Consider the following 113922-nt stretch of genomic DNA (forward strand, 5'->3'; position numbering starts at 1 on the left):
GGGTCCTGACCAGCACCGGCGTCTCGGAGTCCTCGACCTGCAGCGGCTCGCTCGGCGCCCGCAGGTCGCGCTCGCAGTACGGCGCGTGCTCGAGGAACTGGCCGTACTGCGACAGGTACCGCTTCGGCGGGCGGATGTGCCCGGCCGCCTCGATGGCCAGCGCCTTCACCGCGGTCCCGTCGAGCGGCACCCACCGGTGGATGGTCCCGGTGGGGATGACGACGTAGTCGCCCTCCCCGGCCTCGATGACCCCGTACGTGGACTCGAACCGCACCCGGCCCGCGGCGACGTAGACGCATTCGTCGCCCTTGGAGTTGCGGTACAGCTCGCTCGGGCGGTCGGCGGCGGCGTACGACATGCGGACGTCGCCGTTGCCGGCCAGCGCCCGGCGGCCGGTGACGAGGTCGCCGCCGACGGGGAGGTCCTGGGTGCGGAAGTGCCGCGGGGACAGGGGCATGTTGGGCGAGAGCGCCGCGCCCGGCCCCTCGGTGACGGCCTCGGCCTTGACGATCGCCGTGGGGAGATGGCGGTGGTAGAGCAGGGAGGAGTCGGAGGAGAAGCCTTCCTCGCCCATCAGCTCTTCGGCGTAGAGCCCGCCGTCGGGCCGCCTGAACTGGACGTGCCGTTTGCGCGGCACCTCTCCGACCGTGCGGTAGTACGGCATCGGAACCCCTCCCGGTGTACGCATATCGGACGACACTGTCCTCTATACGTACGACGATCCGCCATCAGGCCCCTGGTGTCAACCTCGCCCTGGTCGTGACACGCCACACCACGCCCACGTGAATGGCCCCGGGGAAAAGGACAGGCGAAATAGCGTGCTTTGGCGGGTGATCGAACAGGATTTCAGGCTGACTTTGGAAAGACATGGTGAAATTACGGCGGATGCCCCAAATGACCGCTTGAGAAAGCGAGGATCGGATGCCGGACCATCCCGAAGAGATCACGCGAGTCGTCGCGGAAAGCGGTCTTGGCGAGATCGTGGGTCGTTATCGCCAGTCGGTGCTCGGGGAGCTGATCGGCCTCCCCTTCGTCGCCGTCCTCGGGGGCGGCCTCATGTTCGGGAACGTCGTCGGGAAGACGATCGGCGCCGCGATCTTCGGGCTGGGGGTGGCCTCTTGCCTGGCGGCCTGGGTGAAGGCGCGCAGGTATCTGTATCTGTGCTCGGGCGGACTGCTGACCACGTCGAATAAGGTCACGGTGCGGACGATCTGCGCGTGGACGGACGTCCTGTATATCCGTGTATGGACGCTCCGAACGTACAGCCAGTACGGGACGCAAGATGTCCCGCGGTGCATTCTGATGCGGGAGGACGGCACGAAGGTCAACTTGGCGAGACCCCCTTATGCCAAGGGGCGAGAACTCATCAGGGCGGTCGAACAACTGGTCACCCCGACCCTCTACGCGCGAAGGACCGCGGAGATAGAGGAGACCGGGGCCACCGAGTTCGGCCCGATCACCGTCACCGCCGAGGGGCTGCGCGACGGCGATCGGTCGGTGAGATGGTCGGACATCACCGGGATGGAACTCGGGCGCGTACGGTTGCGCGTCTGGGCCGGCTGGGGGCCGCCGGCCATCTCACGGCAGGTGCGAGGCATCGAGGACGTGCGCGTGCTGACGGCCCTCGTGGTGGAGAACTGCCGGAGCCTCAGCGAGCCGCTGCAAGGGTCGTGAGGCGGACGCGGCCGATCAGCTCAGCGCCTCGCGGAGTTCGATCGCCGTGCGGACCACGCGGGGGCCGAGGGTGGCCGTGTCGATGGGGCCGAAGGTGACGATGCCGACGGACGCCTCCAGCCAGGGCAGGCCGGGGAGCGGGGCCGCGATGCCCCGGGCGCCCTCCTGAAGCTGGCCCTCGGTGACCTGGTAGTCCGTGCGGCCCTCCCGGAGGGCCAGGATGGCCAGGCCCGCGGCGCCGCGGGTGAGGGGATGGCGTGAGCCCTCGCGGTAGGCGACGTGCATGTCGGTCCACGTCGGCTCGACCACGGCGATGGCCAGCCCCTCGTCGCCCTCGGCCGCGGTCAGGTGGGCGGTGGCGCCGGTCTCCTCGGCCAGGCGGCGCAGCGCGGGCAGCGCGGCGGCCCGCAGCAGCGGCTGGACGGCGCGGGCCAGCGCCAGCACCCCGAACCCGAGGTGGGCGCGCCCCTCGGCGTCGCGGCGGGCGAAGCCCTCGTTCTGCAGCGTGGTGAGCAGCCGGTAGACGATCGGCCGGCTCAGCCCGAGTTCCTGGGCCAGTTCGGTGGGGGTGCGCCCGCGGTGGCCGTCGGCGAGCAGGCGCAGCAGCCGCAGGCCCCGCTCCAGGGTCTGCGCCGATTCCGGATTGCCCTTGTGATCGCGCATCTCCCGATTATGCGAGGCGGCGCCCTACCGGTCGGCGAGGAGGCGGCACGTTTACCCTTCGGTGTCCGGGAAGATCGTGCGGGTGAGGAGCGGGTGAACTGTTCGGCCGCGGCATAGGTGTCACCTGGGAATCCGCCCGATGCACTGGTCCACGACAGATGTCCCCGATACAGTCTTTTCGATCGTTTAGTCTTGATCGCCATGTTTCGCGCCCGCCCAAGGAGACGCTTGATGCGAATCAGGAGAGCACTGGCCCTCGGCGCCGCACTCACCGTTCTCGGCGTGGGGATCCCGGCCGCTTCGGCGTTCTCCGAGGACGGCGAGGGCGACTGCAAGAACGTCACCAATGGCGGCTCGCAGTCCGACCCGCAGTGCTTCTGGATGGCCCCTACCCCTGAGGACGCCCTCAAGGTGGTCAGGTTCTGGACCGAGAACGACAGCGCCAAGCTCAAAGAGGCCACCGAGTACCCCGTCGGCTGGATCGACTGCAAGGTCGAGCAGTGCAGCGCCGAAGGCGAGGGCGACGGCCAGGCGCACGGCGAGGGCGACCCCGCGCCCGAGGGCTACGTGGAGGACACCACACCGCCCACCTGCGACGTCGCCGGTCAGCCCTGCTCGGTGAGCCCCGAGGACATCGCCGCCGCCGCGCGCACCGCCGCCGGGCAGGCCATCGCCGCCGCCGCGGCGAGCAACATGCGCGTGTGGATCGACAGTGAGCTCCTCGACGACTACAAGGCCGGTCCCGCCGCCTTCGCCGCCGCCGTCAAGAAGGTCGGCGCGCTGGCCGCGCAGCCGGGCGTGGTCGGCATCCGGTTCACCTCCCAGCTCGGCTACAACGGCGCCCTGAAGACGCCGGAGGAGATGAGCGGGTTCGTCGGCGCGGCCGCCGCCGCCCTGCACCAGGTCGCCCCCGGCAAGAAGCTCGGCATCCACACCGTGGTGCCCGCCTTCGGCTGCGGCGCCAGCGAGCCGTGCGCGGCCGAGATGACCAAGAAGTACCCGCTGCTCACCCCGCAGGTCATCGAGCCGCTGCTCACCTCCGGCTCCGTCGACCAGCTCGCCCTGGACGCCGGTCTGCTCCAGTCGGCGTACGGCACCTGGAAGATCAGCGCGCAGGACGCCCAGCGCAACCAGTGGGCCAAGGTCAAGGCCCTGGCCTGGGACACGCTCGTGCAGATCTCCGCCGAGGACGCCGGGCTCGCCGGCAAGGACGCCTCGCCGCTCACCGCCGACCAGGCCGCCACGGTCGCGCAGGAGCGCGTAGCCGCCCCGCTGCGGGACGGCGCCGCCACCGTCAACCTGTGGACCCGCTGGCAGGACGGCACGGGCGCGACCTACCGCGTGATGGGCGCCCGCCTGGCGAACACGCCCGCCTGGGAGCAGCTCGACAAGCTGGAGCCGCTCCAGCGCCGCCTGACCACCATGTACGACCCGGCCGCGCCGGAGGTCGGCATCGGCCAGGACATCAAGAAGCTGTCGGAGGTCTTCGGTCAGGTCTACGTCACCGACTGACCCCGCGAACGTGAAGGGGCCGCGGCGCGCACCGGCGCCGCGGCCCCTTTCGCGTGGGACCGGCTCGCACGGCGTCAGGCGGTGCGAGCCGGCCTGTGGCGACCTCACGCGTCAGGGAGTGGCGGACGGCTCCCCGGGAGTGGCGGACGGCGTCTCAGAGGCCGGCGCGCCGCTCTCGGTGGGGGACGGCGACTGCGAGCCGGTCATCTCGCACTTGCTGTCCTTGGTCGCGTCCTTGACGTCCGGCAGCCGGTCCACCACCGAGACCTTGACCTGCGCGGTCCACGTCAGAACCGTGCCGGCCGGCGCGTCCGCCGCCTTCGCGTCGACCACCGTGCCGCGTTCCCCGAGCAACATGAAGGTCTTCGGATCGAGGATCCGCTGCTCCAGGACGCCGTCGATCACCCGGCCCAGCGCCACCCCCTCACGTCCGGCCGAGTCCTTCACCCCCGACGCCTCCTCGACGCCGGGAACGGCCTTCGCCGCCTCGAAGAGCGCCTGCCGCTGAGCCTGCGGCATGTACGTCTCCCGCATCAACTCGCCGAACCTGTCGAAGGCCGCCTCGTCGGCCGGTCTGTCGCCCCCGTCCCGGGTGTAGAGGAGCGCGCGCATCGCCGCCGGGGTGGCGGGAAGGGTGCGGAGGTAGGCGTAGTCCCGGCGTGTCGAGGCGGGCCAGTCGGCGCAGTACGCGGCGATCTCGTTCCAGCCGCCGCCCTTCCACTGCGCGGCCTCCTCGGGGAGCGGCCGGCCTGGGAGCTGCCGGGGGGAGCGCCCCTCGATCCACAGCAGGCCCCGGTGGCCGTCGGCGGACTGGTAGAACTTGCGGTAGGTCCGGTAGAGGTAGCGGCCGGTCGTCTGCGAGTCCCCCATCACCTCGGTGAGGTTCATCGTCTCCGACTCGAACACGATGAACTGGTCCGGCCGGGGGTCGAGTTCGGCCATCTGGCCGGGCGCCGTCACGTTCGCCGACGAGGTCACCGTCATCGCCCCCGGTGTCGCGGCGGGGCCCGGACGGGACGACAACGCCACTCCGAGCCCTCCTGCCAGCGCCAGCGTGAGCCCGAAGGCCCCTGCCGCCTGCCAGCCGAACCGGGGGCGCCACACCCGGCCGCGGCCGGTGGCCTCGGCGAGCAGACGGTCCCGCGCCGCGCGCCGGGCCTGCTCGGGGTACGACGGAGCGCTGGGGCGCGCGTCGGTGAACTGCTGGATCTCGTCACTCATGCCATGGACTCCAGGCTCAAGGGGTCGGAACCGCCGAGCACTCGGCGTAGTTTGGCCCGGACGCGGTGCAGGCGGGAGCGCACCGTTCCGACCGGGATCTCCAGCGCCCGCGCGACCTCCTCGTAGGTGAGGTCGGTCCAGGCGACGAGCAGCAGGAGGTCCCGTTCCTTCGCGGACAGCCCGGCCAGCGCCTGGGCGAGGCGGGGTCGTAGCCCCCCGGCGGCGACCCGTTCGACGCTCCTCTCGTCGAACGCGTCGGCCGGCGAGCCGGGCCGCTGCCCGGCCACCTTGGCCATGGCGCGCACGCGGCGGCGTTCGGCCCCGCGATGGTGGGCCACCACGTTGGTCGCGATGCCGTACAGCCAGGGCCTGGCATCGGGGCGGGAAGGGTCGTAGCGGGCGCGGCCGCGGAAGGCGGCGAGGAACACCTCCGCCACCACGTCCTCGGCGATCTCGGGTCCGAGGCGTCGCGCGGCGTACCGGAAGATCTCGTCGGCGTGCCGGTCGAACAGCACGGCGAACATCTCGGGCCTGCCTAGCGAGCGCGCGATCACGGTCGAGTCGTCGAGCGTGGATCCGTCGAGCAGTGCCTGGGCACTTACCACGTGCGGTCCTCTCGGGGTTTCGATGCGGTCACCCCGTACTTGCCGCCGCACGGTCCTCCGGTTCCCTGATTTTCCGACTTATCGCGATTTTCCATCATCACGCCCGGTCGCGTGCCGCACATGCCCCGGGACGGCCGCCGCCGTCCACCGCGGAACCCGCGCCCCGTCCGGGCCCGGAGCAGGCGGACGGCGTGCGGCCGGCCGTGCCCGCCGTGCGGAGAATAGAGCGTGAACGCCGGCGGACGAACGCGGATATCACGTGCTCCCGGCCGGGAAAGCCGCGGGGTCCGGCCCTGGTGGCCGGTTTTCGGGCCGGGCCGCCGCCCATTGTCGACGCCGATCGCGGGCATAACCCCTGGCTATCGATACTGGTCAGCGCGCTGCGACGGCGCGCGGCATCCCGTAATGCGGGCCGGCCGGAAGAACGGTCCCGTACATATTTAATATTAGGGACCTCATTCCCGTTATTCCGATAACAATCACAGCTTTCACTCGTGACACACGTAACAAATCGCCATATCATCACCGATCGTGGCTGAAGGTGATCTTCCCCGTCCCTTCTCATGGAGTTCTGTATGTCCCTCATAGAGCAGCGCCCCAGCGCCGTTTCCGCCGCCTTGGCGAAGGATCGGCTCGGCGTCCCCTCGGTCGTGTTCTTCGTCATCTCCGCGGCGGCGCCGCTGATGGTCGTCGCGGGCTCGGTCCCGACGGCGTACGCGGTGACGGGCGTGATCGGCGTGCCGTTCGCGTTCCTGATGCTCGGCGCGATCTTCACGTTGTTCGCCGTCGGGTACGTGACGATGGCCAGGCACGTCGTGAACGCGGGCGCGTTCTACGCCTACGCGGCCCAAGGGCTCGGCCGCACCCAGGGAGTGGCGACCGCGTGGGTGGCCCTGCTGGCCTACAACGCGCTGCAACTGGGGCTCTACGGCATCATCGGGTCGGCGGCCGAGCCGCTGCTCAAGGACTGGTTCGGCGTCTCGCCCTCCTGGTGGGTGATCGCGCTCGTGGCGTGGGCGCTGGTCGGCGTGCTCGGCCTGCTGCGGGTGGACGTCAACGGCAAGATCCTCTCGGTCCTGCTCGCCAGTGAGATCGCCGTCGTCCTGGTGTTCGACCTGGGCGACCTGCTGAACGCCGGTCCCGCCGGCGTCACCTTCGAGGGCTTCGACCCCGGCGCGCTGTTCGTGCCCGGCGTGGGCGCCGCGCTCGCCACCGTCGTCGCCGGGTTCGCGGGCGTCGAGTCCTCGGTGGTCTTCGCCGAGGAGTCCAAGGACCGCGACAGGACCGTGCCCACGGCCACCTACGTCGGCGTCGCGGTCATCGCGATCCTCTACGCGATCTCGGCCTGGGCCCAGACCGTGCCGACCGGGCCGGACGGGATCGTCAAGGCCTCGACCGAGCAGGGCACCATGCTCATCTTCAACCAGGCCACCGCCCACATGGGGTCGGCCGTCGCGACGATCGGCTCCCTGCTGTTCGTGACCAGCAGCATCGCCTGCATGATCGCCTTCCACAACACCACGGCCCGCTACATCTTCGCGCTCGGCCGCGAGAACGTGCTCCCGCAGGTCTTCGGGCGCACCTCGGCCCGCACGGCCGCCCCCGTCACCGGATCGGTGCTGCAGACGGGCCTCGGGCTCATCGTGATCACCGTCTACGCGGTCTTCGGGCTGGACCCGGTGACGAAACTGTTCTTCACCTTCGGCGCGTTCGGCGGCCTCGGCCTGCTGACCCTGCTCACCGTCACCTCGATCGCCGTGATCGTGTTCTTCTCCCGCAACCCCGCCGAGGAGACGGCCTGGCGGACGCGGATCGCGCCCGCGCTGGCCGCCCTGGCGCTGACGGTGATCATCGTGCTGACCCTGGTCAACTTCGACACGGTGCTCGGCGTCGCGTCCGACTCGCCCATCCGCTGGATCCTGCCCGGCATCTTCGTCGTCGCGATCGTCCTCGGCGTCCTGTGGGCCCGGGTGCTCAAGGTGACCAGGCCGGAGGTCTACGCCAACATCGGCCTCGGCGCGCGGGCCGCGAGCGGGGACTCCAAGTGATGGCGAAGATCACCCGGCTGAGCGAGGCGGAAGCCGCCACCGACATCATCGCCGACGCGTTCGGCAACGACGCCATCAGCGCCTGGCTCATCCCGTCGGCGCGGGACCGGATGCCGATCCAGCGGCGGTTCTTCGGCATGTACGTGGCCCACGCGCTCCACCACGGCGTCGTCTACGGGATCCACGAGTCCGGCGAACTCGTCGGGGCCGCGACCTGGTTCACCGCGCCGTTCCCCGGCATCCCAGGGGAGGAGCAGGTCATCGCCGCGTTCGCCGGGGAGAACGCCGGACGGTACGGCCTCCTCGGCCGGAAGCTGGTGCGGCTTCACCCGCAGGTGCCGCACCACTACCTGAACTTCATCGCCCTGCGGCCAGGGCGCACCGGGCGGGGCCTCGGCAGCCTCCTGCTGGAGGAGCACCACCGGCGGCTCGACGCCCAGAGGATGCCGGCCTACCTGGAGGCCAGCAGCGCGGACAGCCGCCGGCTGTACCTGCGGCATGGCTACGTGGACATGGCCGAGCCGCTCCGGCTGCCGGACGGCCCGGTCATGTACCCGATGTGGCGGGCGCCGGCGAGCGTCTAGCGGGCGGAGTCGAGGTAGGCGGAGAACTCCTCCAGGGAGATGCGCCCGTCGCCGTCGACGTCCAGGCGCGCCACCGCGGCCTGCGCGGCCTCCTGCGACACCGGCTGCCCGAGCACCTCCATGAGCCGCAGCAGCTCCTCGGCCGAGATCAGCCCGTCCTTGTCGGCGTCGACCAGCTCAAAGGTCACCGCGTACTCGCTCATCGCCACTCCTCGCATGATCGGTCGCCCAGAACCATAGTCGGGTTCGTGCCGCGCTCGATGTGTTTTGCGTAGTTAGGTGGGCCGCTCTGCCGTGGACCGGCGCGGACGGTGAAGGCCGAGGGCCGCGCGCGCCGATTTCCGTCGGCGCGGCTCGGTAGCCTTCGGGCGTGGGCGACGACATCGCGGACGACACCGAGGACGACATCGACGAGGTGGAGCGGTCGCGGCTCCGGCTGCGCGCGACCTTCACCGAGGACGCCGAGCTGTACGACCGCGCGCGGCCGGGGTATCCGGTCGAGCTGTACGACGACCTGGCCGAGGTCGCGGGCGTCGGCACGGGGTGCCGGCTGCTGGAGATCGGCTGCGGCACCGGCCAGGCCACGGTGCCGCTCGCCGAGCGTGGCTGCCACGTCCTCGCCGTGGAGCTCGGGGAGGCCATGGCGCGGGTCGCCCGGCGCAACCTCGCCGGGTTCCCGCAGGCGGAGGTCGTGGTGTCCGCCTTCGAGGACTGGACGCCGCCGGAGCGGCCGTTCGACGTCGTGTTCTCGGCGACGGCCTTCCACTGGGTCGATCCGGCCGTGCGGGTGGTCAAGTCCGCGGCGTGCCTGCGCCCCGGGGGGACGATCGCCACGGTCGCCACCCACCATGTCGCGGGCGGGAGCGACGACTTCTTCCGCGAGGTGCAGGACTGCTACGAGCGCTTCGACCCCAGCACGCCGAAGGGGCTGCGCCTGTCCGACGCCTCCGCCGTGGCCAAGGACGGGCGGGAGATCGAGGAGTCCCCGCTCTTCGGGCCGGTGCGCTTCTTCCGCTACGAACGGGACATCACCTACACGACCGGGCAGTACCTCGACGTCCTGCGCACCTATTCCAACCATCGCGCCCTCGGCTGGCCTGTCCTGGACGCCATGCTGGCCTGCATAGGGTCCCTCATCGACCGCCGCCACGGCGGCCGGATCACCAAGCGCTACCTGACCGAGCTCAGGGTCGCCCACCGCGTCCCATCCGGACTCGAAAAGGTCGGACCATTACCGTCCGGCGATGCCTAGGGGCATGGCGCCGCCAAACTCCGCCCCGGTCGTGAAACACCGCCTGGGCGGAGGGTAGGGACAGGAAGGAGAGCGGCCCGCCGGGTCGTCGCCGCGAGCGAGAGGACGGTGCCATGGCCGCCCATGACGGGAGTCCGGCGAACGGGAGACCGCGGCGCGAGGAAACCCCCGAGGCGCTGCGCGAGGAACTGCGCGTGGTGGACGAGGATCTGGCCGGCCTGCGCCAGACCGTCAGGGAGCTGCGCGAGCGCATCGGGGACCGCGCCGACGGCCCCACCGACATGACCGAGATCGGCGCGCTGATCAATATGGCCGACGAACAGGACGGCTTCATCGCCACGCTCGAAGCCCGGCGCGAGAACCTCCTGGGCCGCCTGCGCGAGGCGTCGGGCGAGGACACGCCCTAGCGGGCGCGCCGCCGGCGGGCGCGCCCGGGAACGGGCTGTCCGGGCTCAGGCCGGGACCGGCAGGAAGGGGCCCTCAGGCCGGGACGGGCCGGGTCGCGCGGCGTGGGAAGCGGTGGGCGGCGACCGCCCGGACGAACGCCTCCAGGAAGCCCTCGGTGTCGGCCTCCCCGGTGACGATCACGCCCCGGGCCGCGTCGGGCGCGACGCGGGCGAGGTCGAGGAGCTCGGCGCCCTCGCCGATCGCCCCGACGGCCTTGCCGTGCTTGTACGCCTCGGACACGAAGTGCACCGCGTCGCCGTCCTCGGCCAGCGCGCGGACGCTCTCCCGCCCGCCCGGCACCATCACCGCGTCGTACAGCACCGACGCCGTCGTCGGCATGGCCCGGGTGACCATGACGTCCTCGCCGCCCGCGCCCCGGACGACGCCGCCGTGGGCGGCCAGGGTCTCGCAGACCGCGCCGCGCAGGGTCAGCTCGGTCATGAGGCACCGCACCTGCGAGGCGTCCACGCCGTCCGCGACCAGGAAGGCGATCTTGCGGGTGGCGATCGTGTCCGCCGGCTCGTGGTCCATGCTCAGCGCGGGCGAGCTGCGGCCGTGGTTCGGCCGCGACGGCGCGCCCGGCGGCTCGACGCCGATGCCCTCGGCGACCAGGACCGCGAGGTCGTGGTCCACCTCGTTGAGGTTGCGCACCACGCCTTCCTGGACGTGGCGGGCCTTGACCTTGCCGAGCTCGAACCGGAAGGCGGCGACGATGTGCTCGCGCTCCCAGTCGGACATGCTGTTCCAGAACAGCGTGGCCTGGCCGTAGTGGTCGGCGAAGCTCTCGCTGCGCTTCTTGATCTTCCAGCCGTCCACCTTCTCCTGGTAGTGCTGGTATCCCGCGCCGTCCGCCGGCGTCGGGCCGCCGCCGTCCAGCGAGTTCGGATGGTAGGCGGCCTCGCCCTTGTCGATCCGCATCTGGTGGTAGGCGTCGCGGTGGTAGTTGTGCACCGCGGCGATCGGCCGGTTCACCGGGATCTGCGGGAAGTTCGGCCCGCCGAGCCTGATCAGCTGCGTGTCGAGGTAGGAGAACAGGCGGCCCTGCAGCAGGGGGTCGTTGGTGAAGTCGATGCCCGGCACCACGTTGGCGAGGTGGAAGGCCACCTGCTCGGTCTCGGCGAAGAAGTTGTCCGGGTTGCGGTTCAGGACGAGCCGTCCCACCGGGCGCAGCGGCACCCGCTCCTCGGGAATGATCTTCGTGGCGTCGAGCAGGTCGAAGTCGAACGCGAACTCGTCCTCCTCGGGGACGAGCTGGACGCCGAGCTCCCATTCGGGGTAGGCGCCCATCTCGATGGACTCCCACAGGTCGCGGCGGTTGAAGTCCGGGTCCTTGCCCGCGATCTTCTGCGTCTCGTCCCACACCAGGGACCGCTTGCCGAGCTTGGGCGTCCAGTGGAACTTCACGAACGTCCCCACGCCCTCCTCGTTGACGAGGCGGAAGGTGTGCACGCCGAAGCCCTGCATCATGCGGAAGCTGCGCGGCAGCGCCCGGTCCGACATCAGCCACATCATCATGTGCGTGGTCTCGGGCTGGAGCTGGACGAAGTCCCACAGCGTGTCGTGCGCCGAGGACGCCTGCGGGATCTCGTTGTCCGGCTCCGGCTTCACCGCGTGGACGAAGTCGGGGAACTTCACCCCGTCCTGGATGAAGAACACCGGCATGTTGTTGCCGACGAGGTCGTAGTTGCCCTCTTCGGTGTAGAACTTGGTGGCGAACCCGCGCACGTCCCGGACCGTGTCGGCGGAGCCGCGCGACCCGGCGACGGTCGAGAAGCGCACGAACACCGGCGTGCGCAGGCCGGGCGTGGTGAGGAACCTGGCCTTGGTCAGGGTGGCCAGAGAGTCGTCGTAGGGCTCGAAGTAGCCGTAGGCGCCCGAGCCGCGCGCGTGCACGACCCGCTCGGGGATCCTCTCGTGGTCGAAGTGGGTGACCTTCTCCCGGAAGTGGAAGTCATCCATGATCGTCGGACCGCGTTCGCCCGCCTTCAGCGAGTTGTCGGTGTCGTCGACGGGGATCCCCTGGTCGGTGGTCAGGACGCTGTCGCGCTTGTCCACCCGGGCCGCGTCCAACTGACGGTCCTTGGCCGTACGGTCGTCGCTGGTCATCGTCGTACCCCTCCGATCACCTCGATTGACGTGACGCGATTGTGACGATCTGGCGTCCGCCCGGGGGTCGCGGGCTACTGCACGGCGCCCTCGGGGGCGGCGTGTGCGGGGGAGTGCGCCCGTTCGGGCGCGGTCTGCTCATGGTCGAAGCGCCGGCGCAGGCGGTTCAGGAAGAAGGCCAGGGACGCGCCGTAGACGACGTGGCCCGCCGCCATGACGACCTGCCGGCCGGGCCGGTCGCGGTGGGCGGGTTGATGCAGGCCGAGGGCCGGCACCCACCATTCATAGCTTACGGCCCAGATCAGAAGGCCGTACGCGGCCCCCGGCACGGCGCGGGCCCGGCGGCGGCCGGTGGCGAGGGCGAACAGGGCCCCGCCGGCGCCGCCGAACGCGAAGTGCGCCGCGCCGCTCAGCACGTGCTCTCCCCGTTTGGCGCGGTGCTTGGAGCCGGGCAGCGCCGACCGGATGATGCGCTGCGGCGGCGGCTCGCCGAGCAGGCCCAGGTGTTCGCCCGCGAGCATCACGGTGGTGAAGGCGGCCGTGGCGAGGAGACCGCTGACGGCGCCCTCCACAAGGTTGCGCGTCATTGCCGCTACGTGCCCGGCGCCCGGCACGACAAACCCCGCGAAATCGCTGGTCACGGTCATATAGCAGGAAATCTGTTGAATTTAGAGGAACGCCGAGTCGGCGTCCTGGCCGGCCACCGCGAGCACCCCGTCGATCTCGCTGAGCCGCGCGACCAGGCGCGCCGGAGAGCCGGACCCCTGGACGGTCAGCCACAGGGTCACCGTCCCCGGCTCCGGCCGCGCCTGCTGGTCGACGGCGACCTCGCTCAGGGTGAACCCCTCGTCCGCGCAGGCCGCCATCACCGTGCGCAGCACCCCCCTGCCGTCGACGTAGCGCAGGTGGAGCCGCGTGGGGGCGAACCTCGACACCGGCAGCCGCCGGGCCAGCGGGCCGAGCAGGAACATCAGGGTGAAGTGCCCGGCGGTGACGATGAGCGCGAGCAGCCACAGGCCCGCCCCCGCCGCCATGCCGACCGCCGCCGTGAGCCAGATCGTCGCGGCCGTGGTGAGCCCGCGCACGGCGTCGCGCCTGATGAAGATCAGGCCCGCGCCGATGAAGCCGATGCCCGACACGATCTGCGCGGCCACCCGGGAGGGGTCGAGCGTGACGTGGTCGCCGAGCACGTCGCTGAAACCGTACTTGGACACGATCATGATCAGGGCCGCCGCGAACCCGACCGAGGTGTGGGTGCGCAGCCCCGCGCTCTTCTGCCGCGCCTCACGCTCGGCGCCGATCGCCGCGGACAGCACGAACGCCAGCGCGAGCTCGCCGATCTGGACCCAGCCCTGGCCGGTGAGGTCGACGGCGGATCGCAGCACCATCGATCTAGATTAGTTCAATCCCCGGCGAAAGGGACGGCGGCGCGGAGCGCGTCGGAGAGCACGCCGGGCGCCTCGGCCAGCGACGGGCCGTACCAGGTGAGGTGGCGCCCGCTGACCAGGGCCGCGGGAACGCCGGGGAAGAAGCCGGGGCCGTCCTCGGCGGTGAAGCGGTACGGCTCGTCCGGCAGCACGACCAGGGCGGGATCGGCCGCCAGCAGCTCGGGCAGCGGGATCCTGGGGTACCGCTCGGGGTGGCCGGCGAAGAGGTTGCGGACGCCGAGGCGCAGCAGCAGGTCCCCGGCGAAGGTGTCCCGGCCGGCGACCATCCACGGCTTGCGCCACACCGGGATCACCGCGGGGCGCGGTTCGGGCGCCGGGAGGTCCCGCCAGGCCGCCGCGGCGGCGCGCAGCCAGTCCGGCTCGGGCAGGCCCATGGCGGTGACCAGCATCCGCCGCAGCGAGGCGAGCGCGTCGTCCAGGGTGCGGACGACGGTGACCCACACCGGGACGCCCGCGGCGCGCAGCGCGTCCAGGTCCGGGACCCGGTTCTCCTCCTCGTTGGCCACGACCAGGTCGGGGGCGAGGGCGATCACGCGGGCCACGTCGGGGTTCTTGGTGCCGCGCACCCGGGCGACGTCCAGCCCCTCCGGGTGCGAGCACCAGTCGGTCGCCCCCACGAGCAGGCCGGGGGCCGTGGCCGCGACGGCGTCGGTGAGCGAGGGCACCAGCGAGACGACCCGGCGCACCCGGGCCGGCACCGGGACGGGCGATCCGAGGTCGTCGCGCGGCGTCATGACGCGCTCCCCGCCGTGGCCCGCGTCCACCGCGCCGTGCGGTCGTCGGACGAGATCAGGGCGCAGTCGTCGCAGTAGCCGCCGCCGGGCACGCGGTAGTACAGGCAGCAGCTCGCGCGGACGTAGAAGTAGGCGCCGGGCCGCGGCCGCGCGAGCCGTCCCGCCTCGGCGAGGACGCCGAGCCGCAGCACCTCACCGGCCAGCCCGGCCGCGGCCGCCGCGAGGACGGGCCTGCCCCGGGGCAGCGTGCGCAGGACGCCGGCCAGCGCGGCGGCGGCGTTGCCCCACAGCAGCGCGGGCGCGATCTTGGTGATGCCGAGCATGGCGCGGGTCAGGGGCTCCAGCGTTTCGGTCACGACGGCCCGGTAGACCAGGCCGGCGGCCCGGCGGGTCCAGGCGGGAGATGGTCCGATGTCTTCCGGTCCGGGATGCCCCGGGACGGCCGCCCACCGGAGGGCGGGAGAAGCCCAGAGGGGGAGCGGCCCGGTCGCGGCCGGGCGCCAGAGCAGGCCGTCCGGGGCGTCCTCCGGGATCAGCCCGTGCCCGGCGGCCACGCCGACGACCGGCGACCACAGCCGGGCCGCCAGGCCCTGGAACAGGATGGACGCCGCGACCCTGCTCTCCGGCGTGCCGAGGCGCCGCTCGAAGTCGGTGACCCTCGCGCGCAGGGCCTCGGTGTCGCGGGGCAGGTCGCGCAGCGGCCGCCACAGGATCTCGTCGTCGCGGCCGGGGCCGGTCTCGATCGCGAAGTACGGGCCCATGGCCGAGAGGTCGGCCAGCGCCGTCGCGACCGCGCCGGGGCCGGCGGGCACCGGGTCGTCCGGGGGCGGCGTAGTCGTCACACCGGCATTCTTCGTCACCGGACGCCGCCCGTCATGCCCGCCCCCCCGGCTCCCGCGGGACGGCAGGGGAAGGTGGGTTTCGGGGGCGGGTGGGCGGCCCTCGGACAGGGCGGTTTTCTGGACTGATCGTCTTCTCAGCGGAGCTTGACCGTTTTGGGTCTTGCCCAGTGAAGGCGCCGGAGTTATCTTTCGCTCAAACTCTTAGGAAACTTTCCTAAAGGAAGAGCCCCCCACATGCGCCGATTCTCCCTCGTAGTGCTGCTGGCGCTCGTAGCGACCGCCCTGGCGATCCCTGCGAACGCGGCAGCCGCCCGCTTGACCGCGGCGTTCACCCTGACTGGTAATCAGGGGAAGTACGTCGTGACCAACCCGGGCACCACAGCCATCTCCAACTGGTCGCTTGAGTTCGACCTGCCGTCCGGAGTGACGGCCAGCAGTCCCCAGCATGTCACGATCAACCAGAGCGGGACCCACGTCCGGCTCACCCCGGCGTTCTACATCGCCACCGTCAAGGCGAACGGGAACACCGAGCCCTACAGCCCCACGTTCAACTTGAGCTCGGCGGTCCAGCCGACGAACTGCACGATCAACGGGGCCAACTGTGACGGCAGCGGCGACGACCCGCCGCCCCCCGCGGCGCTGAGCGCGACGTACCTGGCCTCGGGCAGCCGCGGCACCTACGTCGTCAGCAACAACTCCACCACCGCGCTCAACGGCTGGTCCATCACCTTCGACCTGCCGGCGGGCGTCACCGCCAGCGCGGCCGACAACGGCGCGATCAGCCAGAGCGGGACGCACGTCACGCTGAACCCGGCCTACTACAACACCACGATCGGCGCAGGCCGGACCACCGACCCCTACAGCCCCTCGTTCACCCTGAGCAGCGCCTCGGCCACGCCGTCGAACTGCCGGGTCAACGACGTGCGCTGCGACGGCCGTCCCGACACCGCGCCGGGCGCGCCGGGCAACCTGCGTTCGACGGTCAAGACCACCAAGACCGTCTCGCTCGCCTGGGACGCCTCCACCGGCGGCAGCCTGCCGGTCGTCGCCTACCAGATCTTCCAGGGCAGCACGCTCGCCCTTGAGGTCGCCGACACCAGCGCGACGGTGACCGGCCTCACCCCGAACACCGACTACTCCTTCACGGTCAAGGCCAAGGACCGCAAGGGCAACCTGTCCCCGGCCAGCGCGGCGCTGTCGGTGAAGACCAGCAACCCCTCCGACGACACCGCGCCGCCGAGCGTGCCCGGCAACCTGCGCAGCACGGCCACCGGCCCCGCCGAGGTCTCGCTCGCCTGGAACGCCTCCACCGACAACACCGGTGTCGCCGGGTACGACATCTACAACGGCTCGACGCTGGCCCTGAGCGTGCTCGGCACCTCGGCCAAGGTCACCGGCCTGTCGCCGTCCACGGAGTACACCTTCACCGTGCGGGCGCGCGACCTGTACGACAACGTGTCGGCCGCGAGCGCCCCGCTCAAGGTCAGCACCACCGACGTGATCGGCAGCGGGTACGCCCGGGTCGGCTACTTCGTCCAGTGGGGCATCTACGGCCGCCAGTACTTCGTGAAGAACCTGGACACGACCGGCGTCGCCGCCAAGCTGACCCACCTGAACTACGCGTTCGCCAACATCGACCCGCAGAACCTGACCTGTCTGCAGGGCGTGACCCGCGGCACCACGCAGAACCCGCAGGACCCGAGCCAGGGCGACGGCGCGGGCGACGCGGACGCCGACTACGGCCGTCCGATGAGCGCCGCCCAGTCCGTGGACGGCCAGGGCGACACCGGCTGGGAAGGCCTGCGCGGCAACTACAACCAGCTCAAGAAGCTCAAGGTCAAGTACCCCAACCTCAAGATCCTCATCTCGATCGGCGGCTGGACGTACTCCAAGTACTTCTCCGACGTGGCGGCCACCGACGCCTCGCGTAAGAAGTTCGTCGCCTCCTGCATCGACACCTACATCAAGGGCAACCTGCCCGTCTACAACGCCGCGGGCGGTCCGGGCAGCGCCGCGGGCATCTTCGACGGCATCGACCTCGACTGGGAGTGGCCGGGCGCCGAGGGGCACGCGGGCAACCACATCGGTGCGAACGACAAGGCGAACAACACCCTGCTGATCGCCGAGTTCCGCAAGCAGCTCGACGAGCTCACCAAGACCACGGGCAAGCGCTACCAGCTCACCGCGTTCACTCCCGCCGACCCGGCGAAGATCGCGGCCGGCTGGGACCTGCCCGAGGTCGCCAAGTCGCTGGACATCTTCAACGTCCAGGGTTACGACTTCCACGGCGCCGGCAGCGACAACTCGTGGGAGCCGAACCGCACCGGCCACCAGGGCAACCTGTACGCCGACGCCGACGACCCGTACAACTTCCACTTCAGCGTGGAGAACGCGGTCAACGAGTACCTCAAGGTCGGCGTGAACCCCCGTAAGATCACCATCGGTCTCGCCTACTACGGGCGTGGCTGGCAGGGTGTGGCCGACGGCGGCAAGAGCGGCGAGTGGCAGTCCGCCACCGGCGCGGCGCCCGGCCAGTTCCAGGAGGAGGCGGGCACCCGCGGGTACTCCAACCTCCTCGCCAGCGTGCCGAACTGCACGGTGAAGCACGACACGGTGGCGGTCGCCACGTACTGCTACACCGGCAACGGCGGGCAGTGGTGGACGTTCGACGACGTGTGGGCGATCCAGCAGAAGGCCGCGTGGCTGCGCTCCAAGAACCTGCTCGGGGCGATGATCTGGGAGATGTCCGGTGACCCGGGCACGCTCACCACGGCCCTGGACGCGGCTCTGAAGTAAAGCGCGCGACGGCGTCCGACGACGGGCGCCGAGATGGACGAGTCCGGCCGGTCGCCCTCGTGGCGGCCGGCCGGACGGCTTTCGGGCGCGGAACCGGCGCGCGCCGGACGCCGACCTTGTTACCAACTGGTCAGTAATATGTAGAGTCAGCTTGTCAATCGGGCAAAGCGGGCCGACATTCTGAGCAATGTCGCCACTCGGGGGATGACCCCAGGAGGCCCGCTTGCACCCCCTGCGCCGTACCCTCCTCGCCCTCACCGCCCTCGCCGCCTGCCTGACCCTCGCGACCGCGACCGCCGCCCCGGCCGCCGCCGCCCCGCCGCCCCCGGCCGCCATGGCCTCGATGGGCGACTCCATCACCCGCGCCTTCAACTCCTGCGGCTTCTACGTCGACTGCCCCTCACGATCGTGGTCCACCGGCTCCACCGGCTCGATCGAGAGCCACTACCTGCGCATCCGGGGCGTCTCGCCGTCCCTGGCCGCCTACAACGACGCGGTGTCCGGCGCCAAGGTCGCCGACATGGCGGGCCAGGCCCAGCGCGCGGTGTCGCAGGGCGTCGGCTACGTCACGATCCTCGTCGGGGCCAACGACGTGTGCACCTCGTCGGAGTCGGCCATGACCTCGGTCGCCGACTTCGAGACCCGCTTCCGCGCCGCCGTCCAGACCCTCGCCGACGGCCTGCCGCAGGCGTTGGTCTTCGTGGCCAGCGTTCCCGACGTGAAACGGCTCTGGGAGGTCGGCAAGGGCGACCTCGCCGCCCGCACCGCCTGGTCGACGTTCGGCATCTGCCAGTCGCTGCTGGCCAACCCCCGATCCACCGCCGCGGCCGACGTCGCGCGGCGCGACCGCGTGCGGCAGCGCGCCGCCGACTTCAACGCCGTGCTCGCCCGCGTCTGCGGCGAACGGCCGACGTGCCGGTACGACGGCGGCGCCGTCTTCGCCTACCGTTTCACGCTCTCGGAGATCAGCACCTGGGACTACTTCCACCCCAACGCCACCGGCCAGAAGGCGCTCGCCGCCGTCACCTACGCCGCCGGGTACGGCTGGTGACCTTCAGGCGCCGGCCACGGCGCCGTCACGGCGCCGTCATGGCACGGCGTAGGCGCTGTCGCGCACGTCGGTGATCGCCATGTGGCCGGGCGCGTGCCCGATCGCGAAGGGCGGCCGTGACGCGGCCACGGCCGCCTGTGGCGTCACCCCGCAGGCCCAGAACACCGGGATCTCGCCCGGCCGCACCTCCACCGGGTCGCCGTAGTCGGGCCGGCCGAGGTCGGCGACGCCCAGCGCCGCCGGGTCGCCCACGTGCACCGGGGCGCCGTGCACGGCCGGGTAGCGGGACGTGACCCGCACCGCGGTCGCGACCAGCTCGGGCGGCACCGGCCGCATCGACACCACCAGCGGCCCCGACAGCGTCCCCGCCGGACGGCACGCCCGGTTCGTCCGGTACATCGGGACGTTGCTCTTGCGTTCCAGGTGCCGGACGGGCACGCCCGCGTCCAGCAGGGCCGCCTCGAAGGTGAAACTGCAGCCGATCAGGAAGCACACCAGGTCGTCACGCCAGTGGTCCCGCACGTCGCCCACCTCGGCCACCTGCTCGCCGTGCTCGTAGACGCGGTAGGCGGGCAGGTCGGTGCGCAGGTCGCCGTCGAAGATCGAGGCCGAGATCTCCCCGGGCTCGGTGACGTCGAGCACCGGGCACGCCTTCGGGTTGCGCTGCGCGAACAGCAGGAAGTCGTAGGCGCGGTCCTTGGGCAGCGCCAGCAGGTTCGCCTGCGCCCATCCCGCCGACCAGCCCGCGGTGGGGGTCACCAGGCCGTCGCGGAAGGCGGCGCGCGCGTCGCGCGGGGGCACCATCGCCGGGTCGAGCACTGTCATCGTCCCTTCCATCTCGCCGTACCGTACGAACGGCGGTGGCACGCCACCGCCGTCCCCGCGTCGCGGCCACATCGCCGCGATCGCCCCCCGATCCGGCCGCCCGAGGGCGGGCCGTCATCGTGCGCGGAGCCGGAACCGGATCCGCTGCCCCGGGCGCACCTGCGCGGCGCGGTCCACGTCGCGCGAGCACAGCACCGCGATCACCGGATAGCCGCCGGTCACCGGATGGTCGGCCAGGAACAGCGTCGGCTGCCCCGACGGCGGCACCTGGAGCGCGCCCGGCACCATGCCCTCCGGGGGAAGCTCCTCTCCGCGCACCCGCTCCAGGGCCGGGCCGCGCAGGCGCATGCCGACCCGGTTGCTGTCCGCCGTGACCTCGTACGCCGCCGAGCACAGCACCCGCAGCGCGTCGGCGCCGAACCAGTCGTCGCGCGGCCCGGGCAGCACGCCGAGCACCGGCGCCTCCTCGCCCGGCTCGGCGACCGGCGCGAACTCGACGCCGGGGAACCGGTCCGGCGGCGGCCCCACCGGCAGCAGCGTGCCGGGCCGGGGCAGCTCCGGGCCGAGGCCCGCCATCATGTCGGTGGCCCGTGACCCGAGCACCTCCGGCACGTCCAGCCCGCCGCGCACCGCCAGGTAGGTGCGCAGGCCGCTTCTCGGCACGCCGAGCAGCAGCGTCGCGCCGTCCGGCAGGCGCTCGACCGCGTGGTGGCCGATGCCGCGCGCCCGCCCCGAGGCGTAGGTGACCGTCGCGGGGCACGATGCCCCGCTCAGCGCCACCAGCAGGTCGCCGTGGGCGCGCACGGCCAGCCCGCCCAAGGTGACCTCCAGCGCGGCGGCGCCCTCGGGGTTGGCGAGCAGCCGGTTGGCCAGGCGCAGCGCGCCCCGGTCCGCGGCGCCCGAGCGTCCCACGCCGAGGTCGCCCCGCCCGGGACGCCCGAGATCCTGGACGCTCGCCAGCGGCCCGGTCGCGACGACCTCCAGCAGTCGCACCGCCTCACCCATCCCGCGCCTCCGCGAACCGCACCCGCATGCCGGGGCGCAGCAGCGCGGGCGGGTCGGCGTGGACGTCCCACACGGTGAGCTCCGTGCGGCCGATGAGCCGCCACCCGCCCGGCGACTCGCGCGGGTACACCGCGCTGAACCCGGCGGCCAGCGCCACCGCGCCCGCCGGTACCCGCACCCGCGACTCGGTCCGCCGCGGGACCCGCAGCCGGGGGTGGCCGCCGACCAGGTAGGCGAAGCCGGGGGCGAACCCGGAGAACGCCACCGTCCACGGCGTGCCCGTGTGCGCCGTCACCACCTCGCGCTCCGACAGCCCGGTCAGGGCCGCCACGTCGGCGAGGTCGGCGCCGTCGTACACGACGGGCACGGTCACCTCGCCCGCCCCCGCGCGGCGTCCCCGGGACGGGGGCGCGCTCAGCACCGCCGCCTCGACCGTTCCCCGGTGCGCCGGGGGCTCGAAGCGCACGAGCAGGGTGCGGGCGGCGGGCAGGATCTCGGTCACCCCCGGCGGCGGGTCGGTGGAGAGGGTGTCGTACAGGGCGAGGACCTCCGCCGCGCCGCCCAGTTCCACCAGGACGGCACGGTCGCCGCAGCGCCGGAAGCGCGGGCTCATGGACGCTCCCCGCCCGCGCCCCTGGTGAACGGGGCCAGCGTCACGCCCGCGGCGGTGAGCGTCTCCCGGATCCGGTGCGCCATGGGCACCGGGTCGGGGCTGTCGCCGTGCACGCAGATGGAGCCGGCCCGCAGCCGCAGCGGTGTGCCGTCCGCCGCCGCCACCGGCTCGCCCCGCGCCAGGCTCAGGACGCGGCTAGCCACCACGTCGGGATCGCGCAGCACCGCGCCGGGACGGTCACGCGGCACGAGCGTCCCCTGCGAGGTGTAGGCGCGGTCGGCGAAGAACTCGGCGATCGTGGCGAGGCCGGCCTTCTCGGCCAGCCGCAGCCACGCCGAGCCGGGCAGGCCGAGCACCGGCAGGGCGGGATCGTAGGCGCGCACGGCCTCGACGACGGCGGCCGCCTGGGCCTCGTGGTGCACGATCGCGTTGTAGAGCGCGCCGTGCGGCTTGACGTAGCGCACCCGGCTTCCGGCCAGCCGCGCGAACGCGTCCAGGGCGCCGATCTGGTAGAGGATCTCGTCGGCCAGGGCCTCGGGCGGCACGTCGATGAAGCGCCGGCCGAAGCCCGCCAGGTCGCGGTAGCTCACCTGGGCGCCGATCGCGACGCCGTGCGCGACCGCCGTCGCGCACGTGCGCCGCATGATGGTCGGATCTCCCGCGTGGAAGCCGCACGCCACGTTGGCGCTGGTGACGATGCCGAGGAGTACCTCGTCGTCGCCGAGGTCCCACCGGCCGAAACCTTCGCCGAGGTCGGAGTTGAGGTCGATCGTCGTGATCACGGGAGACATTGTCGGGCTCCGGTTCGCTGCTTCTTTTTCCAGTGTGGTCCGCCCTCGCCAGGGCCGTGCGGCGGGTGTCAGCCGAGCCGCCGCGCCCGGGTCTCCGGCAGCCCGGCGAGGGCCACGACCGCGATGGCGTAGGCCAGGGCGCCGAACGCCATCGCGCCGCCGACGTCGTAGTTCTCGGCCAGGTACCCGATGACGGTGGGGAAGAACGCGCCGACGCCGCGGCCGACGTTGTAGGCGAAGCCCTGCCCGGTGCCCCGGACGTGGCCCGGGTACAGCTCGGACAGGAAGGCGCCGAAGCCGGAGAAGATCGCCGACGAGCAGAACCCGAGCGGGAAGCCCAGGACCATGACGTACCGGCCGGCCTCGGCGGGCAGCCCCGTGTACAGCAGGATCAGCGCGCCGCTGAGCACGGCGAACAGGGCGAACGTCGGTTTGCGGCCGATGCGGTCGGTGAAGAACCCGCCGGTCAGGTAGCCGCAGAACGCCCCGGTGATGAGGAAGGCCAGGTAGCCGCCGGTGCCGATCACCGACAGGCCGCGCTCGGTCTTGAGGAAGGTCGGCACCCAGGTCGCCAGCGTGTAGTAGCCGCCCTGGACGCCGGTGGCCAGCAGCGTCGCGAACAGCGTGGTGCGCAGCAGGCCGCCCCGGAAGATCGCGAGGACGGGCACGCGGCCGGCGGGGGCCTGCCGTCCGGCGAAGGCGGGGGCGTCGGTGACGTTGCGGCGGACGTAGAGGACGAGGAGCGCGGGCAGCGCGCCGGTGAAGAACAGCACGCGCCAGGCGAGGCCCTCGTCGGCGACCATGAACACGACCGTGTAGACCGCGACGGCGAGGCCCCAGCCGACGGCCCAGGCGGACTGGACGACCGCGACCGTGCGGCCCCGGTGGCGCGCGGCGGCGTACTCGGCGACCAGGATCGCGCCGGCGGCCCACTCGCCGCCGAAGCCGAGGCCCTGGAGGGCGCGGAAGACCAGCAGCGTCTCGTAGTTCGGGGCCAGACCGCACAGCGCCGTGAAGATCGCGTACGTGGTGACGGTGATCATCAGGGTCCTGGCGCGGCCGAGACGGTCGGCGAGGACGCCCGCGAGGATGCCGCCGAGCGCCGAGGACACGAGCGTGGCGGTGGTGAGGAGGCCGGTCTGCCCGGTGGTGAGGCCGAAGGCGCCGGCGATGGCGACGAGGCCGAGAGGCAGGACCCAGAAGTCGTAGGAGTCGAGGCCGTAGCCGAGGAAGGCTCCGGTGAACGCCTTGCGGCCCTTGCGGCCGAGGGTGGTGTACCAGGCGAGGAACGTCGTGCCGTGCCGATCTTGGGGGACTTCCACCGTGGGTTCCGGCGTGGACGATGTCGTCATCGCGCACCTCGATCTTCGATGTCCGGCCTGCGTGTCCTAACTGTTCGCCGTGCGTGTCCGCCGCCGGCCGCCGTCCGTGCGGCGGGAGGGCGCCGCCGGGCGGGGGAGGGCGCCGTGGCGCCCTGTCAGTGGCTGGTGACGCTCACGGTACATTGGCGTGTCCTCCATTTCAACAATCTGACGAGCCCACTTCTGAGCAATCCTCTTTGAGGATCGTTGAACAATATGACAAGTGCTACGATGCGAGCCCAGGAAGGGTGAGGCTTGTGATCGACAGTGCGGATCGCGCGGACCGGCGCCTCGCGATGGACCGTGACCTGCTCGGGCGCACCAGCACCGCCGAGCGTGTGGCGTCGCTGCTGCGCGAGCGCATCATCGACGGCGTCTTCGCGCCCGGCGAGCGACTGTCCGAGGAGTCGATCGGCGCGGCGCTCCAGGTGTCGCGCAACACGCTGCGCGAGGCGTTCCGCCTGCTGTCCCACGAGCGCCTGCTCGTCCACCAGCTCAACCGCGGCGTCTTCGTCCGCCGTCTCACCGCCGGCGACGTCGTCGACCTGTACCGCGTCCGCAGGCTGGTGGAGTGCGCCGCGATCCGCGAGGCCGTGCCGCCGCCGCCCGCCGCGCTCGACCGCCTGCGCGAGGCGCTGGAGGAGGCCGGCCGCGCGGCGGCCGGCGAGCGCTGGCACGACGTCGGCAGCGCCAACATGCGCTTCCACCAGGGCCTGGTCGCGCTGGCGGGCAGCGAGAGGCTCGACGAGATGATGCGCCAGGTCCTCGCCGAGCTGCGGCTGACCTTCCTCGCCATGAGCAACCCGCGCGCGTTCCACGGCCCGTACGCGGCCCGCAACCATGAGATCCTGAAGCTGATCGAGGCGGGGGACGCCGCGGGCGCCGAGCGCCTGCTGGCCGGCTATCTCGCCGACGCCGAGCGGCAGCTCGTCGAGGCGCACGCGAACGCGGGGGAGTAGGCGCGCCGCGCCGCCGCGCCGGTTGGGGGCTCCATGAACGTGGTGGCGTTGTCCGACACCCACGCGCCCCGGCGCTGGAAGGGATGCCCGCCCCGGGTGGCCGAGCACCTGCGCGGGGCGGACGTGATCCTGCACGCGGGCGACGTGTGCACGGCCTCGGTGCTGGACGAGCTGGCGGCCTTCGCGCCGGTCCACGTGGTCAAGGGCAACAACGACGGCCCCGACATCGCCGCCCCGGAGACCTTGGAGCTGGAGCTGGACGGGCTGAAGGTGGCGATGATCCACGACAGCGGCGCGGCGGCCGGGCGCTGGGCGCGCATGCGGCGGCGCTTCCCCGACGCGCGGCTGGTCGTCTTCGGCCACTCGCACATCCCCCTCGACCACGAGGAGGACGACCTGCGCATCTTCAACCCGGGCTCGCCGACCGACCGCCGCCGCCAGCCGCACGGCACGCTCGGCCTGCTGTGCGTCGAGCGCGGGCGGCTCGTGTCGGCGCGGATCGTGCCGGTCACCTGACGCCGTGAATTCACGACGCGGCGCCGCCTATTCCTCAATGGCGCCGCGGTCGATTCCCGGTGACGGCACGGTGTCCGCGGCGCGTATTCGAGGAAACGGGGGGCGGGGTCGCGGGGGCGCCGAATAGGGGGGCCCAAATAGAACACGGCCGGAGCCTCGGCTCCGACCGTCTCCATGCCCCGCCAGGCGTGGCGATCATCCCCAGGGGGTGTTGCCGTTCTGGTTCGTGGGGGTCGGGGTGGGGGTGGGGGCCACTTCGCCGTCGGCCAGGTGCGCGACCGCCGTGGGCTGGGCGGTTCCGGCGATGGCGGCGGTGGCGAGCGCGGCGCCGCCCCCCGTCATGACGACCGCGACGACGACGATCCGGGTGGCGGTGTTCTTGATGGCGCTTCGCATCTGCTGACCCCTCGTCTGTGGCCCTGCGGCTCACGTCCGTGCCGTTTCCCTGTTCGCGATTCAGAAGCTAATAGGGGTCGCTATCCAGTCCCTATCGGTCCGCCAAGCCCCGAAAGCCGATGCTCGATAGCGGATTGCGGCACGCGTTCGTGGGAGGCATGGGAAAGCGCCGGACGCCTGGGGCGGGCGGGACGGCGCGCCGGGGCGGCGGGGGCGGCGGGGGCGGCGGGGGCTCGGACGGGTCCGGGCGCGGCCTCGCGCGCGGAGCCGGCTCGCCGGGCCGGCCGGCGCGTCCGGTGCGCTCGGGGGTGACGCGCGCCGTCGATGACCGCCTGGGTGCTGTTCGGCTGTGCCGGAAATCTCACCGTACTCATCGCGAATTCGGTACCCGTATGACACCCCTTATCAGGCGCCGCGAAAGACCCCTAAACCAGCACAATGCCATTAATACACCCCTATAGGGGATCCTTGCCTTGACGCTGAGCTTTTCCGGATCCGAGAGTCACAGAGGCAACTGATCACCCATCGGCGACGTGTCCGCCTGACTCCCCCCAGTAGATCTGTCTTGTGAGGGTGTGCCATGAGCTCCATCCAAGCCGCCGGAAGCCACCGTCCCTCCGACTCCACCGCCGTCGTCCCCCACGGCCGGGCCCGCCTGGTCCTGCTCAGCGTCCTCGCGGGCGCGGTCCTCGCGTCCCTGTGGTCCTTCCACTTCGTGGACAGCGTCATCGGCGACAACGTCGCCAACACCCTGCTCGGCCACGACGCCAAGGGCACCGCCATCACCGGCGTCGTCGCCGGGGCCGTCTTCGCGTTCGTGTCCGGGCTGGCCGGCACGTTCACCGCCTGCAACGTCGCCGCGTTCGGCGCGGTGATCCCCCTCGTCCGCGAGGGCGCCACCTGGCGCGACCGGCTGCGCGAGACCTTACGCCCGCTCAGCCGCCTCGCGCTCGGCATGGTCGTGGTCAGCGGCGTGTACGGCGCCGTCGGCGCGCTGCTCGGCGAGCGCCTGCCGCAGCTGTCGCAGGCGACCGTCGGGAACGGCCTCCCCGTCCGGCTGCTCCAGGCGTCCGTCGTCTTCGGGATCATCGGGCTGGCGTTCATCTGGCTCGGCCTCGCCACCATCAAGATCCTCCCGGACCCGCTGGCCGGCCTCGAGCGCCGCTTCCCGAACGTCCGCCTGGTCGTGCTCGGCGCGCTGGTCGGCGGGTTCCTCATCGGCCGCCCGTTCCCGCTGTTCCACAAGCTGTTCGTCTACGCGGCCGAGACCCACAACGCCCTGTACGGCGCCGCGGTGTTCGTCCTGCAGTCGCTCGGCAACGTCGTGGTGATGGCCGTGCTGTTCGCCATCCTCATGCTCGCCGCCCGGGGCCGCTTCGCCCAATGGCTGGCGGCCAGGCCGGCGCGGCTGGCCACGGTGGCGGCGGTCGCGTTCCTCGTCGCCGGCGCGTTCACGGTGATCTACTGGGACATCCGCCTGCCGTCGATGTTCGGCTACGGCTGGTACCCCGTCGCCGGCTGGTAGGCGCCCGCCAGGTCGAAGTGGAGGCGCATGCTCGTGCCGGACGGGCGGCGGTGCACGCGCACGAGATCGGCCAGCTCGTTGACGATGATCAGCCCCCGGCCCCGCGTCGCGGTGTCCGGGGGCGGGACACGGCCGGCGAGCGGGTCGTCGAGCAGGCCGGAGTCGTCGAGCTGGCACACCAGCGCGCCGTCCTCCACCCAGACCGTCACCGTGCCAGGCCCGCAGGTGTGCTCGGCGGTGTTGGTGGCCAGCTCGTTCATCGCGATGAGCAGCTCGCCCACCCGGCGCTCGCCGAGCCCCGCGGCCGCGCCGCGCTCCGCGAGGAAGTCCCGCGCGCCCGGCAGCCCGCCCGTCCCGTTGAAGGTGTGGGACGCGGCGTGCGCGGGAGGCGCGGGCAGCGGCCGGTCGAACAGCGCGACCGCCTCGACCGGGTCGGTGTAGGCCGGGCTCGGCCAGGAGCCGGCGGGGGCCCTCATGACCGGGTGCGTGCGCTCGGCGTCGTCGAGCGCGTACGGCTCCAGCCGGGAGGTGTCGTACGGGCAGAGGATGACGGCGTCGCGACCGGCGAACGCGGCGTTGATCAGCGCCTCGTGCGCGGCGCAGGCCGGGTACTCCATCGCGGTGCGGCCCTTCCAGATCGGCTCGCCGATGACCCAAACCCGGCGTCCGGGGTGGGCCTCGGCGAAGGCCAGCAGCACCGACGGGATGATGCGCCCGGGGTTGCGGCCCGCGACCGACATGTCCCTGAAGACGACCTCGTCGGCCCGCGCCCCGAGCCGGGCGCGGATCGCCGCGCCGCCGCCGGGCACGGCCACCAGCGCCGGGCCGCCCGCGGCGAGCGCCTCCTCCAGGAAGGCCGCGCACTGGGACACGTACTCGTCCTCGTCGCGGTAGAGCAGCCCGATGTGCTCGAACGGGCCGGCCGGGGACGTGTTCATGCCGGCGCGTCGCGGTCGGTGGCGCCGGAATGCGCGGTGGACATCAGGTCGAGCTCCTTCGCCGGGAAGCACTGCGGTCCGTACAGGCACGCCGCCATGGCTCGGCCGCCGGCGAACTCCCCCCGCGTCTCATGACGCCGCGGACGCGTTGTGCCGGAATTCGCCCCCATCGCCCAGCTCATATCGCCGATCACCTGTAGTTCCGCATATGCACTTCCCCACACGGCGGCGATCTCACGTCCCCCCGTGACTCGTCCGGTGGTGGGCGTACCAGCTAACCGTACGAGCGGGCCTGGAGGCAATGAATCCGGCATTTCGGACGTTGTCACGGTGTACTCGCTGACGTATATTCGTAGGCGAGTAAACTGACCACGGAGGGCTCATGGCGAAGAAACGCAAGGTCGGCAACCTGCTGGCGCTCGCCGTGCTCTCCGCGGTCGTCCAGCGGCCGATGCACCCCTACGAGATGGCCTCCGTGCTGCGCGACCGTGGCAAGGAGCAGGACATGGACATCAAATGGGGCTCGCTCTACACCGTCGTGCGCAACATGGAGAGGCACGGGCTGATCGCGGCGGTCGAGACCCGTAAGGAGGGCGGCCGGCCCGAGCGGACGACCTACCGCATCACCGACGCCGGCCGTGCGGAGTACGTGGACTGGGTCCGCGAGCTGCTCGCCGAGCCCGAGCGCGAACACCCGAGGTTCGTGGCGGGCCTGTCCGTCTGCGCGGTGCTCGGGCCCGACGAGGTGGCGCGCCTGCTCCGGCAACGGCTCGACGTGCTGGAGCCCCAGATCGCCGCCGAGCGCGAGGCTCTGTCCCGCCACACCCGCGAGGTGCCCCGCGTCTTCCTCATCGAGCAGGAGTACGACCTCGCCGTGCGCGAGGCCGAAGTGTCCTGGATCCGCGCGTTCCTCGACGAGCTCACGACCGGCTCGTTCCCCGACATCGACCGCTGGCGCGTCTGGCACGCCGCGGGAGAGCCGCCCCCCGACCTGATCGAGATCGCGGAACGGGCGGGCAAGACCCCCTGACGAAGCGGGCCCCCGGCGAAGGTGCTGCAACACCGCCGCCGGAGGCCCCGGCCTCGAACCGACGCCCGCGAACGGAACCCCGGCCACGAGGTGGCAACCGCAAGGATAGCCGGGAGGGTTTCGCGCGCCGGTTCGGAGAACACCCATCCGAATCCGGAGGAACCATGAAGAGCAGAACGAACGACGCCTACAAGAACACCAGCCAGGCCGCCCACATGGAGGGCATCGTGGCGCGGTGGTACACCCGCCAGCGCTCCTCGGCCGACCAGCTCGCGGCCGTCCGCGCGTCCGCCGCCCACCTCGCCGCCGGCCTGCGTCCCAAGGCCGACATCCTGGAGGTCGCGCCCGGCCCCGGATTCCTGGCCGTCGAGCTGGCGCGCCTCGGGCACACCGTCAGCGGCCTGGACGCCAGCCGCTCGTTCGTGGAGATCGCCCGGCGGCACGCTCGCGAGGCCGGGGTGGGCCTCGACATGCGCCACGGCGACGCGGCCGCGCTGCCCTTCGCCGACGCGTCCTTCGACCTGGTCGCCTGCCAGGCCGCGTTCAAGAACTTCGGCGACCCGGTGGGCGCCCTGAACGAGATGCACCGGGTGCTGCGTCCCGGCGGGACGGCCTTCGTCGACGACATGAACAGGGACGTCACCGCCGCCCAGGTCGACGAAGAGGTGCGTGGCATGGGACTCGGCCCGCTGAGCTCCCTCATGACCAAGATCCCGCTGCTCGGCCTGCGCCGCCGCGCCTACTCGCCGGCCCGCTTCCGCCGCCTCGCCGCCGACACCGCCTTCCGCACCTGCGAGATCGAGACCCACGGCATCACCCTGCAGGTCCGGCTGACCAAGAACGCCTGACGGACGGCGGCCGTCCGGCCCGCGCCACGGTCCGGACGGCCGCCCGCCCCGGTGACCGGGGTCGTCGCGGTTCCGGTGACGATCGCATGCTTACACGATTACAGGATTGCAGGCTAGGCTTCGCGTCCGAAGCCCTACATCCCTACCGAGGTGAACGCCCGTGATCGTGGAGTACATCCGTTACCGTGTCCCCGACGGCGACGGGTTCGAGGCGAGCTACCGAAGGGCGGCGGCACATCTGGCCCGCGCCCCGCAGTGCGTCGACTACGAGCTGTCCCGTTGCGTCGAGGAGCCGGGCTCCTACATCCTGCGCATCACCTGGACGTCGGCGAAGGACCATCTCGAAGGTTTCCGGCGCAGCGCCCTGTTCAAGGACTTCTTCGCCGAGATCCGCCCCTACGTGGAGCAGATCGAGGAGATGCGCCACTACGAGCGCACCCCGGTGCGGGGCACGGGAGCCTCCGTCCCCTCGATGTACGAATGGGCGGGCGGCGCCGAGGCCCTCGAACGCCTCACCGCCAGGTTCTACGAGACCGTCGCCGAGGACGACCTCATCGGTCCCCTGTTCCGGGGCATGGACCCCGGCCACCCCCGCTACGTCGCCATGTGGCTGTCGGAGGTCTTCGGCGGCCCGGACCGGTACACCACCGAGCGGGGAGGCTATCCCCACATGCTCTCGATGCACCTCAACAGGCGCATCACCGAGCCGATGCGCCGCAGATGGGTCGCCCTCCTCATGGACGCGGCCGACGAGGTCGGCCTCCCCGACGACCCGGAGTTCCGCGCGGCCTTCGCCGGCTACATCGAATGGGGAACCCGCATCGCCCTCACCAACTCCCAGCCCGGCGCGAACCCCATGCGCGAGGCACCCGTACCCCACTGGGGCTGGGGCGTCGCCCCTCCGTACCAGGGCTGATCCCTCCCGAACGAAGCAGGACCCCGGTTGAGGCAGGAACGGTCGTGCCCGCACGGAAACGGGTCGCCTCCGGCTCGGGCTGTCTTCCCCAGGGGGCTCCCGCCCCCTTCGACCCCCAGCGTGCAAGCCGTAGCGGGAGACCCGAGTCGAAGGCGAGGACTGTCTCTGCGAAGTCGGTTCAGACAGAGGAGACAGCGCCGAAGAACGACAAGCCGCAGGACCGGCGAAGAGATCAAAAAGTCTTCACGCTGGCAACGAAGGACCGCCACTCATGCGGGTCGAAGACGAGAGCAGGTCCGCCGGGGTTCTTGCTGTCACGGACCGCGACCACACCCGCCAGGTTAAGCGCCACCTCAACGCACTGCGCGCCATTCGAACCAGAACGCGAGGACTTCCGCCACTGCGCGCCGCTCAGGTCCATTGATCCATCACATCCTTGATCATATTTAGTGATACATGCTCAGGATAGGCCCACGCCCGTATGGATTCATAACGGATCCATAGGGTAGAAACCACATTAGGATCGGCCGAAACCACTCCTTCCGCTGGCGAATCAGCGTATATAACGTCCGCCTCTCCGTCCGGAAGTTCGGCGATCATGAATGCGCCAAGTAGTCCTGGAACGCAGTCCGGGTCCACGACCTGCACCAAGACGTTGGGACGTTCAGCGATCTCGATCAGAAAGGCCAGTTGCTCGCGCATCACCCCGGCCGTGCCGATGCGGCGGCGCAGGACGCCCTGGTCGAGGAGAATCGACAACAACGGAGGGTCGGCCCTTTCGAGAAATTCGCGCCTCCGCAGGCGAGCCTGGGTACGCTCCTCGACCTCCTCTGGCCCCACGCGAGGCTCCCTGCTGAGCAGGTAGCGAGCGTAACCTTCCGTCTGCAAGAGCCCTGGAACCAGCAGCGGATCCCAGCTTCGCAGCACCGTCGCGCGCGGCTCGATCTCTTCCAGCCAGTCCATCCACCAGATCGGGCCGCCGGGGTTGGACAAGATTCGCCGGTACAGGCCGACGAAATACTCCTTATCCGACAGGCCGAACACCTGGTCCAGGATCTCGGCCTGATCGGGTTGCGGGGTTCGGAGACCCTTTTCGAGACGACTCACCTGGGTTTGTGTGCATCTCAGACGCACTCCGAGCGCAGATTGCGACAACCTGGCCGATTCACGCAGACGGCGCATTTCCGCACCGAAACGAGCCCTCGGCGATGTCGCATCCTGGGGTTGGTCCGTTCCCAATGCTTCTCCGTTCCTCGGGGGTGGAATTCGACGGAGGTTGCGATGCTGACGGTATCCCAGGTTCAATCCGCCCAGGTTGCCTTTCCGCTTTCAACGGCTTGAGATCCATCTGGATTTATTCTTCATCGGCCGGACGTTCACCACGGGTCACCGCTTGGTGGTCGACGCGTCGCTGATGTGCAGATTTCCCCTTATCTGGCATGAGATTGGCGACAAAACCATGTACACGTCGGTGCTACGGCCTGCACGCTGGGGGTCGAAGGGGGCGGGAGCCCCCTGGGAAGAACGGTCCGAGCCGGAGGCGAGGGCCTTTCGGGGGTTGGCCGGGCATATGTTGGATTCGTGATTGATCGGCCACGTAGCGCCATCTATGCTCGCGGCCATGGGAATCCCTACCGAACCGATCGGCAGCATCCCCCGGCCCCCCGCCTTGCTCGCGGCGCTCTCCGCTCATGCCTCGGGTGAGATCGATGACGCGGAGCTCGCCGCGCGGCAGGACGAGGCGGTCGCCGACACCATCCATCGGCTGGAGCTGGCGGGCTCGCCGGTGCTCGTGGACGGAGAGCAGTCCAAGCCCAGCTTCGTCACCTATCCCCTCGACGGCCTGCCGGGCCTGAGTCCCGACGGCGCCGTGATCCCGTTCGCCGACGGGCACACCCGCCGGCTGCCCTGCCTGACCTCGGGGCCGTTCGGCTACCAGGCCCACGCCGTCACCTACCTGCGTGCCGCCCGCCGGCACACCGCGCTGCCCGTCAAGCAGGCCGTCATCGCCCCGTCGGCGCTGAGCCTGCTCTACCCCGCCGCGGGCGTCGACGGCTACCCGCGGGAGAAGTTCCTCGACGACCTGGCCGCCGAGGCCGAGGCCGAGATCCGCGCGTGCCTCGACGCGGGCGCGCACGTCGTCCAGCTCGACTTCACCGAGGGGCGCCTGTCGCTCAAGCTCGACCCGAGCGGTGGTGTGCTGGACGATTTCGTGGCGCTCAACAACCGGGTGCTCGAACGCTTCGGCGACGACGAGCGCGCCCGCATCGGGGTGCACACCTGCCCCGGCGGCGACCAGGACTCCACGCACAGCGCCGACGTCGACTACGCCGGGCTGCTGCCCAAGCTCTTCGGGCTCAAGGCGGGCAACTTCTACATCCAGCTCGCCGGCGAGCCCGACCCCGAGCGGGTGCTCGGCATCATCGCCGACACCCTGCCTCCGGACGTGAGGGTCTTCGTGGGGGTGATCGACCCGATCGACCCGGTCGTGGAGACCGCGGAGCAGGTGCGCGACCGTGTCCTCGCCGCCGCCCGCCACATCCCGCCCGAGCGACTCGGCACCTGCGACGACTGCGGCTTCTCGCCGTTCGCCGACGACACCTCGACCTCCCGCGACACCGCCTTCGCCAAGATCGCCGCCCGCGTCGAGGGCACCCGCCTGGCCTCCGAGTCCCTCGGCCTCTGAGGTCTCTGACCCCACGCGGCCTTCCCCGGGCTTCGACAAGGCCGGGGGAGGCCGCCGGAACTCGTCAGGACAGGGACGCGCGCAGCTCCCACAGTTCGGGGTAGAAGCGGTCGCGGAGCCGGTCGGCCAGGTGGGCCGCGCCGGACGTGCCGCCCGTGCCGGGCCTGCGGCCGATCTGCCGTTCGACGGTGAGCATGTGCCGGAACCGGAACGCCGCCCACGCCTGGTCGTGTTCGACGAGCGCCTCGGCGAGCTCCCACAGCCCGGCGTGGTCCTCGCGGTCGCCGGCCAGCTCCAGGAGGGCGGCCCGCCGCTCCCGCTCGGAGGCGACCGCGAAGCCCGCCTTGGCGAGGACGGCCAGGAAGCCGTCCCACAGCGTGGGCTCCCGGCCCGGCCGCGGGCGGGCGCCGGAGAGCAGCTCGATCTCGTGGAACTGCGCCGACTGCGAGCCGCTCGCGCGGCCGAGCACCCCCCGGAAGCGCAGGAAGTCCGGCGGCGCCATGGTGTCCAGCACGTCGAACTGGCTCGCCAGCAGGCGCGCGATGACATGGCAGCGCCGCAGCCGCAGGCGGGGCAGGTGTCCGTCGCCGGCCAGCATGCGGTCACGGGCGTCGGTGAGTTCGGCGATGAGCTGACGGAACCACAGTTCGCACGCCTGGTGCGCGGTGATGAACAGCACCTCGTCGTGTTCGACGGGGACGGACAGCGGCCGGAGCTGGCCGAGCAGGTCGGGCAGGCGCAGGTACTCGCCGTAGGACAGTGGCGTCGGTGGCGTCGGTGGCATGGTGCGGACCCTTCAGGGGCGCCGTGTCGGCAGGAGCTGGTGGGTGGCGAACGCCTCCAGCGCGCCGGGCGCCTCCAGCACCCCCGCGGACTGGAAGGCCCGCACGGTGGCCTGGCAGGTGTCGGCGATCCGCGCCGCCCCGGCGTCGCCGCCGTAGCAGTCGGCGACGACCTGTCCCGCGGCGTCGGCGTCGAGGCCCGCCAGCAGGAGCGAGGAGCGCACCGGCTCGACGTCCCAGGTCAGGCAGGCGTGGATCAGCGGGGGCAGCGCCCGCGCCACGGGGCCGCGCAGGGCCGGGTCCAGCCCGGCCCACAGCTCGGCGAAGAAGGCGGCGAAGAAGCGGTGGTGGCGGCCCTCGTCCTTGGCGTGGTCGCGGGTCAGGTCGCGGACCACGGTGACCACCGTCCGGTCGTTCGGGATCTCGTTGAGCACGGCGGTGATGAGCGTCTCGAACACCACGGCCTGGAGCAGCGGCACCAGCTTGGGCGTGTCCGGCAGCAGGTCCCGGCCGGTCCGCTCCAGCCGGTCGACGAACCCGCCGTAGTCCCACGGCGGGATGGCGACGCCGGTGCCGGCGGCGATCTGGTCGGCCAGGTCGAGGCTGTAGAGAGCGTGGTAGCCCTCGTCGCAGTACACCCGGAAGGCGTCCAGGCGCAGGCGCATCGGCAGGTGCAGTCCGGCCCGGTCGTTGGCGATCAGCTCGGCCGTGGTGTTGACGATCCGGGTCTCCAGGTGCGTGGTGGAGAGCAGGAACTGGTAGAGGTGCCGGATCGTCAGCTCCCGCCGCGTCCGCGGGGACAGCCCCGCCAGCGCCTCGTGGGCCAGATAGGGCACCAGGCTCTCCGGGTAGAAGACCTTGCCGTCCTCGCTCTCCTCGGTGAACATGCGGCGCACGCCCCCACGGACGCCCGCCGCCTCGTACCACTGGTCGAAGGGACCGCTCATCTCGTCTCCCCCAGGACTCCCGCGAGGCGGGTGACGCCGGCCGCGACCGTGCCGGCGTCGGTGGCGTGACAGAGGCGGAACCAGCCGGGCCGGGGGCAGCCGAACACGGTGCCCGGCAGGATGTTCACCCGCGCGGCCTTGAAGATCTCCTGCCACAGCGCGTGCTCGCCCTCGGTGGTGCGGGCGCTCAGGCGTCCGCGCAGGTCGATCCAGACGGAGAACCCGCCGGACGCCTCGACGTGCGGGATGCCGTGCCGGGCCAGCAGGCTCGCGGTCGCGGCGTAGGAGCGGCCGAGGCGCCGCCGGGACTCGGCCAGGAAGTCCCGCACCCACGCGGTGTCGCCGATCAGCCGGGTGAGCGTGGCCTGCGTCTGGGTGGAGACCGGGGCGAAGTACGCGAGCGCGCGGGCGGTGGCCCGCACGTCCGGGTCGCGCGTGTACAGGACGCCCGCCTTGAGCCCCGGCAGGCCGAAGTCCTTGGCGAACCCCCACACGCCGTGTACCCGGGAGGCGTGCCGCCCGGCGACGGCCGGGTCCAGCATGCTCGTGAACGCGGCGGACCCGAACACCGAGTGCGCGTAGATCTCGTCGGCGATGACGTCCACGTCGTGCTCTTCGGCCACCCGCAGCACGTCCCGCAGCACGCCCGGCGAGTAGACGTGGCCGACCGGGTTGGACGGCGACGTGAGCGCCAGCGCGCGCACGGTCACGCCGTCACGGCGCGCGGAACCCAGCACCCGGTCCAGGACGGCGGGGCTGAGGGCGTACCCGGTGGCCTCGTCCATCGGGGCGGGCAGCAGTCGCGCGCCGGAGCGGCCGGTCAGGTCGGTCTCGAAGGCCGCGTAGTACGGCGCGGGCGTCACGACGGCCTCGCCCGGGTCGCACAGCACCGTGGCCAGGATGTCCAGCGCGGCGGTGGCGCCGCTGACCACCACCAGGTCGGCGGGGTCGATCGCGGTGTTCCAGCGCCGCGAGAGCAGCGCGGCGGTCGCGGCCCGCAACTCGGGAGCGCCGTGCAGCGGGGCGTACTGGCAGTCCGGCTCGCGCGGCGGGCCCGCCTCCGCCAGCCGGGGGGCGAGCAGGTCCCACACCAGGCGGTTCTCGGCGGTGCCGAGGTTGACGTACCCCTTGGGGTTGTCGCCGGGGTGGTAGGGATCGGACTCGGCCTCGAAGTGGGCCGCCGCGATCGCCGGGACGTCGGCGACCAGGCGGCGGGCCGTCCGCGACACCATCAGCGCACCCCTTCCGGCTGCGCGCCGGTGGTGAGGCCGGTCAGCAGGCCGGGGTGCACCCCGAGCCCCATGGAGGCGTCGATCACCGCGCCGTGCAGGGGGACGGCGTGCTCGCCGGTCAGCCACCACACCACCTCGGCGATCTCCTCCGGCTGCAGCAGCCGTCCCCGGGGCAGGCGGGCCTCCAGGGCGGCGCGCTGCCCGGCCGTCAGCCCCGACAGCGTGCTGGCCTCCAGCATGGTCGTCTCCACCGCGCCGGGGCTGATCGCGAACACCTCGACCGGCCGGTGCGCCAGCTCGGCGGCCAGTTGGCGGGTCAGGTACGCCAGCGCGGCCTTGCTCATGCCGTCGGCGATGTGGAAGCCGGGGAAGACCGAGACGCCGCCGCCGACGCTGGAGACGTTGACCACCTTGCCGTAGCCGCGGTCGAGCATGCCCGGCAGCAGCCGCTGGATCAGCCACAGGGGGCCGACGCTGTTGACGCGCAGGAACGCCGCCACCCGTTCGTGCTCGGGGCCGGGGACGTAGTCCTCCACGGTCTTGGAGCCGACGGCCGCGTTGTTCACCAGGACGTCGACCGGGCCCGGCAGCGCCGCGAGCAGTTGCCGGTGGCTGTCCCAGTCGCCCTGGTCGAACTCGAACGCCCCGGTCTGGGCGCCGGAGGCGGACAGCTCGGCCACCAGCGACTCGGCCCGTGCCCTGCCCGACCTGTAGGTGAACCACACGCGGTCGCCGCCGGCGGCGAACCGCCGCACGCACGCGCGGCCGATCCCGGCCGAGCCGCCGGTCACCAGCACCGTCCGCGATCCGGGCATCGCCCGCCTCCTGTTCACCGACCGGCCCTTCGCCGGTTCACGCCACACGGGGTCACGCCGCCGTGCCCGCCCTGCCTGTCGTCCTGCGCGCCGTGCCGGGCGGGGCGGCGAGCCGGGCGAGCACCTCCCGCCCGAGGGGGTCGGACGGGTCGCCGAGGCCGAGCGGCAGGTCGAAATGGTTGCGGCCGGGCACGACCATCTCGGCGATCTCGACCCCGGCCGCGCGGGCCGCCGCGACCAGCAGGTCCTGCTGGTCGGCGAACCCGGTCGGCTCGTCGCCGCCCCTGACGGCCAGCAGCGGCGGCATGCCCGCGCGCAGCGCCCGCACCGGGCTGTTGCGCGCCGCCTCCTCCGGATCCAGCCGGATCGCCGGCCCGACCGACGTGTGCAGCAGGGGCTCCAGCTCGTAGAGGCCGCTGATGAGGACGGCGGCGCGGATCCGCGCCGCCTCCGGCCGCGAACTCAGGCACATGGCCACGAGCTGGGCGCCGGCCGAATGCCCGGCGAGCACGACCCGCCGCCCGTCGACGCCGAGCGCCTCCGCGTCACGGCACAGCCGGCCGACGCCGCGCCGGACCTGGGCGACGATCTCGTCCAGCCGGTGGCGCGGCGCCAGACCGTATCCGAGGGCGGCGAACGCGGCGCCGCGCGCCACCACGTCGCGCGCCGCGAACGCCGACTCCGCCGGGCCGAGTTCCTGCCAGTAACCGCCGTGCACGAAAACGAGCAGCGGCGCGCCCGGGGCGGCGGGGAAGAAATGCGCGCGTTCGTGGTCGCCAGGACCGTAGGCGATCTCGCGCCACGGCAGAACGCGCCTGGCCTCCGCGGAAAGGCGCGCGTATTCGCGCAGGAACGGGTCGGGGGAAATGGTGGCGCCCGGCAGATAAGCGCGGTCCCGGGTTTCCCGGTCGGCGCCGGGGTCTGGTAACGGGTCCGTTCCTGTGTTCACGTGGCACTCCAATGACCGTGCTCACCTGCGAAGACAGAGAGAGCCCGCGTTCCCGCGGGGCGGCGTCTCCGCTCGCCGGAATCTGTTCGACTCATATGTGGGGCCGCATCCTGTCGATATGACGGCCATGGTCCGGTCACGGCGAACGGGCGTTTTCCGATGATTTCCGGGCTCGTCCAAGGTCCCACCCTCACTTGTCCGGTACGAATATTTTCCGGACAGGCCGTCGGCATATCGTTAACTACAGATAGTGAAGAGGCGGGCGGTGGGACGTCCCTCCGCGACCGGCGCACGGTGAAGGCCGTTCCCGGTTTCGCGTCGTTTCGGAAGCGCCGCGGAAGCACGGGGGAAGTGCGCGGAGCCGGATGATTCGGATCGCCCGCAACGGGCGGAAGCGGACGCGTACCTCAAGGGGGGAACCATGCCGGCTCCGAACGACGCCGAGACCATCCTGAACCTGCAGTCCGACGACGTTCCCGTCGTCATCAGCTCCGACGGCACCATCCACGCCGCCTCCGACGGCACGCGCGGCGTCTCCATCCACGACGCCAAGGGCGACTACCACGGCCGGACCGCGAGGTGACCGCCGTGTCCGACTACGACTACGTGGTGCCGCGCGGCATGCTCATCATGGAGGGCGACGCCTCCAAGCGGCTGTACCTGGAGCAGCAGAAGCTCAAGACGTACTTCCCGCAGTTCGGCTTCTCGCAGTCGGCGGGGACCGGTGAGCTCGGCGTGACCGGCCGCCTGCGGACCAACTCCGGCGCCAGGTACCCCCTGCGGCTCCAGATCACCGAGAACTACCCCTACGAGTTCCCGTACGTCTTCCCGATCGGCTGGGACTCCACCTGCCCGCACATCTACCCGGCCGGGAACCTCTGCATCATGCGGCCGGACCAGTGGCGGCCGTTCTACTCGATCGCCTTCGCCATCGCCAAGTCCGCCATCTGGCTGAACAAGTTCGAGGTCTTCAAACGCCGCGGCTACTGGCCGGGCAACGAGCAGGACCACTGACGGCGGTCCGTACGGAAGGAGACCTCATGACCGACGCCCTGGCCGGCGCCCCCACGGCGCCGTCCGACACCCTCGACACCGCGCGGATCGACCACCTGCTGGACGGCTTCGACGCCCGCGACGTCGAGATCACCCTCGTCGGGCTCGGCAGCGGGGGAGCGTCCCTGCTGCTCCCGCTCGTGATGTCCGGGATACGCCGCTGGCACCTGTACGACCCCGACGTGCTCGAGCCGGTCAACCTCGTCAAGCATCCGGCGACGCGCGACTGGCTCGGCAGGCCCAAGGTCGAGGCGATGAAGGCGTGGATCCTCGACCGCAACCCTGAGGCCGAGGTGGACGCGCACGCCGACGACGTGCGCAAGAGCCCTCGCTTCGAGGCCGACGCGCGGGCCTCGTCGCTCGTGGTCTGCGCGGTGGACGACCCGGTCAGCCGCGGCTGGCTGAACGCGTGGTGCGTGGAGACGGGCCGGCCCTGCCTCACCGGCTCGGTGATCCGCACCGGGCTCGGCGGCCAGGTGTACCTGTTCGTCCCCGGCCAGACCGGGTGCTTCTCCTGCATGCAGCTCGTCGCCGACCGCAACCACGCCAACCTGGAGGACGCCCTCGACCTGACCGAGGAGGAGCGCAGGCATCGTTACGGCCTCGGCGAGACCGGCTTCACCACCTCGGGCCTGGCCATCGACATCACGATGGTCGCCTCCTTCCAGGCCCACATGGCGTGGAGCGTGGTGGCCGGCGGCCGGTCCCGGTACGTGCCCCGGCTCAACTTCAACTGGCTGACCCTGGGCATCCGCCCGGAGAAAGGGGTCTTCTCCTTCCACTACCAGACCAACCGCATGCTCGTTCAGCCGCAGCGCGACTGCGTGCTCGGCTGCGGAGGAGGCGGCGCGTGAACCACCAGAACCTCCGCGCCACCGCACGGGGACGGTTCGCGTCCCGCTACCTCGCCGGGGGGCGGCCCCTGGTCAGGATGCGGCTCGAACTGCACGAGGACGTGGTCGCGTGGGCGCGCGCCGAGATCAGGGCGAACCCGCGCATCGAGGTCGGCGGGAAGTTCGTCGGCTTCGTGCGGGGCCGGTTCTCCGCGACGTCCGAGGACTGGCGGGCGGAGCTGGAGGAACTGCAGGTCTCCGTCGTCGCCTACCTGGACGCGGGGCCGGGCAAGGACCGGTCGGCCGTCCACCACTATTCCGACACCGACTACCAGTTCCGGCTGTTCCAGGACGTGGCCCGGGATTTCCCCGACCTCGATTTCCTCGGCATCTGGCACAGCCACCATCCGAACGGGCTCGACAAACTCAGCCGCGGGGACGAGGAGACGGCGACGGTGACCGTGAGCAATCCCGGCCACGGGCACGATTTCCTGATCTCCTCCCTCGCGGTCGACGAGCGCGGCCTCATGGCGGGCCGGCACTTCGTCTTCCTGCGGGGCCACGCCGATTTCCTGGAGATAGATCCGGATTTCGTGCAGGTCGTCAGAGGGCCGAATCCGGTGGCGGAAAGAGTCGAGGCCGCCGCCCGGCGGTTGCACGCCGCCGGAGACCGTCCGGGGCCGGCCCGGGCGCCGGCGCCGTCGGGTAACCGGCCGCCGGGTGGCACGGCGTCCTGGACGGCGTCCGCCGAGGGCAAGGCGATCCTGGCCGCCGACAAGGCGTGGCTCGGAGAGTTCCCGGACATGCGTCCCTTCATGCGCGGCGGATCGCTCGTGTGGCGGGGGACGGCCGAGGCGGCGGGGGTGGTGGCCGACTGCGAGTACATCTGCCCGGAGGGCTTCCCCCAGGTCAGCCCGGTCGTCGAGGCGCGCACCCCCGACGGCGCGCACGCGGTGCGGTTCACGCTGCCGGACTCCCTGCGCCGCCGCGAGGGCTTCCACCACGCCCTGCGCACCCTGGCCGGGCTGGTGGCCGCGGGCGACGGTCAGGAGGACGGGGGAGAGGAGGAGGCTGCGGCTCCGGACGTCCGGGAGGACCCGGCTGCCGAGGCGTAACACGGGCGCCGGCGCGTTCGCTCCGGGGACGCGCCGGCGTGCGGTTGATCGCCAGGGGGCTCGGCGGGAATGCCGAGCCGTCCGCCTGGAAGATAGTCGGGATATTTCTACTGTTGCGGTGCTATGCCCATTAGATGGCTATACGCCGTTGATTGTCCAAGTGCATCAGGTGGCCTTAGGGTATTAATTGAAAGACCAGGAGGTTCGCCGAACCGTGCATTGATAGGCTCGCTTCCACCGCTTTAGGAAGAAAGCGGGCAGATGACTGATCTGGGAGGCCTGGGTGGCGCGCATCCACGTAGGCGTTCTGGGACCCGCCACCTTCCACCGTGACGACCGCGAGATCCGTCTGACACCGCTCACGGTCAAGCTGCTGCTGCGATTGGTCGCCGCGCAGGGCGAGCGGGTCTCGGCCCGGCAGCTCTACCACGACCTGTGGGGCGCCCCGGTCGGCAGGTTCGGCAGGCTCCACCGCACCGAGGTGCAGAAACGCGTCCTCGAACTCCGCAGGGCGATCGAGCCAGGCCAGCAGGCCGGCCCCTCCGCCGTCCTGCGCACCGAGCAACTGCTCAACGGACGCGAACCCGAGTCCGCCTACCGGCTCGTCCTGGACGGCGACCAGCTCGACTGCCGGGAGTTCGAGGACCTCGTCAACCGCGCGGCGCACGCGGCGCCCGCCACGGCCGTCGTCCTGCTCTCCCGGGCGCTCGCCCTCTGGCGCGGCGCCCCGCTGCCTGAGCTGAGCGAGGCCGGGTTCGCCGCCCCCCTCGTCCACCGCCTGACGGTGACGCACCGGGCCGCCCGCCAGGCGCTCGTCCGCGCCTACATCGAGCTCAGCCACCCCGATCTCGCCCTGCCCCTGGCGGAACGGCTCGCCGCCGAGGACCTGGACGACGCGGGCGCCGCCGAGACCCTGCGCGGCCTGCGCGAGACCCTGCGCGCCCGCCACGGCGACGAGGTCTTCCGCCGTGAGTTCCCCCGCCTGCGCGTCACCGTCGTCGTCAAGCACGGCGACCTGTTCGCCCAGGACGACGCCAACCTCGTCGCCGGCTTCGGCGACACCTTCGACACCACCACCGACCACGACTTCGTCATCAGCAAGGACAGCGTGCAGGGACAACTCCTGGAACGCCTCTTCCGCGGCGACCGCGAACTGCTCGACAAGGAGCTCAGGCGCGGGCTGCGCCAGGTCACCCCGGTCGGCAGGGAGACCGTCCACGACAAGCCCCGCGGCAAGCGGACCCGCTACCCGATCGGCACCGTGGTCCCCATCCCGCTCCCCGGCCGCAGGGTCTTCGCCGTCGCCTACTGCCGCCAGGGCAACGACTACGTCACCCGGTCCACCGCGGACGACCTGCGGCTCGGCCTGGAACGGCTGTGGGCGTCCGTCATGGTGCACGGGCTGCTCAAACCGGTCGCGATCCCGCTGGTGGGCTCCAAGCTCGCCCGGATCACCGAGCTCGACTGGGAGCAGCTCATGATAATGATCATCGACACGTTCGTGGCGAGCTGCCGCGACAGGACGGTCACCCCCGAGCTGCGCATCGTCATCCGGCCCTGCGACCTGGCGCGCATCCGGCTGTCGGACGTCGCCGACCATCTGAACTCCCTCGACGAGGACGGACGCCCGGCCCATGCCTGACCCCTCCGCACACCTCCTGGACGACGCCCGCGATCTGCTGGAGGACGTCCTCCAGTGGCAGATGTCCCCCGCCCGCTGGGACCACCTCACCGGCATCCTGGACGCCGCGATCGCCGCCGCCGAGTCCGGCGACCTCGACGCCCTGGACGCCGCGGTCGTCCGCATGGAGGTCGCCGGGCCGGTCCGCATCCAGCGCATCGGCGAGGAGTCCGCCGACCCGCCGCCGGCTCCCGTCCGCGACCGCGTCAACCACCTGGTCCACCTCCTCGCCACCCCGCCCGACGCCCCCGCCGGCCAGGCCGGCGAGTGACCCCACCCATCCCCGTCACGATCGGGCCGGGCGCGCGATGACCACGATCCTCGACCAGCAGTTGGTGGCCCACCTCTACGCCCCCACCGACGGGCCCGACGCCGGGGCCGCCTACCGGGCGCTGCGGGAGATCTGGCGGTACTGCCGGCTCTCCCTGCACATGAGCGAGCCCATCCCCGGCATCGGACTGCCCCACCTGCTCCCGGAAAGCCCGGACTCCTTCCCCACCGGCGGCGAGGTCGCGCTGGCCGCGCAGGAACGCCCCGGCGCCGACTGCCAGGCCGTGCTGCGCCGCCACCACGACCTGTTCAACCTGTCGATCGCGCTCGCGCCCCCCGAGGCGACCGCTCCCGACGACGGCGACTGGCCCTGGTGGCGCATGCTCGACCTGCAGTGGGACGCCGTCCTCGCCCAGCACACGCCGCACCTCGTCGGCGAGGCCCGCCTGTACCTCGCCCGGGTCGGCGACGAGACCGGCGTCCGCGCCGCCGGCCCCGCGCTCTACGACCACCTCAACGACCTGCTGCCGAAAGCCGCCCGCGGCCGGCCGGGACGGCGCGGGGTCCCCGCCTCCGACGGCCTGGCGCTGTGGGAGACCGTCCCGGCCCCCGACGAGCGCCCCGCGCGGCGCTTCCTCCTCGCGATCGCGCCCGGCGCCGACCCCGCCGCCAGCGCCTGGGTCTGGTCGCGCGGCGACACCGCGATCCCCCCGCTGGCCCGCTACCTCCTGCACGCGGCCAAGATCCGGTACGAGCTGCGCGTCTGGCTGCGCGACGGCCAGGCACGGCAACTGCGGGACACGATCGAACGGCTCGCCACCGAACTGCGCCGGCTCGGCGCGGGCGCCGCCGTCCAGGCCGAGCTGCTCCGGCTGCGCAGGCTGGACGCCCTCATGCTGCACGCCGACCTGCGCGCCCTGCGCCACACCGTCGACATCGCCGCCGACAACCTCGGGCGGGCCTTCGACCTGTCCGCGCTCGTGGCCCCGGACGGCCCGTTCGCCGACGACGCCGGCCTCGCCCGCTCCCTCCTGGAACGCCTCGACGACGAACTGGCCTACCTGGCCATGGCCACCGACCGCGCCACCCACCTGACCGCGCACGACGTCCCCGTCCTCACACCCCCCGCCGCCGCCGTCATCCCCCCGTCCCCGGGCCGCTCGTCCGCGCCGCCGCCGGTGTCCGCCACCGGCACGTCAGCGGACGACGTGCCGGCCGTGATCCTCCCGCCCTCGGACCCGTCGGTCGTGACCAAGCCCGAGGCCGCCCAGCCGTCCTCGATCGCCGCCCGGCCGGTCGTCCCGTCGCTCCCCGGGGTCGCCGACGCCAAGAACGTCTTCGTCGTCCACGGCAGGGACGAGCCGGTCCGCCAGGCCGTCTTCACGTTCCTGCGCGCCCTGGACCTGCGCCCCCTCCAATGGGAGGACCTGGTCAAGATGACCGGGAAGCCGTCACCCTTCCTCGGCGAGGTCGTCGCCCAGTCCATGCTCCTCGCCCAGGCCGTCGTCGTCGTGATGACCCCGGAGGACGTCGTCCACCTGCACCCCGACCTGTACGAGCCCCAGGAGTCGTCCGCCGAGGCGCGCCGCGCCCTCCAGGCCCGCCCCAACGTCCTGCTGGAACTCGGCATGGCCCTCGCCGTCCACCCCGACCGCACGCTGATCATGCTGATCGGCGACCAGCGCCCCGTCACCGACCTCGGCGGGCGCAACTACGTCCGCGTCACCGGCACGCCCGACTTCCGGGTCAAGATAGCCAACCGCCTCCGCCTGGCGGGCTGCCCCGTCGACACCACCGGCACCGACTGGCTGACCGCCGGCGACTTCACCGCCCTCACCGCCCACGACCGCACCCCCTGACCGCCGCCCCGTGTCAGGGGTCGAAGCGGCGGGAGCCCTCGAGGGAGCGGCGGTACCGCACTTCTGGGACGACCTCGCCGTCCACATGCCAGGAGAGTTGACCGCCGTCCCAGTGGAAGCCGGCGCGTTCGTAGAAGCGGCGGGCGCGATGGTTGTCCCTGAGGACCCAGAGGGAGAGCCACGGGTAGCTCGCCGCGTCGGCCCGCGCGACGAGTTCCCGCATCAGCGCGCGCCCGACTCCGGCGCCGATCACGGGCGGCGCCACGTACAGGGCGTAGATCTCGCCGTGATCGTCCTCGCATCCCTCGTCCCGGCACGGCCCCATGACGCCCCATCCGACGACCTCGCCGCCGAGCTCGGCCACCAGGTTCTGCACGCGGGCGTCGCCGCCGAAGGAGTCCCTCCGCCGCTCGGCGTCCGCCTCGACGCTCATCCGGTCCAGGTAGCCGGCCGGGACCAGCCCGGCGTACGCGGCCCTCCACCCGCTGACCCGGACCGTGGAAACGGCGAGGACGTCGTCGGCCGTCATGTTCCTGACGGCGGGGCCGTCAGCACGTCCAGCAGTAGACGCTTTCACCAGGGCTCCTCTTCTGGCGGATGAGGTCGGTCACTCGGCGCAGGATGTCCAGTGCGGTGAACGGATCGAGGGCCAGGCCGTCGCGTGCCTTCTCCTCCGCCCACCATTGTGCGAGTTCGTCCATCCGCGGGTTCGACGCGGCCCCCAGCGCGCTCACGAGCGCGTCGGACAGGGCGAGGATCACGGCGTCGTTCTCACCGTCTGCGACGATTTCGGGGAGGTCGTCGTCGGCGAGGTCGTCGAACGAGCGTCCGGTGAGGTGGGACTCCCAGTCCAGCAGCGCCTCCTCGGCGTCGAAGCCGCAGGACGAGGCCGTGGGAAAGGACCGGCGCGGGCCGGAGCCAAGGACGCCGGCCGCGTTCGGTCGCGTGGTCACGAAGAAATCCACGATCTTGTTCATGTCCGTCCTCGCCCTCGGCGGCGCGTGTCCGCGTCCGCGTGCCAATTCTCCGGCAGGTCACGCCAAGGCGGGATCACGGGCAAGAGTGCGAACCGGCCACGAACTCCGGGTGCCGCCGGCCGATGTACGGGTTTTCCCGGATGGTGTTCGATCTCCCGGCGTCGAAGTATGGCATTGACCCGGGGGAAGGTCGGCCGTGGTTCTCGGGGCGATGGGAAGCCTGGTTTCCCATCGCCCCGAAAACCCGGTCAGGATCGCGCGCGAGGCAACGGGCGACCTCGATTATGACGCTCCTATGGCCCACACCCGCCATGTCATCCGAGGTGAACGGCGCGTCGCGGACGCGCGGGGCGCGGTATCGGTTCGGCGACGTCGTCGCGGGCCGCCAACCCACGGGGGCAGCACCACGTCTACTTACGGGTGGGTACGCACGCCGCGTACCTGTCCAGCATGCGAGCACGGCTGATCAGCCCCGCCCACCCCGCGCCGGCGGGGCTGACGGCCCGCTCGGGCGACGACTTCGAGGCATCCCGCGTCACCGCTGGGTATGCCACAGGCGAGGCGAAGGGAGTCGCGTGTGGACGTGGGGGCGGCGGGGGACGGGGCGATCGGGCGGGTCACGACCGTCGTGGTCAGCCGTGACCGTGCCCTGGCGCTGACGCGGTCGCTGCCCTGCCACGCCGGCCGGGTCGTCCTGGTCGACAACGGCTCCTCCGACGGCACCGCTGAGCTGGTACGGCGCCGGTTCCCGCACGTCGAGGTGGTCGAGCTGGACGAGAACCGGGGGGCGACCGCGCGCAACCTCGGCGTCCACCTGGCGCGCACGCCGTACGTGGCCTTCGCCGACGACGACTCCTGGTGGGCCCCGGGCGCGCTCGCCCGGGCCGCCGAGGTCTTCGACGCGCACCCCCGGCTGGGGCTGCTCGCGGCCCGCGTGCTGGTCGGTCCGCGCGAGCGGCCGGACCCGGTCTGCGCGCTGATGGCGGCCTCCCCGCTGCCCGCGGAGCCCGGCATGCCCGGGCCCGGGGTGCTCGGCTTCCTGGCCTGCGGGGCCGTGGTGCGCAGGGAGGCGTTCCTGGCGTGCGGCGGGTTCGACGACGTCGTCTTCTTCTTCGGCGAGGAGGAACGCCTCGCGGCCGACATGGCGGCGGCCGGGTGGTGGCTCGCCTACGTCGACGACGTCGTGGCCCACCACCACCCCACGCCCCCGCGCGACCCCGCGGCCCGCCGTGCCCTGGCCACGCGCAACGCGGTCCTGACCGCCGTCCTGCGCCGCCCGTGGCGGATCGTGGCCCGCAGAACGCTGGCGGCGGCCCTCGGCGACCCCGCCACCCGCCGTGGCCTCCTGGCCGTGCCGCCCCGCCTGAGCCGGGCGCTGGCCTGCCGCCGCCGCCTGCCCGCGCCCGTCGAGGGGGCGCTGCGGACACTGGAGGGGCTCTAGACGGTCACCGGGCCGGGGTCGGCGGTATTTGGCTGGGTGTTCTTCTTGTTCGGCGCTTTCCTGGTCCATACCCGTTTCCATAGGCGCAGGACGGAGGGGTTCTCCCAGGTGGAGGCGTTTCCGTGCTTTGCCGGATATAGGCGGCCGGCGGTAGAAGTTGACGAGAGAAGCCGCTCATTGCAGACTGATGCCAAGTAGTACAGGAGGGGAGTATCCCTTCGCGGCGGTGTCGCCATCACGGTCATGCTTTCGGGACACCCTGGTAGTTCCCGAAGGACGCATCCCCGGCGCCGCCGGTCCGCGTCTCACCGACGCGGGCGGGAGAGACCTGCTGCCATGTATCCGGGACGATCGTCCCTCCGAGAACAACTGAATGGGATCTCGGTCCCGTCTGAGAACCCGGCCAGGGCAGGGAACTCAGCTTACCGGTGTGTCTACTGGTCGAGCTGAGCCCTGCGTGCCTGCTCGATCGGAGCAGGGACAAGAGGTATGGGTCATGGTTTTCTCGCTCCTCGCCGTGTGGTTGCTGGCCGTCGCGGTGCCCGCCACGACGCTCATGATCGTGGCGATCGTCGCCCTTCGCGGAACGGAACCGGACCAGCGGCCGGAGATATTGCGCGCGCTGGCCATTCTCGCGCGGGCGAGCCATCGGCATTTCCCTTTCCTCGGCGGCAAACAGGACGCCGCCCTTCCATTCGCAGACCCCCGGCGAAATGACGTGTCCGGGAAAGGCGTCACGAGGAATTCGTTCCGCCGTGGGAGGGGTGCGTGTCGGCCCGCGTCACGGGAGGGGGGACCGGCGCGCGGTGATGAAGTCGGTGTCGAGGGTCATGCCCAGACCGGGGGTGTCCGGGACGGGGACCGTGCCGTCGGGGGAGAGGCGGAGATGGTCGGTGACCACGCCGCGGCTCAGGGTGCTCTGGGCGACGTTGAACTCGACCCAGTGCGCCTCGGGGAGTGTGGACAGGTAGTGGAGGCTGTAGGCGTGCAGGAGGTCGGTGAGCCAGGAGTGGGTGACGATCTCGCGGCCCGCGGCGGCGGCCTCGGGGGCGAGGGCCGTCGCGACCGTCAGGCCGCCGCAGCGGGACAGGTCCGGCTGCAGGACGTCCACCCGGCCGTCCTGGATGAGGCGGCGGAAGTCCCCCAGCGTGGCCTGCTGTTCGCCCGCGGCGGCGCGCAGCCAGGGGAACTCCCGCTTGGCCTCGGCGTACGCCTCCGGGCACTCCGGGTGGGCGAAGTCCTCCACCCAGTACGGGCCGGTCTCGGCCAGCGTCGCGAGCATCGCCCGGGTCTGCGCCGCCGTCCGCGTGCGGGGACGGCCGGCGTCCTCGACGTACCAGCCGGGGTCGACCATCAGCGTCCGGCCGGGCCCGAGGGCGGCGCGGATCGCGGCCAGGTTCTCGCGGTCGCGCCCGTGGTCGACACCGAAGCCGCCCCAGCCGAACTTCACCCCGCGAAACCCCAGCTCGGCGTACCGGGACGCGGCGGCGGCGTTGGCGGCGGGCGTGGCGCGGAACAGCGTCGAGGCGTAGGCGGGGAGCCGGTCGCGGCGGCGCACGCCCAGCAGGCCGGACAGCGGGACGCCCTCGGCCTGGGCACGGATCGACCACAGGCAGTTGTCCACGGCCGAGATGCAGTGCATGGCCACCCCGCGGCGGCCGTAGTAGGCCGTGGCGATGTACAGCTCGTCCCAGATGCCGCGGATGTCGAGCGGGTCCCGCCCGACGAGCTGTTCCCCGATCGTGCGGAACCCCAGCGCGCCCATGCCGCGCCCGCTCAGCACGCGCGCGGCGACCGGCCCGAGCGTCTCCACGTCGGCCCAGCCCTCGATCCCCTCGTCGGTGGCGACCCGCACGAGCAGCAGCCAATCGCCCTGGTCGGTCGCCTCCTCGCGGTCGTCGCGGGCGCCGTACCGCTCGTCGCCGCGCAGCAGGACCGGCGCGACCTCGGTGATCCTCACAGGCCGTCCTCCTCGCCGGGGAGCGGGCCGGGCAGGCACGTGGGCCAGGGGACGCGCCGCTCGGCCAGGCACGGCCGGAACGCCTCGGCGTACTCCACCATCAGCCGGCCGCCCTGCCGCCGGTCCTCCGCGGCCATCTCGTCGGCGTAGTCGTGCCCGCGCATCCGCCGCATGACGTCCATCTGGCTGCGGTGCAGCCGGATCAGCCGGGTCTTCTCCGCGTGGTGGTCGGACGAGAGCTGCACGAAGTGGGTGGCCTCGAACCCGTACCCTTCGCCGGGATGGGTGTAGAAGATGCCCGGCACCCGCTCCAGCGCGGCCACGTCCGGGCGGATCGAGGCGATGGTCGTGAACAGGGCCGCGTCGGTCACCGCCTTCGCCGTCACCACGTGGTCGTCGTTGTAGTCGCTCGTCCAGTGCGTGAAGACCAGGTCGGCGCGCAGCTCGCGCAACGTGGTGATCAGGTCGTGGCGCAGCGCCGCGTCGTCGGCGAGGAAGCCGTCCTCGCGGCCCAGGCAGCGGTACGACGCGCCGAGGCTCGCCGCCACCGACCGGATCTCGCGGTCCCGTATCTCCGTCGCGGCGTCGTACCCCACCGCGGTGTCGAAGGCCAGCCCCTTGTCCCCGAGGGTCACGCAGACCAGGGCGAGCGCGTGCCCGGCCTCGCGCAGCCGGAGCAGGGTGCCGGCGCAGCGCATCTCGTCGTCCTGGTGGGCGAAGACGCACACGACGTTCATGAGAGCTCCCCTCCGGGAAGTCGCGCCAGGGACGCGGCCAGGCCGCCGTCCACCTCGAGGAACGCGCCGGAGACGTAGGCCGCCTCCGGCGAGGACAGGTACGCCACGGCTCCGGCCACGTCGGCGGGGGTGCCGAACCGTCCCATGGGCAGCGATCCCGCGACGCGGTCCAGGTGGGCCGGGTCGTACAGGACCTCCTCGCCCCGGGTGCGTATCCACCCGGGGACGACGGCGTTGACGCGGATGCCGCGGCCCGTCCACTCGTGCGCCAGGGTGCGGACCACCTGGGCGAGCGCGCCGTGCGCGGCGTTGTACCCGAGGCACCCGGCGAAGGGACGGTCGGCGTGCAGCGACCCGATCACGGTCAGCGCCGAGCCCGGTCCGAGGCGGCCGGTCAGCAGCAGCTCGGTGAACAGCCCGTACGCGGCGAGCGGTCCGGCGGCGAGGCTGCGCTCGACGCTCGCCCTGCCGAGGGTCTCGGCGGGCGCGTGCTCCTCGTGGGCCACCGCGTGGACGACCGCGGTCGCGCGGCCGAGCGGTCGGACGGCCTCGGCCACGGTCGCGCCGAACCCGGGGTCGGTGGCGTCGGCGGACAGCGCCACCGCGCGCCCGCCCCGCCCGGTCAGGTCGCGGACGGTGTCGCGCGCCCGCGCCGCGTCCAGGTCGACGCAGACCACCACGTCGGCGAAGGCCGCGAGCCGCGCCGCGCAGGCCCCGCCGATGTCCCCGCCCGCGCCGGTGACGACGGCGACGCGGGCGTCCGTCGTGCTAGTCACCGTGCCGGCCGGTGTACTGGTCGCCGTCACCGTGCCGGTCGCTGGGCCGGTCGCTGGGCCGGTCGCTGGGATGGTCGCCGAACACGGCTTCGCGCAGCAGTGCCATGCGGCGTTCGACCTCGGCCGCGGTCTCGTCGTCGAGCACGTGGGAGACCGGGCCGCGCATCGCCGCCGAGCGCAGCACCCCCTGCTTGACCAGCAGGTGCTTCTCGACCGCGACGTAGCTGTCCAGGCTGTGCTGCAGGGACACGATGAGCGCGAGCGGCCCGGCGATGCGGTACGCCCGCGCGTCATCGCCCGCACGCAGCGCCCGCCACAACGCGGCCAGCGCCCACACGAGGTCGCCCGCGGGCATCGTGCCCACGGCCCCCCTGCGGAAGCCGTCGATCAGGTACAGGCCGCCCGTGCCCTCGAACACCTTGGCCCGGCCTCCGGTGGCCGCCATCAGCTCGGTCATGCGCGGCGCCACCGGCGGCGCCTCCGGCTTGTACATCACCCGGTCGCCGAGCTCCTGATGCAGGCGCCGTTGCAGGTCGATGGACAGCGGCGTGCCGACGTACCCGCTGGCGTCCTGGACGATCAGCGGCACGCTCACCGTCCCCGCGATGGCCATGAAGTACCGCATCAGCTCGTCGTCGGTGGCCCGGACCAGCCCCGGCGGGGTGGCCATCACCGCGTCGGCGCCCATCTCGGCGGCGTGCGCGGCGTGCCGGACCGCCACCGTCGTCGACTCCGCCCCGACGCTCACCACCGAGGCGCCGCGCCCGCGCGCCAGCTTGCAGGTCAGCGTCACCATCTCGTCCCGCTCCTCGGAGGACAGCCGCAGGACCTCGCTGACCATGGCGAACACGACGCCGTCCGCGCCGTTGGCGAAGAGCCAGTCGAACTGGGCCTCGAGCTGCGCGGGGTCGACGCTCCCGTCCTCGGTGAAAGGGGTCTGGAACACGGCGAGCACGCCGGCGACCGGCGCGACGGGACGCGGCGTGGGTGGGGTGAACTCGGGCTGCACGTCTTCCCCTGTCTGGAACGGGCCGTGATGGCCGGGTTGTTCAGCCCGCCGGACGGGCGGGGCCGAGCAGGGACGGCGCGTCCCTGCCGCAGATCTGGTCGATGGCCTCGCCGGCGCGCGCCCCGCACAGGCCGCCCACCGTGCGCTCCACGGTCGGGAACGGTGCGCACGTCCACGGCCACCCGGGTCACGGCGCGTCCCGCCCGCCGGAGCCCACCCGGTGCGCCACCTCGGTCAGCGCGGCGATCAGCTCGTCCAGCCGCTCGTCGATGCGCGCGGTGGGCCCGCTGACGCTCAGCGCGTGCGAGTACTGGCCGCGGTCGTCGCGGATCGGCACGCCGACGCACTTCAGTCCGATCTCCGACTCCTCGTCGTCGAGCGCGTACCCGCGTTCCCGTACGGCGGCGAGGTCGGCGAGCACGTCGTGCGGCTCGGTGCGGGTGAACCGCGTGCGGCGCACCGGGGGCCGGGTGCGCATCAGGTGCTCCACGGCCCGCTCGGGCAGGTGGGCGAGGACGCACTTGCCGAGGCTGGAGACGAACCAGTCGTCGCGGTCGCCGACGCTGGCGCCGCGCCGGATCGACCTGCCGCTCTCCAGCGCCTCGATGATGACGATCTCGCCGCCCTCGTGGAGGGCGAGGTTGACGGTCTCGTCGAAGCGGGCCAGCAGCTCGCGCATGTGCGGCAGCACCCGGGCGCGCAGCGGGCGCGCGGTGCGCGCGGCCTGCCCGACCGTGATCAGCCGCACGCCGAGCGTGTAGGCGCGGGTCTGCTCGTCGCGCTCCAGCCAGCCGTGCTCGACGAGCCGCCGCAGGTACCGGGTGGCCGTCGAGGGGTCGATGCCGCAGGCGGCCGACACCTCCGACAGGCTCTGCCGGGGAGCGTCCACGAAGGACTCCACGATGGCGATCAGCCTGTCGCTCGACTTGGCCGACACCGTACTTCTCATCCGTTCACCCCTGGGTAGTGGCAGGCCACGAAGGCCGGGGGCGATCCGGCCCCTTGTAGCGGCGGGTCCTGAGTGGCGCACAGATCCCGACCGGCGCCGACCGGGCAGCGCGGCAGGAAACGGCAGCCGCCGGCCGCGACGGCCTCCGTGACCGGGGCGGCGCCGCTCGCGCGGGCGCGTCGCCGCGCGGGGTCGGCCACCGGGACGGCGTCCAGGAGCAGTCTGGTGTACGGGTGCCGGGGGGCGGAGAAGAAGACCTCGCGCGGCGCCTCCTCGACGATCCGGCCCCGGTACATGACGCCGACGCGCCGGGCCATGTACCGGACGATGCCGAGGTCGTGCGAGATGAACAGGTACGTGAGGCCCAGCTCGCGCTGCAGTCCGGACAGCAGGTTGAGGATCTGCGCGCGCACCGAGACGTCCAGCGCCGAGACGGCCTCGTCCAGCACGACGAAGTCCGGGCGCAGGGCCAGCGCGCGGGCGATCGCCACGCGCTGCGCCTGGCCGCCCGACAGCTCGCGGGGCCGCCGCCCGCCCACGCCCGCGGGCAGTTGCACCAGGTCGAGCAGCTCGGCGACGCGGGCCTCACGCTCCCGTGCGGTGCCCGCGCCGTGGGCGCGCAGCGGGGCCGCCACGATGTCGCGGACCGTCTGCCTGCGGTTGAGCGACCCGTGCGGGTCCTGGAAGACGACCTGCACCCGGGCGCGCAGGCGCCGCAGGCTCCCCGGCGGCAGCGCGCCCACGTCCCGGCCGTCGAACAGCACCGTGCCCGCGTCCGGCTCGGTCAGCCGCAGCACGCAGCGGCCCAGCGTGGACTTCCCCGAGCCGGACTCGCCGACCAGGCCGTAGGTCTCGCCGCGCGGCACGGAGAGCGACACGCCGTCGACGGCCCGCGTCCTGCCGCCCTCGGGCGCGGGGAAGGTCTTCACCAGGCCGCGCACGTCGAGCAGCGGCGCGACGGTCGAATCAGGCATCGGCGGCCTCGGCTTCCTCCGCGCGGACGCACCGCACCAGCGCGTCGCCGACCTGCCGCAACGCCACGGGTTCGCCGCAGCGGTCCACCGCCAGGGGGCAGCGCGGGCGGAAGTCGCAGCTCTGGTGGAGCGACTCGGGCGGCGGTGGCTGGCCGGGGATCGCCGGGATGGGCACGTCGAGCGGGGTGGTCAGGTCGACGGTCGCCGCCAGCAGGGCCCGGCCGTACGGGTGGCGCGGGCCCGCGTACAGCCGGTCGGTGGCGGCGCGCTCGACCACCCGCCCCGCGTACATGACGGCGATCTCGTCGCAGAACCCGGCCGCGACGCCGAGGTCGTGGGTGATGAGGACGGCGGCCAGCCCGCGTTCCCGGCAGATGCGGTCGATCAGGTCGAGCACCTGGGCCTGGGTGGTGACGTCCAGGGCGGTGGTGGGCTCGTCGCAGAGCAGTACGTCCGGCTCGCCCCCCAGCGCCATCGCGATCACGACCCGCTGGCGCATCCCGCCGGACAGCTCGTGCGGGTAGGCCCCGGCCCTGTGCCGCGGCACGCCGACCTCGGCGAGCAGGTCGCCGGCCCGCCCGGCCGCCCGGGCGCGGCCCACGTCGTGGTGCAGGCGGATGGCCTCGACGATCTGCGCGCCGACGGTCATCAGAGGATTGAGCGACGTCCCGGGGTCCTGGTAGATCATCGACACGCGGCGGCCCCGCACCCGGTCGAGTCGCCGCCGGCTCAGCCGCAGCAGGTCCGTGCCGCCGAGCACGACCTCGCCTCCGGCGACCCGGACGGGCGGCCGCAGCAGCCCCATCACGGCCAGCGCGGTGAGCGTCTTGCCGCACCCCGATTCGCCGACGACGCCCAGCCGGCGCCCGGCCGCCACGTCGAGGCTCACCCCCCGCACGACCGGCACGCCGCCGGCCTCCACCCGCAGGTCCCGTACCTCCAGCACCGGCGCGGCCGCCGCACCGCCCGCCGCACCGCCTGCCGTGCCGCTTGCCGAGCCGCCCGTCACGCCATCCGCCGCGCCGCCCGTCACGCCGCTCACCGCGCCGCCCGCCGGGCCGCGCCGCCGAGCCGGTCGGCCGCGAGGTTGAGGCACAGGATCGTGGCCAGGATCGCCACCGCCGGGCACACCGCGTACTTCGGGTCGCTGTAGAGATAGCCGTACCCCTGTTGCAGCAGCACCCCCCACGACATGGCCGGCGGCTGCACGCCGAGGCCCACGAAGCTCAGGCTCGCCTCCAGGATCATCGCGCTCGCCGCGTTGATCACCGCCTGGCTCGCCAGCGCGGGCGCGGTGTTCGGCAGCACCTCCCGCAGCATCAGCCGCAGCGGCCCCGCGCCGTACGCGACGCCCGCCGTGTAGTAGTCCAGGGTCATCTCGCCGAGGACGACCGCCCGCGCCATGCGCGCCGACGACGGGGCCAGCAGCAGCCCGGTGATGACGATCAACGACGTCAGCGACGCCCCGAACGCGGCCACGCACACCAGCGCGAACAGGATCTGCGGCCCGGCCATCGCCATGTCGGCCCCGCGCATCAGCAGTTCGTCCGCCACGCCGCCGCGCCGCGCGGCCAGCACCCCCCACGACGTGCCGAGCGCGAACGCGATCGCGACGCCGCCCGCGGCCACGGCCAGCGAGAGCCGCCCGCCGTACAGCAGCCGGGCCAGCATGTCGCGGCCCAGCTCGTCGGTGCCGAGCCAGTGCGTCCCGCCCGGCGGCGCGAAGCTCGCGGCCGGGTCGGTGAGGTTCGGGTCGAGGCCGAGCACCCACGGCCCCGCGACGCAGGCGGCGGCGATGAGCGCCACGGCGACCAGACCCGCCGGGGGGAGCGCGGCCCGGGTCCGCGCGGGGAGCGCCAGGGCGCGGCCGCTAGGCACGACGGCTCCGCGTCCGCGGGTCGAGCGCCCACACGGCCAGGTCCACGGCCAGCGAGACCCCGATGAACAGGGCGCTGACCAGCAGGACCACCGACTGCAGCACCGCGTAGTCACGCTGGAACGCCGACTCCACCGACAGCGAGCCGAGGCCGGAGAAGCCGAACGTGTACTCCACGATCACGCTGCCTCCCAAGGTGTATCCGACGATGAGGCCGAGCATCGTCAGGCTCGGCAGCGCGGCGTTGCGCAGCGCGTGCCGGACGACGACCACCCGGCGCGGCGCGCCCTTGCCCTCGGCGGTGCGCGCGTACGCCGACGCCAGCGCCGTGATCAGCTCGCCGCGCAGGTACCGCAGCACCAGCGGCGCCGCGACCGCCGACAGCGAGACCGCGGGCAGCGCCAGGCTCGCGAGGTTGCCCCCGACGCTCTCCGACAGCGGCACGAAGCCGCGGGCCGGCAGCCAGCGCAGGGTCACGCTGAAGGCCAGGATGAGCAGGATGCCCGCGACGAACGGAGGGAACGCCATGCCCGCCGAGGCGAGCGCGCCGATCAGGCGGTCCGCCCAGCCGTCCGGGCGGACCGCGGCGGCGATCGCGGCCGGCGTCGCGACCGCCACCGACAGGGCCACCGCCAGCACGGTCAGCTCCAGCGTCGGCCCGAGCCGTGCCGCGATCAGGTCGGACACCGGCATGCGGTTGAAGTAGGAGTCGCCGAGGTCGCCCCTCAGCATGCCCGAGACCCAGGCGAGGTACTGCGTGACCAGCGGACGGTCGAGCCCGGCCGCGGCGCGCAGCCGGTCGATGGCCGCCTGGTCGAAGCCCTGCGCGGCGCCCAGCCGGGCGGTCACGGGGTCGCCGGGCAGCGCCCGCAGCACCGCGAAGATGACCACCGACAGACCGGCGAGCATGCCGGCGCTGATCAGCACACGCCGCACCACGTACCGCACCACGTCACCTCCGATCGGGTCGCCTCAGCGGGCGCGGTGGGCGTGTCACCCGGCGAATCCGGCGCTCTCCAGGTGCGGGTTGCCCGCGCCGTCCACCCACAGGCCCGTCACCGTCCGTTTGGCGGCGGTCAGCGTGGCGAACTGGAGCGGCACGTAGATGGGCACCTGCCGGTTGACGATCTCCTGCATCTGGTGCCAGATCGCCCGGCGTTCGGCGTCGTCGGCCGTGGCCAGCGCCTTCTCGTAGAGCGCGTCGAAGCCGGCGTTGTTCCAGTTGCACTCGCAGCGGCCCTTGAGCAGGAACAGGAACTCGTTGGCGGGGTCGGCGGGGAAGGACTGGAAGTTCGGGATGATCATGCCGGGGAACTTCTTGCCCGCCGGGTAGAACTTCGCGGCCCAGGCGGCGATGTCGGTGTTCTCGATCTGCAGGTTGATGCCGATCTTCTTCAGGCTGGCCTGGAGGATCTGCCCGCTGATGTTCCACTCCGGGTACTGCCCGGCGACGCCCCACCACGTCAGCGTGCTGCCCTGCGTGATGCCCGCCTCGGCGAACAGCGCCTTGGCCTTGTCGAGGTCGTAGGTGTAGTCGGTGAGCGCGCCGCCATGGTCCGGGCTGTTGCGCGGCAGCGGGTTGTTGGTCGTCGAGACGATGCCCTGCCCGAAGTAGGCGGCCTTGAGGTTCGCCGCCTGGTCGATGGCGTACGCGAGCGCCTGGCGGGCCTTCGGGTCGTCGAACGGCGGCGAGGTCGTGTCCACCTCCCAGCTCACGTACTGGCCGATCACCGCGGGCCGCACCACGGCCAGCCGCGGATCGTTCTCGATGGACGAGACCTGGGAGAGCGGGACCGACCACAGCACGTCCAGGTCCCCGGCCCGCAGCGCGGTGACCGCGGACGACGAGTCGGCGGCTTTGACGATCTTGATGCCGTCGAGCGGCGGCTTGGTCCCGAAGTAGCCGGGGTTGCGCTCCAGCACCAGGTGGTCGTTCGGGACGTACTCCTTGACCTTGAACGGGCCGGTGACGGCCGGGTCCTTGTCCATCGCCGCGAGCGCGCCGGTGTCGACGATCTTCACCATCTGGATCGAGGAGGGGAACAGCGCGTTCGGCTTCTTCAGGGTGAAGACCACCGAGTCACCGGAGCCGGGCTCGACCGTCGCGATCGGGGCCACGTTGTTCTTGAGCTGGGTCGCGGTGCCGGGGTCCTTGTAGTACTCGATCGTCGAGACGACGTCGGCGGCGGTGAGCGCCTTGCCGTTGGAGAACTTCACCCCCGGCCGCAGCGTGAACGTCCAGACCTTCTGGCTTGCGTCGGCCTTCCAGCTCGCCGCGAGATCCGGCTCCAGCCGCTCGTTCCTGTCCACCTTGACCAGCCCGTTCCACATCAGCGGAAACAGAGCCTCCTGCCAGGCGTTCTCCTTGGTCACCGGATTGAGCCCGGTCAGCCCCTGCGCCGCCGCGATCGTCAGCACACCCCCCACCCGCGGCCCCCCCGAAACCGCCCGCGACCCCGCCGTCCCCCCACCCGCCCCACCACACGCACTCACGCCGACCAGGCATAAGACTCCCGCGACGACCAGACTCCCTCGCCCCATCCCGAGGCCCTCCTCCAGTCACGCCGGCCCCCGCCACGGCTCCCAGCATTTTCACTGAGTGAAAATCACTCTCACTCAATGCAAACAGCGCACGACACACCTCGTCAAGACTCGGGGTGGTCGCATCGTCAGCAGACAACTGGTGACGGGGCGTCGACGGCTACGGCACCTCGTGGTGCAAGCTGACGAACCGCCAGTCCATATCGATGCAAGCGCTACACGAAACCCGTCGGATCCGAGGTGATCCGCGACTTCCGGCTCCCCGATATCTAGGTATTACGGCGAACTGAACCAGTGCTTGGGCGGGTCGGTTTTCGGGTTGATGACGCGTAGTCGGCTCGCCGGGGTCGGGTCGATTCCCCGTAAGGTGATCAATCGCTGGCCGTCCGCCTCTTCCAGGGCCGTCAAGGCTGCCGGGAGTCCCGCGACGACCGTCGCGATCGCGACGGCCATGCCGGCCAACCCGGCGTGCTTGTGGGGATATTCGATCCTGTGCAGACCTGAGGCTTTTATGGCCGCGACCTCGCGTGGGCGCTCCATTTGTTTGCCGTCGTTCGTCAGGATCGCTTCGAATCCCTTGGCCGCGGCGCGTGGATACAGGCTCTCGTCCCGCGTTCCCGACCAGCCCGGAAGATCGAGCAAATGGACGACTTCATGGTCCAGGATGAGGCTGATGAGCGTCTGACGGAGTGGCTTGAGGACGTTCTCATCCAGCAGCAGCCGCACGGGGCTCCCGGGAAGGCTCGTAACTGTCGACGTAGTCGGCGAAATCGGCGGCGTCCCTCGCGGCCGAGGCCGTGACGCCGGGGTAGTAGTCGGAAATCCGTTCGGCGGGGACGCCGTCACGCAGCAAGGCCGCGACCTCGTCGTACGGGATCCGCGTCCCCTCGATGACCGGGACTCCACCGCGGACGGCGGGATCCACGGTCACGTGCTCCCGTGGCTGAAGGAGGTCGGGGATGTGCCGGCCGTCGCGATAGAAGGGACGCAGCACGTCCACCATTTCGTGAATGACGATGTTCGCCGTGCGGTGCACGAGGTCGGTCGCCTGTTCCGGCTCCACCAGGTAAATGCTGCCTCCATCCGCCGCCAGCCGATAGGCGGACAGATGCTCACGTTCCCGCAGGCCATCGCGCAACGTGTCCAGCGCCCGCCTGATTCTCTGCAACGAGGCGTCCTGCCGGAGCTTGACGCAGGTCCGGAGCGCGACGACGTCCCTGAACGAATAAAGGATCGGGCGTACCTCGGAGAGCTCGGGCACCAGCACGGCTCCGTGGCGCGACGAAGCCTTCCGCCAGTGAGCGAGCTGGCGAAGCGTCGCACCGGACAGCGCCGCGGCGAGCGTTGGACTGTAGGACATTCCGCCTCCTTCCCTCCTGCCGGAAGACACGAACTACCGCGCCATCATCGCAAAGATCCCGACGATGTTCATGGTGTATCTCACACCGGTTCGCCGACCGCGCACATTTGATTAAGGCATGTAGAACGATCCCGGTGAACCGGTACAGGTGCGCATATTGTTGTGGATCTCGTGATCCGGATCGCGGGGTAGTCGGCAGTGGCCACACCGAAACTCCGGATCGACACGTCCAGAGAAGCGTTTCAGCACTGGCCGCGCATCAGTTGGGCGAGCTCGTCGGGGGTGAGGGGTGGTTCGGGGAGGGGGTGGGCGGCGGGGGGGCGTAGGGCGTCGAGGAGGAGGGACAGGTGGCGGCGCCAGGCGTTGGGGCGGATGGTCGTGGTGACCTCGATGGTGCGGGCGGTGCCCCAGGTCAGGAAGGCCACGTCCTCGAGGGTGAAGTCGGGGCGCAGGGCGCCCGAGTCCCTGGCTCGGTCGATGACGCGTTTCATCAGCGTGTACCCATGGGCGAGGGCCTCGCTCGACGGGGCTTGGGGGACGCGGCCGGAGAGCAGGTCGTTGTAGCCGCGGTCGGCCGCCTGGAGTTCGCAGACGCCTTCCAGGAAGTGGACCAGCCCTTCCCAGGGAGCGTCCATGGCGAGGGCGTGCTCGGCGATGCGCGTCACGGTGGCGGCGCGGTCGGCGAAGACGGCTTCGACGAGGTCGGCGCGGTCGGGGAAGTGGTTGTAGAGGGTGCCGCTGCTGACCCCGGCCGTGCGGGCGATCTCGTCGAGGGAGACGTCGAGCCCGCGCGCGGCGTACAGCTCGCGCGCCGCCTTGATCAGCAGGTCGCGGTTGCGCTGTGCGTCCTTCCTCAGCGGTTTGGCGCGTGTGGACATGCGCCGATCCTATCGAAGTTGACCGTGCTCCCAAGTTCTGCGTACGCTCGACTAAGTTGAGAGTGCAGTCAACTTTCTCAGACCCCTGCCAAAGGAGCTGACTTCCGTATGCCCGGAACACTCGCGATCTTCGGTGCCGGCCCTGTCCTCGGCCTGTCTCTCGCTCGTCGCTTCGGCCGGGAGGGGTTTCGGGTCGCGCTCGTGGCCCGTACCGAGCGCACGCTCGCGCCGCTCGTCGCCGCGCTCGCCGCGGATGGCGTCGAGGCGGCCGGGTTCCGCGCCGATGTCTATGACCACGACGCGACGGAGCGTGCCGTCGCGGACATCAAGCGCGCGTACGGGCGGATCGACGTCGCGGTGTTCAGTCCGGGTGGCGGCGACATGGGGGAGGGGATCGCGGCCACGCTGGACGTCGACGTGGCGAACGCCCGGCTGATGCTCGACCGTTTCGTGGTCTCGGCGGTGTCCCTCGTCTGGCAGGTCCTGCCGGACATGGCCGAACGGGGAGAGGGCGCCGTCCTGTTCACCGCCGGCCGGTCGGGCATCCACCCGACGCCGTACCTCGGCAACGCCGGCATGGCCCAGGCCGCGCTGCGCAACTACGTCCACACGCTCAACGAGTCCCTCGCGGGCACGGGCGTCTACGCGGGCGCCGTCAACATCGGCGCGCTCATCGAGGGCAGTGTGCCGCACCAGGGCGTCACCGCGTCCGGGCAGCCGCTCGACTTCGACCCGGAGGTGATCCACCCCGACGTGTTCGCCGACGCCTTCTGGGAGCTGTACGAGCGGCGTGACCGCGTCGAGATCCTGGTCGGCGCCTTCGGCCGGTAGGGCGGCCGCTCCGGCGGCGCCAGGGTCACCGTTCGAACTCGGTCAGCCAGCGGGTGAGGATCTCTTCGAGCAGTGCCGCCTGGCCGGGGGGGAGCGCGGCGAGGAGGCGGCGTTCGTTGCGCATGTGGGCGGTGAAGGCGGCGTCGATCAGGTCGCGGCCGGCGGGGGTGAGGGCGACCACGCGGGCGCGGCCGTCGGCGTGGGAGCGGCGGCGGGTGACGAGGCCGGCGTTTTCGAGGCGGTCGAGCCGCTTGGTCATCGCCCCGGTGGTGACCATGGTGTGCCGGGCCAGCTCGCCCGGCGCGCGTTCGAAGGGCTCTCCGGCGCGGCGCAGCGTGGCGAGGACGTCGAACTCGCCCTCTTCGAGCCCGTGCTCGCGGTAGACGGTGACGAGCTCGCCGGTCAGGTGCGCGGCGAGGCGGTGCAGGCGTCCGATGACGCCCTGCGGGGTGACGTCCACGTCGGGGCGCTCCCGTCGCCATTCCGCCTGGATTCTGGCCACATGATCCATAGTCGTCACATCTCCCAATATATCTTCCCGGGAAGCTATAGTCGCTTCCATGGAAGCTACATGGCGCTGGGTCCTCGTGACGGCGATCGCGCCGGTGACGTGGGGGACGAACTACTTCGTCATCCACGAGTACCTGCCGGCCGGCCACCCGTTGTGGGGCGCGGTGCTCCGGGCGCTCCCGGCGGGCCTGCTGTTGCTGGCCGTGGGCCGGCGACTGCCGACAGGCTCGTGGTGGTGGCGCTCGGCGGTGCTCGGCGCGCTGAACATGGGGGCGTTCTTCGCCCTGATCTACGTGTCGGCGCAGCTCCTGCCGACCAGCGTGGCCTCCACGATCATGGCCTCGTCGCCGGTGGTGATGATGCTCATCGCCTGGGCGATGCTGCGCGAACGCCCCGCCCTGCCCGCCTGCGCCGGTGCGGTGCTGGGCGTCGCGGGGGTGTACCTGATGCTCTTCAGCGGGCTCACCGCCGTGAACCTGTGGGGCGTGGCCTCGTCGGTCACGGCGATGCTGCTGTCCAGCCTCGGGTACGTGCTGGCCAAGAAGTGGGGGGACGGCACGAGCGTGCTCGCGTCCACATCCTGGCAGCTCATCGCCGGAGGGCTGGTGCTCGTCCCGTTCGCCGTCGTCGCCGAGGGCGCGCCCCCCGCGCTGGACGGCCCGGCCGTCGCCGGGTTCGCCTACGTCACGGTCGTCGCCACGGCGGTGGCCTTCGCGGCCTGGTTCGCCGGCCTGAAGCACCTGCGTGCCGGGACGGTCGGGCTGGTGGGCCTGCTCAACCCCGTCACCGGAGTGCTGCTCGGCACGCTCGTGGCCGCCGAGGCCCTCACCGTGCGGCAGGGGGCGGGTCTGGCGCTCGTCCTGGTAGGCATCCTCCTCGGCCGTCCCGCGACCCGGCCGCCGCGCGTCCCCGCGGAGACGGGCGCGGCCCCCGCGCCGTGCGCCCGGTGAGGGAGGGCTTGAACCCCCGTGACGGGCTCGGCCCGCGCCGCCTGAGGGGTGACGCCGGTTCGAGGTCTCAGGTCGCGCGGGGGGCGCAGGAGACGCCGGTGAGGAGGAGGGTGGGGGCGATGTTGCGGTTGGCCACGGTCTGCTGCTGTTTGACGCAGCCGGTGTCGTAGACGGCCGGATCGTCGCAGACGGCCCTGATCGAGGACAGGGTCTGCACGACGTCGCCGGTGACGTGGATGGGCGACAGAGGCTCGCACAGGCGGCCGTCGCGTATCCGGCGGGCCCGGTCGACCTGGGCGACGAAACGGCCGGTCACCGGGTCGCAGGTCGCGCGGCCGATGGCCTCGGCGTAGACGCCGTCGCGGACGTCGGCGAGCACGCCGGGCGCGGAGTCGGGGCCGGGGAGCACCGACAGCGTGGTCATGCGCGGCAGGGCCGCGTAGCGGTAGTCGGTGCGGTGCGCGTGCCCGCCCGGGTCGCCGGCGGCTCCGGAGGCCGGCCCGTCCGCCGAGGTGAGCGCCCCGGAGGTGAGCGTGCCCGCGACGTGGCCGGAGTCCAGGAGGGTGACCGCGCGGCCGGGGTTGCCGTGGTCGTCGGCGTGCAGGCTGGCCCACGAGGACGGGGCGGCGGAGTCGTCCACCACGGTGAGGCCGGGGTGGGAGAGCCGCCGGCCCATCAGCGCGCGCAGCCGGTTCTCCGGGTGCCGGAACACGTCGGCCTCCAGCAGGTGGCCGCACAGCTCGTGGAGCAGCACGCCCGAGCAGGCGGGCGCGGCGAGCATGACCGTCTCGCCGTCCGGGGGCGGGACGCGGACGGCGTGCAGGCGGTAGGCGGCGACGGCGTCGTCCGCCGCGGCGCCCACGGCGTCGGGCGGGAGGCGCGTGCCGGCGAAGGCGGGGCCGGTGAAGACCGCGGAGTCCGGCGGCCCCGCCCAGAGCAGCAGGCGGCCGCGGTGCCGGTCGGCGGACCGCACTGGGCCGCCCCTGCGGCACGCGGCGATCGACTCCAGCAGGACGAACACCCGGCCGCGGACGGGGACGCCGCCGGCCCGCTCGCGCACGACCGCCACCGCCGCCAGCAGCTCGTCCAGAACGCCCGCGTACGCGTCCTCGCCCGCCCCGGACCGCGCGTGGTCGCCGAGGCCCGCGACCACCTTTTCGCGGCGCGATTCCAGCCCGGACAGCGTCATGCCCTCGATGCCGTGATAGGAGCCGCGTTCCCCATGTTCGTCGAAATCGACGAAGAGGGCGCGGCGGGCCTGCGCGTAGACGTGGGCGGTTTCGGCGTCGCGCGCGGCGGCGTGGTGCGCGGCGTCCTGGACGGCCGCGGCGGTTCGCGCCCACGCGGCGGCGAGATCGGCCTGCGCGCCGTCCGTCACGGTAAAGGTCATATCCCCCGATATTAGCCGCCGAGTTGCGGGTCCGCGCATATCTCGCGCATATAACTCCGACTATAGAAACTGCCGGGCGCGTACCGTGATCATGCGGCCGCTGACCGTGTGTAAACCGCACCCCCAGGTGCGGATAATTGTTAAGGCGCGCCTTGAATAAAGGTGGCCGCACTGGCTCTGACCTGCGGTTTCATGTGTTATCGATTGCCCCGGTTCCGCGATGCACAATAGTCAGGAACGACGGCTTTTCGGGTCTTGCGATGCCCCAAACCGGCTACTACGATCGAGCCTCAATCCCGGTGAGATGGGGTCGTCTGCCTCATCTACCAGCCTGCTTTGGAGGTGAACTATGGGCGAGGACATCGTGGTCGAAGAGGAGCTGGGCACGAACGCCATCTGATTCCCCTTCGAATGCGCCGGCGTCGTATAACGCCGTGAAACGGCAACGACGGCGCCGGGTCGATTGGATTCGGACAATGCGTGTTCGTCCTCGTAGATCGAGCCCCCAGGGCCCGGTCTACGAGGACCTGGGTCCGCTGGAACGCTTCCTGGGAGGGATGAATTCATTGGCCACCGCACCGCCCGCCCCCGGCGAGGGCTGGGCACTGAGCGACGAGGTTGAGCACCTTATTCGCTGGGCGGCGAAGGTCGCGGAGGAGGAGTTCACGGGCGCCGACGGCGTCGACTCCGTCTACCTGGGCGGTTCGCTGCTCGCCGGCCTGGGCAGCCCCACCAGCGACATCGACGTCTTCGTGGTGCGGCAGGGCGTCACGGGCGACGAGGTCCCGGCACAGGTGGTGTCCGACTCCCGGCGTTTCGACGTCGAGTCGCTCCCTCCCGGCCACCTCCTGAAGCTCGCGCGCGACGTCACCGCGTTCCCGCGGGCGGCCTACACGAACCTGGAGGTCGTCCACCTCAGCGAGAGCCGGTACGACGCCGCGGTCCGCCTGCTCTACAGCAGGCCGGTGGCGGAGGGCGACGAGTACCGCGAGGCGGTCGCCCACCTGCGCGAGAACACGGTCCCGCTGACCCGCATGATCATGGCGAAATGGTCCACCGAGTGCATCAACATCCTGGAGGACGCGCTCGGCGCCCTGGCCGGGGAGTCCTACGACGACGCCCTGTTCAGCTCGGCGGAGCTGATGCAGCCCGCGGCGCAGGTGTTCCTCGCCGGATGCGGCGACCTGTACGTGAAGTACAAGTGGATACTCCGCAAGCTCCGCAGAAGCGCGGGGGAGAACTTCCCCTACGACGGGTTCTGCCGGCTCATGGGCTCCTGGCCGGACGGTGTCGCGGACAAGAAACGGCTGGTCGAGGACCGGATCCGCCTGTGCCAGGCCATGGCGGTGGCCGGGCTCACCGGCGGCTGGGACGGGCCCGCGGCCTCACGCTGGTCCACCTGGGACGTCCGCGGCCCGGGCCTGGTGCGCGCGCCGGAATGGATGCCGCTGCGCGCCGCCGACCGCATCGTGCTGGCGAAGTCCATCGACTCGGTGTACCGGCTGTCGGAGCAGGGGCTGACGCTGTGGGGGCTGTGCGACGGCCGCGAGCACTCCGTGGTGGTGGACGACATGGTGCGCCGGCTCGGCGACCCCGGGTTGCGGCCCGACGTCGAGAGATACCTCGACCGGTTCCTCCAGATGGGGCTGGTACGCGCGGGAGCGGGGGACTAGGAGATGGGGACCGCAGAGGGTCCGGAGCCCGCGCTGCACGCGGGCGTGGTGCTCGGCGCGGAGGGGACGCGCGCCCAGACGGCTCGTCTTGAGGGCCGTGAGCTGGTGTTGGAGAGCGGCTCCGGTGCGCCGCGCGACCTGGCCGGCGGCGGGTACTTCGTCGAGGCGCTCCCGGTCGAGATGCACTGCCACAGCATCGGCCAGGTCGACTTCTCCGACTTCTCCGGCATCGACCTGATCGAGCTCAACGCCGCCGCGGCCCGCGAAGGCGTCGTGTGCGTGCCCACGGTCTACCTCCGGCACGACAGGCTGGAGGAGTTCGTCACGTTCATGCGCCGGTTCCACGAGCTGCGCAAGCGCGGCGCGCTGCCGTTCGTGCCCGGCATGGCCCTGGAGGGCCCGCTGCTGGCCAGCCACGGCGGCACCCCCGCCGCCACGGTGTGGCCGCCGAACCGGCACGAATGGGAACGCCTGGCCATGTGCGGACGGCTCGGCCTGCTCTACATGGTCATCTCGCCCGACTCGCTGACGCCCGACTCCGACCTGTACGACCGGCTCGACCGCAAGCACCCGGACCTGCCGTGGATCATCAGGCTCCTGGTCGAGTCCGGCGTGCGCCCCGCGCTCGGCCACTACACCAAGGCCGACGCCGCGCGGGCCGCCGAGCTGACCTACGAGCTCGTGAACGTCGCCTGGTCGGTGGAGACGCCGCTCAAGGGCACCCGGGTGGTCACCGACCACCTGTTCAACGACATGCCCCTGCCGATCAAGCACGCGTTCCGCACCCGCAGGGCCCGGGAGCGGCGCGACGCCCTGATCGCCTCCTACGACCTGCCGTCCTGGAACCTGTCGGACCTCCCCGAGCAGGTCGGCCCGGTCGCCGCCGCCATCATGCGGCTGTGCGCGGCCGGTCGCGTGGCCTCCTGCGTGAACTTCGACGGCGAGCACGTCGACCTGGCGATCGCCGCCCGCGCGGTCGAGGTCGTGGACCGCAGGAACATCATGCTCATGACCGACCGCTGCGACGCCGCGCGGCTCGGCGGCCAGGCGCTGCACCACAACCCCGAGAACTCCCTGTGGTACCAGGACGACGACGTCGTGGCGGCGGGGTCGCAGCCCATCGACCGGCAGATCGGCAACGCCCGCGCGGCCGGCGTCGGCGAGGACGAGATCTGGGACCTGGTCTCCTTCACCGCCTACGCCGCGTTCGGCCTCGGCGACGACCCCTGGCTCGGCCCGGGCGTCGGCTCGTTCGTCCTGCCCGAGGACGCGGCGGGGGACGCCTCCCTGCGGCGCGTCGCGACGCTCGCCGCCGCGCCGCCGCGGAGGCCCCGGTGAGCGGCCCCGCGCCGCACGGCGGCCTCGCCGTGCGCGAGCTGCGCCGGGTCTTCACGAGCAGGAAGAAGCCGCCCCGCACGGCGCTGGACGGCGTCACCTTCGACGTCGCGCCCGGCGAGCTGGTCACCCTGCTCGGCCCGAACGGCGCGGGCAAGACCACGACCGCCCGCATCCTCGTCACCCTGCTCGAACCCACCTCGGGGACGGCCACCGTGGCGGGCGCGGACGTGCGGACCGAGCCCCGCGCGGTCCGCCGCCGCTGCGGATTCTCCTTCGGCGGCGACACCGGCCTCTACCCCCGGCTCACCGCCCTGGAGAACCTCAGGTTCTTCGGCACCATGTACGGCATGGCGGGCCGCCCGCTGACCGCGCGCGCGTCCGAGCTGCTCGGCGAGATGGGCCTCGGCGACCGCGCCGGCGACAAGGTGGAGACCTTCTCGCGCGGCATGCGGCAGCGCCTGCACATCGCCAGGGCCCTGCTGCACGACCCGCCCGTCCTGGTCCTGGACGAGCCGTCCGCCGGCCTGGACCCGGCGGCGGGCCGCCAGCTCAGGACGCTGGTGCACAAGCTCGTCGACGACGGCCGCGCCGTGCTGCTGACCACGCACGACCTGGTGGAGGCCGAGCAGCTCAGCGACCGGGTGCTGGTGCTGCGCGCGGGGGTCGTCATCGCCGAGGCGTCCCCCGCCCGGCTGCGCGCGCTCGCCGGCGACGCGCTCGGCACGCGCATCCAGCTCGAACTGCACGAGGACGTGGCGGCGCCGGAGGCGGCCCTGGCCGCGTGCCCCGGACTGCGCGGCGTCCGCGTGGAGGGCGGGGTGTGGGCGGTCGACGTGACCGACGGCCCCGCCGCCGCGACGTGGATCCTCCAGACGTTCGGCTCCCAGGTCGTCAACCTCAGCGTCGCGCCGCCGTCGCTGGAGGACGCCTACCTGGACCTGGTCGGGGACCCGGCGTGACCGCCGTCGTCCTCGGCTCGGCGCGCACCCACCTGCGCCAGCAGGGCATGACGCCGCTGACGTGGATGACCGGCGGGGTGCTGCCCGTCTGCCTGGCGTGGATCCTGCACGTCAAGACCGGCGAGTCCGGGCTGCGGCTCGTCGCCGGGGTCAGCGCCGCCGCCATGATCGACACCGTGGCGATCCTCATCGTGTTCGCCGTCCTGTTCGAGCGCCAGTGGAACACGCTGGAGATGGCCGCCGCCGCGCCCCGGGGCGTCCTGCCCATGCTCGCCGGGCGGTTCCTCGGCATCGCCGTGCAGGCCCTGCCGTCGCTCGTCGTCAGCGGCGTCTTCGTCCAGCTCGTCTGGGGCGGCGTCAGGATCGACCGGCCGCTGCCCACGCTGCTCGGCATGCTCGTCCTCACGGTGTCCGTCGTGGTCGTCATGCTCCCGCTCGCGGTCACCGTGCTCCGGTTCCGCTACGCCGCCGGCATGACCAACGGCGTGCCCGCCCTGCTGCTCGCGGTCAGCGGCGCGCTGATCCCCATCTGGCAGATGCCGCCGCTCCTGCAGAGCTGGGCCAGGGCGCTGCCGCTCACGTGGGCCGTGGACGCCGTCGAGGGCGGCGACTGGAACGACCTCGGCGTCGCGACCGCCCTCGCGGCGGCGTGGGCCGTGGTGGGCGCCGCGCTGTTCCACCTGGCCCTGCGCGGCATGCGCGGCGAGCCCGACGCCTACCGGATGTGACGCGATGAACCGCGTGCTCACCCACGCCTGGCTGTCCTACAAGGGCCTGTTCACCTGGCTCAACCCGTGGGGGTACCTGTCGTCGCGCATCGTGCGCCCGCTGGCCCTCGGCGCGGTGTTCGTCTCGCTCGGCGGGGGCGCCTTCGCCGACCGGGAACGGCTGCTGGTCGGCGCGACGCTGCTCACGATGTCCGGCAGCGTCCTGCTCGGCGTCGGCCTCGCGGTCGGCAACGAGCGCGGGTACAACACGATGGGCGGCCTCCTGGCCGCGCCGCACCGCCTCCCGGGCACGCTCGTCGTCCGGGCGCTCCCGCACGTGGTCGACGGCCTGATCACCACCGCGATGACCGCGGCCATCGTGGCGGGCCTGTTCGGCATCTCCCTGGACGCCGGCCAGTGGCTGCGGCTCGCCGCCGCGGTGGCGGCCGTCGGGCTGAGCGGTGCGGGCCTCGGCCTGGCCGCCTCCTCCTACGCCGTGCGCTACCGCGACGTGTTCCTCGTGCCGAACCTGTCCCAGGTCGCGCTGATCGGACTGTCCGGCGCGCTGGTGGAGGTGGAGCACCTGCCGGAGGTCCTGCGGTGGGTGTCGGCCGTCCTGCCCGTGCACCACGCGATGGAGGCGGTCGCCCCGGGCGGCGGCCTGGCCGCCGGGCTCGCCGCCGAACTGCTCGTCGGCGTGGCCTGGGGGGCCGCCGGCTGCGCGCTCATCACCTGGACCGCGCGCCTGGCGCGCACGCGCGGTTCGTTCGACCTGACCTGATGGCATGGACTGGAGGGTGAACCGACGTGTCCGACGTTCTCGATGCGCTCGACAAGCTCGACGTGGACTGGACGAACCTGCCCGAGACGCACCGCACGACCCGTGAGATCCTCGCCGAGCTGGCCGCCGACCGGCGGACGCTGCGGACGATGATCGACCGGGTCCGCGAGACGCCGTCGCTGCTGGCGCTGTGCGAACGGCACCGCCTGCTCGACAAGATCGTCGTGCACGACGCCCCGAACGGCGTGCGGCTGCGCGTCCACATCTCCACCAAGGAGCACCGCGACCGCCCGCACGACCACCGGTTCTCCTTCACCAGCAGGATCCTCACCGGCGCCTACCGGCACACCCGCCACGAGCTGGTCGGCGAGCTGGACGAGTCCGTCCCCTGGCACGTGCAGGACGACGTCGACGCGGTGCTGTCCGAGGCCAAGGCGGTGCCGCGCTTCGTCACCCGGCAGACCGCGGGCAGCACGTACTCGCTGCACCACACCGAGGTCCACACCACCTTCACCACGCCCGACACCGTCTCGCTGTTCCTGCGCGGCCCCTCCGAGAAGGACCGCTCGCTGATCACCGAGCGGGAGACCGGGCGGCTGTGGTGGCGGTACGGCGCGGACAAGGAACGGCAGGACCGCCGCGCCCGCAAGCAGATGCAGCCGGCGGAGTTCGAGGAACTGGTCGGCCGGCTGCACCGGCTCGACGTGATCTGACGGGGGACGCGCACGTGACTTCCATCCAGACCTCCGGGACCCGCCCCGTGCCCACCGAGGACGAGATCCTGGCCGTGATGCACGACCTGCCCGCGGTGAACTGGGACGACATCGAGGACGCCGCCCGGGTCACCCACGAGATCGCCCACCGGCTCGGCGACGACCGCGCGCTGCTCGCCGCCCTCGTGGACCGGGTGCCCGGGGTGCCCGCGCTGCGGGAGAAGTGCGAGTGCCACGCCCTCGACGACAAGATCGTCATCTGGGACGAGCCGGAGAAGGGCCTGCGCATCCGGCTGCGGCTGGCCAACACCGACCAGTACGAACGGGTGCACAACCACCGCTACTCGTTCACCGCCTACCTGCTGCACGGCGTCTACCACCACACGCTGTACGCCACCGACCAGGTCCTGGACGAGAACGCCGACGTCAGCCGGTTCTGGCCGTACTTCGTGCGCGAGGAGCGCACCGGCGACGTGATCACCCTGCACCACGAGCAGCTGCACACCACCATCACCGACCCGGACACGATCTCGCTCATGATCCAGAGCCCCGCCCAGAAGCGCAGGGCCTTCATGATCAGAAGGTCGGACGGCCACGTGTGGTGGCGTCTCGGCGCGGCCGACGAGGACGACGCCCGCAAACGCGAGATCCGCATGCCCGACGAGCGCTTCACCTACTGGCGCGACCGCCTCGCGCACCTGGGCGTCCTGTGAACGACCTGCTCCCCGCCACCGGCACGACCGACCGGGTCCTCGTAACCCCGGCGACGCCGGCCGGCACGTCCGGGACACCCGGTACGTCCGGCGTGACCCGGCTGGACTACGGGCCCGGCGAGCGTCAGCACGTGCTGGTCTACCGGCCCGCCACTCCCGCCAGGGCCGCGGTGGTGCTCGTGCACGGCGGCTTCTGGCGTCCGGAGAAGGACGCGGCGAGCATGGAGGCCGCCTGCCTGGACCTCGCCGCGCGCGGGGTCCTCGCCGCGAGCGCCGAGTACCGGACCGTGGGCGCGGGCGGCGAGTGGCCGGGCTGCGCCGACGACGTGACGGCGGCCGTGCGGGCGCTGTGCGAGAGCTCCGGCGTGCCGCTCGCGGCGACCGTCCTCGCCGGGCACTCGGCGGGCGGGCACCTCGCCCTGGTCGCCGCCACGCGCCTCGGCGGGCTCGGCGCCGTGGCCGGCCTGGCCCCGATCACCGACCTGGAGGCCGCAGAACGCGACGACCTCGGCACGGGGGCCGTGCGCGGCCTGCTCGGCGGCCGGGCCGCCGCCGAACGGCCGGACGCGTCCCCGCTGCGCGGCCCGGCGCCCGGCTGCCCGGTACTGCTCGTGCACGGCGCCGCCGACCAGGCCGTCCCGGTCTCCCAGACCACCTCCTACGCCGACGCCGTGCGCGCGAAGGGCGGACGGGTCCGGGTCCGCCTGATCCCGGAGGCCCGCCACATGCACCTGGTCAAACCCGGCCGCCCGGCCTGGCGGGACGTGTCCGACGAGCTCCTGTCCCTCACCGGGAACCTCCGATGACCGCCGCGCCGCTTCTCGACGGGCGGCCGCGGCCGTTGCGGGTGATGGCGCTGGTCTCGGCCACGGGGGCGAACCTGACGACCACCCTGGAGCTGGCCGCGGAGCGCCCCGACCTGCTGCGGGTCGTGCTCGTCGCCTCCGACCGCGAGCGGGCGGGCGCGCTGGACGTCGCGGCCCGCGCGGGGGTGCCCACCTGGCCGGGCCGGTTCGCCGCCGAGTGCGGCAACCACCGCGCGTGCGTCACCGAGGAGGACCGCGCCGCCTACCGGGCGCGCGCCGAGGCGTTCCACGACCGCCTGCTCGCCCGGGTGCGGGAGTTCGAGCGCGCGGACGGCGAGATCGACCTCGTCGTGCTGGCCTACCACCGCTGGATCCACGGCGGCTTCCTCGCCCACTTCCGCGACCGGATCATCAACCAGCACCCCGGCGACCTGGCGTCCCTGGACGGCTCCGGCGCGCGTGCCCTGGTCGGGATGGACCCGGTGGGCGTCGCGCTGCGCCGGGGCGACACGGCCACCCGCACCTCGACGTTCCTGGTCGACGACACCCACGACGGCGGCCCCGTCCTCGCCCGCGGCCCCGCGCTGGAGTACCACGGCCCGAGGCCGCCGTCCCGCGAGGACGTCGACGCGCACGAGCGGCGCCAGAAGGCGCACAGCGACCGCCCGGTCCTGCGCTGGGTCCTCACCGCGCTCGCCGAGGGCCGCCTCGCCCTCGACCCGTCCCGCCCCCGCCCGGACGGCACCGCGGCGGTCCTGCTGGACGGCGCCGAGACCCCTCTCGGCGGCCACGACCTCGCCGCGGACCCCACCCACGAGCAGGACCGTGCCGGGGCGAAGGCGGGTGCCTCGTGACCGCGCTCGCCGACGCCGCCCTCGACACAAGCGACGTGCCCGAGGAGTACTGCGCGGCGCTGACCAGGGCCGCCGTCAAGGCGGAGCTCTACCGGACCGACCCGTACTTCCGGCACGGCGCGTTCCGCACGGACGTCGGCGACGCCCTGGCCACGACGTTCGTGGTCGCCAAGCCGGACGCGGTCGCGGGCCGGCGTATCCCGCCCGTGCTGGAGTTCCTGGACGAGAACGGCTTCGCCGTCGTGGCGGCGGCGCGCTTCCGGTTCACGCCGCTGCTGACCCGCGAGGTGTGGCGGTACCAGTTCAACATCGCGAGCTGGGCGCGCGCCGAGGTCGTCGACCTGCTGCTGCCCGCAGGCGACAGCCTCCTGCTGATCCTGCGCGACACCCTGCCCGCCACCCTGCCCGCCACCAAGCGCGGCCCGCTGCCCGCCGCGTGCCGGCTGGCCGCGCTGAAGGGCGCCGCCGACCCGCGCTCCCGGCGCGGCGACAACCTGCGCACCCGCCTCGGCGGCCCGACCACCCTGTTCAACTTCGTCCACACCGCCGACGAGCCCGCCGACGTGGTCCGCGAGCTGGCCCTGCTGGAGCTGGCCACGGGCGCCCCCCTGATCGCCACGGCCCGCCGCACCGGCCCGGTGCCGGACGCCGAGCTGTCCGCCGCCGTCCAGGCCCTGCACGACGCCTGCCCCGCGCACGACCTGGACGCGCGGGCGAGCCTCCGCCGCCTCGCCGCCTGCCCGGACGAGCGGGTCGCGCGCCTCGCGCGGCGTGCGCTGGACGGCGACCCGTCCGCCGGCTGGTCGGCCCTGCTCGACCTGTTCCCCGGCCGCACCCCGCCCGCCCCGCTGCTGTGGGACGTGCTCTCCGTCGCGACCGGCCAGATCGAGAGCAACGTCCCCGGCCTCGCCCCCCAGATCCCCACCGTCGCCGCCCACACCTGGCTCGACGACCCGGGCGAGACGCCCACGGCCCGGCGGCGCGAGGAAGGCCGCGGCGTCGTGACCGCACGCTCCGGCGGCGAGGAGGAGGCGTCGTGACGGCCAGAGAGATCCCCGGCTGGATCGCGGCCGGCGACCTGGTGTACCGGACCCCGCCCGAGGTCCGCTTCGCCCGCGCCTCGGGCGTGCGCCTCTACGACGAGGAGGACCACGAGTACGTCGACGCCGAGGCCGCCAACGGGGCGCTCGCCCTCGGCTACGACCGCGAGTTACTCCGCGACGCGTGCGAGCGGGCCATGGACCTGCCCGCGCTGCCGTCGTTCTGCGAGTCCGGCCTGCGGCTGCGGGTGCTGGAACGGCTGGCGGGCCGCTTCTCGCGCGCCCTCGGCGCCCCCGGCCGGGTGGCGGTCGAGCTCGGCGGGGCGCAGGGCATCGAGATGGCCATGCGCGTCGTCGCCGCCAACCGCGGCGGCGGCACGGTGCTGACGTTCCAGGGCGGCTACCACGGCCGTTCGCCGTTCACCGCGCACCTCAGCGCCAGCAGCCGGTACCGTGCCGCCCAGCCCTGGCCCGGCCCCGACGTGGTACGGCTGCCGTACCCCGACTGCGCGACCTGCGTCCACCGTCCCTCCGGCGGCGGCTGCAACCCCGCCTGCGCCGCCGCGATCGAACGCCTCGGAACCGAGGACCCGTTCGGCGTCCCGCCCACGGGGGTCGCCGCGCTCGTCGTCGAGCCCCTGCTGAACGTCGGCGGCTTCGTGCTGCCGGACAGCGGCCACCTGCGGCGGGTCGTGGACCACGTCCGCTCCCTGGGCGGGCTGATCGTCGTGGACGAGATCTTCACCGGCCTGCACCGGCTCGGTCCCGAGTGGGGCTTCCAGCTCCACGGCATCGAGCCGGACATCGTGGTGGCCGGCAAGGCCCTGACCAACGGCCTCACCGCGTTCAGTTGCGTGTGGGCGCGCGAACCCCTGGCCGCGCCCGAGGTCTTCCCGCCCGGCAGCCACTCCTCGACCTTCGCCGGCAACCCGCTCGCCCTCGCCGTCGTGGACGCCGTCCTCGACCGCTGGGACGCGCCGGACACCCCCGCGCGGACGGTGCCGGCGCTCGCCGCCCGCCTGGAGGACGCCCTGTCGCCCCTGGCCAAGCGGGATCTGGTCCGCGCCGTGCGCGTCGTCGGCGGCGTGGCCGTGGTCGAGCTGGAGGGCCCGCACGCGTCCCGGCTGCGCGCGATCGCCTCCCGGCCGCGCGCGGGACGGCCCGGCCTGCTGCTCGCGAGCACGGGCATGGCGCCCTCGGCCGTCGCCCTGCATCCGCCGTTGATCACGGCGGGCGAGGACGTCAACCTGGTGGCGGAGCTGTTGGAACAGGCCATAGGGGAGCTGGAAAATGGGATCTGAGTCGCCGCTGTACTCCTGGCAGCCGAAGGCCGTCGTGTTCGACTGCGACGGGCTGCTCATGGACACCGAGCCGTGCTGGACGGTCGCCGAGACCGAGCTGTTCGCCCGCCGCGGGCTGCCGTTCGGCGTGGAGCAGAAGGCACTGGTGATCGGCAGGTCGCTCCCCGACGCCGCCGAGGCGGTCGCCGAGCTCTTCCAGGAGCCGGGCCGCGGCCCCGCCATCGCCGACGAACTGCTCGGCCTCGTCGCCGAGGTCGTCGGGAGCCGGGCCGAGGCGATGCCGGGCGCGCACGACCTGGTCGCCGCCGTCGCGTCCGCCGTGCCGGTCGCGGTGGCCAGCAACTCGCCGCGCGCGCTGCTGGAGGCGGCGCTGCTGCGCGGCGGCTTCACCGGCGTCTTCCCGGTCAGCATCGCCGCCGACGAGGTGGACGATCCGAAGCCCGCGCCGGACATGTACCTGCGGGCGTGCGAGATGCTCGGCGTCGCGCCCGGGGACGCGCTCGCCTTCGAGGACTCGATGACCGGCCTGCGCTCGGCCCGCGCCGCCGGGCTGCGCGTCGTGGGGGTGCCCACGCTGCACCACGACGACTTCCCCGCCGACCAGGTCGTCGCGTCTCTGGGGGACGACGGCCTGGTCGGCTGGGTCCGGCGGTGGCCGATATGACGTGGGACGACCCGATCGTCTGCGTGTGCCGTCACGTCAGCGAGGACACCATCGTCCGCGCCATCCGGGCGGGCGCCGACACGCTGGAGAAGGTGCGGGTCACGAGCGGCGCGAACACCGGCTGCGGCGGCTGCGCGGAGGAGATCGAGGAACTGATCGAGGACGTGATGAGCGAGGCATGCGCCCCGGACCTCGGATGAGCGACCCGACCGGCGCGAGCGCACCCCGTCCGGAGCCCGGCTCGGCCGAGGCCGCCGAGCGCCTCGCCGGGGCCGGGCCCGCCGACCTGCTGACCGTGGCCAGGTCGGACGCCGTCCTGTCCGGCGACCTCGCGGCCCCGGCGCTGCGCACCACCCACGACATGGGCGCGGTGTGCCGGGTGTGGACGCCCGACGGGTCCGGTTTCGGCGAGGCGGCGCTGCCGTGGCAGGGCATGGCCACGGTCGGCGCGGGCCGCCGGCTCGCGCAGGCCCTGGCCCGGTGCCGCCACCCGGTGCGGCCCGCCCCACCGGGCGAGCGCCCGGGCTTCGCGGGCGGTTCGGTGGCGGGGTTCGAGGAGGAGCCCTGCGACCCGGCCGCGATCCGTGAGGCCTGGGCGGTGGTGACCGGCACGCTGTCCGGGCTGCTCGGCGACCGCCTGCACCGGGTGGTGCTCGGGCACAGGACGCTGCGCCGCGTCTACGTCGACTCGCTCGGCGCCGCCGCGGCGGAACGGGTCGAGCTGGCCTGGTGCACGGTGTCCGCGAAGACGGGCGGCCTGTCGCTCACCCGCACCTGGGTCGGACCCTCGCCGGCCGCGATGCGGCGCGCCCTGGACGGACGGCTGCCCGAGCCGCTGTCCGACCTGCTGGCGCCCGAGCCGGTGGGGGAGGGCTGCGCGGTCTCGCCGTGGGCCACCGCCCAGTTGCTGCAGGTGCTGGCCGGCCAGCTCACCGGAGGAGAGGGCCCCCTCGCCGCCTCGGCGGGCGTCCCCGGGTTCGGCGCCGGCCCGGGGGACGGGCGCGTCAGCGTCCTCGACCACGCCTCGTGGGGCTTCGCCGACCGCCTCTTCGACGACGAGGGCGTCCCGGCCAGGCCCGCCGTGCTGCTCGCGCACGGCAGGCCCGCCGACGGGATCGTGGACCTGCGCGGCGCCGCGCGGACGGGCGCGCGGCCGATGGGCCACGCGGCCCGTCCCCGCTGGGACGACCCGGTCGAGGCGTGGCCCCGGTGCCTGGAGTTCGCCGACCTGGCCGAGAGGCGGGGGAGCGGGACCCCGCTGCGCCTGCTCGAACTGCGGGGCAGGGCGGTCGGCCACGACACGGCGAGCGGGTCGCTGCGCCTCACCGGCCTGCTGGCCCGCGAGGACGGCGCGATACGCCCGGTCTCGATGACCACCCGCGTCGACGCGGTCCTGCGCGGCATCGCCCGCCACCCGGACTCGGCACCCGTGACCGTTCCCCTGCCCAAAGGAGTCGCCAGGGCGGCGACGCTCACCGTCGATCCCGGCGAGTGGAACATGACCTGACCGCGCGCCGCTCGCCCGGCGAACGACCGGGAACGGCCCGTCGCGGCCGCACGCCGTGAGAAAGGACAAGGCGAGAGGAACGTGAACGTGACAGAGGGAACCCAGGACCTGGTGGCGCCGGTCGCCGCGCGGCTGCGCGCCGCGAAGATCGGCCTGCGCGCCGGGGAGATAGCCGACTGGGATCGGGAGGCCGCGCTCCTGGTGGCGAGCGCCTCGGCGGACGACCCGGCCCGCGGCCTCGACCGGCTCGTGGCCGACCGCGTGCGCGGGGTGCCGCTCGGCTACCTGACCGGAGCCGAGACCTTCCTCGGCGACGATTTCGCGGTCGAACCCGGCGTGATCATCCCGCACCCGGCCACCGAGCTGCTCGCCCTGCTCGCCGTCCGGGCCGTGGACCTCTACGCGGGAGGGGAGGCCCGTCCCGGCCTCCTGGAGGTCGGCGTGGGCTCGGGCGCCGTCGCGGTGTCGGTGCTCAAGCGCCGTCCGGCCGTCGAGGCCCACGGCAGCGAGCTGTCGGCCGCGGCGCTCCGCCTCACCAGGGACAACGCGGCCCGGCTCGTCCCGGCCCCGTACACCCTCAAGCTCTACCAGTGCTACTTCACCGACGAGCTCTTCGCGCCGTTCACCGCCGACCCGCCGCGAAACGTCCAGGTCGTGGTGTCCAACCCGCCCTACCTGGCGGACACCGACCAGCTCTCGGAGGCCACCAGGAAGTCCGGGCTGGCCCACCTCAGCTACTCGCCCGACAACGACCCGTCGTGGTTCCTCCGCCAGGTCACCGCGGACCCCGAGGGCTACCTGGCCCCCTCGTGCAGCATCGTCATGGAGTGCGCCGAGTGGTACTTCACCGACCACGAGAAGGTGCTCACCGAGGCGGGCTGGCAGGTCGAGCTGTTCGACCGGCAGAAGTACGTCTCGGTGTTCGGCGCCTCGCCGGACATGCGGCCCATGAGGCCGAGCGGCCACCGGGTCCTGCACGCCTGGCGCGGCGAGGGCCGTCCCCTGGCCTGACCACTCCGCGGGCCCCGGCCGTACGGCGCCGTGCCGCGCGGCCGGGGCCCGTTCTACGCTCGTGGTATGCGCATCGTGTCGCTGCTGCCCGCCGCCACCGACCTGGTCGCCTCCCTCGGCCTGGCCGGTGACCTGGTGGGGCGCACACACGAGTGCGACTGGCCTCCGGAGGAGGTCGGATCCGTCCCCGTGGTGACCCGGGCCGAGCTGGCGACCGACCGGATGACCAGCCGGGAGATCTCCGACGCCGTCGGCGGCGCGGCGCACCGCGGCTCGTCCCTCTACGCCATCGACGTCCAGCGCCTGGCCGGGCTGGCCCCGGACGTGATCCTCACCCAGGACCTGTGCGACGTGTGCGCCGTCTCCTACACCGCCGTGTCCGACGCGGTGCGGGTCATGGGCGCGGCGCCCCGCGTGATCAGCCTGGAGCCCCGCACGCTGGACGACGTCCTCGGATGCCTCCTGCGCGTGGGTGAGGTGCTCGGCGTGCCGGAGGTCGCCGCACGGAAGGCCGGCGAGCTGCGCGACCGGCTCGCCGCCGTGCGGGCCGCGGTGGCCGGACGCCCGCGCCCGCGCGTGGCGGCGATCGAATGGCTGGACCCGCTGTGGCCGGCCGGTCACTGGGTTCCCGAGCAGATCGGCACGGCGGGCGGCGAGCCGCTGCTGGCCGCGGCGGGCGAGCACACCGGGGCGATGGAATGGGATCGGCTGCGCGCCGCCGAGCCCGAGGTGGTCGTGCTGATCCCGTGCGGCTTCACGCCCGGGCGCACCGAGGCGGAACGGTCGTCGCTCACCGGCCTGCCCGGCTGGTCCGGCCTGCCCGCGGCGCGCGACGGCCGCGTGTGGGTGCTCGACGGGCCCGCCTACTTCAACCGCCCCGGCCCGCGCGTGGTGCGTGGCGCCGAGATCCTCGCCCACGTCCTGCACGGCGTGGCCGCCGGCGCGCCGGTCACCCGTGCCGAGGCGCGCCCCCTTCCCGAGTAGCCGGCGTTCCCCGTCATTTCCCGCTCACCGCGCCGAAACCTCGAAAGCCACACTCCCCAGCACACGGCCGGCGTACAAGTACGCAATTTTGCTGATATGCCGCCTCCTGTCCGCTGATGCATTGTTTGGTCGGTCGCCGAGAAGATCGACGACGCCAAGGAGTTCATCCGAATAACGGGCGAACGACATCAGCCAAGGAGGCTTCCATGAAGTCGACCACGAAGATCAAGAAGATCACGGTCCGGCGCACCAGCGACGTCCGCCTGACCTCCGCCACGTGCCAGTGCACCTACCCGGCAGCCAACTGACGCACGGCGGCGCATGAACCGGTGCTGTGCGCGCGTCGCCGTGCGCACAGCACCCGCCGCGCCAGGCGCCCGCCACATCCAGCCGCGGGGGAATGGAGTAGATCATGTACGACGTCGCGGTCGCCTTCCACGAGCTGAGCTTCGTCCCCGAGGGGGACGAGGTGGTGGTCGGCAGGGTCGACACCGACTCCTACGCGGTGCTTCCCGGCGACGGCGCCGCCCTGCTGCGGAAGATGGCGGAGGGCATGCCCCCGGACCAGGCCGCGCGGTGGTACGAGTCCACCTACGGTGAGCAGGTCGACATGGACGAGTTCCTGGAGACGCTGCACGAACTGGGGTTCGTCCGGTCCGGCGAGACTGCGGACGGCGAGGCGCATGGCGGGGCGGCCCCCGGCCGCCTCCCGCTGCGATGGCTCGCCCGCGCGGCGTTCTCCCCCTTCGCCGTCGTCGTCTACGTCGCGGTCCTCGCCGCCTGGCTGCTCGCCGCCGTCCGCCACGGCGACCTGCTGCCCCGGCCCCGCCACATGTTCTTCACCGATTCGCTGATCGTCGTCCAGTTCGGGATCCTCTTCGGCCAGCTTCCGCTGATCTACCTGCACGAGGCCTCCCACATGCTCGCCGGGCGCCGCCTCGGCCTGCGCAGCCGGCTCGGCATCAGCAACCGGTACTTCTACATCGTCTTCGAGACGAAGATGAACGGCCTGCTCAGCGTGGAGCGCAGCAAGCGGTACATGCCGTTCCTGTCCGGCATGGCCTGCGACGTCGTGGTGTTCTCCCTGCTCGGGCTGCTCGCCGACCTCACACGCACGCCCGGGGGCGACTTCTCCCTGATCGGGCGGATCGCGCTCGCGCTGGCCTTCACCGTCCTGACCCGCTTCATCTGGCAGTTCCAGCTCTACCTGCGCACCGACCTCTACTACGTGTTCGCCACCGCGCTCAACTGCCACGACCTGCACGACGCCAGCACGGCGCTGCTGCGCAACAGGATCTGGCGGCTGCTCGGCAAGCCGCGCCGCGCCGTCGACGAGCAGCAGTGGACCGAGCACGACCGCAGGGTCGGCCGGTGGTACGGGCCGTTCATCCTCCTCGGCGTCCTCGTCATGCTCGGCTTCGTGGTGCTTGGCTCGCTGCCTGTCACCGTGCAGTACGTCGAGGTCGCCGTCCAGGGCCTGCGCGCCGGGCCGTCGCACGCCGCCTTCTGGGACGGAGCGGTGGCCATGGTCCTGCTCGTCACCTGGCTGGTCCTGCCGGCCTACCTGTCCTGGCGCAAGCGCCGGCCCGCCCGGACCCGGCCCGCCGGACCCGTCCTCACCGAAGGAGTGAACTGATATGCCAGCCCAGGGCCGCCACCCGGCTCGCCGGCCCCACCTGAGGATCACCGGACCCCGCCGCGCCGACCGGCTGCGCCGCGCGGCCGAGGAGACCGGCGAGCACGCCGTCGTCTGCGGGTGCCACCGTCGTCTGCGCGGCCCCTACACCGGAGCGGACACGGCGCTGCGCGCCCTGCTGCCCGACGCGTACGCCCGGTGGCCCGAGCTGGTCGACCGTCACCGGGTCGAGCTCCTGTACGGCATCCCGGAGCTCGCCGAGATCGTCGGGCCCGCGCCCCAGCAGCTCGCGTTCACCGGGCCCTTCGAGCAGCGGACCCGCTTCTACGGCGCCCACATGATCCGCTGCATGAACCAGGGCATCGTGACGTTTCTGGCCGAGTACGCGCGACGGCTGGCCGACGCGGGCGGCGCGCCGCCGTGCCTGGTGTTCGAGGACGTCCACGCGGCGGAGGACACGACCCAGGAACTCGTCGCGCTGCTGCTGCGCAGATGCGACCCCGGCACGCTGCGGGTCGTGGTCTCCGGCGCGGACGAGGAGCTGACGCCGGAGCTGGCCGGGGCGCTGGCGCGCTACGCCGACGCCGTCCACGTGGCGGAGTCGCCCCCGGACGCCGAGGACCGGCGAGGGACGGAGGAGCTGGTCAGGGCCTATGTCGCGGCGGACGGCACCAGCGACGATCCCGCCGAGAACGCCGCCTACGCCGCCGCGGACGAGGCGTTCGTCCGCGAGCTGCACGACCTGCGCGCCGACGAGCTGACGCCGGGCGCCTCCTCGGGGACCAAGATGGGCGCGATCCCGTACCACCGGGAACGCGGCGCGGACCCGGGCGGCCGCGGGCGCGAGGCGCTCACCGACGCCCTGCGGGTCAGCGCCGTGATCGGCTTCTCCGCCGCCACCCTCGACATCGGGCTGCGCGGCCGGGCGGTCACCGACCCGTCCGCTCACCCCGACGACTTCCGCAGGTTCACCGCGCTGGCCGCCAACGCGCTCGTGCCGCTCCGCCGCTACGACGAGTCGTACGACCTCTGCATGGATCTGCGCAGGCGGTTCACCGACCCCAACGCCCACATGATCAGCAGCTACGGCATCGCCATGCTGTACACCCGGTTCTACTCGCCGCGCGACCACGAGACCGCGCTGGCCTGGCAGAACAACGCCGTGGCGATCGCCGCCCTGCTCCCCGACCCCAGGGAGCGCCTGCTGCGCCAGGTCTTCAACGACAACGCCCTCGCCCTCATCGAGATGCACCGCGGCAACCTGCTGCACGCCCTGGACCTGGTCCGAACGGGCATGGAGCGGCTGGACGCCGCGCTGGACCCCGACGACTGGGTGGTGCACCGCTCCCAGCTCCTCTACAACCGCACCCGCCTGCTGGCCGCGCTCGGCCGCCACGACGAGGCCTACGCCGACTTCACCACGCTCATCGAGATGGACCCGTACTACACCGACTACCTCAGCGAACGCGCCAAGCTCTCCCGCAAGCGAGGCGACCTCGCCGCCGCGCTCGCCGACTACGACCGCGCCGTCACCATGGCCCCGCCCTTCCCCGAGCTGTACTACAACCGGGCCACCGCGCGGCTGGAGACCGGCGACGTCGAGGGCGCGCTGGACGACCTCGGCTACGTGCTGGAGATGGAGCCGCAGGACATGCCCGCCCGGCTGCGGCGCGCGGAGCTGTACCTGGACGGCGGCGACCTGGACGCGGCCGAGGCCGACGTGGCGGCCGGCCTCGCGCTGCGGCCCTCCGACCCGGACCTGCTGTGCATGCAGGGCACGATCGCCCTGGAGCGCGGCGACGCCGAGGAGGCCGTCCGCCGGCTGGACGCCGCGCTCGACGCCCAGCCCGCCTACGCGGGGGCGCTGGTCAACCGGGCGGTCGCCCGCTTCAGCCTCGGCCGGCCCGCGGACGCGGCGGACGACCTGACCCGCGCGCTCGAGATCGTCGGCGACAACCCGGACGTGCTGCTCAACCGCGGCCTCGCCCACGAGGCCGCCGGGCGCCCCGCCCTGGCGCTGGCCGACTTCGACGCCGCGCTCGCGCTGCCCGGCGCCGACACCGCCGAGCTGACCGCCGCGCGGGACCGGTGCCTGGCGCTGCTGGCCGGTGTCTGATCATGCCCCTGTCGGCGGAAGGCTTCCGTGACGCGCTGGCCACGGTGACCACCGCGGTGTCGGTGGCCGCGACCCTCGACGGGCACGGCCTGCCGCGCGTGGTGACGATCGGGTCGCTGTGCTCGCTGTCGCTCGACCCGCCGCTGGTGCTGTTCTGCCTGGCCCGCGACGGCGCCTCCCACCGGGTGTTCTGCGCGGCCGACAGGTTCGCCGTCACCGTCCTGGCCGAGGACCAGGCGGACGTCGCCCGGCGCTGCGCCGGACGCCGCTCCGCCCGGTTCTCGGTCCCGCTCGCGCTCGCCGACGGCCTGCCGGTGGTGCCCGGCGCGCTGGCCCACCTGCTGTGCTCGTCCCACGCGCTGGTCGCGGGCGGCGACCACACGATCGTCATCGGCAGGGTCGAGCGCGCCGAGGTGCATCCCGGCAGGCCCTTGCTCTACCACCGGCGCGACTTCCACACCCTCGCGTCGCCGGAGCCCACCGGCATGCCGGTGGGCTCCGCGGCGGGGTTCACGAAGGCGCGCTGACCAGGCCGAGCCGCTGCGCGAGCAGGACGGCGTTGACCCGGTCGCAGACGCCCAGCTTGCGGTACAGCCGCTCCTGGTGCTTGGTGACCGTACGCGGCGACAGCCGCAGCCGGCGGGCGATCGCCGTCGCGCTCAGCCCCGCGGACAGCAGGGACAGCACGTCGCGTTCCCGGGGCGTGAGCCGGACGCCGGCGGCGCGGGCCAGCCGCACCCGGTTGATCGCCGCCAGCGGCTCCGCGAGCGGCGTGATCAAGGTTTCCAGGGCGGTGAGCTGGGCGCCGGTCAGCACGGCGGCCCGTGACTCGATCAGCTCGGCCAGTCGCCGCGCCGCCGCCCCGGGCCTGCCGCCCCACCGCCACGTCTGGTTCTGGCGCTCCAGCGCCCCGTACTCCAGCCCGCCCCGCACCAGTTCGAGCGCCAGGGTGTCGTCCCCGAGCGAGGCCGTCCACAACAGCCGCAAGGTCTCGGCCGACACCGGGCCGCCGAGCGCCGCCAGCACACGCTCGTCGGCCCGCATCCGATCGACGGAGGACGTAGTACCTTCAGGACCCCGTTCCGTTCGCATCGCGATCCATTCTCGAATGCCGGTCGGTACGCGTTGGATATTCGCGCCCCACCGGATTTGATTTTCGAATGGCCTGTGCCGTTGTCACGGCCTGGGGCCACAAATGGATCGCGCGTGCCGGTGCCTTGGATTTATGGTCGCCTGGTCTTTTTTCGCGTGCTTCTGGGGTCGCCCGATAATGCCGGAATTACCGGGAATTCCGGCCGGTAAATCAGCTTTCCTCGTCGTCCTCGAAGATCTCCTCGACGACCTCCCCGGCGACGATGCCCCCGACCACCCCCGCGGCCCCCGCCGCCGCCACCGTCCCCCAGCCCGGCCCACCGCGGTGGTGCTCCTGGTCGCCGTACCCGCCCGGGTGCCCGCCGTGGCCGTACGCCTCATGCGGCCCCGCCTCGCCGTACTGTCCCTGCCCGCCGTACTCTCCATGCCCGGCGAGCCCGGTCAGCCACCGGTCCAGCTCGCCGGCCCAGTCGGTGCGCAGCGCCTCCTCGTGCCCGATCCGGAAACGGCCGATGGCGTCGCCCGAGAACCGCCCGGCGCTCTTGTCGGCCTCCAGGACGACCTCCAGCCCCTCCGGGGAGGCCACGAAGGTCAGCTCGATCTCGTTCACCAGCCCGGCGTGCCGCGCGGACGGATAGAACTCGATCTCCTGGTAGAACGGCAGCTCCTGCTCGACCCCGAACAGCCGCCCCGCCTCCAGGTCCGCGGACTTGAACCGGAAGCCGAGGTCGATGATCGCCTGCAGAATGGCGACCTGGGAGGGCAGCGGCTCGACGGTGAACGGGTCCAGATCGCCCTTGTCCACGGCCTTGGCGATCGCGAGCTCCGTCCGCACGCCGAGGGCCATACCGGTCAGAGGGTGCCCCCCGACCTCGCTGACGGGCAGCTCCCACGACAGGGGGATCTCGAAGGGGATCGCCTTGTCCTCCCCCTTGTGCAGGGTGAACGGCCCCGACACCGAAACCCGATGGAACTCCCCGAGCCCGGCCTGCTCCGCCTCGCCGTGCTCCACCTCCACCCCCGCGACCAGCCCGAGGGTGACGTGCTCGATCTCGGCGTCGAACTCGCCCCCGTTGAGCCGGACCTCCCCCCGCAACAGCCCGCCCGGCCGCACCCGCGAATCGGCCAGAACGGTGTCCACCGAAGGCGCCCCCACACCGAAGGCACCCAGCAGCCGTTTGAAGACCACGCTTCTCTCCCGTCGAAGATCGTCCGCCGATACACGGCGCCAGCCGACCGCCAGAACGATCGATCCCGCCCCGAGGTTCCGATGGCCGGCAAACCTTGGCTTCCCCGCCGACCCACGATCAGGACGAACAGCACACGACAGGGAACAAACGACACGGCACGGCCGGCGGCCCCACCCGGGCGAACTCCCTCCACCCCGCTCGCGACAATTCCACCGTGTCCTCCTCGGTGGCCGCATGGCCGCCACCGTCCTCGCGGCGGCCGCGCCCGCGAACGGCATTAAGAGCCTCTTTAGGGGAGGAAAGCCGCACGTGCTGAACCGGAACAGGATTTCACGTAGAGGCCGGCACGCATGGAAGGTGGCGGTGCCGGATGCCTGTGGTAAACGGGGCGGCGATCACTCCGGATAAGGGTGAGGATGGCAAATCGCATTGACTATCCATCGACCCAGGCACAGACTACGTGTGGACGCCTAGTCCCCCATGCGCCCTTGAGGCTGGAATGACATCCTGGTTGGTAAGGAATTGGAAGCCCATCCTGGCTGTGGGGAGTGCCCTGGTCGGTGCGGTCCTCGGCGCTGCCGTGCAAGAGGTCCTGACCACGGAGCTGCGATTGGCCGCGGCGATCGCCGTGGTTCTGTGTGTGACGGTCATAGGACTGTTCGCCGCTTTACTGGCCACTCTGGAATCGAGAAGACAGGCTGACATCGAGGTCTCAGAAAGCAATCAGGCTCTGTTGTGGACGGTCCGTAAAGAAGCCGTCGAACTCGGCGACAGGTTCCAGCAGGCATCGATCGCGATCGCGGCCGAAGTCCGCGACCTGTCGAAGCGTTTTGGTCTCCACGTGGAGCAACTGCTCCTGGAGGAGGTCAATGCGATGGATTCTCTGGACGACGACAAGACGGCGCAACTGATGCTGTCCGCCCAGCAGGAACTGTTCGTGCTGGACCTGATCTCAGAAGAAGGGCACTGGCCTGACGGGGCGATGCAGGCCGATCATTCGAAGGATTTCTTCGAGACTCTGGTGCAGAAGGTGAGGGGCGCTCCTCCTTCGTTCACCTACAAGCGAATAGTGCAGGTCTCGGACCCGCTCAGGTCGTTGAGGAACGCCAAGACGACGGGTTTCATCAGGCATTGCCACGCCATGCTCGACCTGCGGAAGCGGAAAGGGCATAGAGTCACGCTTCGCGTGGCGCGTCGGAGGTTCCCCTTCAAGTTCATGCTCATGGACCGCACCAAGCTGGTGATCCAGCTGCAGGAATACAGTGACGTCGACGAGAGCCTGCGGATCTGGGGGGAGATCCTCATATCGGATCCGAGTAGTGAGCTGATAAAGATATTCCTCAACATCTGGGCCGAACTGGACGATGATCAACATACGAGAACGGTGCGGATCGGGGAGCTGCCCCCGCTCGCCCAAGATGATCCCGCCTGAGGACGGACCAGACGATCAGGTCTCCCGTCCGCGTCTTCGCAGACGGCTTCCCATGAGAACTATCATTGTCAGGCTGGTGCCCAGAACGGCCAGATAGCCGACGAATCCGTAGTTGGCGAACTTCCAGTCATCGATGGTGGCAAGCGTTATCAGCGAGCTCACGGAAAGACAGCCGTAAACAGACCAGGACTCACTCTGTGGATCGCTGAGCGACTTCTTGAACGTCGGCGCGGATGCCAGGGCGTCGGAAAGAATGGCCAGGGTGACGGCGAAGCCGGCTTGCCGATAGGTGATCCATAAGACAAGGCCCGCGATCGAAAGCGCTCCACAGGTCAGGTCGAACGCGGACACGGACCAATGGGCGTCCCTGCTTCGCAGGGTGGCCAGAAATATTATCGTAGGGTTGATGCCGGCTATCAGGGTGACCAGCGAGACCAGCCCGACGCCCTCCTGCATTTGAGCCGCGAAAGCCAGGTAGGGGGCGACCGCCCAAAGGAACCAGGTCACCAGATGCGGCCTGATCTTGTTCTGCAACGCACTGCGGAGATAGACGGCGGACCCCAGCACGTTGAAACACAGGGCCAGAAAGACGAACTTGGGATCTATCAACGTTTCCGTTCCCTTCGGTCAGGACGTCTGGAGCCTTGTGATCAGGGTGTGCGAACCTGGCACGCAGAGGCCACGGAAACGCCGGCTCGAGAAGAGTCGCCCCCGAGGAAGGGGTGTGAACTTCTTGTCTCTGATGAAAGGGATCGCGGCCCTCCTGGTCCTTGGAGTTCGACGGCTCGTTACTGCCTGGACATGCGTTAGTGGACGGATATGGTACCGATCACGAAAGCCGATCCAGGCCACAGCCCATCCTTTTAGTGCCATTACCAGGTCTTAACGTGACCTCGAGCGGGGAACGGTCGCCGACCGGTGAACGCGACACGAGATGGAGTCCCGAATCCCGAGGGCGCGATACAGAACTGCTCCCCCATAGCAGCACAGTAAAGGAACACCTGATCGTCTCCTTCGCCAAGGCCGCCGAGGTGTCGTCCCGCCTCACCCAGCGCGTTCGCAGGGACTCGTCGCCTTCCAGAGCCCGTGACCACGACGTTCACTGACGCGACCAGACTGTTGGGCATGGTCCAGCGGGGTCGTCGTAGCAGCCGATCCGACGGGGCCGTGGGCAGGAATCTACTGGCGCCCCTGTGGCCCATCAGTGTCTCTCCGGAGTCATCCCGGTGTCGCGAAGAATGTCCATCGCGTGGGTCACATCCGTCACCACGTGATCTGGAGGGCGCTCGTGACCTGCCCAGCTTCCGCGACGGATCCAGACCGTACGCAGCCCCGCCGTATGTCCTCCGCCGATGTCAGAAACGGGGTGGTCTCCGACCATCCAGCCTCCACCGGCGAGGTCCGCGCCGCACCGTCTGGCGGCGATCTCGAACAGGCCGACGTCGGGCTTGCGGATGCCCTCGATCCCCGACACCGCGTAGCCGTCCACGGCATCGGCCAGCCCTGTCTGCTGGATCTTGCCGAACTGGTTGTCCGCCGTCCCGTTGGTGATGATCCCCACCCGCCACCCGAGCGCGCGGAGCTCGGTCAGCTTGGCCATGACCTCGGGACGACACTGGACAAGGTGCGGCATTCGCCGGCGATACGCGGCCCACAGCTCCCTCGCCGAAGCGGACAACTTAAACCGCTCGCGGACCTTGAGAAAGAACAGCTCGCGATGAGGCAGGCCGTTACGGTCCAGCTTGACCAGGTGATCGATGGCTTTCCGGCCAAGCCGATGCTCTTCGGCGAATTCCTCCGCCCACGACAGGAAAGCGCCGTCCAGGTCGATGAGTGTGTTGTCCAGGTCGAAGAGTGCCAGCCGCTGCACGATGATCGATCCTAGACGAGGTCGGTTCTACACCGCCCGCCCAAATCCCGGGCGCCGTCCGGGCTGCTGAGATGGCTTGGGGGCTGGGCCCACTCTCGTTCCTGTGCCACCTGGCGGCAGATGAACTGCTCGTACCCGTCGCGTTGCCCGCCAGAGCCGAGTGACCGAATCCGCGTGAATTCGATACGGGGGATGTTCACGGGGGTTCCTTCGGGAAATTCACTGAAAGCCGGCCCACCGAACCTGCCTAGATCAGAGACCCGGGTCAATCTCGGGAAGCAGTGCCCTGCGATCCGGCGCGAGCGGGGACTGGCTGGTACAACCGCCGTCCACCACGAGCGTCTGCCCCGTCATGTAGCGCGACTCGTCGGAGGCGAGGAAGAGCATCGTGTTGCCGATGTCTTCGGGAGCCCCCAGATACGGCAGCGCGTTGTGACTCTGGAGCCGCTCGATCGCCTCGACCGGCATGTTGTCGCGCAGTGCCGGAGTCATCACCGCCCCCGGGGCGACGGCGTTGCAGCGGACCCGCTGCGGCCCGTACTGGACGGCGATGTATCTGGTGACGTTGATCAACGCCGCCTTCACCGCGCCGTAGGCGATCTGCAAGGAGTCGCCCAGCAGGCCCCCGATCGAGACGGTGTTGATCACGGAACCGCCACCGGCCTCGATCAGGTGCGGCAGGGCGTGCCTGGTCCCGAGCAGGGCGCTGCGGACGTTGAGCGCCACGGCCCTGTCGAACTCGTCCATGTCCAGCCGGAGCAGGTCCAGATCCCGGCGCGGATTCGTTCCCCCTACGTGGTTGCACAGGACGTCGAGCCGTCCGAACTCGGCCACGGCCGTCTCCACCATGGCCGCGATGGAATCCTCGGTGGTCACGTCGACCTCGCACGATATGGCACGACCACCCGCGGCCACGATGCCCTCGGCCACGTCCCGCGCGGCGGCGGAGTCGAGGTCGGCCACCAGGACGCTCGCCGCCTCCCGGCTCATCAACTCGGCCGCCGCCTTGCCGATGCCGCTCCCGGCACCGGTGATGATCACTACTTTGTTCTGGAGCCGCGCCAAAATTCCCTCCCCGATGAGACCAGATGGTGACTCGGGGCCATCGTCGCAGGTGGGCGCCTCGCGCCCGCGCGTGGGGGGCCTGGCGAAACCTGCGAAACCCTGCTACAGGCTTGAGTTCGCCCAGGTCAGCGGTGGCCCCACTGATCGGTGGGGAGATGGCGGACGGCGTCTTCGAGGTCGGCGTGGGTAGGCAGGGTGTAGCGGCGATCGAGGAACAGCGCCGGGGTGTCGGCGCCAGGGCCAGGAGGCGCGGTCGGTGCGCCACTCGGTGATGGAGGTCCGCGCGGTGCCGTCCAGAAGCGGGATCTCGCGGGAGGTCTCGCCCTTGCCGGAGCGGACAAAGACCTTGCCCTTGCGCGCCGAGAGCGGGACGCCGTCGTCGTCCAGAGCGACGAGCCCGGCGATCCGGACGCAGGAGTAGCTCTGATGGGAGGACGGCGTCGGCGCGTTGCTCGGGCCCGAAGTCCCGAGGCCACGCTCAGGCCAAGTCCGTTCGAGGGTCGGCCGAGATACGACGGGAACCGGCAACCAGTGATCTTGAGTTGAACTCGCCGCAGGTGAGGCGCTGGGCGGCTCAGATCGGTCAACGGCGCACCCGATAGCGCAGGTGAAGAACCCGGTCGCCCTGAATCACCACGTCAGGATCCTCCAACAGGTGCTGCGCGTGGACCGACCCGAAGTAGCGCTTGCCGGACCCGAACACGACGGGTACGACGTCCATGCGCACCTCGTCGATCAGGCCCGCGGCAAGCACCTGCCCACCGACGTCGCCGGCGGCGACCTCGACCACGCGGTCACCCGCGAGCTCCTGCGCCTTGGCCACGGCTGCCTCGACGCCGTCGACGAAGTGAAACGGCGCCTCGGGGTCCCAGCCCTCGGGCATCGGCCGGTGCGACACGACGACCACGTGGTCGATGCCGCCCGGCGGCTTCCCGTCCCAGCCGTCCGTCAGGTCGAAGACGTGGCGGCCGACGATCGTGACTCCGATCTGGTCCCAGTACGGCCGGGTGTAGTCGTAGGACGTCCGCGACACCTTCAGCTCGCCGCTCTCGTCCAACGGGACGTCACCGCTGGACAACCAGTCGAACAGCGGTCCGGGCTGGTCATTCTCGTCCGCGACGAAGCCGTCCACCGACACCGAGCTGTACATGACCACCTTGCCCACGGGCTCTCCTCTGCTTGGGGTGCCCCAACCTAGCGTGCCGTGAGCTGTCGCTCTTGTAAGAAATCAATCGGCCGGCAGCGGCCAGCCGTCCAGCGTGTGGCCGGGATGTTCGCGCATGAACCGCCGCCGGACCTCGACGTACCGGGTCGGCGTGAGCCCGGTGAACGCCCGGAACTCGTGGCCGAAGTGGGCCTGGTCGAAGTAGCCTGCGCCATCGGCGAGCTCGCCCCAGTCGATCGGCCCGGCGGGGTCGATCGCGAACACGGTGGCGGCGAAGCGGTAGGTGCGCGCCAGCCGCTTCGGCGTGACGCCGATGAGCTCCTTGAACCGCTGCGCCAGATGAGTGCTGCTGACACCGGCCGCCACGCTCAGGTCGCCGATCGCCACCGCCCCGCTGGCCGCCGCGATGACGCCGCTCGTATGGCGGACCAGCCCCAGGCCGGCGGTCTCGCACAGCCGTCGCATCAGCTCCTCCTCGAGCAGCGTCAGCATCTCGTGCGGCCCGTCCGCCATGGGGAGCCGGTCCCGCAGCTCAGCAATGGCGGGCCGCCCCCAAACCTGCTCCACCGTCACCGGCCGATCACACAGCTCGGCCGCGGGCACCGACAGGAACGGCGCCAGCCCCCACGGCTTGACGTGCACGCCGACGGACCGGGTCCGAAGTGGGTAGCCGAACTCCCACGCGCGGGTGGGCATGGTGACCACACAGCCGTCGGCGTACTCGGTCACCTCGGTGCCGACGCCGGCGCGGATGCGGAACGGCGCCCCAAGGTTGACGATGAGCAACGCCGACGGCCCCGGCGGCAACGTCAGCCGGGCGTACGGCGGCGCACCCTCCAGGTAGTAAAGGTCATCGATCAGCCCGTCCAGCGGCGGTCGCGGCACTCTGGACACATACTCCACGCCCACAGTATCGCCGACGCCCCACCGTGGCCGACCGCCGCACGCAGGCCTCGCCCGCCGCGGAAAATCCAACCCCGAAGGCCCGATATCTAGGGTAGGAGGACCCTTCCAGCAGCTCAGAGGATGCTGATCTCCTCTCTCACGTAGGCCAAGTCAACCGAACTCAGACCCGCATGGCTCAGAACCTGCCGATGACGATCTCCGCTGACGACTCCGATCCGGCCCGCATTGTGACGACCGTTCTCCGCGACGATGATCGGGTGTTGCCGTGTCATCGAAGCGCCGGACGCCGTTGGTATCCCGACGTGTGGGATCTACCGGGCGGTCATGTCGAGGAGGCGGAGGATCCGAAAGAGAGCCTTGTCCACGAGCTTCGGGAGGAGCTGGGAATCACGGCATCGGAGCCGCCCAGCCCGCCGATACATAAGATCCGGGCCGCGACGTTCGCCATGCAGATCTGGCTGATCGACAGGTGGACCGGAACACCCATCAACGCCGCGCCAAACGATCCCGACGCTGTGGCGTGGTCCGAGACGTCGGCTCTCGACAGCCTGCGTCTCGCCCACGAGCCGTATCTCTCGATGCTCACTACCGTGCTCGCCACGTGACGTCGCTCCGGGAACCAGGAGTGCGCGCGCACGCGCAGTATGCCCGCCCAGGCAGACGACGAGTTCCCGATCGTCCAAGGCGTACCGGCGATGTCGAGCGCGTTCGACGCCGCGGACAACAACCGACCGACCTACCTGCTGACCTACGCCCTGCACGCCCTCCGCGCCACATACACGGCCCTAAGCCTGCCGACGTTCAATCCGACGGCTCACTTCGGATCACCATCCGACGGATCGTCTCTGCCGGATCACGCCGCGCTGCCGCCGTCTCGCTGTGGCTCAACGCTGGCGTCCCCTCTGGCATCGGGTTGTCACCGGGCTCGCATTGTTTCTGAGCTGAGCTGGGGATACGGCCTCAAGATCATATCGCGCATATATCGCGATCACTGACCTTCGGCTGCATACGGTGGCTCACGGCTGCACCTGAGCGACTCACGGTGATCAAGGAATGCCCTGGTGAGGAGGCGAATGGCTGGTCAGAGAAGTGCCCCTGGCAGGATTCGAACCTGCGGCACCCGCTTTAGGAGGGTGCGGATGGGGACATCGACATACGTGAGCTGACCTGCTTAAACACGGTGAAAGGCTCATACCGCTTGCTTGATCATCTCGCGTATGTCCCGGAGCTACATGATGAACTATCGCGGCATCCGGTTGGGCCGCAACAGCCCTGACCCCACCCGTCAGTCTGAGGCGCCACAGTCTGGCGTGAATGGGCCGGCCGCTATCTCAAGAGATGCGTGTGCGGCCAGGTTAAGCCGTAGTCCGCCGCCGTCGGAGAAGGGCCAAGGCTGCAACTGCCGCAAGGGTCATCCAGGCCTTGCCGAGAATCTGCCCTGGAAGGTACTCAAGGGAGCCGAAAGCCAAGTTGAGGAACAGGAGGCTGTCGACTAGGAGGCCGATGGCGTTCGATGCAAGGATGGCGATCATCAATCCTCGTCGGCGAAGCGGTTCGTAGACACCGAAGTCCGCCAGTTCTGCTACGGCGAAGGCCACGGCTGAGGCCATGGCGAGGTCGGGGTCGGCCAGCAAGTATGAGAGGACAATGCCGACGGCTATTGCTGCTAGGACAGCGAAGCGGCCAGCGGCTTCTCGGCTGAGATCGCGAAGCACGAGCGCCAGTCCCACCATGTAAACGCCGGCAGGCGCGACGTAACCGAAGCCCACAGGGACCGCCCCAAGGTGGGTCACTGCGAGGTTCGCTGCAGGGATGGTAGCGATGTAGGCGAGGAGTGCGGCGCTGCCGAGGCCAACGGAAACCTTCACGGTTCTACTCTCTGATCACAACGGTGAGTCTTGCCCGCCCAAGGGAAGCCGTCAGGGCGAGCGTCCCGAGAGTACAAGGCCTGGCACCGACAATTGTGCGAATTCCGTAGCTTCTGTACATCCACCGTTTGGGTGGATAGATCATATGATCTTGGTTGGCGATGGGACGCATCACCCTCGAGATGAACTTGCGTCCCTGGTTGTTAAATCTTCGGCTGACTGTGGCTACAAGGGGCAGGAAACTGCTCCCTCGGCGATCAGGGGTGGAGCTCAGTTTCCAACCGATTCGTGTGGTTGCAGGGCTCGGGGACTCAGTGGCTTCTAGTCCGGCATCGTTGATGATCGGGTAATGGCGCGTGGAGGACCGTCCAGTGGGTGGTGCGCCGCCCCCCTCTCACCGGGGGGCGGTTAGGTTGGCAGATGGCTCGTTGGAAACTACGCTGCCTGGTGAGGTTCCTGAGGTGTAAGTTTCGGTGGAACCATGATGACAGAGGGTGATCAAATGGATACGTTCAAGTCGAAGGCCGTTGTCCTCCTAAGCGGCGGCCTGGACTCGACGACTGTCCTTGCCATCGCCCGCCAGGAAGGCTACGAGACCTACGCGCTCAGCTTTCGCTATGGGCAGCGGCACACCGAGGAACTCGAGGCTGCGAAGAAGATCGCCGTCGAGTTGGGGGCGGCAGAGCATGTGATCGCTGACATCAACCTTGCTGTCTTCGGTGGATCCGCGCTCACCGACGACGCTCTCGACGTGCCGCACCATGACAGTGTTGACGATCTTGGCTCTGAGATTCCGATCACGTATGTCCCCGCTCGCAACACCGTCTTTCTATCCTTCGCGCTCGCCTGGGCGGAGACCCTTGGGTCGTCGGATGTGTTCATCGGGGTAAACGCTCTTGACTACAGCGGCTACCCGGACTGCCGGCCGGAGTACATCGAGGCTTTCGAGCGTATGGCCAACCTCGCGACGAAGGCTGGCGTAGAAGGCACTCAGAAGCTCAAGATCCATACCCCTCTGATTCAACTGACGAAGGCGCAGACGATCCAGCGCGGCCTCGAACTGGAAGTCGACTACTCCTGGACCCACAGTTGCTACGACCCGATCGATGGACGCGCCTGTGAGACCTGCGACTCTTGCCTGCTGCGTGGACGAGGCTTCGCCGAGCTTGGCATGGTCGATCCATCCTTCACTTCAAAGAAGGCTTGAACTGGCGTGTACCGGGTGAAAGAGATCTTCTACACGCTGCAGGGAGAGGGGAGCCACACAGGGCGCCCGTCGGTCTTCTGCCGGTTCACTAGTTGCAACCTGTGGACAGGTCGCGAGAAGGACCGGCACAGAGCGATGTGCAAGTTCTGCGACACAGATTTCGTGGGCACGGATGGCCCTGGAGGCGGTCGTTTCCGCACAGCAGTCGACCTTGCCGCTGCTGTCGCCAAGGCCTGGCGGGGGCAACCTCACCCGCGTAGCAAGCCGTATGTGGTGTGCACAGGAGGAGAGCCCCTGTTGCAACTGGACGCCGAAGCAGTCGACGCTCTGCACGATGAAGGCTTCGAGGTAGCCATCGAGACGAATGGCACCCGGCCCGCTCCTGATGGCATCGACTGGATCTGTGTGAGCCCCAAGGCGGGTACGAAACTGCTACTGACCTCAGGACACGATCTGAAGTTGGTCTATCCCCAGGCCGGTGCGGAGCCCGAACTCTTCGAACACCTCGATTTTGACCGCTTCCTGCTTCAACCAATGGACAGCGAGGACCTCGTCGTGAACACGAAGGCAGCGATCGAGTACTGCCTCGAGCATCCTCAGTGGCAGTTGAGTGTACAAAGTCACAAGACCTTGGGAATCCGTTGATCGAGATTTTCCGTGAGTTCATGTTCGAGGCGGCTCACCGGCTGCCGAGCGTACCTCCTGGTCACAAGTGCGCCAGGCTCCACGGACATAGCTATCGTGTGGAAGTACATGTGCGCGGTGAGGTTGCCCCCACGACAGGGTGGCTGATGGATTTCGCCGAGATCAAGGCTGCCTTTCAACCTGTTCTGGACCAGCTTGACCACTATTACCTCAATGAAGTGCCTGGGCTCGAGAACCCGACGAGCGAAGTCTTGGCGAAATGGATCTGGGATCGTCTTATCAGCAGCTTGCCTCTGTCGGCGATTCTTGTTCGAGAGACGTGTACTTCCGGTTGTGTCTACCGCGGGGAGAACTGATGCTTGAGGACGTTCAGACAACTCCTGACAGTCGCGGTATAGGTCTCGATGAAGTTGGAATCGAGGGTCTTCGCTACCCGATTCTTGTCGCTGACGGGCAGGGCGCCAAACGAGAGACCGTTGCCACAGCAGCCATGTCGGTCACTCTCGGACCTGGCGTCAAGGGCGCGCATCTCAGCAGGTTCATCGAGGTGCTTCATGGCGCACGCGACCAGTTGACCTTTGCTACTGCGGCGGCTCTGGCTGAAGATCTACGGCGGCACATGGGAAGCTCTAGCGCCCGTGTACTGGCTTTCCCCTACTTCCTCGAACGCGAGGCGCCCGTCACACGTTCGCGAGCGTACGTCGAGTACACCTGCGCCGTAACCGCCACCAGCAGTGACGCCGATGCCCAATCAGTGTTGAGCGTCGAGGTGCCGGTCACCAGCGTGTGCCCCTGCAGTAAAGCCATCAGTGACCGTGGTGCCCACAACCAGCGCGGTCACATCACTATCGAGATCAAACCATCTGATCTCTGGTTCGACGAACTGATCGACATCGCCGAGAGCGCTGCCTCCTCGCCGGTCTACGCACTGCTCAAGCGTCCGGATGAGCGCCACGTCACCATGGCTGGCTACGACAATCCGGTCTTCGTCGAAGACATGGTCCGCAACGTCTGCCTCGTCCTTGCGGCCTCCAACCGGATCGCCACATACCGGGTACGTGCTGCCAACGACGAGAGCATTCACAACCATGCGGCCTATGCGGCAGTCTCCTGGACCTCTCCGAACGGCGCATAGACACATGGACCACAGCGTTGGCCAGGACGGCCAAGCCGTGCACGTAGTGGTGACGTGCACGAACCGTAAGCGCATCGCCGTCGCCGATGAACTCCGGGTTCGGAACGTGCTGGCTAGAGATGTCGACGAGCGATGCGACCAATGGGTGAGGCACATCTCTACAGCGCCCGCTCAGGTTCCGGCCAGCGACATGTATGCCGGCGAACATTGGTTGATCGCTCGGCGCTTGGCTGAAATAGTCGGCGAGAAGGCGACCCTGTGGGTCTGCTCGGCTGGGTATGGACTGATCCCCGTCACGACGCCCATCGCTCCGTATGCCGCTACGTTTGCCCTAGGTCACGGAGACTCTGTCGCCGCCAATGCGGAAGGAGCCCGCCGTTGGTGGGCACGGTTGTCACGGTGGGTTGGGCCGCAACGCGACCAACCGCGTTCCTTCGTCGCGCTTGCTGCTCGAGACCCCGATGCCACGATCATCGCCGTACTGTCAGACCCGTACCTCAAGGCGTGCTCAACCGACCTGCGCGGCGCGACGTCGGTGCTGTCGGATGGTGACAGCCTTTCGGTGATCGGACCGGCGGGGCGCTGCCCAGAGATCGATGACCTAATGGTCCCAGTAACAGCCGCTCTCAGAGCCATGGTGGGGGGAAGCCTTCTCTCGCTGAACGTTCGTGCCGCGGAATATGTGCTCAAGGAATCAGCTCTACGTGGGGATGCTCTGCAACGTCCGCTACTCGCCAAGATCATGAGAGACGTCATTGCCTCCGTGCCTGATGCCCCCTATAAGCCGGCAGGCACTCGTATGACTGACGATGAAGTACGTGTATTCATTCGTAGCCGCCTTGAGTTTGGTCCCACTTCAGCTACCCCTTTGCTGCGCGAGTTGCGCAGTTCGGGACGCTCCTGTGAGCATGCTCGCTTCAGAAATCTGTTCGTTGAGGAATCTCGAGCTGCGGCGGGTGAGTGGGGATGACCAATTCGCCGAGGTCGCGTACAAGCGAGGTTCGTGCGCTTCGGATCATCCAGGCGAAAGACTATCCTCTGTACATCTTTATGCTGCGCGCTGAAGAGATTCTTGAGTTCGCCGACATCTCCAGGGTGAGCAGAGATGAGGCGGGCAAGCTGATCGGATATCAACGCCCACAAGTGAAGAATCACATACAGGAGATCGTCCAATACCTGGACAGCGATGTCCCGATCTTCCCTAATCCGATCATCATGGCACTGTCGCCGCGAGTGCGTTTCCGCAGCACTCGGGGCGGCAATAGGCACGCTGACGATGGAGTCTCCGACACCGGAAGGCTAACCATCCCTCTTCCAGAGGCTGGAAAGCCTAGGCCAGCCTGGATCGTTGATGGGCAGCAGCGCGCATTGGCGCTCGCCCAGACACGACGACATGACTTTCCTGTGCCGATCACTGCATTCGTGGCAGACACGGTCAACCTGCAGCGGGATCAGTTCGTCCGGATCAACAACACGAAACCGTTGCCACGAGGACTTGTGACGGAGCTCCTTCCCGAGGTCGACAGCCCACTTCCACCACGTCTCACGATACGGAAGGCGCCCTCTCAACTGTGCGATTTCCTTAATTCGGATAAGCGCTCCCCGTTCTATGGTCTGATCAAGCGCGCGTCTACTGCGAGCTCTAAGCAGAGTGGCGCAGTAGTGACAGACACTGGAATCGTGGACATGATTCAGGAGAGTCTCACATCATCTTCTGGAGCCCTTTATCCATACCGGGATATCGGTAGAGGAGAGACCGACTTCGATGGGATTATTCAGGCGCTTTTCTTATATTGGACGGCGGTTCGAGAGACATTTCCCGAGGCGTGGGGGAAACCGCCAGAGAAGAGTCGGCTTATGCATGGCGCCGGTATTAGAGCCATGGGCCGACTCATGGACAGAATCCTGGGCGTCGTTGACCCACAGCGTGCAGATGCTCCGGAGACAGTACGGAAACATCTAGAAGTCATTGCCCCGCACTGCAGATGGACCTCGGGTTCCTGGGACGACCTAGGGCACCGATGGAATGAGATCGAAAATGTAAGCAAGCATGTGCACGAACTCTCTAATCATCTCATTCGTGTCTATCAGATTGCACGTAGGGGGCTCGCATGAAATTCTACTTCCCGGACAGCCAGGACCAGATCAGTCCTACTTTTAATTTTCTTACCGAAGAGCATTCTCCGTATCGGGTGCGGCAGCGCGATGACAAGTATGCGCATGAGGTCCTAAAGCCGCAGCCCTATGACGGGCTCCTTGTGAGCAAAGCAATCGTGGACGGCTCGGTGAAGGGTGCTGGAAAGTACTCGATGCCGCAACGGGAGCGGCTGTATCGATTGGGCGTTTCAAAATATTTCAGACTATCCGAAAATGTTGTTACGCTTGGAGATTGCGGTGCTTTCAACTATGTCGATGAGGAATTGCCGCCGTATACAACGGCAGAGGTGTTGGACTTCTACGAGCGCTGCGGCTTTCATTCAGGGATCAGCATTGACCATGTGATCTTCGGCTACGATCCGACAGTGTCCGATGAATTAGTTAATCCCGCCTGGAAGAAGCGACGGCAGATCTCGTTGCGGTACGCCGGTGAGTTCTATGACCGCGTCCAGGAGCGAGGAAACAAGATCGAACCCGTCGGTGCTGCGCAGGGGTGGAGCCCGGCAAGCTATGCCGATAGCGTTAAATGCCTGCAAGAGTTCGGGTACAAGCGCATCGCTCTCGGAGGCATGGTGCCACTGAGAACACAAGATATCCTCGCTTGCCTGGAAGAAATCAGTCAGATACGCCTATCGGACACAGAGTTGCATCTTTTAGGGATTACCAGGGTGACATCGATGGAAGAATTCGCCACCTATGGTGTCACTAGTTTTGACAGTACCTCGCCGTTCCGACAGGCATTCATGGATGACCGTAACAACTATCATACGGAGACCGGGGCGTATACTGCTATTCGTGTCCCGCAGGTCGACGGAAACCCAGCACTCAAGCGACGGATCTTGGCGGGAGAGATATCACAGGCGAAGGCCAAGTCGGCTGAGCGTGAATGCATGAAGCGCCTGCGCGCGTATGACGAAGGCCTCGAAAGCCTGGACAGGGTAATTGAGATTCTCGGAGAGTATGAACAATTGGTTGAGCCGGGAAAAAAGAAAAGCAAAATCGCGGCTTATCGGGTTACCCTTGAAGCCAAGCCCTGGAAATCATGTAAATGCACCATCTGTGCGGCGCATGGTGTTGAGATAGTCATCTTCCGTGGATCAGAGCGAAACAAGAGACGTGGGTTCCATAACCTGTCGGTGTTCGACACTAAGATGCACCGCATCAAGAATCCTCTTGGACAGGAGTACTGATGGCCGACCGCCAGATCCTTCGTCTCCCAGCGTTGGAGGTCCGGCAGGGATCGCGCCGCATATACTGCTTCGCTGTCGACGGCAAGAGACTCCCCGAGTTCGCTGCGGTCTCCCGCATACGTCGTGATGCGAAAGATCAACTCCAGGGGTACCAGCGACCCGAGGTTGCTAGCCACATCCGGGCCATCCAGCGTTATCTCGAGTCCGAGAGCCCGATGGTACCGAACGCGCTAGTGCTCGCTTTCGACAGCCGTGTCCGCTTCGAACCCGTGGTCACGAGTCACAGAATCGGCTACTCGGTGCCAGGAGAACTGATCGTCCCCTTGGACGAGACTCTAGAAGATGACGAGAAGCCGGCCTGGGTGGTCGACGGCCAGCAGCGCAGCGCTGCCATCCGCGATGCTGACATCGGAGAGTTCCCTGTCGCGGTCGTCGGCTTCATAGCGGACAACCACGCTGAGCAGCGCGCCCAGTTCATCCTCGTCAACAACACCAAACCCCTTCCCAAGGGCCTGATCCACGAGCTCCTGCCAGACACCAACACCCACCTGCCGCCGGCGTACGCTCGTCGCCAACTCCCTGCGGCTCTGATGACCCGCCTTAACGGAACGTTCGATGGGCCGTTTTACCGAGCCATTGCGACGCCCACGTCTCCCGATGGGTACATCAAAGACAACAGCATTCTCCGGATGATCGAGCACAGCCTCTATCAGGGCGCTCTCTACAAGTATCGTGACCCGATGGACGGTGCCGGCGACGTCGATCAGATGCTGGCGCATCTCAACACCTACTGGGCCTTGGTACGCGAAACGTTCCCCGAGGCGTGGTCTCTGCCGCCCAGACTTTCGCGACTTACTCATGGCGTAGGGATCCAAGCGATGGGTTTCCTCATGGACCACCTAACTGAGGATCTGTCTCCTCAGGAGATCGCTGGTGCGGTCAACGATGCCCTGAAGCGACTCGAAGCAAGTGCTGCATGGACTGACGGCTCCTGGAAGTTCGGAAGCAACGGGACCCGCAAGTGGAACAGCTTCCAGAACACACCCAACGACGTCCGCTTGCTCACTGACGGTCTGCTATACCTAATCAACCAGGAAGCACTCTTTTAAGGGAGACGAATGCAGGTCCTTTTTGTCGGCGTGGGCGCTCCTCCAGTTCGCCGACCAGGGGTATAAGAGGGCCGGAGATCGTCCTGCCCTCAGTCAACACGGGGACGAGACGCCAGCAAACGCACCAGTCGCCTGATCGCAGACTCGTCAGCAGGCGCTCACAATCGTTTCCTCTGTACCTACCGGTGTAGGCGCCCCATCTCGTCCCGCTACTAGCTAGTCAGCCAAGACGTTGACTGCTGCGCGCAGGAGTGATGCAGAACCGCTGCCGTCGGCGAAGGCAATCTTGGCTCTGGTCCTGGCGGTTATTGCGCCGGTTGCTGCGTGTGTAGCACACCTGGTGGCGAGGACCACTCTGGTGGCGTGCTGGGCCTTCTGTTTTAAGGAGGTCGTGGAGATCTTGTCGCTGCTCATCAAAACCTTGATGCCCGGAGCTAGCTTTTCGAGGGTCTCGGCGACGCGCATCAGGACCTGATTGTCGAGGGAGTAGAGCAGGATTACCTCACCCTTACCGTTGATCTGCACCTCTGCCGTCGAAGGTGAAGTGCTTTCGGTGGGTGCCCATTGCAGTGGAACGCCAAGTTCCTTAGCGAGCTGTTTGGAAAACGCTAGTGTTGCGGGGTCGAGTCGAGTTGATCGCCTTGAAAGGGGTTCGAGCAGGGCGATCGCAAGATTTAACCTAGCGCTCTCATCGGGGCATGGTACCAGAATAAGTCGATCTACGAAATCCAGTACGATTCGCGAGTTGTCGATCGATACCCACTGAGGGGAAGTATCCCTTAGTTCGTCTAGTAACTGACGGTATTCGTTCGCTGAAGGGGAGGAGCGAAGATAGCTTTCTGTCAGCGCGTAAACTGCATTGAGATCGCCGACGGCCAAGCGATTTCCGCTGAGAGCATAGTTTATGAACTCTCTTGTGGATCGCGGCGCGACGTGTGTGTACTCATCTGCTTCGATAAAGGGTCCTGTCAGTCTCCAGCAGCGATCCCATTCTTGATCCGTCAGGTCAGTCAGAAGTTCGGCAACCTCGTTATCCGAGTCCGCCGGGGGTGGCCACTCACGCCAGATCGAATCGGTGAGCACTGCGCTTGGATCGGTGCCCTCCTTCGCCACAGCCATGAACAGACCCATCCACGAGTTGATCGATCCCCGGAGGGATGCCTCGACCGCCGACGACTCTGCCGGGTGGGGTTCATCCGTTGCTTCTGCTGCGCTCGGAGCACGCTTCCGTGCAGCATCCAACAGAGTTGCCGGGATCAACTCTGCCTGTCTCTGCTCATCAAGCTTGTGGAGCAAGACTCCGAGGTAGTCGTCGTCGCCTCGTCCAAGCGCCGCGGTGAGCAGGACAGTGAGCGCCTGCGGACCAAGGCGATGAGCATCCACTTTCACCGGCAGCGGAAGATCGAGCGTTCGAAGCCGCTCGTAGGCAGCCTCAAGGTCGCCCACGCTCAGCGACTCTTCGAGTACCGCCGACCGTACGGCGTTGAGCACGGCTTCACCCACCGGGATGGGCGGATTCTGGTGGAGTACGTTCGGGAGATCCTCCATCTCGAGTAGCTGTGCACTGAGTCCGAGTCGGTCGAGACGTTTGATCTGTAGATGCGCGAGGTTGGTGGGCGTCATACCGCCACGCGCCTGAATCTCTTGCAGGACATGCAATGAGCTGGCCTCACCACCGGCCGCGAGTTCCGCGTCGAACTGGGCGATGAGGCGACCCAAGGGCTTGGCCACGCTCCACGATCTGCGCGGCCGTGCACTCATGGTCGCCTGCATCAGTCCAAGGGATTCGCGAAGTCTCCTCCTCTTCTCCCGGTTCTTACCTGCACGGAGAATGAAGGTTGTGTCCTCCGAGAAGAAGTCGATGACCGCCTTATCAACCGGGTCGTTTCGATTGAGGAGTGCCGGCGCTAGGTCGCCGGACACACAATAGGACGGTCCTGCGAAGGAAACAATTAAGCCTCGCGTTGCCCCGACCTCGGATCGCTCCCTCGCGATGACGTACATCGCAAATTCGTCGATGAGTGCCTGATATCGAGGGAGCACGACAGGGAGGTCGCTCCTCGTGAAGGCATAGTGGAGAAATGGGGCAACATGTGTGGACAGTTTGGGGTTGCCGACATCGTTGCCCATCCCCATGAACCTCGTAAGGAAGTTCTGGATGAAGGAACCGCTGGTCTCAGACGCGTCCGTGTTCACTCCGTCTCCTTCCAGCGCGCACGAAAGTCGATGTGTGCTTGGGCTACGCTTGGATCGCCGGTGCGGTAGGTAACAGATTCTTCGTTGTTCCCCATGCCCGACTTCGTAAAATTCATCGAGCCCGTCATGATCCAGCCGTTCCCGCACAGTGTCTTCTCGTGCATGTTGGGGTCACGAATGATCCGGAGTCGGTTCTCGTTCCTGATCGCTTCGCTGATGTGGTCGAGAAATGTCGTGTTGTGCGGGTTAGGCCTCGTAGCGACACAGACCTTCGTACCCGTGGCGGCTACGAGTGCGAGCATGTGTGAGAGCCTGCAGACATTCGGCGGATCATCGCCGAGGATCGAGTCGAAGGCGCCCTGGCTGTTGTCGATTACCTTGACGTCCGAGATCCACCCGGACACGACCCAGAGAGTCTTGCCCGGGTCGAGGAGTTCGCCGATCAGGGCGGTACCAACGATGTTCTCGGCTCGGAGGCCGAGGTTCTTGCCGGTACGAACCGTGCGCTCCAACGGCGTCACCTAGCGACCTCCTGCAGTTCGATCCTGACGACGAAGAGGCCGGCTGCACGCCGCACACCGGTCACCTCGCCGTACGTGCGGAGGACGTCGCGGTCCACGGGCAGTGCCGGTACTCGACGCAACACCTCGCCGAGACGGCGGGAATCGCTCGCCGGGCAGGTGAGTTCGACAGCGCCAAGGGGATCGCTTCCGAGCGAGCTTTGATACGCCCGTTCCCAGTCAGGATGTGTAAGGTCGATTCGCGGAAGGTGCTCGTCGACGATCTTCTCCAGGAGGAGACGATCGAGAACAGGCGGATGTTCGTAGTCTACGTAGGGCTGGTAGTGCCTCAGATGCTGGGATCGCGCGTCGAATCCCCGTGGCCAGAGCATGCCGAAGATCTGATCCGCGCTGAGCCCGGACCGTCCCACGTTCATCCTGCCGGCGCCGACCGCATAGGCGATCACTCGCGCGTCGACCTCGATCCCCAAACGTGATTCCAGGTGGCTCCACCCATCGAGGAGACGCAACGTGGTCCTGTCTGTTCCCGGGTTGCTGCCCGGTCGGAGCAATCGGGTGGACAGTGTGGCGACAGCGCTGTGGCGTGGAGTGCCATCAAGATCTGTCCACGCATCACGCAGTTTGCGTAGGGCGCCTGCCGCCTGATCAGCCGAACCCGCTGACCGCAGTTCAGCTATCGCGGTAGCCGCCGGTCCTTGCGGAGCCTCCTCCACAATGTTCCTCAACAACCTGGTGACCGTGCCGTCGGTGTACTCGTATGCGTTCGGCCTCATAGCATCGAGGACCAGCGACCAGAAGGCTTCCGGGGCCGCGGCGTACTCGGTCACCAACTTCTCGATGATTCCCAAGCCACCGATCGCCGTTTCCGTGATCCAGACGACGTCCGAATCCATCCCGGTCCCGGGCAGGACGTCAATGATCAGATCCTGTTCCTGAGCATCGGGACACGCGCGCAGGGTTGCGGCGAGGATCGCCGCCGCCAGAGTGTCCCGATAGGAGCGGCGTGCGAGATCCGCGGTCATCGTAGCCACGGCATCTTCTGTGAGGAGATGAGAACTGCGCTCCAGTGTTGCGATGACCGTTGGGTCATGGCTCAGCTGGATAAGTTCGGCGACGAGTTTGCTGCTGACTTCGGCCGGACTCTCAAGTTCATCCTCGCGGTAGAGAACGCCGAAGATCTTTGATAAGTCGTTTCGCCAGCTTCCATCTGCGAGCGCGGCACGTACCTCTTTCGGAGTCCTGGTTCCGTCGAGGCCTGCGAGGGAGAAGGCCGTGATGTAAATGAGGTAGAGCCATGCCCGCTTGAAGGAGTTGGTGACCGTGGCCAATTCTTGATCCTCGGTGACGGCCCGGAAGAAGGCTTGGGATCGCCATGTCGGCGATGTCAAGTACTTCCTGATGGTGTCCGTGTGCAAATCGATCGGTTCGAGTTCGATACGGACAGCGTCAACCTCGAGTTGGAAGCCCAACGCCGCAGGCTTTCCGTCGAGGGTGTACCGCACCGTCCGCCGATCCGTCCCAGCATGGCGCTCGACGGCGATATCGCACTTCGCGCCATAAGTCATACGTCGGATCTCAACCGGGTTTCCGGCGGCATGGGTACTGAACCCGATACTTCTGATGCGATTCCGCCACGCCGTTGCGAGGGGCACGTCGCCTGGGTATGGGTCCCTGCCTTCCGGCACCCTCACCTCGGTCGCCCACTGCGGGACGCCCTGCGAACGGTCAGCGATCTCGCTCAGTGGTTCACTTAGCTTCAACTGGTACGGGCGGACCACCGCGATGCCGTTGGGGAAGACGTGGTCCTGAGGGTGCCAAATGCCCTCGTTGACGCAGGCAGGTACCAGGGCTTCGGTCAGTTCGAGGGCGTTGCCGCTCTCTGGCACGGGAATCCATGTACGGTGCTCGTCCCGTTGAACTCCGTAGCGTCGACTGACTCTCCCGGGGACCGCTTCCCTGAGCGCCTTCGCGATCGGCAGACGTTCCTCCGCTGATCCGGTGTCGAAGGGCAGATCGAACTCGACCTCAGGAGCGTTGAGAGGGTCGAACAGGGAGCGAGTAACAAACTCCGGCAGCATGGAGTGTGGCGCTGTTCCTGGATCACGACGAAGGCCATGCCACCCGGTCTTGAGCCGCCGAAGAGAGGTAGGGACAACTGAGAGAAGCAGCGAGCGCGGTTCCTCCCAGAGCAGAGCCTGCGCCTCCTCACCCGTGATGTTCAACGCGGCCGCAAGGTGCTTGGCCAGATTGTCTTGTAGCTCTTGCACGTTGAGGAGATTCTCGAGCAATCCGGCTAATTGCTCGGCGGCGACGGGGTTGCGACCATCGCCTTGCTGTATCGGCGCAGTGAGCAGATACCTAGGGTCGTCCCAAGAACTCTGCTTCCGCAGAGTGAAGGCAAGCCAGTCGAGCAGCGACTGCGTAGCTTGAATCTTGAGGACGTAGCGATTATGGATCGGAAGGCGGCGCGCGCTCAGTTCGGGAGCGAAGAGCGTCTCGTACCCCTGGTAGCTCAGGCGGTCCCGTCCGTAGTCGGATAGCGTGACGATGGTGATCGGCCGCGTCCCCCGAGTTCTGCCCGCGCGGCCTCGCCTCTGGATGAACGCCGCTGCGTCGTAAGGCGCCTTGTGCTGAAGTACAAGACCGACTCGCGGATCGTCGAAACCCACCTCAAGCGATGCCGTGGCGACCGTCAGGTTGGCGTTGAGATCCATGCCGGCGTCCTGGCTCGAGGTACGCCCGATCCTGAGGTCGCCCATATTCAACTCTGCATCAAGCGTGTGGCCGATCTTCTCGATCAGGTCCCACGATTGGCCGTCGCGGAGGCGCTCGCTCCACTGCGGAATATTGGGTGCTCTGAGCCCGGCGAGAACGGGTTTCCTACGCTTGCGGAACCCTGACCTGGTCTGTCCGCCCTCTGCATCACGGAGGTTGTTGTAGAACCGGTTCGTCACGTCCAGGTCGTCTGTGAAAAGGAAGCCCGTAGAGCCGTAGAGGAGCGACTGTCCTTCCATATCGAGTATTCGACCGAGTAGCATGGCGGTCTGAATCGAGGTTGAAAGATGGCTTGCTCCTGAGGTGGGGTCGCTCCGCAGCGCGATTGAGTATTCCCTGCCCTCCTCTTCCAACTCGTCGTCGGCGGGTTTGACGTATTCGACCGTGTGGTCATGGAGGCCGGTCAGTTCCGCAAAGAACCGACCGGCGTCCTTCAGGGTCGCGCTCAAACCAACGAACGTGACGGGACGCCTGATGGCGTGCCGCCATCGCCGCAGCAGCAGGGCGACCTGGGCGCCTTGAGTTCCAGAATAGGTGTGGACCTCATCGAGAAGGACGAGTCGTGGAACGTCATGTCCTGTCCAACCTAGGAGCTTGCCAAGGCCGGCGTTTGAACTATTGCGATTCAACTGTTCTGTGGTCGTGAACAGCAAGTCCGGGGGTTGCTCACGCAGCGACTTACGGGTGAGCGCGAGTGCTCCGTCTGGAATCACATATGCGCACTTCACACACTTGAGGAGTTCGCGGCCGGCCTTCCGGTCGGCATGGGTCCACAGGAGCTCACCTTTCGGGCACTTTGGGCAACTCAAGTACGGGCAGACCAAGCCAGCGTCACGCTGCTTCCAAGCCCTCCGTGCCATGTTGTTGGGCATGTCGAGGGCGTCCGCTTTACTGGGGGTGTCCGCGTACAGGGCACCGACCCTCAGGGGGCGGCGTTTCATCCGGGCAAGCCTCGGTGTTAGGTCCGCAGCGGTGGCAATCGCCGTACGGAGTTGGTCCCGGAGCAGTTCCTTTCGCGGGTAGAGAGCTAGAGTATGGAGACTCCGCCTATTCGGTCGCGCCGCCTCAGCCATCGCGGCAAACGCAGGGAGGTAGAAGGACAAAGTTTTACCACTACTGGTTCCCGCGCCAACGATGATGCCCGAGGACCGGTCGTGGCTGAGGGAGGAGTAGATGGCGGATGTCGCCGCGACCTGGAAGCGGCTCAGTTGCCGGTTCCCTATTTGCGCAATCGCGATCGCGTCCTGCAGCGCACCCCAGTTGGCGACCGAACGAAAGCGTTCAACCGCCTGGCTTACCGGGATGTCGCGTCTCGGGTATCGACGTTTGGCGGTATGGATGCGGTAATCGGCGACGAGGGGGCGCCCGCGACTCCACCAGTTGTGCGGGAATGATCCATCGCGCTGACGCCAGTCGAACAGTTGGCGCAGGTTGGCCGTGAGTCGGAGCGCCTCGGCGAAACGACTGCGATAGCGCGGGGGCGAGGTTGCGGGGAGCTTGAAGAGCAGGGCGTGGTCGACGAGTTCGTCGAGAACGTCGTCGACGTTCATTTCCAAAGGTGGTTGCTGCTCGCCGAGGACCGTGAAGATGACGTCCCTCACCTCTTCTTCGGAAAGCGCCCGATCGGTGATCCCCCAGGCCAGGAGAGGGAGTTCTCGATCTTCCAGGGCGTTGAGCAGTTGCCCCGCGAACTCTCGGCTCAGGGCATCCTTCACGAGGTCCTCCTCCGAAGTTCGATTTCGTGATCGATCGAGAACCTTCGCAGGAGGTGGATCTCCTCGTCCGCGAGATCCTTAAGCGTCAGAGTCCGGCCGGTCAGCCGATCCAGGACCGACAACAACTCGGCTGGTACGTCGGGCGCTTGATGAAGATCGTCAGAAAGTTGCTGGAACTTGTTCGTGAAGATCCCGACGTCGGATGCCGTGAGGGTGGCGCTAGAAGCAATCTTCCGCAATTCGGTCAAGCGCTCTCTGGCCTGTGCCAGCTCAGCCTGCTTTAACATGGGCAGTCTGTTAGTAGGCAGAGCATCGAGTTGTTCGGTCGCCCATGTATGCCAGGCCTCGTGCGTGGCCTCCCTGATGCTCGCTGCGGCCTTGTCAATCTTCTGCTTCGCCGCGTTGAACGCTGAATCGGACGGGAGCGCACCACCCTCGGCCCTCCGGGCGAGGTCGTTGAGTCCGGCAGGGGCGCTGGAGAGATCGATCTCTCGGTCGGTCTCTTTTATCACTGCCCGGGCCACACGAAGTTGGTTACCCAACTGTCCTAAGGCAGTCCTGACAGCCTGGAGGCGCTGGCGCACTCGCTGTGCTTGCTGCTCACCTTGCTGGCCCAGTTCAAGGCGCCGGACCTCACCACGCAAGATGCTCGCCTTGTCCAAGACGGAGATTGGCGGTGTCATTCCTTGGTGCCGTCCGTCCCGATCAGATCCACCCACTCCTGGAGAAGCCTCTGCACTTCCTCTGTGACCGAGTCACCCATGGCGTCCGTCCGCTCACTGGCATCTGCGAGTGCTCGTGTCAGCCAGGTATCCGAGGCCATCAGGAAATGGCGGATCGCTTGGAGACTCGTGCCATGGTCACGAGCGGCCGCTACGAACTCCTTCTCGAACCGGCCCTCTGCCGATGTAGAGGCGATGGCTTCGAGATCCCGTTCAGCAACGGCTACCGTACGCCAGTCCGCGCTCTCGGCGGCTGCGGCCAGTTGAAGAATCCTCTGCCGCTCCACTAGGTTCGGCGACAGACCGACGGTGTCAGCGGCTTCGAGGCTGGCTCGGACAGCGTCCACCGTGGCCTTGCCTTCAGCGCCACGCGGCGCGCGCGATCTGATCTCCGCGACAGTCTCTTTGAGTCGGCTGGTCTCCTCGCCGACCACACTACCGAGGCCGTTGAGTCCTGAGACGGTAGTGTTGCCGACCCATTTGGGCACTCCGCCCGAGGCATCCCAACGCCAAGACCGCGCAGCTTCCAGGACGAGTGGCAGCGCTCGGGCAGCATCGATCATGCGCACGGAACCTGTCGCCCCTTGGCTGATCCCCAGGCGTGATCGGAGAGCCGCCACCAGCGTTGGGCGTTCACGCAAGTGCCTTTCAAGTAGTTGGCGCCAGGCCGGAACCCGAGACTCCAGGTCCCTGCGGTTCCAGGTGCTGCCATCGTCGAAAGCAGCATCCGTGAGGTCGGTATCGCTCATCCCGGGCCAGACTCGGCCGGCCAGCGCTGCGCCCATAAGCGAAACCCTTAGACCTATGACGAGGCTCTCATCAGAACTCTCGAGGGATTCTACAAGCGCTTTGGAAAAGATTCCAGCGTAGCGCTCGGCGATGCTCGCCAGTCGCCAGGTCGCCTCCGAACGCGCGCCAGGGACTCCCGCTTGCGACAACAGCAACGACTGAAAGAACTGGCTGTTAGCCGCATTCTTGGAGAAGGAGATTGGCGCCTTTTCAGCTCCAGCAATGTTTTCCGTTGCTCCCCTGATCGAGACAGTGGTTGCCTTGGCAGGCCAAACCTTATCGATCTCGCCCCTGCCTAATTCCTTCATGAGAGGGGAAGACCAAAGGTAACGGCGGGTGACCGCATCCACCACCAGGGTGCGCAACTCCCGAGAGAGATTTGAATCAAGTGGTTTGTCGCGCGACGCCCAATCTTCGAGCGATTGCAGTCTTCTCTTGAGCGAAGTCGAGACCGGGTCGCTCAGAGGTGGAGGGACGGTCTTGTTGACCGCCCCTGCGCCTCGATTATTATCACCATCGCTACTCGTTGGGAGCGAATCGTCCCCAAAGTTAGGCAAGCCGAACGCTTGCCGGATACCCTCCTCGATACGCCCGGGATTGGCTGGGGCATCCGCCCAGAACTCGAGAATGAGTCGGTGCCTGTCCGGGTCGGCATTGTTATGATTTCCGATAAACTCGTCGACGCTTGTCGGCAGAGCAGGGTCGATCTCTGCCGTTTGGAACCGCTCGCGGAAGCGTGCGGTGGGGAAGGCGCCGTCTCGAATTTCGTTGGCCGAGTCGACCAGGACCGGACGAATGACGTTGCCAAGGAAGCTACGGGGCACGAACGCCCAGGGCCGGTCGGGTGGAGCAATCGAATGAACCATGCGGAGAAGCGAGGAGCGGTTGAACGGGTAGAGACCGTATCCCTCGCTCGTTTGGCCGAATGACTCGTGGCATTCGATCTTGAAGGAGCAACTCTCGCAGGCGTTGGAGAAGTCCTGCCCGCCAGCTTTTTCGAGAGCTTCTCGGCCGACACGTGCGGCGTTGAGGTATCGGCCTGCGAACGAGGCGATCTCTTCTATCCCAGTGTTTGCCTTATCGAAAACTCGATCGAGATCATAGACGTAACCCGTGGTGGAGGCAGCTACCCGACTCATCACGGTTTCTGGAAGGTCTCGGAAGTAACCGGTGGTCACCGCCATCAACGTACGCATACTTGCGTAACGTTGACGTCCCTCTCGGGTTGCCGCTTCGGTGAGTGCTTCCAGGAGTTCGCGCTGCACACCCTGAATAAGCGCGAAGTCCTCCACTAGGAGGATGATCTCCTTGCCCTGCTTTGCATAGGTCTTTCGAACCTCGAGCATCGCCTGGACAAGTCGACCAACCCCGATATTGGAAGCACTTTTTACGGCGTGTTCCATATGCTCATTTAACATGTTGACGGCGTCCTGCTGAAGGCTCGGCGTGGATAGCAGTTTCGCCAGGAGTCGCTGTGCAATAATCGAAGCCTGCTTCACCTCCTGAACATCCAGTGGAAGGTCTTCGACCGAGAAGCCCGGGGGACGCTCAGGCTTGTCCAGATCTCGATTGTTCAGAAGTTGGGCCGCGTACTGCGGTATGTATTTTCCGGAGGCGAGGAGGTATTGCTGAATGTAAGGGTCTTGGAGGATTGCCGCGAGCCCTTTCGGGCCGGAAAGGATGCGCGCCTGCTTGGATGGCACCTCATCTGACCCGGTCTTCGCAAGTGCCTCATTCAGCGCATTGACAAGGCGGCGCGACAAACTCTCCTCGGTCATCCCCTCGCTGAAAGAGCGGACGTCCTTGCGGAGTTGATCTAGAGAATCTCCTTCGGCGCCCTCGAGAAGTTTCTCCACGACGGATTTGAGACTGGTCTCCGTCTTCTCGAGGTAGATCACTCGCCGTCGCACAGAGGGGGGAATATGTTCCCGCACCCACCGGACCAAGTGAGATTTTCCGGATCCGGAGTCACCGACCACTGGCATCAAGAGAGTGCCTGTGTTCGATTTGGCTTCCAGGAAGTCTTGCAGAACGATTCGCTCGTCGGCGGTCGCGTTCGTTGGCGTCAGAGAACGACCATTGATAAGCGAACGCCTGATCCTCAGTGGGGCGTGCGTCGCGAGGAAAACCCCAGCGGACGGGTTAACTGCCTCTGTGCTGATTGTCGCAGATGCAGTTTCGGGCACCCAGCAGAGGTAATTGCGAAGGTCAGCCATTGTAATCCTTGAAAACAGTGACCGAACTGAACGTGTGCGGGGTCGCTGGGCGTTCCCGGTCATAGATGCTCAACAGCTGCTTGGCGTCGGCCTCTCGACCGAACTCGAGCCATTCCTCATAGCCTCCACGCAATAAAGCGAACGAGAGCGCAGGACCGGCAGTCGTGTCACCGGGATCTTCGACTCCAAGAGAGCGCGAATAGGCGCCACCCGGCAAGACCGGCAGTTGATCACGCAGCGAGCGCACGAACTCCACTGCGTTGACATTCGCTTTGTGCTCCCAGATCTCCATCACGGTCTGCCTTATAGCCACGGTGCAGTCAGGTACGTAATGATTGGGGTCTCCCATGGTGGGCAGTGCCGGCGCGGCCAGCCCGATGGTGGTGGCCCAGGACGTGAACCTGTTCCAGCGTGTGGGATTGGGGATGGCGGGGCGAGCCTCGGCTATCAAAGCGCCGTCCTGCATGGCTTCGAAATTGTTCGCCCCGACTGTGACCGCTGTCGGGTCCAAGCTGAGGAACCAACAAAGCGCTCGATTGAGATCAGCCGCACCGGTAGTCTTGTCGCCCTTCATGATTACTTGGTTCAACTCAGGTTCGAATACTGCTTTTCGCAAAACGGTACAGAAATCTTCCCAGTGGGTACCATCGAGGGTCGCCGCCCGCCCTGCGAGCGAGATCCGTTCTTCCTCGGACTTCTGAATAAAACCCAGGCCCAGTAGTGTGCTAATAGCCTGATCGAACATTTTATGATCACCGCCAGTAAGCGACGATGGGCTAAGCAATTTGCGTGTTCGGTCCAGTGTCATTGGCCGATTCTCGTGAACAAGAAGTCGTACCACAGCCCACATGGGTACGGGAAGGGATGCGTCGACATTGATCAGAGTCATCTAAAGAGCCCTCAGCGCGCTTTGAATGGAGAAGGTGCTGCTATGAATGTCAACAAGACGGTGTCCCGGTTTCATGGGGTGCTGCACATCCTGATGATGGATTAAATAGGTTAGGTCGGTACTCCAGAAGCGATCCTTTACGTCATCTTCTATATTGTATTGACTGGAGCCGGATACCCAGACAACAGGACCTTGATAACTATTGAGAAGGTCCTTATCTCGATCTGCGATGACAACGCTAGGGCGGACCGACTTCTGAATCCTGCGAAAGATGCGGTCATCGATACCCGGACCTCCGATCACCGTGATACCTCGATGACATAACGCCTCGAGCAGATCGGAAACAAGGCTTCTGGCTTCCCCTTCGTCCTTCCACCAGATGCTCACGTTCCTATCGCCCTCGGCCATATAGTTCCGCAGTGGAAGGTTCGAGTCAATCTGCCATTGAGCAAGTGACGGGTGTGGTTGCCACCCGGTCCTAAAAAAACCTCCTAGAGGTGGAAGCGCCTTCTTCTGGCGGCAATGATTGCATCCTCTGCAGTTCGGCGAAGTGCGGAGTAGTCCGTCGCTGGTCGGCAGGGTATAGTACTCGGCGAGCACGTCTGCCATGCACACGTCGCCGGCGACTGCATTCTCAAGTTTCGCAAGTGCTTTCCTCTGGCTCGTAAGCATTCCACTTCGCGCATCCTCGATCACTTTATTGAAGTATTTCCGGCTGTTAGTCGCGCCGTCGAGGATCACGATCTCTACACGGGTGGGCAGTGTCTCGTAGTAGGCCGTGAGTCGTTCCGCCCACTCATCTTCCAGTTCGTCTGCACTGCGGCCCGGTAACGCCGGAGTCCTCACCTCAACCAGTTTGGCCCGCACCATAAGGTTGAGTGTGCGGATGTTCCAGGTGCGGTTCATCTCGGTGCTGATGGAGATGTTTGGCGGTCGCGTGTCCAAGTTGATCAGATAGCCGTCCTCTGTCTTGGCCACCTTGTTGTTGAACATGCTGATCCACCTAGGCCATGCCTGGCCCTTAATGATGACCGGATTGTTTAGGCTCTTGGCGATTTCACTGTCTCGCCGAGTCCTGGCCATGTAGGCAATGGACGGGGAACCGTCGCGTCCTCCGCGGCCAACCTCCTGGTAATACCGGTCTACGGTCTCCGGCAGGCAGGCGTGAACCACGCTCT

The 113922-nt window shown here is 69.6% G+C and carries 110 protein-coding genes (2 of these 110 running past the window's edge); 54 read left to right on the top strand and 56 right to left on the bottom strand.

The window, feature by feature from the left end; genetic code table 11:
- Positions 1 to 664, bottom strand: partial view of a homogentisate 1,2-dioxygenase gene (locus BJ981_RS13940; protein WP_184611488.1) — the 5' portion only. 512 nt of this gene lie to the left of the window's left edge; only the first 664 of its 1176 coding nucleotides appear in the window; its start codon is at positions 662 to 664; its stop codon lies beyond the left edge, outside the window.
- 257 nt (positions 665 to 921) lie between these two features.
- Between BJ981_RS13940 and BJ981_RS13945 the strand changes: the two genes are divergently transcribed.
- A complete protein-coding gene (locus BJ981_RS13945; protein ID WP_184611490.1) occupies positions 922 to 1674 on the top strand; it encodes a DUF6585 family protein in 753 nt (250 codons plus the stop codon).
- Positions 1675 to 1689: 15 nt separating this feature from the next.
- On the opposite strand, the gene BJ981_RS13950 is transcribed toward BJ981_RS13945, so the two are convergent.
- Positions 1690 to 2337, bottom strand: a complete 648-nt coding sequence (locus tag BJ981_RS13950) for a helix-turn-helix domain-containing protein (RefSeq protein ID WP_184611492.1) — start codon at positions 2335 to 2337, stop codon at positions 1690 to 1692.
- A 231-nt stretch (positions 2338 to 2568) separates the two neighbouring features.
- On the opposite strand from BJ981_RS13950, the gene BJ981_RS13955 reads away from it, so the two are divergent.
- Positions 2569 to 3849, top strand: a complete 1281-nt coding sequence (locus BJ981_RS13955) for a hypothetical protein (protein WP_184611494.1) — start codon at positions 2569 to 2571, stop codon at positions 3847 to 3849.
- Between the two features lie 111 nt (positions 3850 to 3960).
- Here the strand turns inward: BJ981_RS13955 and BJ981_RS13960 are convergent, their stop codons facing one another.
- Positions 3961 to 5070 (bottom strand): CU044_5270 family protein, encoded by a 1110-nt coding sequence (locus BJ981_RS13960; RefSeq protein ID WP_184611496.1) that lies wholly within the window; start codon positions 5068 to 5070, stop codon positions 3961 to 3963.
- On the bottom strand, positions 5067 to 5675 hold the full coding sequence (locus BJ981_RS13965; RefSeq protein WP_239139584.1) for an RNA polymerase sigma factor: 609 nt from the start codon (positions 5673 to 5675) through the stop codon (positions 5067 to 5069). The genes BJ981_RS13960 and BJ981_RS13965 overlap by 4 nt, the downstream gene beginning before the upstream one ends.
- A 575-nt stretch (positions 5676 to 6250) precedes the next feature.
- On the opposite strand from BJ981_RS13965, the gene BJ981_RS13970 reads away from it, so the two are divergent.
- Together BJ981_RS13970 and BJ981_RS13975 are read left to right on the top strand one after the other, a co-directional pair.
- Positions 6251 to 7723: an APC family permease gene (locus tag BJ981_RS13970; RefSeq protein WP_184611498.1), complete on the top strand. Its 1473-nt coding sequence runs from the start codon at positions 6251 to 6253 to the stop codon at positions 7721 to 7723.
- Positions 7723 to 8307 (top strand): GNAT family N-acetyltransferase, encoded by a 585-nt coding sequence (locus BJ981_RS13975; protein ID WP_184611500.1) that lies wholly within the window; start codon positions 7723 to 7725, stop codon positions 8305 to 8307. The genes BJ981_RS13970 and BJ981_RS13975 overlap by 1 nt, the downstream gene beginning before the upstream one ends.
- On the opposite strand, the gene BJ981_RS13980 is transcribed toward BJ981_RS13975, so the two are convergent.
- Positions 8304 to 8510: an EF-hand domain-containing protein gene (locus BJ981_RS13980; protein ID WP_184611502.1), complete on the bottom strand. Its 207-nt coding sequence runs from the start codon at positions 8508 to 8510 to the stop codon at positions 8304 to 8306. The genes BJ981_RS13975 and BJ981_RS13980 overlap by 4 nt on opposite strands.
- A gap of 167 nt (positions 8511 to 8677) precedes the next feature.
- Here BJ981_RS13980 and BJ981_RS13985 point away from each other — a divergent pair, with 167 nt between their 5' ends.
- Both BJ981_RS13985 and BJ981_RS13990 read left to right on the top strand, forming a co-directional pair.
- Positions 8678 to 9559: a class I SAM-dependent methyltransferase gene (locus BJ981_RS13985; protein WP_204070565.1), complete on the top strand. Its 882-nt coding sequence runs from the start codon at positions 8678 to 8680 to the stop codon at positions 9557 to 9559.
- 113 nt (positions 9560 to 9672) lie between these two features.
- Positions 9673 to 9966: a hypothetical protein gene (locus BJ981_RS13990; RefSeq protein ID WP_184611504.1), complete on the top strand. Its 294-nt coding sequence runs from the start codon at positions 9673 to 9675 to the stop codon at positions 9964 to 9966.
- A 73-nt stretch (positions 9967 to 10039) separates the two neighbouring features.
- Here BJ981_RS13990 and BJ981_RS13995 read toward each other — a convergent pair whose 3' ends face one another.
- From BJ981_RS13995 to BJ981_RS14015, 5 genes are all read right to left on the bottom strand, one after another.
- Positions 10040 to 12112, bottom strand: a complete 2073-nt coding sequence (locus tag BJ981_RS13995) for a catalase (protein WP_184611506.1) — start codon at positions 12110 to 12112, stop codon at positions 10040 to 10042.
- 74 nt (positions 12113 to 12186) lie between these two features.
- Entirely contained in the window at positions 12187 to 12699 is a 513-nt protein-coding gene (locus BJ981_RS14000; protein ID WP_184611508.1) for a DUF6789 family protein, read from the bottom strand.
- Positions 12700 to 12780: 81 nt separating this feature from the next.
- On the bottom strand, positions 12781 to 13500 hold the full coding sequence (locus BJ981_RS14005; RefSeq protein WP_184611510.1) for an MgtC/SapB family protein: 720 nt from the start codon (positions 13498 to 13500) through the stop codon (positions 12781 to 12783).
- Positions 13501 to 13514: 14 nt separating this feature from the next.
- Entirely contained in the window at positions 13515 to 14294 is a 780-nt protein-coding gene (locus tag BJ981_RS14010) for a helical backbone metal receptor (protein WP_184611511.1), read from the bottom strand.
- Positions 14291 to 15136 carry a (2Fe-2S)-binding protein gene (locus BJ981_RS14015; protein WP_184611513.1) on the bottom strand — a complete coding sequence of 282 codons (846 nt, stop codon included), beginning with the start codon at positions 15134 to 15136 and terminating at the stop codon, positions 14291 to 14293. Before BJ981_RS14015 ends, BJ981_RS14010 begins: the two co-directional genes overlap by 4 nt.
- A gap of 234 nt (positions 15137 to 15370) precedes the next feature.
- On the opposite strand from BJ981_RS14015, the gene BJ981_RS14020 reads away from it, so the two are divergent.
- Positions 15371 to 17932 (top strand): glycosyl hydrolase family 18 protein, encoded by a 2562-nt coding sequence (locus BJ981_RS14020; protein ID WP_184611515.1) that lies wholly within the window; start codon positions 15371 to 15373, stop codon positions 17930 to 17932.
- Positions 17933 to 18155: 223 nt separating this feature from the next.
- Entirely contained in the window at positions 18156 to 18983 is an 828-nt protein-coding gene (locus BJ981_RS14025; RefSeq protein ID WP_204070566.1) for an SGNH/GDSL hydrolase family protein, read from the top strand.
- A 36-nt stretch (positions 18984 to 19019) separates the two neighbouring features.
- On the opposite strand, the gene BJ981_RS14030 is transcribed toward BJ981_RS14025, so the two are convergent.
- From BJ981_RS14030 to BJ981_RS14050, 5 genes are all read right to left on the bottom strand, one after another.
- A complete protein-coding gene (locus tag BJ981_RS14030; protein WP_204070567.1) occupies positions 19020 to 19808 on the bottom strand; it encodes a putative hydro-lyase in 789 nt (262 codons plus the stop codon).
- Positions 19809 to 19922: 114 nt separating this feature from the next.
- On the bottom strand, positions 19923 to 20813 hold the full coding sequence (locus tag BJ981_RS14035; protein ID WP_184611517.1) for a 5-oxoprolinase subunit C family protein: 891 nt from the start codon (positions 20811 to 20813) through the stop codon (positions 19923 to 19925).
- Positions 20806 to 21426, bottom strand: a complete 621-nt coding sequence (locus BJ981_RS14040) for a 5-oxoprolinase subunit B family protein (protein ID WP_184611519.1) — start codon at positions 21424 to 21426, stop codon at positions 20806 to 20808. Before BJ981_RS14040 ends, BJ981_RS14035 begins: the two co-directional genes overlap by 8 nt.
- The gene (locus tag BJ981_RS14045; protein ID WP_239139585.1) at positions 21423 to 22208 is read right to left on the bottom strand and encodes a LamB/YcsF family protein; all 786 of its coding nucleotides are present in this window, start codon (positions 22206 to 22208) and stop codon (positions 21423 to 21425) included. The genes BJ981_RS14040 and BJ981_RS14045 overlap by 4 nt, the downstream gene beginning before the upstream one ends.
- A 77-nt stretch (positions 22209 to 22285) precedes the next feature.
- A complete protein-coding gene (locus BJ981_RS14050; RefSeq protein ID WP_184611523.1) occupies positions 22286 to 23569 on the bottom strand; it encodes an MFS transporter in 1284 nt (427 codons plus the stop codon).
- A 266-nt stretch (positions 23570 to 23835) separates the two neighbouring features.
- Here BJ981_RS14050 and BJ981_RS14055 point away from each other — a divergent pair, with 266 nt between their 5' ends.
- Together BJ981_RS14055 and BJ981_RS14060 are read left to right on the top strand one after the other, a co-directional pair.
- On the top strand, positions 23836 to 24537 hold the full coding sequence (locus tag BJ981_RS14055; protein WP_307837846.1) for a GntR family transcriptional regulator: 702 nt from the start codon (positions 23836 to 23838) through the stop codon (positions 24535 to 24537).
- 33 nt (positions 24538 to 24570) lie between these two features.
- A complete protein-coding gene (locus BJ981_RS14060; protein WP_184611525.1) occupies positions 24571 to 25053 on the top strand; it encodes a metallophosphoesterase family protein in 483 nt (160 codons plus the stop codon).
- A gap of 195 nt (positions 25054 to 25248) precedes the next feature.
- Here BJ981_RS14060 and BJ981_RS14065 read toward each other — a convergent pair whose 3' ends face one another.
- The gene (locus tag BJ981_RS14065; RefSeq protein ID WP_184611527.1) at positions 25249 to 25449 is read right to left on the bottom strand and encodes a hypothetical protein; all 201 of its coding nucleotides are present in this window, start codon (positions 25447 to 25449) and stop codon (positions 25249 to 25251) included.
- 580 nt (positions 25450 to 26029) lie between these two features.
- Here BJ981_RS14065 and BJ981_RS14070 point away from each other — a divergent pair.
- Positions 26030 to 26974: a hypothetical protein gene (locus BJ981_RS14070; protein ID WP_204070568.1), complete on the top strand. Its 945-nt coding sequence runs from the start codon at positions 26030 to 26032 to the stop codon at positions 26972 to 26974.
- On the opposite strand, the gene BJ981_RS14075 is transcribed toward BJ981_RS14070, so the two are convergent.
- Positions 26944 to 27912: an anti-sigma factor RsbA family regulatory protein gene (locus BJ981_RS14075; RefSeq protein WP_184611529.1), complete on the bottom strand. Its 969-nt coding sequence runs from the start codon at positions 27910 to 27912 to the stop codon at positions 26944 to 26946. The two genes, BJ981_RS14070 and BJ981_RS14075, sit on opposite strands and share 31 nt — an antisense overlap.
- Positions 27913 to 28294: 382 nt before the next feature.
- Between BJ981_RS14075 and BJ981_RS14080 the strand changes: the two genes are divergently transcribed.
- The 3 genes from BJ981_RS14080 to BJ981_RS39175 all read left to right on the top strand — a co-directional run bounded on the left by BJ981_RS14080 (position 28295) and on the right by BJ981_RS39175 (position 30706).
- Entirely contained in the window at positions 28295 to 28942 is a 648-nt protein-coding gene (locus BJ981_RS14080) for a PadR family transcriptional regulator (protein WP_184611531.1), read from the top strand.
- 164 nt (positions 28943 to 29106) lie between these two features.
- Complete coding sequence (locus tag BJ981_RS14085; protein ID WP_221314703.1) at positions 29107 to 29790, top strand: class I SAM-dependent methyltransferase; 684 nt, start codon at positions 29107 to 29109, stop codon at positions 29788 to 29790.
- Between the two features lie 160 nt (positions 29791 to 29950).
- Entirely contained in the window at positions 29951 to 30706 is a 756-nt protein-coding gene (locus tag BJ981_RS39175) for a group II truncated hemoglobin (protein ID WP_184611533.1), read from the top strand.
- Positions 30707 to 30938: 232 nt separating this feature from the next.
- Here the strand turns inward: BJ981_RS39175 and BJ981_RS14095 are convergent, their stop codons facing one another.
- Positions 30939 to 31127, bottom strand: a complete 189-nt coding sequence (locus BJ981_RS14095; protein WP_184611535.1) for a DUF397 domain-containing protein — start codon at positions 31125 to 31127, stop codon at positions 30939 to 30941.
- Complete coding sequence (locus BJ981_RS14100; RefSeq protein ID WP_307837847.1) at positions 31118 to 32011, bottom strand: helix-turn-helix domain-containing protein; 894 nt, start codon at positions 32009 to 32011, stop codon at positions 31118 to 31120. Before BJ981_RS14100 ends, BJ981_RS14095 begins: the two co-directional genes overlap by 10 nt.
- Positions 32012 to 32327: 316 nt before the next feature.
- Here BJ981_RS14100 and BJ981_RS14105 point away from each other — a divergent pair, with 316 nt between their 5' ends.
- Complete coding sequence (locus tag BJ981_RS14105) at positions 32328 to 33392, top strand: cobalamin-independent methionine synthase II family protein (protein ID WP_184611538.1); 1065 nt, start codon at positions 32328 to 32330, stop codon at positions 33390 to 33392.
- 64 nt (positions 33393 to 33456) lie between these two features.
- Here the strand turns inward: BJ981_RS14105 and BJ981_RS14110 are convergent, their stop codons facing one another.
- From BJ981_RS14110 to BJ981_RS14130, 5 genes are read right to left on the bottom strand one after another with little or no spacing between them, the layout of a single operon-like run.
- Positions 33457 to 34176 (bottom strand): tryptophan 2,3-dioxygenase family protein, encoded by a 720-nt coding sequence (locus BJ981_RS14110; protein WP_184611540.1) that lies wholly within the window; start codon positions 34174 to 34176, stop codon positions 33457 to 33459.
- Positions 34177 to 34188: 12 nt separating this feature from the next.
- Complete coding sequence (locus BJ981_RS14115; RefSeq protein ID WP_184611543.1) at positions 34189 to 35121, bottom strand: diiron oxygenase; 933 nt, start codon at positions 35119 to 35121, stop codon at positions 34189 to 34191.
- Complete coding sequence (locus tag BJ981_RS14120) at positions 35118 to 36353, bottom strand: aminotransferase class I/II-fold pyridoxal phosphate-dependent enzyme (protein ID WP_184611545.1); 1236 nt, start codon at positions 36351 to 36353, stop codon at positions 35118 to 35120. The genes BJ981_RS14115 and BJ981_RS14120 overlap by 4 nt, the downstream gene beginning before the upstream one ends.
- Complete coding sequence (locus tag BJ981_RS14125) at positions 36353 to 37168, bottom strand: SDR family NAD(P)-dependent oxidoreductase (RefSeq protein ID WP_184611547.1); 816 nt, start codon at positions 37166 to 37168, stop codon at positions 36353 to 36355. The genes BJ981_RS14120 and BJ981_RS14125 overlap by 1 nt, the downstream gene beginning before the upstream one ends.
- Positions 37169 to 37220: 52 nt before the next feature.
- Entirely contained in the window at positions 37221 to 38117 is an 897-nt protein-coding gene (locus BJ981_RS14130) for an alpha/beta hydrolase (RefSeq protein WP_184611549.1), read from the bottom strand.
- A gap of 421 nt (positions 38118 to 38538) precedes the next feature.
- Between BJ981_RS14130 and BJ981_RS14135 the strand changes: the two genes are divergently transcribed.
- The 7 genes from BJ981_RS14135 to BJ981_RS14165 all read left to right on the top strand — a co-directional run bounded on the left by BJ981_RS14135 (position 38539) and on the right by BJ981_RS14165 (position 44928).
- Positions 38539 to 38700 carry a hypothetical protein gene (locus BJ981_RS14135; protein ID WP_184611551.1) on the top strand — a complete coding sequence of 54 codons (162 nt, stop codon included), beginning with the start codon at positions 38539 to 38541 and terminating at the stop codon, positions 38698 to 38700.
- A gap of 5 nt (positions 38701 to 38705) precedes the next feature.
- A complete protein-coding gene (locus BJ981_RS14140; protein WP_184611553.1) occupies positions 38706 to 39131 on the top strand; it encodes a type II CBASS E2 protein in 426 nt (141 codons plus the stop codon).
- 26 nt (positions 39132 to 39157) lie between these two features.
- Positions 39158 to 40024 carry a ThiF family adenylyltransferase gene (locus BJ981_RS14145; protein ID WP_184611555.1) on the top strand — a complete coding sequence of 289 codons (867 nt, stop codon included), beginning with the start codon at positions 39158 to 39160 and terminating at the stop codon, positions 40022 to 40024.
- Positions 40021 to 41118: an MPN domain-containing protein gene (locus BJ981_RS14150; RefSeq protein WP_184611557.1), complete on the top strand. Its 1098-nt coding sequence runs from the start codon at positions 40021 to 40023 to the stop codon at positions 41116 to 41118. The genes BJ981_RS14145 and BJ981_RS14150 overlap by 4 nt, the downstream gene beginning before the upstream one ends.
- A gap of 283 nt (positions 41119 to 41401) precedes the next feature.
- Positions 41402 to 42760: an AfsR/SARP family transcriptional regulator gene (locus tag BJ981_RS14155; protein ID WP_204070569.1), complete on the top strand. Its 1359-nt coding sequence runs from the start codon at positions 41402 to 41404 to the stop codon at positions 42758 to 42760.
- Complete coding sequence (locus BJ981_RS14160) at positions 42753 to 43070, top strand: CATRA system-associated protein (RefSeq protein ID WP_184611559.1); 318 nt, start codon at positions 42753 to 42755, stop codon at positions 43068 to 43070. The genes BJ981_RS14155 and BJ981_RS14160 overlap by 8 nt, the downstream gene beginning before the upstream one ends.
- A gap of 37 nt (positions 43071 to 43107) precedes the next feature.
- On the top strand, positions 43108 to 44928 hold the full coding sequence (locus tag BJ981_RS14165; RefSeq protein WP_184611561.1) for a CATRA conflict system CASPASE/TPR repeat-associated protein: 1821 nt from the start codon (positions 43108 to 43110) through the stop codon (positions 44926 to 44928).
- Positions 44929 to 44941: 13 nt separating this feature from the next.
- On the opposite strand, the gene BJ981_RS14170 is transcribed toward BJ981_RS14165, so the two are convergent.
- Together BJ981_RS14170 and BJ981_RS14175 are read right to left on the bottom strand one after the other, a co-directional pair.
- Positions 44942 to 45457, bottom strand: a complete 516-nt coding sequence (locus BJ981_RS14170) for a GNAT family N-acetyltransferase (protein WP_184611563.1) — start codon at positions 45455 to 45457, stop codon at positions 44942 to 44944.
- 19 nt (positions 45458 to 45476) lie between these two features.
- Positions 45477 to 45905 (bottom strand): hypothetical protein, encoded by a 429-nt coding sequence (locus BJ981_RS14175; RefSeq protein WP_184611565.1) that lies wholly within the window; start codon positions 45903 to 45905, stop codon positions 45477 to 45479.
- Between the two features lie 577 nt (positions 45906 to 46482).
- Here BJ981_RS14175 and BJ981_RS14180 point away from each other — a divergent pair.
- Positions 46483 to 47346: a glycosyltransferase family 2 protein gene (locus BJ981_RS14180; RefSeq protein ID WP_239139586.1), complete on the top strand. Its 864-nt coding sequence runs from the start codon at positions 46483 to 46485 to the stop codon at positions 47344 to 47346.
- Between the two features lie 781 nt (positions 47347 to 48127).
- On the opposite strand, the gene BJ981_RS14185 is transcribed toward BJ981_RS14180, so the two are convergent.
- From BJ981_RS14185 to BJ981_RS14245, 13 genes are all read right to left on the bottom strand, one after another.
- Positions 48128 to 49306 carry a mandelate racemase/muconate lactonizing enzyme family protein gene (locus BJ981_RS14185; protein ID WP_184611569.1) on the bottom strand — a complete coding sequence of 393 codons (1179 nt, stop codon included), beginning with the start codon at positions 49304 to 49306 and terminating at the stop codon, positions 48128 to 48130.
- Positions 49303 to 50043, bottom strand: coding sequence for a PIG-L deacetylase family protein (locus tag BJ981_RS14190; protein ID WP_184611571.1), 741 nt, complete (start codon positions 50041 to 50043; stop codon positions 49303 to 49305). Before BJ981_RS14190 ends, BJ981_RS14185 begins: the two co-directional genes overlap by 4 nt.
- Complete coding sequence (locus tag BJ981_RS14195) at positions 50040 to 50819, bottom strand: SDR family NAD(P)-dependent oxidoreductase (RefSeq protein ID WP_184611573.1); 780 nt, start codon at positions 50817 to 50819, stop codon at positions 50040 to 50042. Before BJ981_RS14195 ends, BJ981_RS14190 begins: the two co-directional genes overlap by 4 nt.
- The gene (locus BJ981_RS14200) at positions 50812 to 51828 is read right to left on the bottom strand and encodes a dihydrodipicolinate synthase family protein (RefSeq protein ID WP_184611576.1); all 1017 of its coding nucleotides are present in this window, start codon (positions 51826 to 51828) and stop codon (positions 50812 to 50814) included. Before BJ981_RS14200 ends, BJ981_RS14195 begins: the two co-directional genes overlap by 8 nt.
- Before the next feature lie 187 nt (positions 51829 to 52015).
- On the bottom strand, positions 52016 to 52777 hold the full coding sequence (locus BJ981_RS14205) for an IclR family transcriptional regulator (RefSeq protein WP_184611577.1): 762 nt from the start codon (positions 52775 to 52777) through the stop codon (positions 52016 to 52018).
- Positions 52774 to 53751: an ABC transporter ATP-binding protein gene (locus BJ981_RS14210; protein ID WP_184611580.1), complete on the bottom strand. Its 978-nt coding sequence runs from the start codon at positions 53749 to 53751 to the stop codon at positions 52774 to 52776. Before BJ981_RS14210 ends, BJ981_RS14205 begins: the two co-directional genes overlap by 4 nt.
- Complete coding sequence (locus BJ981_RS14215; RefSeq protein WP_184611582.1) at positions 53744 to 54793, bottom strand: ABC transporter ATP-binding protein; 1050 nt, start codon at positions 54791 to 54793, stop codon at positions 53744 to 53746. The genes BJ981_RS14210 and BJ981_RS14215 overlap by 8 nt, the downstream gene beginning before the upstream one ends.
- Positions 54790 to 55629, bottom strand: a complete 840-nt coding sequence (locus tag BJ981_RS14220) for an ABC transporter permease (RefSeq protein WP_184611584.1) — start codon at positions 55627 to 55629, stop codon at positions 54790 to 54792. The genes BJ981_RS14215 and BJ981_RS14220 overlap by 4 nt, the downstream gene beginning before the upstream one ends.
- Positions 55622 to 56575, bottom strand: coding sequence for an ABC transporter permease (locus tag BJ981_RS14225; RefSeq protein WP_204070576.1), 954 nt, complete (start codon positions 56573 to 56575; stop codon positions 55622 to 55624). The genes BJ981_RS14220 and BJ981_RS14225 overlap by 8 nt, the downstream gene beginning before the upstream one ends.
- A 45-nt stretch (positions 56576 to 56620) precedes the next feature.
- Positions 56621 to 58045 carry an ABC transporter substrate-binding protein gene (locus tag BJ981_RS14230; protein ID WP_184611588.1) on the bottom strand — a complete coding sequence of 475 codons (1425 nt, stop codon included), beginning with the start codon at positions 58043 to 58045 and terminating at the stop codon, positions 56621 to 56623.
- 399 nt (positions 58046 to 58444) lie between these two features.
- The gene (locus tag BJ981_RS14235) at positions 58445 to 58894 is read right to left on the bottom strand and encodes a PIN-like domain-containing protein (protein ID WP_184611590.1); all 450 of its coding nucleotides are present in this window, start codon (positions 58892 to 58894) and stop codon (positions 58445 to 58447) included.
- Positions 58875 to 59528 (bottom strand): DUF433 domain-containing protein, encoded by a 654-nt coding sequence (locus tag BJ981_RS14240; RefSeq protein WP_184611592.1) that lies wholly within the window; start codon positions 59526 to 59528, stop codon positions 58875 to 58877. The genes BJ981_RS14235 and BJ981_RS14240 overlap by 20 nt, the downstream gene beginning before the upstream one ends.
- Before the next feature lie 242 nt (positions 59529 to 59770).
- Positions 59771 to 60406 (bottom strand): TetR/AcrR family transcriptional regulator, encoded by a 636-nt coding sequence (locus tag BJ981_RS14245; RefSeq protein ID WP_184611594.1) that lies wholly within the window; start codon positions 60404 to 60406, stop codon positions 59771 to 59773.
- Positions 60407 to 60514: 108 nt separating this feature from the next.
- Here BJ981_RS14245 and BJ981_RS14250 point away from each other — a divergent pair, with 108 nt between their 5' ends.
- Positions 60515 to 61237 (top strand): SDR family NAD(P)-dependent oxidoreductase, encoded by a 723-nt coding sequence (locus BJ981_RS14250; RefSeq protein WP_184611596.1) that lies wholly within the window; start codon positions 60515 to 60517, stop codon positions 61235 to 61237.
- A 25-nt stretch (positions 61238 to 61262) separates the two neighbouring features.
- Here the strand turns inward: BJ981_RS14250 and BJ981_RS14255 are convergent, their stop codons facing one another.
- Positions 61263 to 61748 (bottom strand): MarR family winged helix-turn-helix transcriptional regulator, encoded by a 486-nt coding sequence (locus tag BJ981_RS14255; protein WP_184616048.1) that lies wholly within the window; start codon positions 61746 to 61748, stop codon positions 61263 to 61265.
- A 49-nt stretch (positions 61749 to 61797) separates the two neighbouring features.
- Between BJ981_RS14255 and BJ981_RS14260 the strand changes: the two genes are divergently transcribed.
- Positions 61798 to 62697, top strand: a complete 900-nt coding sequence (locus tag BJ981_RS14260; protein WP_184611598.1) for a DMT family transporter — start codon at positions 61798 to 61800, stop codon at positions 62695 to 62697.
- Between the two features lie 67 nt (positions 62698 to 62764).
- On the opposite strand, the gene BJ981_RS14265 is transcribed toward BJ981_RS14260, so the two are convergent.
- Positions 62765 to 64087: a metallopeptidase TldD-related protein gene (locus tag BJ981_RS14265; RefSeq protein WP_184611600.1), complete on the bottom strand. Its 1323-nt coding sequence runs from the start codon at positions 64085 to 64087 to the stop codon at positions 62765 to 62767.
- Between the two features lie 566 nt (positions 64088 to 64653).
- On the opposite strand from BJ981_RS14265, the gene BJ981_RS14270 reads away from it, so the two are divergent.
- From BJ981_RS14270 to BJ981_RS14360, 19 genes are all read left to right on the top strand, one after another.
- Complete coding sequence (locus BJ981_RS14270) at positions 64654 to 65760, top strand: PqqD family peptide modification chaperone (RefSeq protein WP_184611602.1); 1107 nt, start codon at positions 64654 to 64656, stop codon at positions 65758 to 65760.
- A gap of 3 nt (positions 65761 to 65763) precedes the next feature.
- Positions 65764 to 67098, top strand: coding sequence for a hypothetical protein (locus BJ981_RS14275; RefSeq protein ID WP_184611604.1), 1335 nt, complete (start codon positions 65764 to 65766; stop codon positions 67096 to 67098).
- Complete coding sequence (locus BJ981_RS14280) at positions 67095 to 68057, top strand: ABC transporter ATP-binding protein (RefSeq protein WP_184611606.1); 963 nt, start codon at positions 67095 to 67097, stop codon at positions 68055 to 68057. Before BJ981_RS14275 ends, BJ981_RS14280 begins: the two co-directional genes overlap by 4 nt.
- Entirely contained in the window at positions 68054 to 68785 is a 732-nt protein-coding gene (locus tag BJ981_RS14285) for an ABC transporter permease (protein ID WP_184611608.1), read from the top strand. Before BJ981_RS14280 ends, BJ981_RS14285 begins: the two co-directional genes overlap by 4 nt.
- 4 nt (positions 68786 to 68789) lie before the next feature.
- Positions 68790 to 69545 carry an ABC transporter permease gene (locus BJ981_RS14290; protein ID WP_184611610.1) on the top strand — a complete coding sequence of 252 codons (756 nt, stop codon included), beginning with the start codon at positions 68790 to 68792 and terminating at the stop codon, positions 69543 to 69545.
- A 26-nt stretch (positions 69546 to 69571) separates the two neighbouring features.
- A complete protein-coding gene (locus BJ981_RS14295) occupies positions 69572 to 70258 on the top strand; it encodes a hypothetical protein (protein ID WP_184611612.1) in 687 nt (228 codons plus the stop codon).
- A gap of 14 nt (positions 70259 to 70272) precedes the next feature.
- On the top strand, positions 70273 to 70971 hold the full coding sequence (locus BJ981_RS14300) for a hypothetical protein (protein WP_239139590.1): 699 nt from the start codon (positions 70273 to 70275) through the stop codon (positions 70969 to 70971).
- Positions 70968 to 71777, top strand: a complete 810-nt coding sequence (locus BJ981_RS14305; protein WP_184611614.1) for an alpha/beta hydrolase family protein — start codon at positions 70968 to 70970, stop codon at positions 71775 to 71777. The genes BJ981_RS14300 and BJ981_RS14305 overlap by 4 nt, the downstream gene beginning before the upstream one ends.
- A complete protein-coding gene (locus tag BJ981_RS14310) occupies positions 71774 to 72631 on the top strand; it encodes a formyltransferase family protein (protein ID WP_184611615.1) in 858 nt (285 codons plus the stop codon). Before BJ981_RS14305 ends, BJ981_RS14310 begins: the two co-directional genes overlap by 4 nt.
- Complete coding sequence (locus tag BJ981_RS14315) at positions 72628 to 73671, top strand: nucleoside-diphosphate kinase (protein WP_184611617.1); 1044 nt, start codon at positions 72628 to 72630, stop codon at positions 73669 to 73671. Before BJ981_RS14310 ends, BJ981_RS14315 begins: the two co-directional genes overlap by 4 nt.
- Positions 73668 to 74972: an aminotransferase class III-fold pyridoxal phosphate-dependent enzyme gene (locus tag BJ981_RS14320; protein ID WP_184611619.1), complete on the top strand. Its 1305-nt coding sequence runs from the start codon at positions 73668 to 73670 to the stop codon at positions 74970 to 74972. The genes BJ981_RS14315 and BJ981_RS14320 overlap by 4 nt, the downstream gene beginning before the upstream one ends.
- Positions 74962 to 75636 carry an HAD family hydrolase gene (locus BJ981_RS14325; protein ID WP_184611621.1) on the top strand — a complete coding sequence of 225 codons (675 nt, stop codon included), beginning with the start codon at positions 74962 to 74964 and terminating at the stop codon, positions 75634 to 75636. Before BJ981_RS14320 ends, BJ981_RS14325 begins: the two co-directional genes overlap by 11 nt.
- Entirely contained in the window at positions 75633 to 75836 is a 204-nt protein-coding gene (locus BJ981_RS14330) for a (2Fe-2S)-binding protein (protein ID WP_184611623.1), read from the top strand. The genes BJ981_RS14325 and BJ981_RS14330 overlap by 4 nt, the downstream gene beginning before the upstream one ends.
- The gene (locus tag BJ981_RS14335) at positions 75833 to 77143 is read left to right on the top strand and encodes a metallopeptidase TldD-related protein (protein ID WP_184611624.1); all 1311 of its coding nucleotides are present in this window, start codon (positions 75833 to 75835) and stop codon (positions 77141 to 77143) included. Before BJ981_RS14330 ends, BJ981_RS14335 begins: the two co-directional genes overlap by 4 nt.
- A gap of 87 nt (positions 77144 to 77230) precedes the next feature.
- Entirely contained in the window at positions 77231 to 78154 is a 924-nt protein-coding gene (locus tag BJ981_RS39180) for a methyltransferase (RefSeq protein ID WP_184611626.1), read from the top strand.
- A 66-nt stretch (positions 78155 to 78220) separates the two neighbouring features.
- Positions 78221 to 79138: a cobalamin-binding protein gene (locus tag BJ981_RS14345; RefSeq protein WP_184611628.1), complete on the top strand. Its 918-nt coding sequence runs from the start codon at positions 78221 to 78223 to the stop codon at positions 79136 to 79138.
- A gap of 412 nt (positions 79139 to 79550) precedes the next feature.
- The gene (locus tag BJ981_RS14350) at positions 79551 to 80774 is read left to right on the top strand and encodes a hypothetical protein (RefSeq protein ID WP_184611630.1); all 1224 of its coding nucleotides are present in this window, start codon (positions 79551 to 79553) and stop codon (positions 80772 to 80774) included.
- Position 80775: 1 nt separating this feature from the next.
- A complete protein-coding gene (locus tag BJ981_RS14355) occupies positions 80776 to 82890 on the top strand; it encodes a tetratricopeptide repeat protein (RefSeq protein ID WP_184611632.1) in 2115 nt (704 codons plus the stop codon).
- A 2-nt stretch (positions 82891 to 82892) separates the two neighbouring features.
- Positions 82893 to 83417, top strand: a complete 525-nt coding sequence (locus BJ981_RS14360) for a flavin reductase family protein (protein WP_184611634.1) — start codon at positions 82893 to 82895, stop codon at positions 83415 to 83417.
- On the opposite strand, the gene BJ981_RS14365 is transcribed toward BJ981_RS14360, so the two are convergent.
- Together BJ981_RS14365 and BJ981_RS14370 are read right to left on the bottom strand one after the other, a co-directional pair.
- On the bottom strand, positions 83401 to 83934 hold the full coding sequence (locus tag BJ981_RS14365) for a helix-turn-helix transcriptional regulator (protein WP_204070580.1): 534 nt from the start codon (positions 83932 to 83934) through the stop codon (positions 83401 to 83403). The genes BJ981_RS14360 and BJ981_RS14365 overlap by 17 nt on opposite strands.
- A 259-nt stretch (positions 83935 to 84193) precedes the next feature.
- Positions 84194 to 85171 (bottom strand): sporulation protein, encoded by a 978-nt coding sequence (locus tag BJ981_RS14370; protein ID WP_184611636.1) that lies wholly within the window; start codon positions 85169 to 85171, stop codon positions 84194 to 84196.
- Positions 85172 to 85713: 542 nt separating this feature from the next.
- Here BJ981_RS14370 and BJ981_RS14375 point away from each other — a divergent pair.
- Positions 85714 to 86604: a hypothetical protein gene (locus BJ981_RS14375; protein WP_184611638.1), complete on the top strand. Its 891-nt coding sequence runs from the start codon at positions 85714 to 85716 to the stop codon at positions 86602 to 86604.
- 15 nt (positions 86605 to 86619) lie between these two features.
- On the opposite strand, the gene BJ981_RS14380 is transcribed toward BJ981_RS14375, so the two are convergent.
- From BJ981_RS14380 to BJ981_RS39185, 5 genes are all read right to left on the bottom strand, one after another.
- On the bottom strand, positions 86620 to 87213 hold the full coding sequence (locus BJ981_RS14380; RefSeq protein WP_184611640.1) for a hypothetical protein: 594 nt from the start codon (positions 87211 to 87213) through the stop codon (positions 86620 to 86622).
- A gap of 592 nt (positions 87214 to 87805) precedes the next feature.
- Positions 87806 to 88474 (bottom strand): HAD family hydrolase, encoded by a 669-nt coding sequence (locus tag BJ981_RS14385; protein ID WP_184611641.1) that lies wholly within the window; start codon positions 88472 to 88474, stop codon positions 87806 to 87808.
- A 252-nt stretch (positions 88475 to 88726) separates the two neighbouring features.
- On the bottom strand, positions 88727 to 89539 hold the full coding sequence (locus tag BJ981_RS14390; RefSeq protein WP_184611643.1) for an SDR family NAD(P)-dependent oxidoreductase: 813 nt from the start codon (positions 89537 to 89539) through the stop codon (positions 88727 to 88729).
- Positions 89540 to 90122: 583 nt separating this feature from the next.
- On the bottom strand, positions 90123 to 90704 hold the full coding sequence (locus tag BJ981_RS14395) for a dihydrofolate reductase family protein (protein WP_184611646.1): 582 nt from the start codon (positions 90702 to 90704) through the stop codon (positions 90123 to 90125).
- A 63-nt stretch (positions 90705 to 90767) separates the two neighbouring features.
- On the bottom strand, positions 90768 to 91607 hold the full coding sequence (locus tag BJ981_RS39185) for a helix-turn-helix domain-containing protein (protein WP_184611648.1): 840 nt from the start codon (positions 91605 to 91607) through the stop codon (positions 90768 to 90770).
- A gap of 173 nt (positions 91608 to 91780) precedes the next feature.
- On the opposite strand from BJ981_RS39185, the gene BJ981_RS14405 reads away from it, so the two are divergent.
- Entirely contained in the window at positions 91781 to 92215 is a 435-nt protein-coding gene (locus BJ981_RS14405; protein WP_204070581.1) for an NUDIX hydrolase, read from the top strand.
- 750 nt (positions 92216 to 92965) lie between these two features.
- On the opposite strand, the gene BJ981_RS39190 is transcribed toward BJ981_RS14405, so the two are convergent.
- Positions 92966 to 93478: a VUT family protein gene (locus BJ981_RS39190; RefSeq protein ID WP_184611650.1), complete on the bottom strand. Its 513-nt coding sequence runs from the start codon at positions 93476 to 93478 to the stop codon at positions 92966 to 92968.
- 502 nt (positions 93479 to 93980) lie between these two features.
- On the opposite strand from BJ981_RS39190, the gene queC reads away from it, so the two are divergent.
- From queC to dbpB (BJ981_RS14450), 8 genes are read left to right on the top strand one after another with little or no spacing between them, the layout of a single operon-like run.
- Complete coding sequence (gene queC / locus BJ981_RS14415) at positions 93981 to 94685, top strand: 7-cyano-7-deazaguanine synthase QueC (protein WP_184611651.1); 705 nt, start codon at positions 93981 to 93983, stop codon at positions 94683 to 94685.
- A gap of 15 nt (positions 94686 to 94700) precedes the next feature.
- Positions 94701 to 95330, top strand: coding sequence for a 7-carboxy-7-deazaguanine synthase (gene queE / locus BJ981_RS14420; protein WP_239139592.1), 630 nt, complete (start codon positions 94701 to 94703; stop codon positions 95328 to 95330).
- The gene (gene queD / locus BJ981_RS14425) at positions 95327 to 95686 is read left to right on the top strand and encodes a 6-carboxytetrahydropterin synthase QueD (protein ID WP_239139593.1); all 360 of its coding nucleotides are present in this window, start codon (positions 95327 to 95329) and stop codon (positions 95684 to 95686) included. The genes queE and queD overlap by 4 nt, the downstream gene beginning before the upstream one ends.
- A complete protein-coding gene (gene folE2, locus BJ981_RS14430; protein WP_184611655.1) occupies positions 95686 to 96465 on the top strand; it encodes a GTP cyclohydrolase FolE2 in 780 nt (259 codons plus the stop codon). The genes queD and folE2 overlap by 1 nt, the downstream gene beginning before the upstream one ends.
- 4 nt (positions 96466 to 96469) lie before the next feature.
- The gene (locus tag BJ981_RS14435; protein WP_204070582.1) at positions 96470 to 97435 is read left to right on the top strand and encodes a hypothetical protein; all 966 of its coding nucleotides are present in this window, start codon (positions 96470 to 96472) and stop codon (positions 97433 to 97435) included.
- The gene (gene dbpB, locus BJ981_RS14440; protein WP_184611657.1) at positions 97432 to 98580 is read left to right on the top strand and encodes a DGQHR domain-containing protein DpdB; all 1149 of its coding nucleotides are present in this window, start codon (positions 97432 to 97434) and stop codon (positions 98578 to 98580) included. The genes BJ981_RS14435 and dbpB (BJ981_RS14440) overlap by 4 nt, the downstream gene beginning before the upstream one ends.
- A complete protein-coding gene (gene dpdA / locus BJ981_RS14445) occupies positions 98577 to 99812 on the top strand; it encodes a tRNA-guanine transglycosylase DpdA (protein ID WP_184611659.1) in 1236 nt (411 codons plus the stop codon). The genes dbpB (BJ981_RS14440) and dpdA overlap by 4 nt, the downstream gene beginning before the upstream one ends.
- On the top strand, positions 99812 to 100921 hold the full coding sequence (gene dbpB / locus BJ981_RS14450; RefSeq protein ID WP_184611661.1) for a DGQHR domain-containing protein DpdB: 1110 nt from the start codon (positions 99812 to 99814) through the stop codon (positions 100919 to 100921). The genes dpdA and dbpB (BJ981_RS14450) overlap by 1 nt, the downstream gene beginning before the upstream one ends.
- A 216-nt stretch (positions 100922 to 101137) precedes the next feature.
- Here dbpB (BJ981_RS14450) and dpdD read toward each other — a convergent pair whose 3' ends face one another.
- The 7 genes in view from dpdD to dpdF are tightly spaced (at most 17 nt apart) and all read right to left on the bottom strand, a layout consistent with a single transcriptional unit that may run on beyond the window.
- The gene (gene dpdD, locus BJ981_RS14455) at positions 101138 to 103117 is read right to left on the bottom strand and encodes a protein DpdD (RefSeq protein WP_184611663.1); all 1980 of its coding nucleotides are present in this window, start codon (positions 103115 to 103117) and stop codon (positions 101138 to 101140) included.
- A complete protein-coding gene (gene dpdK, locus BJ981_RS14460) occupies positions 103114 to 103638 on the bottom strand; it encodes a phospholipase D-like domain-containing protein DpdK (protein ID WP_184611665.1) in 525 nt (174 codons plus the stop codon). The genes dpdD and dpdK overlap by 4 nt, the downstream gene beginning before the upstream one ends.
- A complete protein-coding gene (gene dpdJ, locus BJ981_RS14465; protein WP_184611667.1) occupies positions 103635 to 108128 on the bottom strand; it encodes a protein DpdJ in 4494 nt (1497 codons plus the stop codon). The genes dpdK and dpdJ overlap by 4 nt, the downstream gene beginning before the upstream one ends.
- Positions 108125 to 108790 carry a hypothetical protein gene (locus BJ981_RS14470; protein WP_184611669.1) on the bottom strand — a complete coding sequence of 222 codons (666 nt, stop codon included), beginning with the start codon at positions 108788 to 108790 and terminating at the stop codon, positions 108125 to 108127. Before BJ981_RS14470 ends, dpdJ begins: the two co-directional genes overlap by 4 nt.
- A gap of 17 nt (positions 108791 to 108807) precedes the next feature.
- A complete protein-coding gene (dpdH, locus tag BJ981_RS14475) occupies positions 108808 to 111918 on the bottom strand; it encodes a protein DpdH (RefSeq protein ID WP_307837848.1) in 3111 nt (1036 codons plus the stop codon).
- A complete protein-coding gene (dpdG, locus tag BJ981_RS14480; RefSeq protein WP_260324643.1) occupies positions 111848 to 112744 on the bottom strand; it encodes a protein DpdG in 897 nt (298 codons plus the stop codon). Before dpdG ends, dpdH begins: the two co-directional genes overlap by 71 nt.
- On the bottom strand, positions 112745 to 113922 hold the 3' portion of the coding sequence (dpdF, locus tag BJ981_RS14485; RefSeq protein ID WP_307837849.1) for a protein DpdF. 1411 nt of this gene lie beyond the right edge of the window; 1178 of the gene's 2589 nt are visible here — the last part of the coding sequence; its start codon lies beyond the right edge, outside the window — the gene reads right to left on this strand; it ends in the stop codon at positions 112745 to 112747.

The sequence above is a fragment of the Sphaerisporangium krabiense genome (assembly GCF_014200435.1).
GTDB classification, from domain to species: domain Bacteria; phylum Actinomycetota; class Actinomycetes; order Streptosporangiales; family Streptosporangiaceae; genus Sphaerisporangium; species Sphaerisporangium krabiense.

What these genes read in the sequence shown, in the direction of transcription:
- BJ981_RS14365 (WP_204070580.1), bottom strand. Translation starts at nt 83,934, where the DNA reads ATGCGGGCCGACGAGCGTGTGCTGGCGGCGCTCGGCGGCCCGGTGTCG.
- BJ981_RS14435 (WP_204070582.1), top strand. Translation starts at nt 96,470, where the DNA reads ATGGACCACAGCGTTGGCCAGGACGGCCAAGCCGTGCACGTAGTGGTG.
- BJ981_RS14030 (WP_204070567.1), bottom strand. Translation starts at nt 19,808, where the DNA reads ATGACAGTGCTCGACCCGGCGATGGTGCCCCCGCGCGACGCGCGCGCC.
- BJ981_RS14355 (WP_184611632.1), top strand. Translation starts at nt 80,776, where the DNA reads ATGCCAGCCCAGGGCCGCCACCCGGCTCGCCGGCCCCACCTGAGGATC.
- BJ981_RS14120 (WP_184611545.1), bottom strand. Translation starts at nt 36,353, where the DNA reads ATGGTGTCGCGGACGGCCCGCCGCCTGGTCGCCGACGTCCCGGCGATC.
- BJ981_RS14335 (WP_184611624.1), top strand. Translation starts at nt 75,833, where the DNA reads ATGAGCGACCCGACCGGCGCGAGCGCACCCCGTCCGGAGCCCGGCTCG.
- BJ981_RS14000 (WP_184611508.1), bottom strand. Translation starts at nt 12,699, where the DNA reads ATGACGCGCAACCTTGTGGAGGGCGCCGTCAGCGGTCTCCTCGCCACG.
- BJ981_RS14075 (WP_184611529.1), bottom strand. Translation starts at nt 27,912, where the DNA reads ATGAACACGTCCCCGGCCGGCCCGTTCGAGCACATCGGGCTGCTCTAC.
- BJ981_RS14250 (WP_184611596.1), top strand. Translation starts at nt 60,515, where the DNA reads ATGCCCGGAACACTCGCGATCTTCGGTGCCGGCCCTGTCCTCGGCCTG.
- BJ981_RS14020 (WP_184611515.1), top strand. Translation starts at nt 15,371, where the DNA reads ATGCGCCGATTCTCCCTCGTAGTGCTGCTGGCGCTCGTAGCGACCGCC.
- BJ981_RS14245 (WP_184611594.1), bottom strand. Translation starts at nt 60,406, where the DNA reads ATGTCCACACGCGCCAAACCGCTGAGGAAGGACGCACAGCGCAACCGC.
- BJ981_RS14205 (WP_184611577.1), bottom strand. Translation starts at nt 52,777, where the DNA reads ATGAGAAGTACGGTGTCGGCCAAGTCGAGCGACAGGCTGATCGCCATC.
- dpdH (WP_307837848.1), bottom strand. Translation starts at nt 111,918, where the DNA reads ATGACCGGGAACGCCCAGCGACCCCGCACACGTTCAGTTCGGTCACTG.
- BJ981_RS14040 (WP_184611519.1), bottom strand. Translation starts at nt 21,426, where the DNA reads ATGAGCCCGCGCTTCCGGCGCTGCGGCGACCGTGCCGTCCTGGTGGAA.
- BJ981_RS14240 (WP_184611592.1), bottom strand. Translation starts at nt 59,528, where the DNA reads ATGTCCTACAGTCCAACGCTCGCCGCGGCGCTGTCCGGTGCGACGCTT.
- queC (WP_184611651.1), top strand. Translation starts at nt 93,981, where the DNA reads ATGGATACGTTCAAGTCGAAGGCCGTTGTCCTCCTAAGCGGCGGCCTG.
- BJ981_RS14350 (WP_184611630.1), top strand. Translation starts at nt 79,551, where the DNA reads ATGTACGACGTCGCGGTCGCCTTCCACGAGCTGAGCTTCGTCCCCGAG.
- BJ981_RS14190 (WP_184611571.1), bottom strand. Translation starts at nt 50,043, where the DNA reads ATGAACGTCGTGTGCGTCTTCGCCCACCAGGACGACGAGATGCGCTGC.
- BJ981_RS14110 (WP_184611540.1), bottom strand. Translation starts at nt 34,176, where the DNA reads ATGCCACCGACGCCACCGACGCCACTGTCCTACGGCGAGTACCTGCGC.
- BJ981_RS13995 (WP_184611506.1), bottom strand. Translation starts at nt 12,112, where the DNA reads ATGACCAGCGACGACCGTACGGCCAAGGACCGTCAGTTGGACGCGGCC.
- BJ981_RS14080 (WP_184611531.1), top strand. Translation starts at nt 28,295, where the DNA reads ATGGCGAAGAAACGCAAGGTCGGCAACCTGCTGGCGCTCGCCGTGCTC.
- BJ981_RS14175 (WP_184611565.1), bottom strand. Translation starts at nt 45,905, where the DNA reads ATGAACAAGATCGTGGATTTCTTCGTGACCACGCGACCGAACGCGGCC.
- BJ981_RS14260 (WP_184611598.1), top strand. Translation starts at nt 61,798, where the DNA reads ATGGAAGCTACATGGCGCTGGGTCCTCGTGACGGCGATCGCGCCGGTG.
- dbpB (WP_184611657.1), top strand. Translation starts at nt 97,432, where the DNA reads ATGACCAATTCGCCGAGGTCGCGTACAAGCGAGGTTCGTGCGCTTCGG.
- BJ981_RS14035 (WP_184611517.1), bottom strand. Translation starts at nt 20,813, where the DNA reads ATGGGTGAGGCGGTGCGACTGCTGGAGGTCGTCGCGACCGGGCCGCTG.
- folE2 (WP_184611655.1), top strand. Translation starts at nt 95,686, where the DNA reads ATGCTTGAGGACGTTCAGACAACTCCTGACAGTCGCGGTATAGGTCTC.
- BJ981_RS14065 (WP_184611527.1), bottom strand. Translation starts at nt 25,449, where the DNA reads ATGCGAAGCGCCATCAAGAACACCGCCACCCGGATCGTCGTCGTCGCG.
- BJ981_RS14310 (WP_184611615.1), top strand. Translation starts at nt 71,774, where the DNA reads ATGACCGCCGCGCCGCTTCTCGACGGGCGGCCGCGGCCGTTGCGGGTG.
- BJ981_RS13970 (WP_184611498.1), top strand. Translation starts at nt 6,251, where the DNA reads ATGTCCCTCATAGAGCAGCGCCCCAGCGCCGTTTCCGCCGCCTTGGCG.
- BJ981_RS14085 (WP_221314703.1), top strand. Translation starts at nt 29,107, where the DNA reads ATGAAGAGCAGAACGAACGACGCCTACAAGAACACCAGCCAGGCCGCC.
- BJ981_RS14105 (WP_184611538.1), top strand. Translation starts at nt 32,328, where the DNA reads ATGGGAATCCCTACCGAACCGATCGGCAGCATCCCCCGGCCCCCCGCC.
- BJ981_RS14005 (WP_184611510.1), bottom strand. Translation starts at nt 13,500, where the DNA reads ATGGTGCTGCGATCCGCCGTCGACCTCACCGGCCAGGGCTGGGTCCAG.
- BJ981_RS13975 (WP_184611500.1), top strand. Translation starts at nt 7,723, where the DNA reads ATGGCGAAGATCACCCGGCTGAGCGAGGCGGAAGCCGCCACCGACATC.
- BJ981_RS14405 (WP_204070581.1), top strand. Translation starts at nt 91,781, where the DNA reads ATGGCTCAGAACCTGCCGATGACGATCTCCGCTGACGACTCCGATCCG.
- BJ981_RS14330 (WP_184611623.1), top strand. Translation starts at nt 75,633, where the DNA reads ATGACGTGGGACGACCCGATCGTCTGCGTGTGCCGTCACGTCAGCGAG.
- BJ981_RS13945 (WP_184611490.1), top strand. Translation starts at nt 922, where the DNA reads ATGCCGGACCATCCCGAAGAGATCACGCGAGTCGTCGCGGAAAGCGGT.
- BJ981_RS14115 (WP_184611543.1), bottom strand. Translation starts at nt 35,121, where the DNA reads ATGAGCGGTCCCTTCGACCAGTGGTACGAGGCGGCGGGCGTCCGTGGG.
- dbpB (WP_184611661.1), top strand. Translation starts at nt 99,812, where the DNA reads ATGGCCGACCGCCAGATCCTTCGTCTCCCAGCGTTGGAGGTCCGGCAG.
- BJ981_RS13955 (WP_184611494.1), top strand. Translation starts at nt 2,569, where the DNA reads ATGCGAATCAGGAGAGCACTGGCCCTCGGCGCCGCACTCACCGTTCTC.
- BJ981_RS14210 (WP_184611580.1), bottom strand. Translation starts at nt 53,751, where the DNA reads ATGCCTGATTCGACCGTCGCGCCGCTGCTCGACGTGCGCGGCCTGGTG.
- BJ981_RS14360 (WP_184611634.1), top strand. Translation starts at nt 82,893, where the DNA reads ATGCCCCTGTCGGCGGAAGGCTTCCGTGACGCGCTGGCCACGGTGACC.
- BJ981_RS14145 (WP_184611555.1), top strand. Translation starts at nt 39,158, where the DNA reads ATGACCGACGCCCTGGCCGGCGCCCCCACGGCGCCGTCCGACACCCTC.
- BJ981_RS14010 (WP_184611511.1), bottom strand. Translation starts at nt 14,294, where the DNA reads ATGACGCCGCGCGACGACCTCGGATCGCCCGTCCCGGTGCCGGCCCGG.
- dpdG (WP_260324643.1), bottom strand. Translation starts at nt 112,744, where the DNA reads ATGACTCTGATCAATGTCGACGCATCCCTTCCCGTACCCATGTGGGCT.
- BJ981_RS14265 (WP_184611600.1), bottom strand. Translation starts at nt 64,087, where the DNA reads ATGACCTTTACCGTGACGGACGGCGCGCAGGCCGATCTCGCCGCCGCG.
- BJ981_RS14345 (WP_184611628.1), top strand. Translation starts at nt 78,221, where the DNA reads ATGCGCATCGTGTCGCTGCTGCCCGCCGCCACCGACCTGGTCGCCTCC.
- BJ981_RS13960 (WP_184611496.1), bottom strand. Translation starts at nt 5,070, where the DNA reads ATGAGTGACGAGATCCAGCAGTTCACCGACGCGCGCCCCAGCGCTCCG.
- BJ981_RS13990 (WP_184611504.1), top strand. Translation starts at nt 9,673, where the DNA reads ATGGCCGCCCATGACGGGAGTCCGGCGAACGGGAGACCGCGGCGCGAG.
- BJ981_RS14275 (WP_184611604.1), top strand. Translation starts at nt 65,764, where the DNA reads ATGGGGACCGCAGAGGGTCCGGAGCCCGCGCTGCACGCGGGCGTGGTG.
- BJ981_RS14325 (WP_184611621.1), top strand. Translation starts at nt 74,962, where the DNA reads ATGGGATCTGAGTCGCCGCTGTACTCCTGGCAGCCGAAGGCCGTCGTG.
- BJ981_RS14070 (WP_204070568.1), top strand. Translation starts at nt 26,030, where the DNA reads ATGAGCTCCATCCAAGCCGCCGGAAGCCACCGTCCCTCCGACTCCACC.
- BJ981_RS14160 (WP_184611559.1), top strand. Translation starts at nt 42,753, where the DNA reads ATGCCTGACCCCTCCGCACACCTCCTGGACGACGCCCGCGATCTGCTG.
- BJ981_RS14135 (WP_184611551.1), top strand. Translation starts at nt 38,539, where the DNA reads ATGCCGGCTCCGAACGACGCCGAGACCATCCTGAACCTGCAGTCCGAC.
- BJ981_RS14095 (WP_184611535.1), bottom strand. Translation starts at nt 31,127, where the DNA reads ATGGACCTGAGCGGCGCGCAGTGGCGGAAGTCCTCGCGTTCTGGTTCG.
- BJ981_RS13980 (WP_184611502.1), bottom strand. Translation starts at nt 8,510, where the DNA reads ATGAGCGAGTACGCGGTGACCTTTGAGCTGGTCGACGCCGACAAGGAC.
- BJ981_RS14050 (WP_184611523.1), bottom strand. Translation starts at nt 23,569, where the DNA reads ATGACGACATCGTCCACGCCGGAACCCACGGTGGAAGTCCCCCAAGAT.
- BJ981_RS14060 (WP_184611525.1), top strand. Translation starts at nt 24,571, where the DNA reads ATGAACGTGGTGGCGTTGTCCGACACCCACGCGCCCCGGCGCTGGAAG.
- BJ981_RS14290 (WP_184611610.1), top strand. Translation starts at nt 68,790, where the DNA reads ATGAACCGCGTGCTCACCCACGCCTGGCTGTCCTACAAGGGCCTGTTC.
- BJ981_RS14165 (WP_184611561.1), top strand. Translation starts at nt 43,108, where the DNA reads ATGACCACGATCCTCGACCAGCAGTTGGTGGCCCACCTCTACGCCCCC.
- BJ981_RS14255 (WP_184616048.1), bottom strand. Translation starts at nt 61,748, where the DNA reads ATGGATCATGTGGCCAGAATCCAGGCGGAATGGCGACGGGAGCGCCCC.
- BJ981_RS14170 (WP_184611563.1), bottom strand. Translation starts at nt 45,457, where the DNA reads ATGACGGCCGACGACGTCCTCGCCGTTTCCACGGTCCGGGTCAGCGGG.
- BJ981_RS14125 (WP_184611547.1), bottom strand. Translation starts at nt 37,168, where the DNA reads ATGCCCGGATCGCGGACGGTGCTGGTGACCGGCGGCTCGGCCGGGATC.
- dpdA (WP_184611659.1), top strand. Translation starts at nt 98,577, where the DNA reads ATGAAATTCTACTTCCCGGACAGCCAGGACCAGATCAGTCCTACTTTT.
- BJ981_RS13950 (WP_184611492.1), bottom strand. Translation starts at nt 2,337, where the DNA reads ATGCGCGATCACAAGGGCAATCCGGAATCGGCGCAGACCCTGGAGCGG.